Source organism: Streptomyces sp. NPDC127117, assembly GCF_042677325.1.
In the GTDB taxonomy this organism is placed as follows: Bacteria; Actinomycetota; Actinomycetes; order Streptomycetales; family Streptomycetaceae; genus Streptomyces.
This window is the reverse complement of sequence record NZ_JBHXTM010000022.1, coordinates 1-85,475: the sequence shown is the minus strand read 5'-3', so window position 1 is coordinate 85,475 and position 85,475 is coordinate 1. Positions and strand designations below refer to the sequence as shown.

Annotated in this window: 69 protein-coding genes; 31 read left to right on the top strand and 38 right to left on the bottom strand. The window is 71.7% G+C overall.

Annotation, left to right across the window (positions count from 1 at the left end; translation table 11 throughout):
- Both ACFVH0_RS20675 and ACFVH0_RS20670 read right to left on the bottom strand, forming a co-directional pair.
- A partial coding sequence (locus tag ACFVH0_RS20675; protein WP_385822101.1) for a PHP domain-containing protein occupies nt 1-1,473 on the bottom strand: 1,473 nt, incomplete at its 3' end.
- Between the two features lie 171 nt (nt 1,474-1,644).
- Nucleotides 1,645-3,546 carry an alkyl/aryl-sulfatase gene (locus tag ACFVH0_RS20670; protein WP_385822099.1) on the bottom strand — a complete coding sequence of 634 codons (1,902 nt, stop codon included), beginning with the start codon at nt 3,544-3,546 and terminating at the stop codon, nt 1,645-1,647.
- A gap of 294 nt (nt 3,547-3,840) precedes the next feature.
- Here ACFVH0_RS20670 and ACFVH0_RS20665 point away from each other — a divergent pair, with 294 nt between their 5' ends.
- A complete protein-coding gene (locus ACFVH0_RS20665) occupies nt 3,841-5,160 on the top strand; it encodes a DUF2254 family protein (RefSeq protein ID WP_385822097.1) in 1,320 nt (439 codons plus the stop codon).
- A 45-nt stretch (nt 5,161-5,205) separates the two neighbouring features.
- Here ACFVH0_RS20665 and ACFVH0_RS20660 read toward each other — a convergent pair whose 3' ends face one another.
- Together ACFVH0_RS20660 and ACFVH0_RS20655 are read right to left on the bottom strand one after the other, a co-directional pair.
- Nucleotides 5,206-6,525 (bottom strand): MFS transporter, encoded by a 1,320-nt coding sequence (locus tag ACFVH0_RS20660; RefSeq protein ID WP_385822095.1) that lies wholly within the window; start codon nt 6,523-6,525, stop codon nt 5,206-5,208.
- Complete coding sequence (locus ACFVH0_RS20655) at nt 6,522-7,130, bottom strand: ArsR/SmtB family transcription factor (RefSeq protein ID WP_385822093.1); 609 nt, start codon at nt 7,128-7,130, stop codon at nt 6,522-6,524. The genes ACFVH0_RS20660 and ACFVH0_RS20655 overlap by 4 nt, the downstream gene beginning before the upstream one ends.
- A gap of 160 nt (nt 7,131-7,290) precedes the next feature.
- Between ACFVH0_RS20655 and ACFVH0_RS20650 the strand changes: the two genes are divergently transcribed.
- The 4 genes from ACFVH0_RS20650 to ACFVH0_RS20635 all read left to right on the top strand — a co-directional run bounded on the left by ACFVH0_RS20650 (nt 7,291) and on the right by ACFVH0_RS20635 (nt 12,896).
- Entirely contained in the window at nt 7,291-9,387 is a 2,097-nt protein-coding gene (locus ACFVH0_RS20650; RefSeq protein WP_385822091.1) for a SpoIIE family protein phosphatase, read from the top strand.
- A gap of 111 nt (nt 9,388-9,498) precedes the next feature.
- On the top strand, nt 9,499-10,110 hold the full coding sequence (locus ACFVH0_RS20645; RefSeq protein ID WP_385822089.1) for a TetR/AcrR family transcriptional regulator: 612 nt from the start codon (nt 9,499-9,501) through the stop codon (nt 10,108-10,110).
- A 94-nt stretch (nt 10,111-10,204) separates the two neighbouring features.
- Nucleotides 10,205-11,908 carry an acyl-CoA dehydrogenase family protein gene (locus ACFVH0_RS20640; protein WP_385822087.1) on the top strand — a complete coding sequence of 568 codons (1,704 nt, stop codon included), beginning with the start codon at nt 10,205-10,207 and terminating at the stop codon, nt 11,906-11,908.
- A gap of 136 nt (nt 11,909-12,044) precedes the next feature.
- Nucleotides 12,045-12,896 carry a hypothetical protein gene (locus tag ACFVH0_RS20635; protein ID WP_385822085.1) on the top strand — a complete coding sequence of 284 codons (852 nt, stop codon included), beginning with the start codon at nt 12,045-12,047 and terminating at the stop codon, nt 12,894-12,896.
- On the opposite strand, the gene ACFVH0_RS20630 is transcribed toward ACFVH0_RS20635, so the two are convergent.
- The 10 genes from ACFVH0_RS20630 to ACFVH0_RS20585 form a co-directional block, all read right to left on the bottom strand.
- A complete protein-coding gene (locus ACFVH0_RS20630; RefSeq protein ID WP_385822083.1) occupies nt 12,893-13,126 on the bottom strand; it encodes a DUF6629 family protein in 234 nt (77 codons plus the stop codon). The genes ACFVH0_RS20635 and ACFVH0_RS20630 overlap by 4 nt on opposite strands.
- 4 nt (nt 13,127-13,130) lie before the next feature.
- Nucleotides 13,131-13,592, bottom strand: coding sequence for a DUF6629 family protein (locus ACFVH0_RS20625; protein ID WP_385822081.1), 462 nt, complete (start codon nt 13,590-13,592; stop codon nt 13,131-13,133).
- Between the two features lie 83 nt (nt 13,593-13,675).
- Nucleotides 13,676-14,359 (bottom strand): SRPBCC family protein, encoded by a 684-nt coding sequence (locus tag ACFVH0_RS20620; protein WP_385822078.1) that lies wholly within the window; start codon nt 14,357-14,359, stop codon nt 13,676-13,678.
- A gap of 19 nt (nt 14,360-14,378) precedes the next feature.
- On the bottom strand, nt 14,379-15,518 hold the full coding sequence (locus tag ACFVH0_RS20615) for an XdhC family protein (RefSeq protein ID WP_385822076.1): 1,140 nt from the start codon (nt 15,516-15,518) through the stop codon (nt 14,379-14,381).
- Nucleotides 15,511-16,659: a VWA domain-containing protein gene (locus tag ACFVH0_RS20610; RefSeq protein WP_385822074.1), complete on the bottom strand. Its 1,149-nt coding sequence runs from the start codon at nt 16,657-16,659 to the stop codon at nt 15,511-15,513. The genes ACFVH0_RS20615 and ACFVH0_RS20610 overlap by 8 nt, the downstream gene beginning before the upstream one ends.
- 3 nt (nt 16,660-16,662) lie before the next feature.
- The gene (locus tag ACFVH0_RS20605; protein WP_385822073.1) at nt 16,663-17,589 is read right to left on the bottom strand and encodes an AAA family ATPase; all 927 of its coding nucleotides are present in this window, start codon (nt 17,587-17,589) and stop codon (nt 16,663-16,665) included.
- Nucleotides 17,586-18,455 (bottom strand): FAD binding domain-containing protein, encoded by an 870-nt coding sequence (locus tag ACFVH0_RS20600; RefSeq protein ID WP_385822071.1) that lies wholly within the window; start codon nt 18,453-18,455, stop codon nt 17,586-17,588. Before ACFVH0_RS20600 ends, ACFVH0_RS20605 begins: the two co-directional genes overlap by 4 nt.
- On the bottom strand, nt 18,452-20,839 hold the full coding sequence (locus tag ACFVH0_RS20595; protein WP_385822070.1) for a xanthine dehydrogenase family protein molybdopterin-binding subunit: 2,388 nt from the start codon (nt 20,837-20,839) through the stop codon (nt 18,452-18,454). Before ACFVH0_RS20595 ends, ACFVH0_RS20600 begins: the two co-directional genes overlap by 4 nt.
- Nucleotides 20,836-21,396 (bottom strand): (2Fe-2S)-binding protein, encoded by a 561-nt coding sequence (locus ACFVH0_RS20590; RefSeq protein ID WP_385822069.1) that lies wholly within the window; start codon nt 21,394-21,396, stop codon nt 20,836-20,838. Before ACFVH0_RS20590 ends, ACFVH0_RS20595 begins: the two co-directional genes overlap by 4 nt.
- A gap of 16 nt (nt 21,397-21,412) precedes the next feature.
- Entirely contained in the window at nt 21,413-21,712 is a 300-nt protein-coding gene (locus tag ACFVH0_RS20585) for a DUF1876 domain-containing protein (protein ID WP_385822067.1), read from the bottom strand.
- Nucleotides 21,713-21,979: 267 nt separating this feature from the next.
- Between ACFVH0_RS20585 and ACFVH0_RS20580 the strand changes: the two genes are divergently transcribed.
- The 3 genes from ACFVH0_RS20580 (at nt 21,980) to ACFVH0_RS20570 (ending at nt 25,940) form a co-directional block, all read left to right on the top strand.
- Complete coding sequence (locus ACFVH0_RS20580) at nt 21,980-22,810, top strand: PP2C family protein-serine/threonine phosphatase (RefSeq protein ID WP_385822066.1); 831 nt, start codon at nt 21,980-21,982, stop codon at nt 22,808-22,810.
- A gap of 178 nt (nt 22,811-22,988) precedes the next feature.
- On the top strand, nt 22,989-23,984 hold the full coding sequence (locus ACFVH0_RS20575; protein ID WP_385822064.1) for an MASE1 domain-containing protein: 996 nt from the start codon (nt 22,989-22,991) through the stop codon (nt 23,982-23,984).
- A gap of 408 nt (nt 23,985-24,392) precedes the next feature.
- A complete protein-coding gene (locus ACFVH0_RS20570) occupies nt 24,393-25,940 on the top strand; it encodes a sugar transferase (protein WP_385822063.1) in 1,548 nt (515 codons plus the stop codon).
- A 63-nt stretch (nt 25,941-26,003) separates the two neighbouring features.
- Here ACFVH0_RS20570 and ACFVH0_RS20565 read toward each other — a convergent pair whose 3' ends face one another.
- Nucleotides 26,004-26,987: a GDP-L-fucose synthase family protein gene (locus ACFVH0_RS20565; protein WP_385822061.1), complete on the bottom strand. Its 984-nt coding sequence runs from the start codon at nt 26,985-26,987 to the stop codon at nt 26,004-26,006.
- 128 nt (nt 26,988-27,115) lie between these two features.
- Here ACFVH0_RS20565 and gmd point away from each other — a divergent pair, with 128 nt between their 5' ends.
- From gmd to ACFVH0_RS20545, 4 genes are all read left to right on the top strand, one after another.
- Nucleotides 27,116-28,129, top strand: a complete 1,014-nt coding sequence (gene gmd / locus ACFVH0_RS20560) for a GDP-mannose 4,6-dehydratase (RefSeq protein WP_266918235.1) — start codon at nt 27,116-27,118, stop codon at nt 28,127-28,129.
- A gap of 70 nt (nt 28,130-28,199) precedes the next feature.
- Nucleotides 28,200-30,461, top strand: a complete 2,262-nt coding sequence (locus ACFVH0_RS20555) for a LamG-like jellyroll fold domain-containing protein (protein WP_385822060.1) — start codon at nt 28,200-28,202, stop codon at nt 30,459-30,461.
- Nucleotides 30,458-31,150 carry a hypothetical protein gene (locus tag ACFVH0_RS20550; RefSeq protein WP_385822058.1) on the top strand — a complete coding sequence of 231 codons (693 nt, stop codon included), beginning with the start codon at nt 30,458-30,460 and terminating at the stop codon, nt 31,148-31,150. Before ACFVH0_RS20555 ends, ACFVH0_RS20550 begins: the two co-directional genes overlap by 4 nt.
- Complete coding sequence (locus ACFVH0_RS20545) at nt 31,147-31,974, top strand: glycosyltransferase family 2 protein (RefSeq protein WP_385822056.1); 828 nt, start codon at nt 31,147-31,149, stop codon at nt 31,972-31,974. Before ACFVH0_RS20550 ends, ACFVH0_RS20545 begins: the two co-directional genes overlap by 4 nt.
- Here ACFVH0_RS20545 and ACFVH0_RS20540 read toward each other — a convergent pair.
- The gene (locus ACFVH0_RS20540) at nt 31,946-33,136 is read right to left on the bottom strand and encodes a glycosyltransferase (protein WP_385822054.1); all 1,191 of its coding nucleotides are present in this window, start codon (nt 33,134-33,136) and stop codon (nt 31,946-31,948) included. The genes ACFVH0_RS20545 and ACFVH0_RS20540 overlap by 29 nt on opposite strands.
- Nucleotides 33,137-33,242: 106 nt before the next feature.
- Here ACFVH0_RS20540 and ACFVH0_RS20535 point away from each other — a divergent pair, with 106 nt between their 5' ends.
- Nucleotides 33,243-34,754: a hypothetical protein gene (locus ACFVH0_RS20535; RefSeq protein ID WP_385822052.1), complete on the top strand. Its 1,512-nt coding sequence runs from the start codon at nt 33,243-33,245 to the stop codon at nt 34,752-34,754.
- Here ACFVH0_RS20535 and ACFVH0_RS20530 read toward each other — a convergent pair.
- Genes ACFVH0_RS20530 through ACFVH0_RS20520 form a run of 3 tightly spaced genes read right to left on the bottom strand, consistent with a single transcriptional unit; the run spans nt 34,717 to nt 38,899 of the window.
- Nucleotides 34,717-35,967 carry a hypothetical protein gene (locus ACFVH0_RS20530; RefSeq protein ID WP_385822051.1) on the bottom strand — a complete coding sequence of 417 codons (1,251 nt, stop codon included), beginning with the start codon at nt 35,965-35,967 and terminating at the stop codon, nt 34,717-34,719. The two genes, ACFVH0_RS20535 and ACFVH0_RS20530, sit on opposite strands and share 38 nt — an antisense overlap.
- Entirely contained in the window at nt 35,964-37,637 is a 1,674-nt protein-coding gene (locus ACFVH0_RS20525; protein WP_385822049.1) for a lipopolysaccharide biosynthesis protein, read from the bottom strand. Before ACFVH0_RS20525 ends, ACFVH0_RS20530 begins: the two co-directional genes overlap by 4 nt.
- The gene (locus ACFVH0_RS20520) at nt 37,634-38,899 is read right to left on the bottom strand and encodes a glycosyltransferase (protein WP_385822048.1); all 1,266 of its coding nucleotides are present in this window, start codon (nt 38,897-38,899) and stop codon (nt 37,634-37,636) included. Before ACFVH0_RS20520 ends, ACFVH0_RS20525 begins: the two co-directional genes overlap by 4 nt.
- 210 nt (nt 38,900-39,109) lie before the next feature.
- Here ACFVH0_RS20520 and ACFVH0_RS20515 point away from each other — a divergent pair, with 210 nt between their 5' ends.
- Nucleotides 39,110-39,550, top strand: coding sequence for an adenylyltransferase/cytidyltransferase family protein (locus tag ACFVH0_RS20515; protein WP_266692647.1), 441 nt, complete (start codon nt 39,110-39,112; stop codon nt 39,548-39,550).
- Here the strand turns inward: ACFVH0_RS20515 and ACFVH0_RS20510 are convergent.
- Nucleotides 39,525-40,256 (bottom strand): CDP-alcohol phosphatidyltransferase family protein, encoded by a 732-nt coding sequence (locus tag ACFVH0_RS20510; RefSeq protein WP_385822046.1) that lies wholly within the window; start codon nt 40,254-40,256, stop codon nt 39,525-39,527. The genes ACFVH0_RS20515 and ACFVH0_RS20510 overlap by 26 nt on opposite strands.
- 143 nt (nt 40,257-40,399) lie before the next feature.
- The gene (locus ACFVH0_RS20505) at nt 40,400-41,095 is read right to left on the bottom strand and encodes an RNase H family protein (protein ID WP_385822044.1); all 696 of its coding nucleotides are present in this window, start codon (nt 41,093-41,095) and stop codon (nt 40,400-40,402) included.
- 131 nt (nt 41,096-41,226) lie between these two features.
- On the opposite strand from ACFVH0_RS20505, the gene ACFVH0_RS20500 reads away from it, so the two are divergent.
- The 11 genes from ACFVH0_RS20500 to ACFVH0_RS20450 all read left to right on the top strand — a co-directional run bounded on the left by ACFVH0_RS20500 (nt 41,227) and on the right by ACFVH0_RS20450 (nt 55,757).
- Entirely contained in the window at nt 41,227-41,418 is a 192-nt protein-coding gene (locus ACFVH0_RS20500; protein ID WP_124722116.1) for a DUF6381 family protein, read from the top strand.
- Between the two features lie 229 nt (nt 41,419-41,647).
- Nucleotides 41,648-42,610 (top strand): PmoA family protein, encoded by a 963-nt coding sequence (locus tag ACFVH0_RS20495; protein WP_385822043.1) that lies wholly within the window; start codon nt 41,648-41,650, stop codon nt 42,608-42,610.
- Nucleotides 42,604-43,569, top strand: coding sequence for a D-2-hydroxyacid dehydrogenase (locus ACFVH0_RS20490; protein WP_385822041.1), 966 nt, complete (start codon nt 42,604-42,606; stop codon nt 43,567-43,569). The genes ACFVH0_RS20495 and ACFVH0_RS20490 overlap by 7 nt, the downstream gene beginning before the upstream one ends.
- Nucleotides 43,570-43,582: 13 nt before the next feature.
- Entirely contained in the window at nt 43,583-44,824 is a 1,242-nt protein-coding gene (locus ACFVH0_RS20485) for a mandelate racemase/muconate lactonizing enzyme family protein (protein WP_385822039.1), read from the top strand.
- Between the two features lie 90 nt (nt 44,825-44,914).
- Nucleotides 44,915-45,985 carry a LacI family DNA-binding transcriptional regulator gene (locus tag ACFVH0_RS20480; RefSeq protein ID WP_385822038.1) on the top strand — a complete coding sequence of 357 codons (1,071 nt, stop codon included), beginning with the start codon at nt 44,915-44,917 and terminating at the stop codon, nt 45,983-45,985.
- A 180-nt stretch (nt 45,986-46,165) separates the two neighbouring features.
- Complete coding sequence (locus tag ACFVH0_RS20475; protein WP_385822036.1) at nt 46,166-47,341, top strand: substrate-binding domain-containing protein; 1,176 nt, start codon at nt 46,166-46,168, stop codon at nt 47,339-47,341.
- Nucleotides 47,342-47,355: 14 nt separating this feature from the next.
- Entirely contained in the window at nt 47,356-48,990 is a 1,635-nt protein-coding gene (locus ACFVH0_RS20470) for an FAD-dependent oxidoreductase (RefSeq protein WP_385822035.1), read from the top strand.
- Between the two features lie 103 nt (nt 48,991-49,093).
- The gene (locus tag ACFVH0_RS20465) at nt 49,094-50,197 is read left to right on the top strand and encodes a Gfo/Idh/MocA family protein (protein WP_385822033.1); all 1,104 of its coding nucleotides are present in this window, start codon (nt 49,094-49,096) and stop codon (nt 50,195-50,197) included.
- On the top strand, nt 50,194-50,919 hold the full coding sequence (locus ACFVH0_RS20460) for a polysaccharide deacetylase family protein (RefSeq protein ID WP_385822031.1): 726 nt from the start codon (nt 50,194-50,196) through the stop codon (nt 50,917-50,919). The genes ACFVH0_RS20465 and ACFVH0_RS20460 overlap by 4 nt, the downstream gene beginning before the upstream one ends.
- 46 nt (nt 50,920-50,965) lie before the next feature.
- Entirely contained in the window at nt 50,966-53,977 is a 3,012-nt protein-coding gene (locus ACFVH0_RS20455; RefSeq protein WP_385822030.1) for an alpha-mannosidase, read from the top strand.
- Nucleotides 53,978-54,029: 52 nt separating this feature from the next.
- Nucleotides 54,030-55,757 (top strand): protein kinase, encoded by a 1,728-nt coding sequence (locus ACFVH0_RS20450; protein ID WP_385822028.1) that lies wholly within the window; start codon nt 54,030-54,032, stop codon nt 55,755-55,757.
- 12 nt (nt 55,758-55,769) lie between these two features.
- On the opposite strand, the gene ACFVH0_RS20445 is transcribed toward ACFVH0_RS20450, so the two are convergent.
- From ACFVH0_RS20445 to ACFVH0_RS20415, 7 genes are all read right to left on the bottom strand, one after another.
- Nucleotides 55,770-56,369, bottom strand: a complete 600-nt coding sequence (locus ACFVH0_RS20445) for a hypothetical protein (protein ID WP_385822027.1) — start codon at nt 56,367-56,369, stop codon at nt 55,770-55,772.
- 23 nt (nt 56,370-56,392) lie between these two features.
- A complete protein-coding gene (locus ACFVH0_RS20440) occupies nt 56,393-57,103 on the bottom strand; it encodes a hypothetical protein (RefSeq protein ID WP_385822025.1) in 711 nt (236 codons plus the stop codon).
- Nucleotides 57,104-57,219: 116 nt separating this feature from the next.
- Nucleotides 57,220-58,194, bottom strand: a complete 975-nt coding sequence (locus ACFVH0_RS20435) for an acetylxylan esterase (RefSeq protein WP_385822024.1) — start codon at nt 58,192-58,194, stop codon at nt 57,220-57,222.
- A gap of 114 nt (nt 58,195-58,308) precedes the next feature.
- Nucleotides 58,309-61,101, bottom strand: coding sequence for a hypothetical protein (locus tag ACFVH0_RS20430; protein ID WP_385822022.1), 2,793 nt, complete (start codon nt 61,099-61,101; stop codon nt 58,309-58,311).
- A gap of 172 nt (nt 61,102-61,273) precedes the next feature.
- On the bottom strand, nt 61,274-62,200 hold the full coding sequence (locus tag ACFVH0_RS20425) for a carbohydrate ABC transporter permease (RefSeq protein ID WP_385822021.1): 927 nt from the start codon (nt 62,198-62,200) through the stop codon (nt 61,274-61,276).
- Nucleotides 62,200-63,231: a carbohydrate ABC transporter permease gene (locus ACFVH0_RS20420; RefSeq protein WP_385822019.1), complete on the bottom strand. Its 1,032-nt coding sequence runs from the start codon at nt 63,229-63,231 to the stop codon at nt 62,200-62,202. The genes ACFVH0_RS20425 and ACFVH0_RS20420 overlap by 1 nt, the downstream gene beginning before the upstream one ends.
- A 90-nt stretch (nt 63,232-63,321) precedes the next feature.
- On the bottom strand, nt 63,322-64,704 hold the full coding sequence (locus ACFVH0_RS20415; RefSeq protein WP_385822017.1) for an extracellular solute-binding protein: 1,383 nt from the start codon (nt 64,702-64,704) through the stop codon (nt 63,322-63,324).
- Between the two features lie 231 nt (nt 64,705-64,935).
- On the opposite strand from ACFVH0_RS20415, the gene ACFVH0_RS20410 reads away from it, so the two are divergent.
- Nucleotides 64,936-66,747: a hypothetical protein gene (locus ACFVH0_RS20410; RefSeq protein WP_385822014.1), complete on the top strand. Its 1,812-nt coding sequence runs from the start codon at nt 64,936-64,938 to the stop codon at nt 66,745-66,747.
- A 159-nt stretch (nt 66,748-66,906) separates the two neighbouring features.
- On the opposite strand, the gene ACFVH0_RS20405 is transcribed toward ACFVH0_RS20410, so the two are convergent.
- Together ACFVH0_RS20405 and ACFVH0_RS20400 are read right to left on the bottom strand one after the other, a co-directional pair.
- Nucleotides 66,907-68,088: a family 16 glycosylhydrolase gene (locus ACFVH0_RS20405; protein ID WP_385822012.1), complete on the bottom strand. Its 1,182-nt coding sequence runs from the start codon at nt 68,086-68,088 to the stop codon at nt 66,907-66,909.
- A gap of 143 nt (nt 68,089-68,231) precedes the next feature.
- Nucleotides 68,232-68,780 (bottom strand): IclR family transcriptional regulator C-terminal domain-containing protein, encoded by a 549-nt coding sequence (locus ACFVH0_RS20400; RefSeq protein WP_385822010.1) that lies wholly within the window; start codon nt 68,778-68,780, stop codon nt 68,232-68,234.
- Between the two features lie 525 nt (nt 68,781-69,305).
- On the opposite strand from ACFVH0_RS20400, the gene ACFVH0_RS20395 reads away from it, so the two are divergent.
- A complete protein-coding gene (locus ACFVH0_RS20395; RefSeq protein ID WP_385822008.1) occupies nt 69,306-70,451 on the top strand; it encodes a PP2C family protein-serine/threonine phosphatase in 1,146 nt (381 codons plus the stop codon).
- Between the two features lie 34 nt (nt 70,452-70,485).
- Here the strand turns inward: ACFVH0_RS20395 and ACFVH0_RS20390 are convergent, their stop codons facing one another.
- Nucleotides 70,486-71,691 (bottom strand): aromatic acid exporter family protein, encoded by a 1,206-nt coding sequence (locus ACFVH0_RS20390; RefSeq protein ID WP_385822006.1) that lies wholly within the window; start codon nt 71,689-71,691, stop codon nt 70,486-70,488.
- Nucleotides 71,692-71,773: 82 nt separating this feature from the next.
- A complete protein-coding gene (locus tag ACFVH0_RS20385; RefSeq protein ID WP_385822004.1) occupies nt 71,774-72,727 on the bottom strand; it encodes a glycosyltransferase in 954 nt (317 codons plus the stop codon).
- A gap of 419 nt (nt 72,728-73,146) precedes the next feature.
- On the opposite strand from ACFVH0_RS20385, the gene ACFVH0_RS20380 reads away from it, so the two are divergent.
- Entirely contained in the window at nt 73,147-73,662 is a 516-nt protein-coding gene (locus ACFVH0_RS20380; protein WP_385822003.1) for a hypothetical protein, read from the top strand.
- Between the two features lie 70 nt (nt 73,663-73,732).
- Here ACFVH0_RS20380 and ACFVH0_RS20375 read toward each other — a convergent pair whose 3' ends face one another.
- Nucleotides 73,733-75,121, bottom strand: a complete 1,389-nt coding sequence (locus tag ACFVH0_RS20375; RefSeq protein WP_385822001.1) for an MFS transporter — start codon at nt 75,119-75,121, stop codon at nt 73,733-73,735.
- A 287-nt stretch (nt 75,122-75,408) separates the two neighbouring features.
- On the opposite strand from ACFVH0_RS20375, the gene ACFVH0_RS20370 reads away from it, so the two are divergent.
- Entirely contained in the window at nt 75,409-76,395 is a 987-nt protein-coding gene (locus ACFVH0_RS20370) for an alpha/beta hydrolase (protein ID WP_385821999.1), read from the top strand.
- Nucleotides 76,396-76,765: 370 nt separating this feature from the next.
- Here ACFVH0_RS20370 and htpG read toward each other — a convergent pair whose 3' ends face one another.
- The 5 genes from htpG to ACFVH0_RS20345 form a co-directional block, all read right to left on the bottom strand.
- Nucleotides 76,766-78,697, bottom strand: coding sequence for a molecular chaperone HtpG (gene htpG, locus ACFVH0_RS20365; RefSeq protein WP_385821997.1), 1,932 nt, complete (start codon nt 78,695-78,697; stop codon nt 76,766-76,768).
- A gap of 123 nt (nt 78,698-78,820) precedes the next feature.
- Nucleotides 78,821-79,624 (bottom strand): SDR family NAD(P)-dependent oxidoreductase, encoded by an 804-nt coding sequence (locus ACFVH0_RS20360; protein WP_385821995.1) that lies wholly within the window; start codon nt 79,622-79,624, stop codon nt 78,821-78,823.
- Nucleotides 79,625-79,691: 67 nt separating this feature from the next.
- Nucleotides 79,692-80,474 carry an SDR family NAD(P)-dependent oxidoreductase gene (locus ACFVH0_RS20355; RefSeq protein WP_385821993.1) on the bottom strand — a complete coding sequence of 261 codons (783 nt, stop codon included), beginning with the start codon at nt 80,472-80,474 and terminating at the stop codon, nt 79,692-79,694.
- The gene (locus tag ACFVH0_RS20350) at nt 80,431-81,162 is read right to left on the bottom strand and encodes a GntR family transcriptional regulator (protein ID WP_385821991.1); all 732 of its coding nucleotides are present in this window, start codon (nt 81,160-81,162) and stop codon (nt 80,431-80,433) included. The genes ACFVH0_RS20355 and ACFVH0_RS20350 overlap by 44 nt, the downstream gene beginning before the upstream one ends.
- A 33-nt stretch (nt 81,163-81,195) precedes the next feature.
- A complete protein-coding gene (locus ACFVH0_RS20345) occupies nt 81,196-81,750 on the bottom strand; it encodes a VOC family protein (RefSeq protein WP_385821990.1) in 555 nt (184 codons plus the stop codon).
- Nucleotides 81,751-81,888: 138 nt separating this feature from the next.
- Between ACFVH0_RS20345 and ACFVH0_RS20340 the strand changes: the two genes are divergently transcribed.
- Both ACFVH0_RS20340 and ACFVH0_RS20335 read left to right on the top strand, forming a co-directional pair.
- Complete coding sequence (locus tag ACFVH0_RS20340) at nt 81,889-84,087, top strand: thiamine pyrophosphate-dependent enzyme (RefSeq protein WP_385821988.1); 2,199 nt, start codon at nt 81,889-81,891, stop codon at nt 84,085-84,087.
- A gap of 37 nt (nt 84,088-84,124) precedes the next feature.
- Entirely contained in the window at nt 84,125-85,447 is a 1,323-nt protein-coding gene (locus tag ACFVH0_RS20335; RefSeq protein ID WP_385821986.1) for a 2-oxo acid dehydrogenase subunit E2, read from the top strand.
- Nucleotides 85,448-85,475: the final 28 nt, after the last annotated feature.

Genomic DNA, 85,475 nt, shown 5'->3' with positions numbered 1-85,475 from the left:
TCTGTTGCCGCCCCCCCGGCGCCTGCGACCCGCGGGGGGGGGGCCGGGGGGGGGGGGGGGGGGGCCCCCCCCGCCGGGGCCGCCGCCGGCGCGCGCCCCCGCGCCGCGGATGACGTCGACGTGCTCCAGGCGCGGCAGCACACCGTACGGGTTGCGGCGGGAGGCGGCGGTCACCGTGACGGTGAGGGTGAGCCGCTCGCCGCGCCTGGCGCGCAGCCGGCCGCCGAGCGTGGCGCTGTTGCCGTGCTCGCCGCGCACCTTGACGTCGATGCCGTCGATGAGATGGCCGTGGTCGACCCAGACCCGGCCGGCCCGCAGCCCCTCCATCACGTTGCGGTAGCCGTACCGGGTGACGCCGACATGTGTACGGCTGAACTGGCCGGGCCAGAAGTCGCCGCCGGGCTGCGGTTCGGTGGTGTTGTACGGGTCGGGGAGGTGGCCGGTGTTGTCGAAGTTCCGGCCGGGCGGCCATTCGCCGTTGACCCAGGTGTCCTGGGCGACGCGGTGGACGTCGGAGTTGGACGTGATCGTGAAGAGCTTGCCCTCCGCCAGCATCGCGTCCCACAGGCCGCCGACGGTCGCGGTCGCCCAGTCGAAACCGCCGTAGGTGACGTACGCCTCGCGCGGGTAACCGGGCCAGGAGTCGGCGGAGGGTGAATTCGTGTACTCGCCGCGGACGTTGGTGTCCGGGTGCCAGCCCGGGATCGCTCCGGCCTGGGCGCCGGGGGCGCCCTCCATGCCGATCATGATCCCGGGGGCGGCGTCGCGCCAGCCGCGCATCTCGTGCGGGGAGTCGATGCCCAGGCGCATGGGGTGGTTGGCGAGGACGAGGACGTCATCGACGTACCGGGTGCGGCGCTGTTCGGCCAGCCACTTGAGGGCCTTGACCGCGTGCGCCTCGTTCCGCGGGGTGTCGGGGTGCGTCGGGGCGCCGGCCGTGTATCCGAGCAGCTTGCCGTCGAAGGCTTCCTCGAAGCGGGTGAGGAGGTCGACCTCGTGCCGTCCGGGCGGCGAGAAGACGGTGCAGTGCTCGGCGCCGGGTATGTACCATTCCAGCCCCTGGAAGATCAGCATGCGCTTGTTGTCGGCGCGGGCCTTGAGGATCTCCCGGTGCTCCTGCGCGGCGCCGAACTCGGCGTGGCCGATGTTGCTGTGCTCGGTGAAGACCATCCAGTCGAGGCCGAACTTCTGCCCTGCCGAAGCGAGTTGGGAGAACGTGTACTTGGCGTCGTGGCTGTAGACCGAGTGGTTGTGGTGGTCGCCGACCAGATAGACGAGATCGGGGGCGTGCCCGTGCCCGTGGGACCGGCCTCCCCGGCTGTCGGCCAGCGCCGGCAGCGGCAGCGAGGCGGCGGCGAAGGCCGCGCCGAACAGACCGGCGCGGCGCATCAGCCCTCGGCGGCTGAGGCCCTGGGGGTCGAGCGACTCCGCGGGAACCTGGGGGTCGGCCCATTCGGGCACGGGGTGGGACATGACGCGTCGTTCTCCTTCGTGCGGGCGGCGACGGTCCGGGGCCGGACCGCGGGGCCGCCGACAGAAGGATTTCCTGATTCCGGAACCATCCGGTGAACCCGGGGCGAAGTACGGGAGTCGCCGCCGCGTCACACCGGCGGCGATCGCGCGGGGTCTACGGGGTGGCGTTGTTCACGGGGTGACGATGGCGAAGTCGGGATCGGGCTCACCGAGGTGGCCGAGCAGTTCGTCCACCTTCGCGAGATCGCCGTCGGCCTTCGCCCTCCCCTGCTCCACCAGACCCGAGACGGACGCCTCACCCAGGAGCACGGCGCGCAGGGCGTCCTCGTCGAGCGTCAGGTCGACGTCCGGTTCGCAGGCCGCGGGCCCGATGCCCGTCACATGGGTGAGCACGCCGTTGCGCAGCCGCATGGTGACGGGCTCCCGGTCCTTCACACTCCAGCGGACGCAGATGTCCGCGTCCCAGCTGCGGGGTCCGTCGACACGGATGGCGAGGGCGTCGAAGAGCTGGTCGAGCGTCAGGGCTCGCATGAGATCGGGGGCCGCGGTGGCGGTCGGGGTGCCGACCGGACCGTGGCGCAGTTCCAGCGCGCCGGTGAGGTAGAAGTTGCGCCAGGTGCCGTTCTCGCTGCCGTAGCCGAGCTGCTCCAGGGCGTCGGCCTGGAGGTCACGGGCCTCGGCGTTGTCCGGGTCGGCGAACACCACATGGTTGACGACCTGGACCACCCAGCGGAAGTCTCCGGCGGCGAAGGACTCGCGCGCCCGGCTCAGCACCTCGTCGGCGCCGCCCATGAACCCGACGTACCTCTTGGCGCTCTCGACCGGCGGGTGCTCCCACAGATGCGCGGGGTTCCCGTCGAACCATCCCATGTACCGCTGGTAGACGGCCTTCGTGTTGTGGCTGACCGATCCGTAGTAGCCGTGGGTGTGCCAGGCCCGCTCCAGGGCGGGCGGCATCTCCATCATCTCCGCGATCTCCAGCGGGGTGTGTCCCCGGTTGAGCATGCGCAGGGTCTGGTCGTGCAGATAGGCGTAGACGTCGCGCTGCTCGGTGAGGAACTCGATGGCCCGCTCGCGGCCCCATACGGGCCAGTGGTGCGAGGCGAAGGCGACGTCGGTGCTGTCACCGAAGAGACCGACGGCCTCCGTCAGGTACCGGGCCCACTCCCTCGGGTCGCGCACCTCGGCGCCGCGCAGGGTCAGGAGGTTGTGCAGGTTGTGGGTGGCGTTCTCCGCCATGCAGAGCGCCGAGTGGTCGGGGAAGTGGATGTTCAGCTCGGCGGGGGCCTCGGTTCCGGGTGTCATCTGGAAGACCATCCGGATGCCGTCCACCGTCTCCGTCTGCCCGGTGCGGGTGACGTCCAGCGTGGGCGGGATCAGTCCGACGGAGCCCGTGGAGGTCGTCTGGCCGAGCCCCGCTCCGATGTGGCCCCGTTCGCCCTTCGGCAGCGCGGCACCGTACATGTAGGCGGCGCGGCGGGCCATCGCCGTACCGGCGTAGACGTTCTCGCTGACGGCGTGCTCCAGGAACCCCCTGGGGGCGATCACCGGAACCCCGCCCTCGATGCCGGCGTCGGTCACCACGCCCCGCACGCCGCCGAAGTGGTCGACGTGGCTGTGGGTGTACAGGACGCCGGTCACCGGACGGTCACCCCGGTGTTCGCGGTACAGGGCGAGGGCGGCGGCAGCGGTCTCCGCCGAGATGAGGGGGTCGATCACCAGGACACCCCGCTCCCCCTCCACCACCGTCATGTTGGACAGGTCGAAGCCGCGGATCTGGTAGATGCCCTCGACCACTTCGAACAGGCCGTGGCCGGCCGAGAGGCGGCTCTGGCGCCACAGGCTGGGGTTGGCCGTGCCGGGGCAGTCGCCGGCGAGGAATCCGTAGGCTCCGAGGTCCCAGACCGTGCGTCCCCCGGCGTCACGGATCACCGGCTCGCGGGCGGTCGCGATGAATCCACGGCGGGCGTCGTCGAGGTCGCGGGTGTCGTCGAAGGGGAATTTCCGCAGGACCGCGGTGTTGCCCTCCACTATTCGCTGTTGCGCGGGCTTGGAGTCTGTCTTCCGGGTCATCTGTTCGGTCTCCTTCTCGCGCGGCCCTGTGGCCGAAGTGCGCGGGCGCGTCCGGCCCACCCTCCGGCAGCGGGCATCGGGGCACGATCGGGGCTGCTCCGAACGAGGGACGCGCGGGCGGCGCCGGTCCCGGTGGCGTAGCGGGCCTCATCGCCCGCCCGGAGCATCGCGGCTTGTGGGACCTGTGGCGGGGTTCCACGATGGCGGTCTCGGACGTGACGGCATCGGGGTCAGGAGGGGCATGAGCATCGCTACATCCCCGCCCGGCCCCGCGCACTCCCCGCACGCGCCAGGATGACGCCGCCCGTCCGCGCCCGGGTACCCCGCCGCAGCAGGGGCTCCCACCGGGCCCGCAACGTACGCAGCCGGGGCGCGGCCGTACTGCTGGTCGTGCTCGGTGCCTTCCTCGGGTGGGCCGTCCCCCGCTGGGAGCAGCATCTGCCGTCGACGGGGCTGGGGTTCGACGCGTCGACGGCGCAGGCGACGCTCGCCGCCATCGCGGGCGGCATGATCACGCTCGCCGGTTTCATCGTCACGGCGATCACGCTCGTGATCCAGACCGTCCAGTCGATGTCGCCCCGGCTGGTCTCGGCGCTGGGGCATTTCAGCCGGTACCTGGTGCTCTTCGGGCTGCTGATCGGCACCGCCCTGTACGCGCTCGTGGCTCTCAGCCAGGTACAGGCCACCCTGGTCCCACGGGGCAGCGTCACCCTCGCCGTGGGGCTGGTGCTGGTCGATTCCGTCGTCGTGCTGCGTCTGCTGGCCTCCCTGCGGCACGCGGTGACGGGCGGCGGCCTCGCGCGCGGGGTCGCCGAACGGCTGCGCACCGTCATCGACCAGACGTATCCGCCGGGGCCCGCGGTGCCCGCTCCGCCCAGCGCAGACGACGCCCACCGGGGCGACCGCACACCCGTCGTCCACGGGGGCGAGCCGGCCGTCCTGCTCTACGTCGACGAGCCGGGACTCGTGCGGCTCGCCACCCGCCACGGTCTCCGGATCCGCTTCGTCCGCGCGATCGGGGACTTCGCGGGGGCCGGTGCCACGATCGCGTTCCTGGAGCCGGTGGGCGACCGGGGCGGTGTGGACGTCCGCCTGGCGGCGCGCGTCGCCGCCCGTGTCCGGTACGGCCCCAGCCGCACCGTGGAGCAGGACGCCGCGTACGGGTTCCGGCTCCTGGCCGACATCGCGATCAGGTCGCTCTCACCGGCCGTGAACGACCCCACTACCGCGGTACAGGCCCTGGACCAGATCGAGGACGCGCTCGTGCAGCTGTCGCAACGCTCCCTGGGCGACGCCTGGCTGCTCGACGACAGCGGCACTCCCCGGGTGTCGTACCCGGCGCCCGGCTGGGCGGACTTCGTCTCCCTCTCCCTGGACGAGACGCTGCTGTACGGATCGTCCAATCCTCAGATCGTCCGGCGCCTGCGCTCGTTGCTGGACCGTGTGACCGCCGCCGCGCCTCAGTCGCGCAGGCCGGAACTCGCCCGGCGTACGGCCGCGTTGGATCGCCTGTCCTCGGCGGCCCTCGCCGATCCCCTGCTGTCGGCGGTCGCGGAGGTCTCCGACCACCAGGGTCTGGGCGGATCGGCCCCTCGGGAGGACTCCCCCGGCTGACGGCGCAGGAGTGTCCGTGGCCCCTGCCGGGCCGCTGCCGACGGGTCATGAAGCCACTGGCCGGTCCCCGGCGTCCGCATCGCCGGCGCTGTCCACCGCGCTGCCCACCGCGTTCTCCGGAGCCAGGGAACGGATGCGGGGTATCGGCGAGGGCAGCAGCCAGAGCAGCGACAGGGCTCCGCCGACGGCGGCGACGAGGAGGGTGGCCCGCAGGCCGATGAGCGTGGCGAGCAGCCCGCCGACGACGGCGCCGACGGGGCGCACGCCGTAGTTGATCGTGCTGTACGCACCGGCCACGCGGCTGCGCATGCCGTCGGGGATCACCGCGGCCTGGAGGGAGTTGAGGTTGACGTCGAACAGCATGACGCCGAAGCCCGAGAGGAACTGGGCCGCGGCCAGGGCTCCGGCGCGGAGCCAGAGCGGGCCTCCGGCGGCTGCGGCAATGGCGAGCGGCGCCGGGAACAGCACCGCGCCCAGGGCTATGCTGCGCCCCACGCCGAAGCGGAGCGAGATCCTCGGGGCGAGCACCGCGCCGAGGAGGGCACCGGTCGCGCCGATCCCGAACGCGATGCCGATCACTCCGGCGGAGAGTCCGAGGCTCCGGTTGGCGAACAGTACGAACAGGCCGCTGCCCGCCACGAAGGTGAAGAAGTTGACGGTGGCCGCGCAGCCGAGCCCGGCCCGCAGTACCGGGTGCCGGACGACGAAGGTCAGGCCGTCCCTGGCGCGCCGCAACAGCGAGGGCTCCGCCGGGGCGGCCGGCGGTTCGGCGACCGAAACCCTGCTGATCAGGACCGCCGATGCCAGGAACGTCAGGGCGTCCACCACGATGGCCACGGGCGCGGTCAGCACCTGGACCAGTGGGCCGCCGATGGCCGGGCCCGCGACGAACGACGCGGACCGCGAGGCGCTGAGCCTGCTGTTGGCGTCGACGTAGGAAGCGCGCGGTACCAGGCGCACGAAGAACGGCGGATAGGCGGTGTTGAACAGCACCCCCGCGGCGCCGGTCAGCAGCGCCACGACGTACAGCTGCTCCAGGGTCACCGCGTCCAGGAGGTGGGCCGCCGGGAGGCTGAGCAGCACCGCGGCCCGCACCAGGTCGGCGAGGATCATCAGACGGCGTTTGCGGGCCCGGTGGTCGACCCAGGCGCCCAGGACCATGGCGAGCAGGTTCGGGGTCCAGATGAGCGCGGTCAGCCACGCCACCTCGTTGGCCGTGGCGTCCAGGGCGCCCACGGCGATCAGGGGCAGGGCCAGTTCGGTGATCCGGTCGCCGAACTGCGAAACGGACTGACCTGCCCAGAAGCGGCGGAACCGGCGGTCCCGCCACAGTGATGTCGCGGCGCTCGGCTCCGGGCCGGTCACGGTGTCCGCCCGGTCTGCTCCTCGGCGCCTTCCGGCAGGACGTAGCGCAGCAGCCGGACGCCGCGGGCCTCGGCGGGCCGCTCGGCCGGGTCGCGGGTGATGTACGGCGCGAGAAGTCGCTCGATGCCGTCCTCGATGGCCGCGAGTTCCCCGGCGGTGACGACGACGCGGGTGTTGGCCAGCCCGGCCTGGCCGAGCCATGCCGGGTCGAGTCCCGGTTCGACCTCGGCGGCCCATCGGCCCGGGAGGCCGGCGGAGCGCCGGAACATCTCCTGCGACAGCACCCGCGCGGCCGCCCGGCCCTCTTCGTCGGCCGGGTCCTGCGGCGTCTCGAACCGGAAGCCGCTCGCCACCGCCTCCCACCGGCGTTGGCGGCGGTCCGGGCCCGGCTCGCTGTCGCGGACCAGTCCGAAGCCTGCCAGGTGGCGCAGATGCCAACTGGTCACCGACGGGGTGGCTCCCACGTCGGGGGCGAGCTGCGTGGCGGTCGCGGGCCCGTGCCGCTGAAGGTGGTCGAGGATCGCCAGCCGCACCGGATGCGCCAGTGCCCGCATGGCCTGCGGATCGGTGATCTCGATGTCGCCCAGCCGATTAGTGGATTCCATGACGTGAGAGCTTCCTCTCATAATATGTGAGAGTCAACTCTCACGTCTTCGCTCCGAGTGGCTGCGGCGGTTCCCCGGTGGCGAAGTCCGCGGGGTGCACCGACGCTTGTCCCTAACCTGCCGATCCGGGCGGGCAGCGGAGCCTGATGGGGGTGAATCCGTGTCGGACGCGTCGGACTCCGGTGCACCGGTCCCCGCTTCGGCAGGGGGCGACGATTTGGCGACGGCGATCCTGCACAGCCTGTTCGCCCAGTCCGCCGTGGGGCTGCATGTTCTGGACACGCAGCTGCGGGTGTTGCGGGCCAATGTCCTCTCCGACGACGTTCCGGCCGAGCGTCTCGCGGGGCAGCACTTCACCGACGCGTACCGGCTGGAGCGGCCGCACGAGGCGGAGCGGACACTGCGCGAGGTGCTCGACAGCGGGGTGGCCGTGCGCGACCTGGTGGTCCGCGGCCGGCTCGCGGACGCGCCCGGCCCCGACCGCAGCCTCAAGGTGTCCGTCCAGCGGCTGGAAGACGCGCGGGGGCGGACGCTCGGGCTGCTGGCCACGGTCGTCGACGTCGACGAGCAGGAGAAGGCGCGCACCCGGACGGCCTGCCTGGCCGCGGTGCGCACCCGGGTGGGCCGGTCGCTCGACGTGGCGGCCACCTGCGAGGGGCTGGTGGCGGCCGTGGTGCCGGTCTTCGCCGACCTGGCCGTCGTCGAGGTGGTGGACGAGGTGCTTCGGGGGTCGGATCCGCCGCCGGGGCCGCTGGGGCACGATGTGCCGCTGCGCCGCGTGGCCCTGCGGGGGCGCGGTGCGGACGGCCACCGGGACGACCTCGTCGGCGAGATGCGCCGGCTGCCCGCCCGTACGCCCTACGCGCTGGCCGTGTCGGACCTGCGGCCCCGCCTGGTACGGATCGGCCCCCGTACGCCCTGGCTCGGCACGGCCCCCGAGAGCGTGCGGCTGATCGAGGCGACCGGGGCCCACTCCATGATCGTGGCGCCGCTGAAACTGCACGGCGCGGTCCTCGGCCTGGTGAGTCTCTACCGGTGCCGGGAGTCGGAGCCCTTCGAGGAGAACGATCTCCCGATGACGCTGACGGCCGCCGCCCATGTCGCCCTCAGCATCGACAACGCGCGGCAGTACGAGCGCGACCATGTGATCGCGTCCACGGTTCAGCGCCGGCTCCTGCCGCAGAGCGACGACGGCAACGTCGCCCTGGAGACCGCCCATGTCCTGCTGCCCGGACGCAACAGCGGCTCCTGGTTCGACACCATCGGCCTCTCCGGCGCCCGCACCGCACTGGTGGTCGGCGCCGTCGACGGACCGGGACTGCAGACGGCCATCACCATGGGCCAGCTGCGGACCGCCCTCCACGCGCTGGCCGGTCTCGACCTGGAGCCCGACGAGGTGCTGGCCAGGCTGGCCGACACCGCCGACCGCCTGGCCAGGGAGCGGGAGGCGCTGCCGCCGGCGGACCGGCTGCTCGGGCAGTCCCTCACGGCCACGTGCATGTACGCCGTCCACGACCCGTTCTCCGGCACCTGCACCATCGCCCGGGCGGGTAAGGCGACCGCGGGTATCGTCGCCCCCGACGGCACCACGGCCCCTCTGGACGTGCCCGAGGGCCCCCGGCTCTTCTCCGGCGACAGCGCCCCCTTCGCCACCGGCACCTTCGCACTCGACGAAGGCAGCATTCTGGCGTTCTTCTCCAGCACCCCCATACCCGAGGGCCGGCAGCCGGCCGGCCTGCGCGAGGCCCTCTCCGACCCCGGCCGCAATCTTCAGGACCTGTGCGACGACGTGGTCTACAACCTGCCGCCCGAAGCGCACCCCGAGGGCGCGGCCCTGCTCCTCGCCCGCACCGGCCTCGTCCCGCCGGACCGGTTCGCGACCTGGGACCTGCCCAGCGACCGGACCTCCCCCGGCGTGGCCCGCACACTCGTGCGCGACCGGCTCGACGACTGGCACCTCGACGAGGAGACGATCGAGGCGACCGAGCTCATCGTGAGCGAACTGGTCACCAACGCGGTCCGCTACGGCACCCCTCCGCTGCGGCTCCGGCTGATCCTGGACCGCACGCTCACCTGCGAAGTCCACGACGGCAGCTCGGTCTCACCCCATCTGCGCCATGCCCGCACCGTCGACGAGGGCGGGCGCGGGCTGTTCATCGTCTCCCAGCTCGCCGCCCACTGGGGCATCCGGTACCGCGCCGACGGCAAGACCCTGTGGACCGAGCAGGAGACCGGGTCCGCCACGGACGACTCCTGACCGGCGCGGGACGGCTCCGACGCGGAGCCGGTCGTTCCGCGCCGGACCATTGCACCCGGAGAACAACAGTGGTTGGCTGAACAACAGAAGATATGAATCGAGGTTCAGACCATGGCCTACCGACCCACCGCCCGCACGGAGGCGACCCGCCTGGCCCACCGTGAGCGGCTGCTCGACGCTGCGCGGCAGCTGCTCGCGGAGGGCGGATACCCGGCGGCCAGCGTCTCCGCGCTCGCCCGGCGGGCCGGTATCGCCACGGGCAGCGTGTACAACCACTTCGCCTCCAAGCAGGAGCTGCTCGCCGCGGTCTTCCGGCATGTCGCGGGCCATGAGCTGAGCGCGGTGCGGGGGGCCGTGCAGGCGCGGAGCGGCTCCACCGAGCAGCTGCGCGCGCTCGTCGAGGTCTTCTCGTACCGTGCGCTGAGCAGTCCCCGTACGGCCTGGGCGCTGCTGGCCGAACCGGTCGACCCGCTCGTCGAGGAGGAGCGGCTCACCTACCGGCGCGGCTACCACATGCTCGCCGAGGCGGTCATCGTCGCCGGCATATCGGCGGGCGAACTGCCCCAGCAGAACGCCCAGTTGTCGGCCGCCGCCGTGATCGGGGCAGTCGGCGAGGCGCTGCTCGGCCCGCTCTCGCCGGTCGGCGCGCGGACGGACCCGGAGCCCGTCGTGGCGAGCATCACCGCACTGTGCCTCAGAGCGGTCGGGGCCGGGAGCGCCTGAACCCGGGCCGCCCGCCCCGCCGTACCGATCCCCCCACCGTGCCGCTTCGTCCCCCGGCCCTCGGCCCCCACGACCCAGGACAGGATCACCCGCCATGACCGTCACCCAGCACCCCACCGACCTGCGGCCCGGGGCTCCCGCGCCGCACCCGACCCACGAGGTCACCAACCAGGCACCGCCCCGCAAGGACCTCGACGAGTACGGCACCAACCTGCCGCTCGCCGAGGCCGTCCGTACCTTCGGGGCGGCCTGGCACGAACCGGAGCTGCACGGGATCGGCACCCTGGTCGGCTCCGAGCGATTCCAGCTCGACACGGAGCGCGCCCACACCTCGCCGCCGGTCCTGCGCACCCACGACCGGTACGGGAACCGCGTCGACGAGATCGACTTCCACCCCGCCTACCACGAGATCATCGGCGCGGCCGTGAGCCATGGCACGCACACCGCGGGCTGGGCCGACCCGAAGCCCGGAGCGGCGGTGGCGCGGGCCGCGTCGTTCATGCTGTTCACCCAGATCGAGCCCGGCCACGGCTGCCCGATGTCCATGTCGCATGCCGTGGTCCCGGTCCTGCAACGCGATCCGGACGTGGGCCGGGACTGGCTGCCGGGCCTGCTCAGCCGCTCGTACGATCCCCGGCTGGTCGCCCCGGGCGAGAAGTCCGGGCTCACCTTCGGCATGGGGATGACGGAGAAGCAGGGCGGCTCCGACGTACGCGCCAACACCACGCGGGCCGTCCCACTGGCCTCCGACCCCGAGGGCCGGGCCCATCTGCTGACCGGCCACAAGTGGTTCTTCTCCGCCCCGCAGTCGGACGCCTTCCTGGTGCTGGCCCAGGCCGAGGCCGGGCTCACCTGCTTCCTCGTGCCACGGGTACTGGCCGACGGCACCCGCAACACGGTCCGGATCCAGCGGCTGAAGAACAAGCTCGGCAACAAGTCGAACGCCTCCTCCGAGGTGGAGTTCGACGGCACCTGGGCGGTACGGGTCGGCGAGCCCGGCCGCGGTGTCCCCACCATCATCGAGATGGTCGACCACACCCGGCTCGACTGTGTGCTCGGCACCACCGCCGGCATGCGCCAGTCGGTGTCGGAGGCGATCTGGCACGCCCGGCACCGCAGCGCCTTCGGTGCCCGGCTGACCGACCAGCCGGCCATGACGGCGGTCCTCGCCGACCTGGCGCTGGAGACGGAGGCCGCGACCTGGACCTCGCTGCGGCTGGCCCACGCGTACGAGGGTGGCAGCGGCGAGTCCGAGGAGATGTTCCGCCGACTGGCCACCGCGGTGTCCAAGTACTGGATCTGCAAGCGCGGCCCGCACCACGCCTACGAGGCCCTGGAGTGCCTGGGCGGCAACGGCTACACGGAGGACTGGCCGCTCGCCCGGCGCTACCGCGAGCAGCCGGTGATGGCGGTGTGGGAGGGATCCGGCAACGTCATCGCCCTCGATCTGCTGCGTGGCATCGGAAAGACGCCGCGGTCGCTGGACGCCTTCTGGGCCGAGCTGGAGACCACGGCCGGTGCCAGCTCCGTACTGGACGCACACATCCGCCAGGTGCGCCGGGAGCTCGCCGAGGACCTGCTCGACCCGGTCACGGCGCAGACCCGGGCCCGGGCGTCGGTCGAGGGCATGGCGCTGGCCCTGCAGGCCTCACTGATGCTCCGTCACGCACCGGCCGCGTCGGCCGAGGCGTTCGTGGCCGCCCGGCTCGGCGGGGGCCGCGGCCACCAGTACGGCATCCTGCCGCGCGGCACCGACGCCGCGGCGATCGTGGAGCGGCACTTCGGCGCCGACGGCTGAGCCCTCGGGCGCTGCGCCGGGCGGGCGGTCCGGGGGCATGCCGACGAAGTCCCGTCGCACTCCCCCCGGCGTCTGCGGCTTCCGCCCGCCCGTCGTCGCCGGGCGTGGCCGGCACATCGCACGTTAGGTTGGCCGCATGGAGTCGAGACCCCGCACCCTGTGGCTGCGTACCGAGCCCCTCCACGCAGTGATCTACTTCGACGAGGAGTGCCGGGGCATCGGGAGATCGGTCGGCCTCAAGGGCTTCTGGATGGGGTACTTCGCCACCCGTACGGCCCCCATGGGGCGGATCCTTCCCGAGGCCGCCGCCGCGGTCCTGGGTGTCTTCGCACCGGGGATGGTGGCCCGTGCGCTGCCCGCCGCCTGGCATGTCGTCACCCCCGAGAAGCTCACCGACCTGCGCGCCCGGCTGGCCGCCGGTGCGCTGCGCAGGCTGGTCCCGGGGATCGACTCCCTCGCCGGCCGGCTCGTCCCGCCGCTCGCCGCGATGGTGGCGGACGCCGCCCCGCCGGCCCGTCCGCTGTTCGCCGCCGACCGAGCGCTGTGCGACCGCACCGACCCGGTGGAGAAGCTGTGGCAACTCACCACCGCGCTGCGGGAGTTCCGGGGTGACGCGCACATCGCCGCGCTCGCCGACCACGGTCTCGACGCGCCCGAGGCCCTGGTGCTCGCCGCGGCCACGGACCGGGTTCCGCGCGAGGCCATCCGGCGCGACCGCGGCTGGAGCGAGGCGGAGTGGGCGGACGCCGAGGAACGGCTGCGCTCCCGGGGCCTGATCGACGCGGAGTCGGCCGCCACACCGCGCGGCCGCCAGGAGCGGGAGCTCGTCGAGGACACCACCGACCGGCTGGCCGCCCGGCTGCTGCGCCCGCTCACCGAGAGCGCGGTGGACGAGCTGCTCGCCGACCTGGAGCTGCCGACCCGGCAGGTACTGGGGGCGAATCTGCTGCCGTTCCCCAACTCGATCGGCCTGCCCCGGCCGGTCTAGGGCCGCGCGTCCGGATCATGCCGGGCTCGCGCGCCCAGGTGCCTGATCCGGTCCGATCCGAACGGAAGACCGTGGACGGATCCGGTCGCGGGATACGGACAGGACCGGACCAGCAGGATCACCGAGCACACCGCAGCGAAGGCGCACCAGGTCGAGACGGACTCCAGCCGCCACAGCGCCACGCAGACGACGGCCCCGACGGCGGCCGGCACCCCGAGCCACCTCAGCACCGGGTCACCGGCCAGGAGCGGGGCGCCGACCGCGGCCAGGAAATATCCGGGTGACGAGCAGTCCGGAGCGGGACAGGTACGGGGCGTGGCCGAGGGTGTGGCCACGGATCTCGGCACTCACCGGGCGGGTCGCCAGGCTGTACGCGAGCGGGACGGCGGTCCCCGTCGCGGCCGCGACGGGGACCAGCAGGCGGCACCGGGCCTGCTGCGGGGCGGCGCACAGCACCCCCGGCGCGACCCACAACGGCAGCACCGGCAGGGCGATGACGGCCCGGGCGAGGGTGGCGGGGCCGGTGCCGCCGCCCGAGCGCCAGATCACGGACTCGGTGATCCGGTGGGCGCCGAGCAGCAGCGGCAGCGCCGCCGGCGGCAGGTCACGCACTCGCCGCACCCGTGCGACGCGCGCCACCCCGATGGCGGCGATGCCCGTGCCGGCGACGAGGTCGGCGGTCGCGCTCCAGCACATGGCGCCCCCGTGGACCCGGCGGTTCGGAACCGGCAGTAAGGAACCGGTCACTTCCGTGGGCAACGCTACGGCTCCGGGTACGGTCAGCCGTTGTGACACGTGCGGCACAGTCCGCCGCAGCGGCAGTGGCGGCAGCCGCGCCGGGCGAGCAGCACGGCAAGTGCGGCGAGTGCGGCCACGGCGAGGACCCTTGCGGCGCGCCTGGTCACCGGTCCGCCCGCGGCCCGCAGCAGATCGATCGGCTCCGCCCCGTCCGTCGGTGCGGTGTCCGCCGCACTGTGCGGGGTGTCGGCGGCGGCAGCCGTTGCGGGAGCGGCGGGTCGTGCCGCCGACAGCCGCTGTGCGAGGCAGTCGGCGAAACGGCCGATGAGGCCGTCGCTCACCTCGCCCATGACGCCGCGGCCGAACTGGGCCGGCCTTCCGGTGACGGTGAGGTCGGTGGTCACGGAGACGGTCGTGGTGCCGTCGTGCTCGGTCAGGGTGCCGGTCACCGTAGCGCTCGCCGTTCCTTGGCCGCGTACTTCGTTGCCCCGGGCGGACAGGACCATGCGATGGGCCGCGTCGTCCTTCTCCAGGAAGGTCGCCGTGCCCCGGTACGTCACGGTGATCGGTCCCACCCGTACCTTCACGGAGCCCTTGACGGTGTCACCGTCGAACTCCTCCACGGTCGCGCCCGGCATGCAGTGCGAGACGCTATCGATGTCGAGCAGGGCCCGCCATGCCTCGTCGACCGGGACGGGCACGGTGAATGAGTTCTGCAGCTGCATGGTCCGCTCCTCACATGAATCACACCGGTCTCGTGGAAGGCCCGGGACCGGCCTGGTCCGGGGCGTGGCGGTGGATCGCTCCCGCCGTGTCCGTGAGCGCGCTGCCCGTGCCGCCCCAGCGCAGGGCCACGATCTCCGCGGCGATGGAGACGGCCACCTCCTCGGGGGTACGTGCCCCGAGGTCGAGGCCGATGGGGGAACGCAGCCGGGCCAGTTCGCCGTCGCCCAGACCCGTCTCGCGCAGCCGGGCCAGGCGGTCCTCGTGGGTCCGGCGGCTTCCCATGACGCCGATGTAGGCGGCCGGGGTGCGCAGCGCCACCTCCAGCAGCGGTACGTCGAACTTGGGGTCGTGGGTGAGTACACACATCACGGTCCGCCCGTCGGTCTCCGTTTCACGCAGATACCGGTGCGGCCAGTCGACGACGACCTCCGCGTCGGCGGGGAAACGCCGGGCGTCGGCGAAGGCGGGGCGGGCGTCGCAGACGGTGACCCGGTAGCCGAGGAACGCGCCGATCCGGGCCACCGCCGCCGCGAAGTCGATGGCGCCGAAGACCAGCATCCGGGGCGGCGGGGCGAACGACTGGAGGAAGACGGCGACGTCGTCCTCGCGCCGCTCGCCGTTCGGTCCGTAGTGCCGCAACCCCGTTGCCCCCTGGGCGAGTTCCCCGCGTGCGTCGGCGGTCACCGCGGCGTCGAGGCCGCTCGCGCCCAGCGACCCCGACACGGAGTCCGGCCGGACCGCGAGGGCGGCGCCGCGTGGTGCGGGTCCGTCGGTCACGGTGGCGGCCACCACCGGGCGGTGCCCGGCGACCGCCGCGGCGACCTCGCCGAAGGTGGGGTCTGCCGTCGCCGTCACCGGGCGCACCAGGAGGGTGATCTCGCCGCCGCAGGTGAGTCCGACGGCGAAGGCGTCCTCGTCGCTGTACCCGAAGGTCTCCAGCCGGGACCGGCCGGTCTCCACGACTTCCTTGGCGAGTTCGAAGACCGCTCCCTCGACGCAGCCGCCGGAGACGCTGCCCACGACCTCGTCATCCGGGCCCACGGCCATCGCAGCGCCCGGGCCGCGCGGTGCGCTGCGGCTCACCGCGACGACGGTGGCGAGCCCGAACGGCTCCCCCGCCGCGTACCAGCGGCCGAGCACCGGCAGGATCTCACGCATCGGACGCCACCCCCCGTACGACCGCGGCCAGTTGCTCCAGGGCCGCCAGGCTGTGTCCTTCGACGAACGCGTCCACGTGCGGCAGCGCCGCCGCCATGCCCGCCGCGAGCGGTGCGTAACCGGGTTGTGCCTTGCGGGGGTTGGCCCACACCACGCGGTGCGCCAGCCGGTGCAGTCGGCACATCTGGGCGGCGAGCAGTGCGGGGTCCGCGCGCTCCCAGCCGTCGGAGAGTACGACCACCACCGCTCCCCGGGCGCAGGAGCGCCGCCCCCAGCGGTCGAGGTAGGCGCGGAGCATCTCGCCGAGCCGGGTGCCGCCGCTGCGGTCGGGGACGGCTGCGGCGACCGCGGCCAGTGCGGTGTCCGGATCACGGTGCGCCATCTCGCGGGTCACCCGGGTCAGCCGGGTGCCGATGGTGAAGACCTCGGTGGGGGTGCGGGTCGCCGGGCCGTGCGCCGCGGCGTGCGCGAAGCGCAGCAGGGCGTCCGCGTACGGGTCCATGGAGCCGCTGACGTCCAGCAGCAGCACTACCCGGCGCGGCTTGGTGGCGGGGGTGCGGTGGCGCAGCCGGGCGGGCTCGCCGCCGTGCCGCAGCAGTTCGCGCACGGTGCGCCGGGGGTCCGTGCCGCCGCGTCTGGCGGGGCGCGTCCTGGCGGTGCGCCGGGGTTCGCCGCTCAGTGCGAACGCGGCCAGCAGGCGCCGTAGTTGTGCGCGTTCGGCGGTGGTCAGAGCGGCCATGTCGCGGTGGCGCAGGATCTCGGCAGTGCTTGCCGGGGCCGCCGAGGGCCGTGTCCGGCCGTCGCCCGTCCCGTCGGGGCCGCACGGCGGGCCGGACCCGGTGGCCACCACCCGTGGCCGCGGCTTCACAAGAGCCGCGGAACGGACCGGGGGGTGCGGTCGCGGGCCGTGGCCGAAGCAGGCGGCGAACACCCGGTCGTACCGCTCCAGGTCGTCCTGGCTGCCGCACAGGGTGAGCCGGCCCGCCCAGTACGCATCGGCGCGCCGTGCGGGGCCGAGCAGATCGAGCGCGGCCAGGAACAGCTGTGTGCGGTCGGGGCCGGTGGCCACACCGGCGGCGCGCAGTGCCCGGGTGAGTCCCACGGCGACGGCGGTCGCGTCGATGGCGGGTGCGGTGGGCACGGGTCACGCTCCTCTCGCCGCGAGGACCGCGGACAGGTCGAGGGAGCGGGCGCGTTCGGCGTCCTCCCGGTATTTCAGCACCGAGCCGAGGGTCGCGAAGGCGAGTTCGGCGTCCAGTTCGGTGGCCCCGAGCGCGTCCAGGGCCTCGGCCCAGTCGATGGTCTCGGCCACGCCGGGCGGCTTGAGCAGGTTCTCGGTGCGCAGCCGCTGTACGACCGCGGTGACCTGTTCGGCGAGCCTGGCGGTCACCTGGGGCTGCCGTCTGCGGACGATCGCGAGTTCACGGTCGTAGCCGGGGTGGTCGAACCAGTGGTAGAGGCAGCGGCGTTTCAGTGCGTCGTGGACCTCTCTGGTCCGGTTGGAGGTCAGGACGACCACGGGCGGCGACTGGGCGCGCAGGGTGCCCAGTTCGGGGACCGTGACCGTGTACTCGGAGAGGAGTTCCAGCAGGAATGCCTCGAACTCGTCGTCCACGCGGTCGACTTCGTCGACGAGCAGGACCGATGGCTGGGTCTCCACCGCCCGTAGCAGCGGGCGCGCGATGAGGAAGCGTCTGCTGTACAGCTCGCTCTCCAGCCGGTCCGCCTCGGTGATCCCGGCGGCCTCGGCGGCCCGCAGATGGAGCAGCTGACGGGGAAAGTCCCAGTCGTACAGGGCCTGGGAGGCGTCGATGCCCTCGTAGCACTGGAGGCGGATCAGCGGTGCGCGGAGTACGTCGGCGAGGGCCGGGGCGAGTGCGGTCTTGCCCACGCCCGCGTCGCCCTCGCAGAAGAGCGGCCGGTGCAGCCGCAGGGCCAGGAAGCAGGCGATGGCGAGACCCTCGTCGACGAGGTAGCCCGTTCGCTCCAGTCGGGCGCGCAGCTCGGCCGGTCCGTCCCCGGGCCCGTCCGTCGCGTCCGCGGCGTTCGCCCCGGCCGCCTGTCCGGTCACCGCTCACTCCGTCCCGCCGCGGCGAGCACCGCGCGCCGGGTCAGCACCCGGGCGAGGTGTGCGCGGTACTCGGGTGTCGCGGAGAGATCCGTGGCGGGGCGGGTGCCCTCCGCCGCCGCGTCGGCGGCGTCCGCCACCGCGGCGGGGACCGCCTCGGCACCGGCGAGCGCCGCCTCGGTGGCGCTCGCGCGCAGCGGTGTGGAGCCCATGTTGGTCAGACCGACGCGGGCCTCGGCGACACGGCCGGCGTCACGCCGTACGAGCGCGGCGACGCCGACGACGGCCCAGCCCTGGGCGACCAGGCTGAACTTCTCGTAGCGGAACCCCCAGTCATCGGTCTTCGGTACCCGGATCTCCACCAGTACCTCGTCGTCCGCCAGGGCCGTCCGCAGGTAGTCGACGAAGAACTCGCGGGCCGGGACGGTGCGCCGGCCGCGTGGTCCGACGGCCACCATCTCGCCGTCCAGGGCGAGCAGTACCGCCGGGAGGTCGCCGGCCGGGTCGGCGTGGGAGAGCGAGCCGCCGAGTGTGCCGCGGTGGCGTACGGCGGGGTCGGCGACGGTCCCGGTGGCGGCGGCGAGCAGCCCGGCGTGGCGGCGTACCAGGGGGTCGTGGATGACGTCGTGGTGGGTGGTCATGGCCCCGATGACGAGCGTTCCGGTGGCGGGGTCCTCGCGGACGCCGCGCAGTTCCGGGATCCGGCCGAGGTCGACGAGGAGTTCGGGGAAGGCGAGGCGCAGGCGGAGGATGGGGATCAGGCTCTGTCCGCCCGCCAGGACCTTGGCGTCCTCGCCGCCGTCGTGCAGGGTGCGTACCGCCTCGTCGAGGGTGTCGGGCCGTGCGTAGTCGAATGCGGCGGGAATCATGTCCTCGCCTCCTTCGCCCGTGCGTCCGTGACGGCCTGCCAGATGCGCTGCGGGGTGCACGGCATGGCCACGTCCCGCACGCCGAGCGGTCGCAGCGCGTCCACGACCGCGTTGACGACAGCCGGGGTGGAGGCGATGGTCCCGGCCTCGCCGACCCCCTTGACGCCGAGGACGTTCGAGGTCGCCGGGGTCTCGGTGCGGTCGGTGACGAAGTCCGGCAGGTCCGGGGCCGCGGGCACCGGGTAGTCCGCCATCGTCCCGGAGACCAGGTTGCCCTCGGTGTCGTACACCGCCTCCTCGTACAGCGCCTGCGCGATGCCCTGGGCGAGGCCGCCGTGGATCTGGCCCTGGACGATCATCGGGTTGATCACCTTCCCGATGTCGTCGACGCAGACGTAGCTGCGGATGCGGGCCCGCCCGGTCTCGGTGTCGACCTCGATCGCGCACAGGTGCGTGCCGTGCGGGTAGGAGAAGTTGTCCGGGTCGACCAGGTGTCCGGCGTTGATCGTCGGCTCCATCCCGTCGGGCAGGTCGTGGGACGAGAACGTCGCGTGGGCCACGTCCTGGATGGTCTTCGTCGCCTCCGGCGATCCCCGCACCGAGAAGATCCCGGCGGAGAACTCCAGGTCGGCCTCGTTCGCCTCCAGCAGGTGCGCGGCGACCCTGCGGGCCTTGGCCACCACCTTCAGCGCGGCGTGGTGGACGGCCAGTCCACCGACCACCAGGGACCGTGAGCCGTAGGTGTCCATGCCCTGCGGGACCGCCCTGGTGTCGCCGTGCACGACCTCGATGTCGTCGAACGGCACCCCGAGCACATCGGCGGCGATCTGGCTCCAGCAGGTGGCGTGCCCCTGTCCGTGCGGGCTGGTCCCGGTGGTGACCTCGACCTTTCCGGTGGGCAGCATGCGGATGGTGGCGGCCTCCCAGCCCCCGGCGCCGTACCGCAGGTCGCGCAGTACGCGGCTGGGCGCGAGGCCGCACATCTCGGTGAAGGTGGAGATCCCGATGCCGAGCCGCACCGGGTCGTCGCGGGCGTCGCGCTCGCGTTGCTCGGCGCGCAGGTCGTCGTAGCCGAAGAGGGCGAGTGCGCGGTCGGTGGCCGCTTCGTAGTTGCCGCTGTCGTAGGTGAGTCCGGCGACGGAGGTGTACGGGAACTCCTCGTGGCGGATCCAGTTTCGGCGGCGCAACTCAACCGGGTCCAGGCCGAGTTCGGCGGCGAGTTCGTCCATGGTCCGCTCGATCGCGAAGGTCGCCTCGGGGCGGCCGGCGCCCCGGTAGGCGTCGGTCGGCGTGCAGGTGGTGAAGACACCGGTGCACCGGAAGGTGTACGCGTTCATCTTGTAGATCCCCGGGTACATGAACGCGCCGAGCAGCGGAATGCCGGGGGTGATCAGCATCAGGTAGGCGCCCATGTCGGCGAGCAGGTCGACGCTCAGGCCGAGGATCTCGCCGTCCTTCGTCGCGGCGATCTCGATGTCCTGGATCTGGCCGCGGCCGTGGTGGGTGGCCTGGTAGCCCTCGGAGCGGGACTCGGTCCACTTGACGGGTCTGCCGAGCTTCCTGGCCAGGGCCAGGGCGACGGCCTCCTCCCCGTACACCTGGAGTTTGGAGCCGAAGCCGCCGCCGACGTCCGGGGCGATCACCCGCAGCCGCTGTTCGGGGATCCCGGTGACCATCGACAGGATGACCCGGGCCACGTGGGGTACCTGGGTGGCGGAGTACAGGGTGTACTCGTTGGACGCGGTGGGCGGGGTGGCGACCACCGCCCGGGGTTCCATGGCGTTGGGGATGAGGCGCTGCTGGGTGTAGCGGCGGCGGAGCACGACATCGGCGCGGGCCTTCTGGGCCGCGTAGTTCCCCGTGTCCAGCGGCCAGGTGTAGCAGCGGTTGGTTCCCTTGTCGGCATGTACGAGGGGGGCGTCGTCGGCCAGTGCGGCTTCCAGGCCGAGCACGGGCGGCAGGGGCGTGTAGTCGATCTCCACGGCCTCCAGCGCGTCCGCGGCGGCGTACCGGCCGCGGGCGACGACCACGGCCACGGGCTCTCCGGCGTACCGCACCTCGTCGACGGCGACGGCCGGGTGGTCGGGCATGACGATGTCCTCGGTCACCGGCCAGACGCACGGCATGGGGGCCAGCTCGTCGGCCAGGTCACAGCCGGTCAGGGCGGCGATCACCCCGGGCCGTTCCAGCGCCGGCGACACGTCGATGCGGTCGATCCGGGCGTGGGCCATGGGGCTGCGCAGGATCGCCAGGTACAGCAGGCCGGGCATGGTGATGTTGTCGGTCCAGGTGGTGCGGCCGGTGACGAGCCGGGCGTCCTCCTTGCGGGTACGGGAGCGGCCCACCTCGGGGCGTGCTGCGTCGGTGGCGGTCGGGGCGGTCATGTCCGTGCCTCCTGCCCGGCGGTGGCCGGGGCCGGGCCGCGCCGCGGGTCCGGCCGGACGGTGTCCGGGGGTCCGGGAGTGGGGGCCTTGCGGCGCCGCTCCTCGGCGGCCGCCGCCAGCACGGCGCGCACGATGTTCTGGTAGCCGGTGCAGCGGCAGAGATTGCCCTCCAGTCCCCGCCGGATCTCCCCGGGCGTGGGGTCGGGGTTCTCCTTGAGCAAGTCGCGGGCGGCCATGATCATGCCGGGGGTGCAGTAGCCGCACTGCAGCGCGTGCTGTTCGTGGAACGCGGTCTGCAGCGGTGTCCATTCGCCGTCGGTGGCGAGGCCCTGGACGGTCGTCACTTCGCCGCCATCGGCCTGGACGGCCAGTACGGAACAGCTCTTCACGCTGTCGCCGTCGAGTTCGACGGTGCATGCGCCGCAGTTGCCGGTGTCGCAGCCGACGGGGGTGCCGGTGAGGCCCAGGTGGTCTCTGAGGTAGTGGACCAGCAGCAGCCGGGGCTCGACCTCGTCCTCGTACCGGGTGCCGTCCACGGTCAGCGAAATGCGGGTCATGGGTGCTCCCGGGGGCTCAGGCCGTGGTGTCGGTCCATGCGTAGGGCGGGGCCACCGGGCCGGTCGCCGGGCCGGCGCCCACGGTTTCCAGGTCCGCGTCGGCGGCCTTCATCAGCTGTGCGGCCACGTCCTTCATGGCCCGGCTCGCCGCGAGCTCGTCACCGATGGCGGGCACGTCCACGTCCTGCGGGTTGCAGCGGGCGACCCCGTGTCCGGTGAGCCGCGCGGAGCCGGTGTCCAGCACCGCCTCCGCCCTGGTCGTCCCGTCGTCCTCGGTCAGCCCGAGGCGGAGCCTCCACTCCAGCGTGCGGGTCATCGCGCACCTCCAGCGACCGCGTCCGGTCGCGATGCGCCGCCTCGACGCGGTCCTGCCACCAGGATCCACCCGGCCGGGCGGGTTCGCGCGTTCCGGCTCGCCCTGCGGAGATCACACCACCGAAATAGGATGCAGGGTGTCCAATTCCACCAAAAACGGGCGACGGCCGAACGTCGCACCGGGATCCGGCCCGTCGATACCCCGGACGGCCCAGCCGCGGCATGCCCCGGCTTGCGCCGCGCCGACGAACGCAGTGCGGAGCGGCCCATGAACCGGCGCCGTCCTCCCCGTTCGGCGAGCGCCGAGGAGTTGCTCACCACGCTGCAACAGCTCACCTCCCGGGCTCGCCGCGAGGTGGAGCTGCACCAGGCACGGGTGGAGCTGGCCGAGGTGCTGCAACGGGAGATGCTCCCGGCGACGCTGCCCGCCCGCCCGGGGCTCCAGACCGCCGCCCGGTACACACCGGCCCGCAGCGGGCTGGACATCGGCGGTGACTGGTACGACGGTTTCGTGCTGCCGGACGGTGCGCTGGCCTTCGCCATCGGGGACGTGCAGGGGCACGACGTCGAGGCCGCCGCGTTCATGGGCCAGATCCGGATCGCGATGCGGGCGATAGCCGCCACCGCCGCGGACCCCGGCGAGATCGTGGGCCGGACCAACGACCTGCTGGTCTCGGTGGGCTCCGGCCTCTTCGCGACCTGTACGTTCATCCGCCTCGACCCGGTGTCCCGGGAGCTGCAGAGCGCCCGGGCCGGGCATGTCGCCGCGGTGTGGGCCACGGCCGACGGGCGTTCCGGGGTGACCAGCGACGAGGGCGGGCTGCCCCTGGGGATCCAGGCGGGCGAGCGCTATCCGGTCACCCGGCGGCGGCTGACCGCCCCGGGCGCGTTCGTCCTGGTCACGGACGGGGTGGTGGAGGGGCCCTCGTTCCCGATCGACCGGGGCCTGGACGCGGTGACCCGGCTGGTGCACGCCCGGGTCGGCGCCGACGCCGGCGAGCTGGCCGACGCGGTGCTGCGGGCGGCGGAGCAGACCGGGCACCAGGACGACGCCGCGGTGCTCGTGGTGCGGCACGGAACCGTCCCCGGCCGGTACTGAGCGGGCGGCACAGGGGCACACCCGGCCGGCACCGAGACTGCGGCACGGGAGCGTCCCGGCCGCTGCCGGAGCCGGGGCTTTCCGCGCCGGCCCGGGCCGTGTCCGCGGACCCCGGCCCGGACACGCCCTAGCGTGTCAAACAGCCGACACCCGTCCGGGGCGGTGTCTGATGAGATGTGTGATCCGCAGCGAGAGAACCAGACGTGCGGCCGTGGCCGTACTACGTGTCCTGGCCGTCGCCGCTGCCTACTACGCGGCCGGGGGGCTCGGCCTCATCCGGGAGGTGTCCGTCCACGGCGCGGTCGTCACACCGCTCTGGCCGCCGACGGGTATCGCGCTGGGGGCCCTGCTCTACCTGGGTCCGAGCGCCTGGCCCGGGATCGCGCTGGGCTCCCTGCTCGTCGTCGCCACACTCAGCGGCTCGGTCACGCCCTCCACCTTCGCAGTGGTCGCGGGCAACACCGTGGCCCCGGTCTGCTCGTACCTGATACTCCGCAGAGCGGGCTTCCGCAAGGAGCTGGACCGGTTGCGCGACGGGGTCATGCTGGTCTTCCTCGGCGCGCTGGCCGGGATGGTCATCAGCGCCACCGTGGGCGCGGGCATGCTGGTGGTGGACGGAAAGCTGCCCCTGAGCGGGTTCTGGCCGGTCTGGGCGGCGTGGTGGTCGGGGGACGCGATGGGGGTGCTCGTGGTCACTCCCGTGCTGCTCGTGCTGCGCAGGCTGCGGATGCCCCGGACCACCGACCGGTGGATCGAGGCGAGCGCGCTGCTGATCGTCGCCGTCGTGGTCTCGCTGGTGGCGACCCGGAGTTCACTGGCGATGCTCTATCTGGTGTTCCCGGTGCTGATCTGGGCCGCCCTTCGTTTCCAGCTGGCGGGCAGCGCGCCCTGCGCATTGCTGGTGTCGGTGCTGGCGGCGATCGCGGGAACAGCGGGGGTGGGTCCGTTCGAGGGCCGGACGATCCTTCATGTGATGGTCAACCTCGGCGTGCTCAACGGCTGTGTGGCACTGACCGCGCTGCTGCTCGCGGCGGTCGTGACCGAACAGAGCAACATCCGGCACCGGATCGAGCGCGCCTGCGAGGAACTGGCCGAAGTGGTCGATCATCTGGCGCCGGGCAGAGCGACGACCGCATGGCCGGCCCGGCCAGAGGACGAACTCGACAGCCACTGAGCACCACACGCCCCTCCGGCACCACCGCTCGCCCCGCTTCCGCACCGAAACAATCCGGCCAGCGGCCGTCACCACATGCGCACTCGCTCGTTTGTTGGCCGGGGAAGGTCTCCCGGCAGCACACTGCCGCGGACGAACCTGGTGGACACGCCGATCAGTTGCCCGGCGTACATGTCCGCACACAACCCGATTCAGGTGCATTCCAAATGCCAACACTTACTCACAGACCAAGTGATCCGGCGCGGAACGGGACGAGACCCGAGTCAGTGCGCATGTCTGAACTTCACGAGAACTCCAGCGAAATGGCACGTCTGTGGATATCGTGCACCGAGCGAGGGCGCATCCGTCAGTCCATGAGATCGGCGGATGCGCCCCGTTTGTGACGATGCAACTGTGACTGGGGGGTTCATGGGGCATGTCGAGCTACCCGATTCGGACAGGACAGGACCCGTGGGACTGGCGGGGGCGCCACGCCCACGCACCGTCTCGAATCGGCCTCGCAGCAACGGACTCGACGAATTATGGAGGGCACCGACCGCACCGTGTGAGCGTTCCGGACCGGCCGTCGCGAAGAGCAGAGCGACCCGGTGCATATCCGTGGTCGCCGGTGTCGAACTCCTCGGCCTCGGGGTTCCGGCCCTGCTCGTACTGCGTACCGGCGGACAGTCCCGAGCCGTGGTGGCCGCGGCCGTGGCCGCACTGGCGTGGTCCGGGCTGCGGGCCGTGCGCGGCCGGTACGCGGAGCGGGCGCCGGGCGGACCACCGGGGGTACTGAGCACGACCGGCGACTGGCTGCTGTTCATAGGTGTGCTCGCCGTGCTGCACACCGCGACCGGCGACGCACTCGACCCCGCGACGGCGGTCGTGGCACTGCTGCCCGGACTGCCGGTGGGCATCGCGGCGCAGGCCCTGCGGCGACTCCCATGGCCGGGGGGCCGGCCACGTGCGGTCCGGCGGGTACTGGTGGTGGGCGAGGCTCCGGGCGTGGACCGCGCCGTCCGGCTGCTCGCGGCCCGCGCGGACCATCCGTACTCGGTCGTGGCCGCGATCCCGGTGGGGACCGCACCGCTGGAGTGCGGGGTGCCGGTGCCGGGCCGGCTCGCACCGGCACCGGCCGACGACGATGTGTCGACCGTGCTGGGCGGGGCCTTCGCCCAGGACGCGGACCTGGCACTGGTGGTTCCCGGGCCCCAGCTCTCCGAGGAACGGCTGTGCCGGCTCTCCTGGGGCCTGCACGACGGAGGGCTCGCACTGTCCGTCCTCCCGGGCCTCACCGGCATCGCGGCCGGCCGGGTACGGGCCACCGCCGCGGCCGGGCTCACCCTGCTGCACATCGCGCCGCCGCTGCGCCGGGGGCCGCAACCGGCGCTGAAGGCCGTCGTGGACCGGGTCGGCGCCGCCCTCGGCCTGCTGGTGCTGACACCCCTGCTGGTGCTGATCGGGGCGGCGGTGCGGTTCGGCTCCGGCGGGCCGGTGTTCCACCGTCAGACCCGGCAGGGGCGGCACAACCGGCCATTCACGATGTGGAAGTTCCGCACCATGGTGGCCGACGCCGAGGCCCACAAGGACCGGCTGCGCGCCGCCAACGAGATCGACGGCCCGATGTTCAAGATGCGCCGCGACCCCCGGGTGACCGGAATCGGCCACCTGCTGCGCCGTACGTCCCTCGATGAACTCCCACAACTGCTCAATGTGCTGCGTGGCGACATGTCGCTGGTCGGGCCGCGCCCGCCGCTGCCGGAGGAGGTGTCCCGCTACGACGAGCGCGAGTTCCGGCGGCTCTCGGTGAAGCCGGGACTGACCGGCCTGTGGCAGGTCAGCGGCCGCTCGGACCTGTCCTGGCAGGAGACGGTCTCGCTCGATCTGTGGTACGTCGACAACTGGTCGGTGGTCACGGACATGGGGCTCATGGCCCGTACTCTGCGCGCCGTCACCGATGGCCGCGGGGCCTACTGAGAGCGGCGGCCGTCGATGCGAGTGGCGCGAAGCCCATTACGGCACAACGGCGTTCGGCCGGATTCAGAGCTGCGCGGGCTGCCGGTCCAGCCACCATGCGTAGGTCTGGGCGATCCCGTCACGCAGCGCGATCCGCGGTGTGAATCCGAGCGAGGCGAGCCGGGAGATGTCGAGCAGTTTGCGCGGGGTTCCGTCGGGCTTCGTCGTGTCCCACTCGACAACACCCTGATATTCCGTCACATCTTTGACGATGGACGCGAGTTCGCGGATGGCAAGATCGTCACCGCAGCCGATGTTGACCGGTTCGTCGCCGTCGTAGCGCTCCAGCAGCAGAAGACACGCGGCGGCCAGGTCGTCCACGTGCAGGAACTCCCGGCGGGGGCTGCCGGAGCCCCAGAGCGTGACCGTGGGCGAACCGTCCCGGCGCGCCTCGTGGAAGCGGCGGATCAGCGCGGGCAGCACGTGCGAGGACTCCAGGTCGAAGTTGTCGCCCGGACCGTAGAGGTTGGTGGGCATGGCGCTGATGTACGAGGCGCCGTACTGCCGGCGGTAGGAGCGGGTCTGCACGATTCCGGCGATCTTGGCCAGCGCGTACGCCTCGTTGGTCGGCTCCAACGGGCCGGTGAGCAGGGCGCTTTCGGGAATCGGCTGCGGGGCGAGCCGGGGGTATATGCAGGACGAGCCGAGGAAGAGCAGCCGCTCGACCCCGGCGGCGTGCGCCCCGGCGACGACGCTCAGCTGGATGCGCAGATTGTCCTCGATGAACTGCACCGGGTACGTGCTGTTGGCCATGATCCCGCCGACCTTGGCGGCGGCCAGCACCACCGCGTCCGGGCGGGCCTCGCGGAGAAACGCCTCGGTCCGCCCGGCGTCGCGCAGATCCAGTCGGTCGCGATCGCGGGTGATCACCTCGTGCCCCTCGGCGGTGAGGCGGCGCACCACGGCCGAGCCGACCAGGCCGCGGTGGCCCGCGACGAACACGCGGGCACCGGATCGTAGGAGGGAACGAACGGATTCCTGAGCAGGGCCGGGGAGATCAGTCGTCATGGCCCGGATTCTGCCAGCACCCGCGGCCTGCGGTGATGTTTTGCCGCAGAACGCTCAATCCCGATATTTCGGCGGGAAATATTCGGTGCGGAACAACAGCCGCTGAGGCGAACAGAGAAGGGGGAGTCGTGGCGAAGACCGCGCTCATCACCGGTGTGACCGGACAGGACGGCTCGTACCTGTCCGAGCTGCTGCTCGACAAGGGGTACACGGTCCACGGCCTGATACGCCGTTCGTCGAGCTTCAACACCGAGCGCATAGACCACATCTACCAAGGACCGGAGGAGGAGAACCGCTCGTTCGTACTGCACCACGCCGACCTCGCCGACGGTGTGGCGCTGGTGAATCTGCTGCGTGACATCCGGCCGGACGAGGTCTACAACCTGGGTGCACAGTCGCACGTCCGCGTCTCGTTCGACGCACCGCTGTACACCGGTGACATCACCGGCCTCGGTACCATCCGGCTGCTTGAGGCGGTCCGCGCGAGCGGGATCGACACCCGGGTCTATCAGGCGTCCTCGTCCGAGATGTTCGGCGCCACACCGCCGCCGCAGAACGAGGGCACCCCGTTCCATCCACGGAGCCCGTACAGCGTCGCCAAGGTCTACTCGTACTGGTCGACGGTCAACTACCGTGAGGCGTACGGCATGTTCGCGGTCAACGGGATTCTCTTCAACCACGAGTCCCCGCGTCGCGGCGAGACCTTCGTGACCCGGAAGATCACTCGCGGGGTGGCCAGAATCAAGGCGGGCCTGCAGACCCACCTCCACCTCGGCAACCTCGACGCCGTACGCGACTGGGGGTACGCCCCCGAGTACGTCGAGGCGATGTGGCGGATGCTCCAGTGCGACGTCCCGGACGACTATGTGGTGGCCACCGGTGAGGGTGTCAGTGTGCGGCAGTTCCTGGAGTACGCCTTCGCACACGCGGGGCTGGACTGGCGCGAGCATGTCCGCCACGACGCCAAGTACGAAAGACCCAGCGAGGTCGACGCCCTGATCGGGGACGCCACCAAGGCCGAGGAACAGCTCGGCTGGAAACCGGTCGTGCGGTCGCGGGAACTCGCCAGGATCATGGTCGAGGCGGACATCCGCCAGCTGTCCGACCAACTCGCCGGAGCCGCCGTGCGGGTGGACCGATGAGACCGCCCGGCACCGGTACAGAAGCCACCGCGGCGGTCCGGCCGCGGCCCGTTCTCACTTTCGGAGCTGAATGATGTACGCAACCACGGGCCGCAGACGTGCCGGCCACAGCCGGGTACGCGCCGCTGCCGCCGCGTTCTGCCTGCTCGCCGGAGCGCTGTCCGCAGCCGCGTCCGGGGGCTCCCCGGCCGCGGCCCTGACCCCGCCGGTCTCCCTGACCGCGGACGACCTCACCACCTGGCAGACCAACGGCATCGTCTGGTCGATGGCCGCTTCGGACGCCGGTGTCGTCTACACCGGCGGCACCTTCTCCACGGTCCGGCCGCCGGACGCGGCGCCCGGCACCTCGGAACAGCCGGCGGTGAACTTCGCCGCCTTCGACGCCGCGACCGGTGCGCCGACCGGTTGCAGCCTGTCGTTCACACTCTCGTCCGGCACGGCGACCGTGCGGGCACTGGCCCTCTCGCCGGACCAGAAGACCCTTTACGTAGGAGGCCAGTTCGGCTCGGTGAGCGGCGTCGGGGTGAGCAACATCGCCGCGATCGACACCGCGAGCTGTACCCCGCGCCAGGACTTCAAGGTCTCCGTCTCGGCGACGGTGCGGGCCCTCGCCGTGACCGCCGACACCGTGTATCTGGGCGGTGACTTCAACACGGTGGCCGGGCAGACCAGGAACAAGTTCGCCGCGGTCACCACGGGCGCCGCGCTCAAGCCGTGGAAGGCGAACGCGGACGAGATCGGCAGGGCCGTCGAGCTGACGCCCGACCGCAAGCACGTACTGCTCGGCGGCAACTTCTTCAAGGTCAACGGCACCACGTCGCACGCGCTGGCAGTGGTGGACGCCACGACCGGGGCGGTGACCAAGGGCTATCCGGCCGGGTTCATTCCCGACACTTCCACGGTGCAGGACCTGACCACGGACGCCACCGGCTTCTACACCGCCAACGAGGGCACCGGAGGGGGTGTCTTCGACGGCCGGATCGCACTGGACCTGAGCGACTTCGAGCAGCGCTGGCGGGACACCTGCCTCGGCGCCACCCAGGCCGTCCTGGTGCACGACGGGGTGCTGTACAGCGGGAGCCACGCCCATGACTGCGCCACCATGGGCGAGTTCCCCAACCAGCCGCGCAAGCATCTGCTGGCCCAGTCCGTGGACGACCCGAAGCTGCTGCCCTGGTTCCCGGACACCAACGACGGGATCGGGGAGCCGGTCGGGCCCCGGGTGATGGCGCAGACCGACAAGGGCGGCCATCACTACCTGTGGGTCGGCGGCGAGTTCACCACCGTCAACGGCTCCGCGCAGCAGGGGCTGACCCGGTTCGCCGACGGCCCCGACACCGGCGCTCCGTGGGTGCCCAACGTCACCCTGTCCACGCTCACCCCGGGGAAGGTGGTGGTCGACTGGCAGACCAGCTTCGACACCGACGACGGGGAACTCACCTACCGGATCTACAAGGACGGTGCGAGCACCCCGGTGCACACCACGACGGGCTACTCGCTGTTCTGGGACCGGCCGCAGCTGAGCTGGACCGACACGGACGTGGCGCCGGGCGAGACCCACTCGTACCGGATCAGTGCGAGCGACGGCACCAACACCAGCGCCAAGTCGGCCGCCGTGTCCGCCACCGTGGCGTCGGCGGCGGAGAAGTACCCCGCCAAGGTGCTCGCGGACGGCGCTTCGCTCTACTGGCGGTACGACGAGGCCGCCTCGACCCTCGCGGGCGACAGCAGCGGCGGGCGGGACAACGGGTTCGTGCGCAACTCCCCCACCCGGCGGGTGACTCCGGCCGCGGTCGCGGGCCCCTCGACCGCGATCGGCCTCAACGGTTCGACGCAGTACGTGTACAGCAACAAGCGCCATCCGCAGCCGGCCAGGTTCTCGGTGGAGACCTGGATCAGGACGACGAGCACCAAGGGCGGGAAGATCGTCGGCTTCGGCAGTCTGACCATGCAGAACAGCACCCAGTACGACAAGCATGTGTACATGCGCGACGACGGCCGGCTGGTCTTCGGGGTGAAGAGCGGCAGTGCCCGGACCGTCACCACACCCGCCGCCTACAACAACGGCGCCTGGCACCACGTCGTCGCCACTCAGGGCCCCGGTGGCATGGCGCTGTACGTCGACGGGAAGCTCCGCGCCTCGAACGCCCTGTACACCGGCAACGAGAAGTACGACGGCTACTGGCGGGTGGGCGGGGACAACCTGAACGGCTGGCCGTCCAAGCCGACGAGCAATTTCTTCGCCGGGCAGATCGACGAGACCGCCGTCTACCCGACCGCGCTGAGCAGCACGCAGATCAGTGCCCACTACGCGCTGCGGACAGCCGGATGAGGCGCCCGTTCCTGGCCGGCGCCGCTGTCGTCGTACTGACGGCGGCGCTGGCCGCCTGCGGCTCGTCCACCGAGGGGCGGGGCGGCGCCGGCAGCGCCGGACCGGCGGCCACACGGATCCCGGTCGCCGTCCCGTCCGCCGGGCCCGGCACCACCGCCGCCGACGGCCCCTCGACTCCGCGCACGAGTGAGCCGCCGAAGCTCCCCAGCGATCAACTCACCCCGGTCACGGGCTCGTTCAGCAAGAAGCAGAAGGAGTATCTGGTCGACCGGGTACCCAGGGGCATGGACCCGGCGGCCGTGCTCCAGACCGGTCAGGAGACCTGCGACAGGCTGCGGTTCCTGGTGAAGGCCGACCGGGACGTCGCGGTCGGCGCGATCGTGACGGGTGAGATCGCCGACGCGAAACCCGCCGTCGAGCACCTCTGCACCCAGCACCGGGACCTGCTGCGGGAGGCCGGCCGGGGGTACCCGGACGGCACGTACAGGAACGAACAGATCCGGCCGGGCCGCTACCGCGACGTCTCCCCCAGCGGAAGCTGCACCTGGCAGATCACCGGGGCGGGCGGCAGGACCCTGGCCTCCGGCTCCACCGCCGGGAGGCGGACCTCGATCACCGTGCCCCGGCAGGCCCGTGTCTTCACCTCCACAGGCTGCTACGCCTGGCTGCCCGAAGGAGACCTCGGATGAGCAGGCTGCCGATAGCCGTGGCGATCCCCACGAAGAACGAGGGACTCAACATCGCCGAGGCGGTGACATCGGTACTCGGCCATTTCGAGGCGGTCGTCGTCGTCGATTCGCACAGCACGGACGAGACGGTCAAGATCGCCGAGGAGTGCGGGGCCGAGGTGATCACGTATACCTGGGACGGCGGTCATCCGCGCAAGAAGCAGTGGTGTCTGGACCATGTCCGCACGGATCTGGACTGGATCCTGCTGCTCGACGGCGACGAGCGGATCGGTCCCGGGCTGCTGGCAGAACTGAGGCAGATCTTCGCCGACCCGGCCGCGCCGAAGCCCGCGGCGTACGACATCCCGCTCGGCTACTGGTTCTCCGGGAAGCGGCTGCGGCACGGTTACACCATCCGCAAGCGCTCGCTGACCGACCGCACCCGCTGCCGGTATCCGGAGGTGGATGATCTGGACGCGCCGGGTATCGGTGAGGTCGAGGGCCACTACCAGCCGGTCGCCGAGTCGGTCGGCTCGCTCCGCAATCCCATCGAGCACCAGGATCTCGACCCGGTCACCGCCTGGTTCGAGCGGCACAACCGCTACTCGGACTGGGAGGCGTGGCTGGAGCACCACCCCGAGGTCAAGGAACAGGTGCGCAGGGTGAAGTCGCGCCAGGGGCAGCTGTTCCACAAGGCGCCGTTCAAGCCACTGGTGTCGTTCGCTTACATGTATCTGTACCGGCGGGGGTTCCTCGACGGTCGGGCGGGGTTCGACTTCGCGCTGGCGATGAGCTTCTACCGCTGGCAGATCGCCCTCAAGTCCCGTGAGGGGAAGGCCGTTTGAGCCGTCCGGCGCTCCGGTGGGCCACGTCCTCGTAGGTCCGCCGGAGCGTCGCGGTCACCGCCTCGATGGTGAAGTCCTCGTTGACGAGGTTCCAGGCCGCCCTGCCCGTACGGGCGTTGGTCTCCGGTTCGAGGAGTTCCAGGATGGCGGTTGCGACCTTGAGGGCGTTCTTCCCGTCCTCGCCGACCCGGCTGTCGATGACCCGGCCCGCGCCCGCGCGCGCCACGTCGGGGCCGAGTCCGCAGGTGCGGGTGATGACCACGGGGGTGCCGACCGACATCGCTTCGAGGACGGAGACACCGAGGGGTTCCTCGATCGACGGCAGTACGTACACATCGGCACGCCGGCCGGCCGCCAGGACCTCCTCGTGACCGAGCGGCCCCACATGGTCGAGCGATCCCGTCACCCCCAGCCCGCGGGCCAGTTCGAGGGTGGCGGGCAGCGCGCCGGTGTCGGGACCGGCCAGCACGAAGCGGGCGTCCGGGTACCGGGCCAGGACCGCGGGCATCGCCGCGACGAAGTCCTCCGGGCGCTTGCGCTCCTGGATCCGGGCAAGGAAGAGGACCGTCGGCGGCCGCCCCGGCTCGCGGGCGGGTTTGAGCTCCTGCGGGCGCACCCCGTTGACCAGCCGTACGGTGCGGGTCAGCGGGACCGGCGCGGCGACGGCATTCACGTCGAGGCGTTCCGTATCGGTGAGGTGCAGTACGGCGTCGGCCCCGCGCAGCACCCTGCGCACCCCCAGCAGATCGGTGAGCCGGGCGACCCGGTTCTCGGTGGGGTCCACCATGCCGTGCGTCTGGACGACCAGGGGGGTGCGGGAGGCCAGGGCGAGCAGCGCTGCGGGCAGTGTCACCAGGTCGCGCATCAGATGGACATGGACGATGTCGGCGCCGCGCATCATGCGGTGTGCGGTGTGCAGGAGCGCGCCGGAGGTGATGCCACTGACCTCGAACGCGGGGAGCAGATGGCGGGCCGGGAAGAGATGGGCCGGCACTCCCTCGATCTCGCGCGGGAGCGGGCCCTCGAAGCCGTCGCCCAGTGCCATGATCCTGGCGTCGTCACCGGCGGCCCGCTGGACCTTCGACAGATTGAGCGCCACTCTGGTCGGGCCGCCGAACGCGTGGTCCGGGGTGTGCAGTGTGACGACGTGCAGGATCTTCACCAGGGTTCCCCTCAACCGCGGCCGACGCTTTACAGACTAGTCATCCAAACCCCCCAAGTGGGTTGATTCGTTAGAGTGTTCACAGGTCCACGGAAACGGGGAGCACATGACGTCCGTCCACGAGGCGGCGCAGTCCGCACCCGTACCGGAGCACGGCCCGAGGGTGCCGGGCCACACGCAGGCGGAGCCCAGGTCATGGACCATGCTCTCGCGCGCGCTGGCCCTGCCCCTCATCCTGGCCCTGGTCTGTTTCCTGCCCGCGGTGATCGCCGCTCAGCCCGGCGCCGGCGTCCGCGACACCGCGTACTGGCTCCAGCTCGTGCTGACCTGTTATGCGGGGATCCGGCTGGCGACCATGATCCTGTCCACCCGGCGGCGTCTGCTGCAGGGCGTCTTCTGGATGTTCGTGTACATCGCGATGGGCGTGGCGCCGTTCGCCCAGGCCGTCATCGGGCAGACGCCCACCCCGGTGGTCGGGCCGCGGTCGGATCTGGTGACGGCCGTCGCGCTCATCCTGGTGGGCTGTGCCGCGTTCGACCTGGGGGCCCTGCTGGCGTCCCGGCGGCCGCTGCGGCGGCGGGTCGCCGCGCGCTTCGGGGGGCGCCCGGCCGTGGCGCACCGGGGTCGGCTCGGGCTGCTGGTGCTGCTGGCCTTCGCGGCGAGCGGCTACTACATCCTGAAGGTCGGCGGGCCTGCGGTCTTCTTCACCAGCCGTCAGGAGATCAGTGCCTCGGTCGCGGGGAGCGGGGTGGGGTCGGACGGCTCCAATGTGGGGTCGGCGTTCCTCAAGGGCTTCGGCACGGTGCCCGCGCTGCTCGCGCTGCTCTTCTTCACCCGCCGGCTGGTGACCTCGCGCAGAGCCCGGCGCTCCCCGTCGGCCGTGCTGGTCTGGGCCGGGCTCCTGGTCCTCAATGTGATCGTCAACAACCCGTTCTCCAACGCCCGTTACTGGTTCCTGACGGTGCTGGTCTCGTTGCTGTTCACCGCGTTCCCGAGCAGTGCGGCGATGTACCGCTCGGTGCTGGCCATGGGGGTGGTCGGGGCGCTGGTGCTGTTCCCTTACGCGGACCGGTTCCGGTACGACAGCGCGGGGTACCGGCCGGTGGAATCGTCCTCGGTGTTCGAGCCGCTGGCCACCAAGGACTACGACCAGACGGTGATGTTCGCCAACACCATCACCTGGGTCGACACCCGCGGCCACTCCTATGGGCGTCAGCTGGCAGGATCCGCCCTCTTCTTCGTGCCCCGGTCGGTGTGGAGCGGCAAGCCGGAGGACACAGGGGTGCGCGTCGGTCAGTGGATGGGGATGAACATGACCAATCTGTCGGCGCCGTTGTGGACCGAGCTCTGGGTCGACTTCGGTGCGCCGGGCATGGTCGGTGCCCTCGCACTGATCGGGTACGCCGCCGCGCGTACCGACCGGCGGTACGCGCGGGCGGTCTCCAGGGACGGTCCGGGGCCCGGCAGCGTCCTGGCCGTCACCGCACCGCTGGTCGCCGGGTACACCTTCATTCTGCTGCGCGGGCCGCTGTTGCAGTCCGTCGGCAAGCTGGCCGTCGCTGCGCTCTGCCTGCTGCTGGTCACGAGCTTCCGTCGGGACGTGCGGCGCCCGCGCTGACGGGCGCCCGCGCCACGCCCGTGCGGGCCCCGAGCCGGGCCACCCTGGTCCAGGTGGCGACCGCCTTGCACCCGGATCCCAGGCACAGGCCCCAGGCGGCGCCCGGTACTCCGGCCAGCGCGTAGCCGCCGGCCAGGAAGGCGACGGCGGCGAGCGAGAAGACCACCTGGACGGCCAGCGTGGTACGCGGGTCGAGCATCCGCAGGGCCAGCAGCCCGCAGGTGCCGACGGCCATCGCCGCGTACTGGCTGCCGGTCGCCGGGAGCAGGGCGGCCGCCGTGGGCCAGGTGTCGCCCAGCAGCCGGCGTCCGACCGGGTCGGGCAGCACGGCCAGTACGGAGGCCCAGGCGACGGCGACGGCCGCCAGGACGGCCGCGAGCACGGCGGCGGCCCGCACCCTGCGCCGTTCGTCGGCGAGCCTGCCCAGGAGCGGCGGGCCGAAGCCGGTGGCCGAGGTGAACAGCACGTTCAACGGCCCGAAGAGGGTGGTCGCGCCGCGCAGTGCGCCGACCACCAGCGGGTTGCCGACCGCGCCCAGTCCGAGGACGGAGAGCTGGCCGGTGGCGTTGCCCACCGCGAACTCCACCACGAAGCGCCGCCCGAGATGGCCGCGCCGCAGCATGACCTTCAGCCGCACCGGTGTCCCGGCCACCCGCCGGTGCAGCAGGACCGCCGAGAGCAGCAGGGCCGGCAGCGCGGCGAGCCCCCACACCAGCACGAGCCGGGCCGCCGGGGTGCCGTGCGGCTGGAGCGCCAACGCGCCCAGCACACAGACCAGTCGGAGCACGTCGCCGGCCAGCGCCAGATGCGGCAGGTGCAGGGTGGAAAAGGCGTAACGCATGGTGTCCTGGCCCAGCACGACCGGCAGGACGAGGCCCAGCACCATCAGGGCCTGCGCGGTGGCGCCCGGCAGCAGCAGGCAGACACCGGCCAGTGGCGCGCCGAGCACCCCCGACGCGAACAGCGTGAAGGCCACCGCCGACCGGCAGGCGCCGCGCACCTCGTCGCCCCCGCCGCGCCGCAGCACCAACGGCTGTCCGGTGTAGGCGCCGGACACCCCCAGCAGCACCGTGAAGACGAGGTAGACCGCCGAGAAGCGGGCGAAGTCGGCCACGGTGGAGAGCCGCGCGGCCGTCACCAGCACCAGGATGTTGGTGAGCGCGGCCACCCCCTGGTCGGCGACCGAGCAGAGGATCGCCGTGCGTGCCCTCATCTGTGTCCGGCGGTGGAGTCGAAGGCGCGCAGCCCCAGCGTCTCGGTGGGGTCACCGGCGTGCTCCGGTCCGTTGCCCGTTTCGTCCCGGCGCGGCCGCCCGCCGCCGGGGCGCCGCTTGGCGGCCTTTCTGCGGGCCCGGCGCTCGTGGCGGCTCAGACCGGGGTGCAGCAGGGCGCCGAGCACGGAGCCGCCCGCCGCGCCGATGATCTCCCGGATCCGCTCCAGGTCGCTGCGGTGCACCTCGCGCGGGTCGCAGACCACCACGACGCCCTCGACCCGGTCGATCAGTGCCACGGCGTCGGCGTACGACAGCACGGGCGGGGCCAGCACGATGACGACGGCGTCCGGCCGGTCGCCCTCGGCGACGATCCGGCCGACGGGTGCCGACGTCAGCGCGCGCGGAACGTTGTCCGTGCGCCGGCCCGCTATCAGGGCGAAGGCGCCCGAACCGGGTACGTCCACGTTCATCTGGCTGTCCGACGGCCAGGCGCGCCGGCCCCGGGTCGCCCAGCGCGGCCGGGAAGCCTGCGCCGCCGGACCCAGGTCCCTGGCCAGGGCGGGGGTGCGCAGATCGGCCTCGACCAGGATCACGTCGCGGCCCATCTCGGCGAAGGCCGCGGCCAGGTTGGCCGCGGCGGCGGCCGCCGCCGCGCCGTCCCCGCGCGGCGCCGTGACCAGGAGCCTGCGGCGCTCGGCGAACGACGGATCGTAGGCGAGCCGGAAGGCCACTGCGCGGTACTCCTCGGCGAGCCTGCTCCCGCTCCGTCCGATGGCCAGCACCGAGCCGCCGTACGCGCGCTCCCTGGGCAGGGTGCCCAGCAGGGGCGCGCCGAGCGAGCGGACCAGCTCCCGGGTCGAGCGCACGGCCGGGTCGAAGACCAGACGGACCCAGGACAGCAGCAGTCCCAGTGCGAGACCGACGACACCGCCGAGCCCCAGCAGCAGCGGCAGTCCGGCGCCGGTGGGCTCGCTCGGGGCGGCAGGCTTCTTCGTCAGATATCCGGGGGTGGTGTCCAGTGCGCGCAACTCGGAGATCTTGCGGGTGAGTTCGGAGATCGCGACGACCAGGTTGGCCCGTGCGCTGGTCACGTCGTTGCCGCCGCCGGTCTGCGCCGCCAGTTGGTCACGCTGTTCGGTGAGCGGGGTGAGCTGGGCGCGGTAGCCGTCCACCATGTTGGCGATGCTGTTCTCGGTGCGCTGGCGGCGTATCTCCAGATAGGCGTCGGCGAGCGCCTGGGCCCGTTCCTTCGCCAGTGCGGGGGTGCGGCCGGTGTAGGAGAAGCGGAGCACGAGGGTGTTGGGCGGGTTGGTGACCTGGAGTCCGGAGAGCAGCGGCCCGACCGCCACCCGGTCGCCCTTTCCGGCCAGGGTGGTGACGGCCAGGGTGCCCACGGTGTCGCTGACGGCGGTCTGCCGTTCGGAGCCGATGTTGATGCCCTTGTCGGCGGAGGCTCCGGCGGCGAACGGGTCCGAGGCGGCGGAGCGTACGACGACCTCACCCGTCGATGTGTAGTTCTCCTCGCCGCTCAGCGCGAGCCAGCCGCCGCCGATGAGCCCGACGGCCACGCCGGAGGCGAGCAGGGCCCGGTAGCGCAGGAGCTGGCGGAACTGGTCCCTCAGCAGCGCGGGTTCGTCCTGGTCCTCCAGGGTGCGGATCGGCTGGTTCATCGACGTGGTCTCCCTTTGGCGTCCGCGAGGACCTCGGTGAGCAGGGCGTCGAAGCGGGCCAGGCCCGCCTCGCGGCTCAGGTGACGTGCGACGTACTGCGGCCCCCTGGCCCCGAGCGCGTCCGCCCCCGCCGGTGCCTCGACGAGCTTCCGTACGGCCGAGAGCAGCGCCGCGGGATCCTCGGGGGCGACGAGGAGCCCGGCGCCGGAGCGGTGGACCTCCTGCGCGGTGCCTCCTCCCTCGGCGACCGAGGCCACCACGGGCCGGCCCGAGACGAAGTAGGAGGTGAGTTTGGACGGGACGCTCATGTCGAGCACGGAGGCCTTCTGTGTCACCGCGAGCACATCGGCGGCGGCGAGGACGTCCGTGAACTCGCATGCGTCGGCCGGGGGCAGGAAGTCGAGGTTGCGCAGGCCCGCGGCGCGCGCCAGCAGCGCCTCGCGCTGATTGCCGTCGCCCATGAGCACCACGCGTATCTCCGGCGCGAGCCGGGCAGCGTCGACGAGGACCTCCAGACCCTGTTTGAGTCCCATGTTCCCGGAGTGCAGGACCACCGGGGTGCCCTCGCTCCAGCCGAGCCGTGCCCGGGTGACGGCCCGGTCGGTGGAAGGGGCCCGCACATGCGACCAGTTGGGCACCGTACGGATGCGGCCCGGGTCCACTCCGTAGGCGGTGACGCGGGGCACGAAGGTCTCGTGGATGACGCCGACGAGGGCCGCGGAGCGCAGTGCGTACCGTTCGGCGGCGGAGGCGACGGCCGCGGCACGGTCCCCGCCCCGGATGCCGCTCTGCGCGGCGGCGGCGCCCATCAGGTCCTGCACGACGGGTATGTACGGGACCTGGTGGCGGCGGGCCAGCCGGGCGCCGATGACGCCCCCGGCGAGGCTGGGTATCTGGGAGACCACCGCGTCCGGCGGCCGGGCGGCGGGCGGCGACAGCAGACCATGACCCAGCACCGTAGCCTCGAACGCCGCTCTGCGCAGGGCTGTTTGACGGGACGGCACATAATGTCTTCGCCGGTGCACGGTGACCCCGGCCCGCTTCTCGGCGACCCGCCACACCCCCCGGTACTCCGCGTCGGTCCGCCAGGACGGGTAGTGCGGCATCCCGGTCAGTACGTGGGTCTGGGCCCCGGCCTCGGCCCAGTGCTCGGCGAGCTGCGCGGCGTACGGGCCGATGCCCGTCAGCTCAGGCGCGTAGTTCGTCGAGACGACCAGCAGGGTACGTCCCTCGAACAGCTTGTGACGATCGGCATCGGACATGGGCGCCCGCCTTCCCCCCGGAACATTCTGTGTTCCCCCCAAGGAACAGCACCAAAAGCGAGCTTATCCGTTCACGTGATGCGCAAGTGGTCTTCACAGTAAGGTCGTTGCACCATCAACACCGATACCGATATCCCACCGCACCGGACGCCATGTCCGGAAAACCGCCGCGGGACACGGACATCACGTTCACCTTGGGGGGAAGAACGGATGGTGCACAGGGTCGGCTACGCGCCGGGGGTCTACGACCTCTTCCATGTGGGGCATCTCAACATCCTGCGGCACGCCCGCAGTCAGTGCGACTACCTCGTCGCCGGAGTCGTCTCGGACGAGATGGCCGCGCTCGCCAAGGGCCATCGGCCGGTGATTCCGCTGCCGGAACGCCTGGAGATCGTACGCAGCGTGCGGTACGTGGACGCGGCGTTCGTCGAGACCGTGCCCGACAAGGTCGAGACCTGGCAGCAGGTGAGGTTCGACGTGATCTTCAAGGGGGACGACTGGCGGGACACGGAGAAGGGGAAACGGCTGGAACGCGACTTCGCCGAGGTCGGCGTGGAGGTCGTCTACTTCCCGTACACCGTGCACACGTCCAGCACCCAGCTGCGCCGGGCACTGGACACGCTCGTCAGTCCACAGTCCGGAGCGCTCTGAGTTCGCTGAACCACTTGGCGAGGAACGCCACCAGGAACAGCGCGTGCACGGCCGCGAGCGCCGCATAGCCGAGGCGGAACGCGGTGCGGTCGCCGAGGAGCAGAAAAACCAGGCAGAAGACTCCGTAGTCGGCGGGCAGCAGTACCAGGGCCCGCAGCCGCGAGACCGGTGCCGCGGTGCCGGTGCCCGCCGTGGGCAGGGCGGCCGCCCTGCCGAGCTGTTCGCGAAGCAGTCCCGCGCAGAAGGTCAGCACCGCCGTGAACAGGAAGCCCAGCGGCAGCAGCAGCCAGCCCTCGCCGGGCAGTCCGGAGAACCGCTGGAACGAGATCAGCACGGCGGTGTGCACGAGGATCATCTTGGCGCAGTCCACGACATGGTCCAGCCACTCGCCGTCCGGGCCTCCCCCGCCGGTGAGTCTGGCCAGCTGGCCGTCGGCCGAATCGAGGGCGAAGCCGATGGCGAGACCCGCGTACGCCGCGACCGCCAGCCCGAAGGACGGCCGGACGAGCGCCACCGAGGCGATCGCGGCGAAAGTGAACGCCGCGCTGATCAAGGTGACTTGATTGGGAGTCAGCCCCATCCGACACGCAACGGCCGCGAAGAACCGGCCGGCCGGCCGGTTCACGTAACGCGAGTACAGCGACACCCCCTTGGCCGTCTTCTGCGCGCCGCGCAGCTCACGCAGGACCGTGCCCGTCTTTCCCATCCGCCCCCCAGCGTCCAGCCATCGCGGGCGGCGCCGCGCCGGTGCCGGCCTCGGCACAGCGGTGCGCGCACGCCGCCGTCAGAGCCGCATCATGGCACGCGGGCCAGGTCCCCCGTGGCCTCATCAGGGACCTTCCGTCCGGATCAGACGGGGGCGGTACGGCACTCCGGGTGGCCCCAGCCGTTGGGGTTCTTGGCAATCATGTCCTGTGCCGCGTAGGGCTTTCCACAGTGACAGCGGCCGGCGAACCTGGCCTTGATGGTGCCCCCGGAACGGGTGGGGCGTGCCGCGCCCGTCGCCTTCTTCGCCGCCGCGCCGCCGCGCCGCCCCTCGGTCGCCCGGGCGGGGGCCGGTGTCGGCAACTGCGCGGAGCCGTGCGCGGTTCCGGCCGGCCGCTGCGCCACCGCGGCCTCGCTGGCCGCCTGGTCGGCGAGTGCGTTGAGCGGGTCGCCGTCGACCTGGTGGGCCGGAACGTAGGTGAAGCGCACGGTCCGGCCGGTCAGCCGGTCGTCGATGGCGGTCACCAGGTCCCGGTTGGCGACGGGCTTGCCGGCCGAGGTCTTCCAGCCGTTGCGCTTCCATCCCGGCAGCCACTTGGTCACGGCGTTCATCGCGTACTGCGAGTCCATCCGTACCTCGATCGGCACGGAGGGGTCGGTCGACCCCAACAGCTCCAGCAGCGCGGTGAGTTCGGCGATGTTGTTGGTCGCGGTGCCCAGTGGTCCCGCTTCCCAGCGTTCGGGCCGGCCCTGTGCGTCGGCCACGACCCATGCCCAGGCCGCAGGTCCCGGATTGCCCTTGGACGCCCCGTCGCACGCGGCGATGATGCTCTCGTTCATGTCCTCGATCATGCCAGCGTCGCGACACCCCTCCGGAACCCGTGACTCTGAGTGACGATTCGAGGTGCGGTGGCCCGGCGGCGCTGGTTCTCTGATGGAGCCCGCTCTTCCCAACCGCACAAGGAGCGATGATGAGCGTTGCACGTGAATCCGGTGACCGTGCGCAGCAGCTGCGCGAAAAGGCCCGGCACATGACCGAGGCCGCCGAGCGCACCACCGACCCTGAGCAGCGCCAGCGGCTGCAGGAGAAGGCCCGGAAGCTCCAGGAACAGTGCGAGCAGCAGGGCGACATGGGCGGCGGAAGCATCCGTCCGCCCAAGTGACACCTGCCTCACGCCAACGGCCGACGTCTTGTCGCTCTTCCATGAGTGGGCGGCAAGCCGTCGGCCGCCGTGCTGTCGCCGACGTTCCTCGGGGGCTGTCGACGTACCTCCGGGCCTGTCGACGTACCTCCGGGCCTGTCGACGTACCTCCGGGGCTGTTGACGTTCTTCCGGGGCAGGCCCTAGGTTGCGGTAAGCGCTTTCCAGCCGCACCCAGGAGATCTCGGGACATGAGCAGTCCACTGCGCATCACGCACGCCCACGGTGACCGGATCACGGTCACCGAGGAGCGCGGCGGCATCGATCTGATCAGCTACGTCTACCGGCCGGAGGCGGCCTGGGAAGCCCCCAAGCCGTACATCCACCCCATGCGCACACTGGCCGATAACGTTGTCACCGACTACCGGCCCAACGATCACCGCTGGCACAAGGGCCTCCAGATGACGGCCTCCCACCTCTCCGGGCAGAACCTGTGGGGCGGCAACACCTATGTACACGGCCAGGACTACGTGCCGCTGCCCGAGCGGGTCGGGTCGATGGCGCACATCGGATTCGACGAGGTGTCGGCGCAGACCGGGCGCGCGGTCATCGCGGAGCGGCTGAGCTGGCGCCACAACGACGGCACGCACTGGGCGGACGAGCTGCGCCGCGTCGAGCTGCACGATGTCGAGCACGCCGGATCCGGCTCCGGCGCCACCGACGCCGGCCCCGGTGGCAGTTGGACGCTGACCTGGTCCAGCGCGATCACCAACCGGCGTACCGAGCCGCTGCTCTTCGGCAGCCCGACGACCCACGGCCGGGAGTCGGCCGGCTACACGGGCCTCTTCTGGCGCGGGCCGCGCGCCTTCCGCGGCGGCCGGATCCTCGGCCCGGACGGGGAGGGCCCGGGGCTGATGGGGACGCAGGCACCCTGGCTGGCGTACAGCGGCGAACACGACGGCGCCGACGGGCACGCGACGCTGATCTTCCAGCACGCCCCGGAGAACGATCACACGGGAGCGGGCGGCACCCACCCGGCGCACTGGTTCGTCCGCGACGAACCCTTCGCGGCCGTCGCCCCCTCCTTCGCCTTCCACAAGGAGCTGGAACTCGCCCCGGGCGATACCCTGTCCCGCCGCTACCGGATCACCGTCGCGGACGGCGCCTGGGACCGGGATCGGATCGCCGATCACCTGGCGGCGCACCCATGGTGAACGGGAACACGGACGGCCTCGGCCTGTACGTGGAGCTGCCGCTCGACGATTCCGGCCGTGCCCGGCTGCGCGGTCTCGGGTCCGGGCCCGTGTGGTTCGCCGAGCCGGGAACCGCCGCAGCGGCGGACGCCCGGGCGCTCGCGGACGCCGACATCGCGCTCGGCAATCCCCCGGCGGCCTGGGTGGCCGAAGCCCCCCGGCTCCGGTGGCTGCAGCTCGCCTCGGTCGGGATCGACGGCTATCTCGGCCTGGACTGGCCGGTACTCGGCCGCCGGCTGACCGTCACCAACCTGGGTGACCTCTTCGCGGGGCCGGTGGCCGAGTCGTGTCTGGCGGGCGTCCTGGCGCTGCACCGCGGCATCGACGAGCTCGCCGTGCTGCGTTCCCGCGGCACCTGGGCGAAGCCCGCCGTCCGGCCGCGGCTTCGGCTGCTGTCCGGATCACGGGTCCTGGTGCTGGGCCGGGGGTCCATCGCCCGGAGGTTCGCCGAGTTGCTCGGACCGTTCGGCTGCCGGGTGTCGCACTTCGCACGCGGCTCGGGCGACATCCGCACACCGGCCGAACTCGACGAGCGGCTGCCCGGCTTCGACGTGGTGGTGGGGCTGCTGCCCGGCACGCCCGCGACGGACCGGCTGCTCGACGCGCGCCGGCTCGCGCTCATGCGGCCGGGGGCCGTTCTGGTGAACGCCGGCCGGGGTTCGCTGGTGGACGAGGAGGCACTGGTCCGCGAGCTGTCCTCCGGGCGGCTCGGCGGTGCGGTGCTGGACGTGACGTGGCAGGAGCCGCTGCCCGCTGGGCATCCCTTGTGGTCCTGCCCGAACGTCATCCTCACCCAGCACACCGCGGGTGGCTCCACGGACGAGAGCGCACGGGTCGTCGACCTGTTCGCCGACAACCTGCTCCGGTTCGGGGCCGGTGAACCGCTGCGCAACACCGTGCGGTGGACCAGAGGATTCTGAGGACGCGACCGACATGCCCGAATCAGCTTCCGCGCACACCGGTGCGCTCATCGACGACGGGGTGCGCATCGCGGCGCTCCGGCCGGTGCTGCTCAGCGCGCCGTACGCCGATCCGGAGAATCTGGAGGTGCGCGTGGCGCTACCCACGGGGTGGCGCACGACGGGGCTGGTCGAGGTGACCCTGGACGACGGGACGACCGGTCTCGGCGAGGGCTATCTCGCCGTCTTCGCCCCGCAGGTCTTCGTCTCCACGGTCGAGCTGCTCGCCCCCTATCTGGTCGGACGTCCGGCCGGGGACCTGGCCGGACGCTACCGGGACATGGTGGACATCACGGGGTACTGGAGCCTTCAGGGAGCGGCCCGCCATGTCGTCTCCGCCGTGGAGGCGGCCCTGGTCGACGCCCTCGGGAAACGGGCCGGCGTGCCGGCGTACGAGCTGCTGGGCGGCCGTCGTACGGACCGGATCCGGCTCTACGCGAGCGGGGGCGACTCGACCTCCCCGGCGGCGATGAGGGCCGAGATCGCCGCTGTCGCCGCCCTCGGGATCGACACCTTCAAGATCAGGGCACGGGGTCACGAGGCGGACAAGGCGGTGTGGACGCTTGAGCACGCGGCCCCGCACGGGGTCGGGGTCGCCGTCGACATGGCGCAGAATCTTCATGACCCCGGCCAGTCGGCGGCGGACGCGCTGGCGTTCCTGGCCGCGGTGCGGGCCGGCACCCGGCGGCCGGTGCGTTTTCTGGAGGAGCCGCTGGGCCCCGCCCGTACCCATGAGTACCCCGCGCTGCGGCGGGCGGCCGGTTGCCCGGTGGCGGGCGGGGAGACCGTCACCACCGCGCGAGAGCTGCTGGAACGCATGGCCGCGGGTTGCTACGACATGGTGCAGCCGGACGCCACGGTCGTCGGTGGGCCCGTGCAGACCCTGGCCGTCTTCGCGGGTGCCGCGGAACACGGCGTCGACCCGGTCGTGCACTGCTGGGGCAGTGCGGTGTGCCAGGCGGCCAACTACCACGCCGCGTTCGCCGGTGGCGGTCGGCTGGCCGAGTGGCCGATGCCCGCATACCCCCTGCGGTCCGAGCTCCTGGTCGAGCCCTTCCGCATCGAGGCGGGCCACCTGCTCGCTCCGCGGGCGCCCGGGCTCGGCGTCCGGCTCACCCCGCGGACGGAGCGGCGGTACGCCTTCCGTCACGATGCCGTCTACCGCTGCCTGGCCGCACTGCCGCCGACCGCACCGGGCCGATGGAGCGCCGGCTGACCGGGAGCCGGGGCGAGAGCGTCGGCGGCGGGGCCGGATCCTCTTGCATACACAATGGGAAAACGCTTTCAGTGCGGCTATCGTAGCCCTATGCAGAGCCAGGTCAATCGACGTTCCGCCCGCCCCCGCCCGTCGTCCGCCGTGACGCTCCAGCAGGTCGCGCAGGACGCCGGGGTCTCTCTCGCCACGGCTTCGCGCGTCCTCAGCGACAGCGACCGCAACGTGACCCAGGAGCTCCAGGAGCGTGTCCTGGAGGCAGCCGCCCGGCTACGCTACGTGTCCAACGCGCCCGCCCGCGCGCTGGTGCAGTCCACGACGTCCATCGTCGGCCTGGTCGTACACGATGTGAACGACGCCTACTACTCCGCCATCGCGGCCGGCGTCATGGAGGTCGCCCGCGACCACAAGCTCCTGGTGATGCTGGCGGGCACCTTCCACGAGCCCGAACTCCAGGCGGAGTACGTGGCCCGGCTGCGGGCGCAGCGGGCCCGCGCCGTGGTCCTCGCCGGATCGGGCTTCACCGGCGCGAATCCCGCGCTCACCCAGGAGCTGGAGGCCTTCGCGGCGCAGGGCGGCCGGGTGACCGCGGTCGCGCACCAGGACCTCCCGGTGGACACGATCGTTCCGGGCAACCGCGAGGGCGGCCGGGCGGTCGCCGAGCACCTCGCCGCGCTGGGGCACACCGAGATCGGCGTCATCTGCGGACCGCTGGCACTGGTCTCCGTACAGGAACGGCTGCACGGCTTCCTGGAACGGGCCGCCGAACTGGGCGTCGTCGTGCAGGAGCACCACCGCGTCGAGGCCGACTTCACCAGGGAGGGCGGCCGGTCCGCGGCGGTGCGGCTGTTCCGCAGGTCACCCGGGATCACCGCGCTGTTCGCGCTCAACGACGCCATGGCGCTGGGCGCGCTCGCCGCGCTCCGTGACGACCTCGGCAGGAGCGTTCCCTCCGATGTCTCCGTCGTCGGCTTCGACGACCTGCCCGTGGCCGGCGATGTCACGCCCGCGCTGACCACCGTGCGGCTGCCGCTGGAGGAGATCGGCCGCCGGGCGCTGCTGCTGGCCCTCGGCGACGCGACGGCTTCGCCGCGCACGCTCGCCGTGCCCTCACGCCTGGTGGTACGGGCCAGCACGGCTCCGCCGCCCCGGATGAACGGCTGAGTTCCTGCCGGGCTGGAAGCGCCCGGACCGGCGAGTTGACGCATTAAAGGGACGGACTCCCAGCTTGATGCACCAAGTTGCCGATCCTTTCCCTGCAACCCTCTTGAAATAATGCATTAACCCCCACCACACTGAGGTCAACGCCGATTGACGCGTCAAATCCGAGGGGGTGGTGGCTGGATGGGTACGTCCGGGCCCAAGTACCAGCGCATCAAGGACGAGTTGCGGGCCGAGGTGGCTCGTGACGAGTACGAGGCCGGTGCTCCGTTCATCACTCAGAACCAGCTGCGCGAGCGCTTTCAGGTCAGCTCCACCACTGCCGTCCGGGCACTCAACGACCTTGTCGCAGAAGGGCTGTTGGTGCGTCGGCGCGGCCAGGGGACCTTTGTCGCCGACGCCGGTGACCGGGCGCCCGCGGAGCCCTCACCGGCACACCGGTCCGGGGTGATCGCCTGCATCATCAGCGGCCAGGGGCCCTACCAGTCGGAGGTGCTGCGCGGGATCGAGTCCGGCTGTTCGGAGCGCGGGATGCGGCTGTTCTTCTCCGACTCCGCCGTCCACATGACCGATACCGGGCACGCCGCCCACGACGCCTCGCTGGCCCGCCAGGACCAGGCGCTGCGCCAGGCCGTCGAGGACCGGGTCGACGGTGTCATCCTCTACCCCGTCCAGGGCGCGCCCGATTTCGATGTCCTCGACGGGATCAGGCGCCTGCGCATCCCCATGGTCCTGGTCGACCGGTATTTCCCGGGCCTCGCCATCGACGCGGTCACCGCCGACAACTACGACGTCGGCTACCGCCTCACCGAACATCTGCTGGCCGACGGTCATGAGCGGATAGCGACGCTCTGGGGCGAGACGCAGTGCACCAGCGTCCACGACCGGATGACCGGTCACAAGCAGGCGTTGCGCGCCCATGACCAGCCCCTGCTACCCCAGTTGACCGCGCTGCGCTCGTACACGGCGCTGTCCGAGGACGAGCGCAAACAGCTGCTGACCGACCTGCTCGGCTCGCCCGAGCCGCCGACCGCCCTGCTGTGCGCCCACGGTTTCGCCGTCGCCACCGCCGCCGCCGATCTGGCCTCGCTCGGCATCGCCGTGCCCGACGAGATCGTGCTGGCCGGGATGGACGACGCCGGACCCTACGACCTGCTGCCGCTCACCAGCTTCGCCGCCCGGCTCCCCGCCAGGGAGATCGGCCTCCGGGCGGTCGAGCAACTGGTCACCCGGATCGCGGAGCGCACGGCGGGCGAGGACCCGTACCGCAGCGCCGAGCAGATCGTGCTCCCCGTCCGGATCAGGACGCGCGAGTCCGGTCCGGTCCGGCTCCGTACCGTCGCCGCCCGCCGGCCCTGAGGGAGGAGACTCCTGTGTTCGCCGCCCCCACCCCCCGTACCCGCGAACTCGGGACCGATGTCCTGGTGGTCGGTGCCGGTCTCGGTGGCCTCGCCGCCGCGCTGACCGCCGCCCGGTTCGGACACCGTGTCGTGCTCACCGAGGCGACCGACTGGCCCGGTGGTCTGTTCACCGCGCAGGCCGTGCCGCTCGCCGACGGCCACCGCATCGAACTGGACCCCGTCTCCCCCGGCTACCGCGATCTGCGCGAGCGGATACGCGACTTCTACCGGCGCAACTACCCGCTGCGCCCCGAGCCGTTCGCCGATCCGCTGCTCGACCCCGGCCTCAGCACCACCGGCCATCTCAGCCACGAGCCGCGCGCCGCACTCGCCGTCGTCCAGGAACTCCTCACCCCGCACCTCGCCTCCGGCAGGCTCACCCTGCTGCTCGGCCACCGCCCGATCGCGGCCCGGACGGACGGGGACCGGGTGACCTCGGTGACCCTCGCGGCGGCGGACGGCGAGCCGGTGACGGTCAGCGCCCCCTATGTCGTCGACGCCACGGACCTGGGCGAGCTGCTCGGCCTCGCGGGCGTGGAGCATGTCACCGGCGCCGAGTCCCGCGAGGAGACCGGCGAGCCGCACGCGCCCGCCGTCGCCGATCCGCTGGACCAGCAGCCGGTCTCCTGGGTCTTCGCCCTGGACCACCGTCCCGGCGAGGACCACACGGTGGACCGGCCGGCCGGCTACGACCGGTGGGCCGAGGCCTTCTCCTGGGACGTCGCGGAGCCGAGCGGCGGGCCGGCGCGCTCCGTTCCACTGTTCCTGCACGAGCCGGATGACGTCCCGCCCTGGGCCGCGCCGCCCAACGACCGCTGGCACCAGCTGCGGGCGCTGGCCCGGAGCCGGTATCTGCCGGGCACGTTCGACAGTGACGTCACCCTGGTCGACTGGGAGCAGACCGCCTACGGCCGGCTCCCGCTGACCGGCGCCGGCGACGAGGTGCGGGTCCGGGCCGAGCAGGAGGCCCACGAGCAGGCCCTGTCGTTCCTCCACTGGATGCAGACCCGAGCGCCTCGGCACGACGGCGGTCACGGCTACCCCGAACTGCGGCTCAGGCCCGATGTCACGGGCACCGCCGACGGGTTCGCCAAGACCGCGCACGTACGCGAATCCCGGCGCATCCGGGCCGAGTTCACCCTGCTGGAGCACCATCTGACCGCCGAGGCGCGGGCCGGGGCGCCGGGCGCCGAGACGTTCACGGACAGTGTGGGCACCCTGCGGTCCCGGATCACCCTTCTCCCCAAGGCAGGTGGCGGCTCCGGACTGGACCTGGAGTGCCTGCCGTTCCAGCTGCCGCTGGGTGCGCTGCTGCCGGTACGGGTGGAGAATCTGCTCCCGGCCGGGCGGAACATCGGCGCCACCCATCTCAGCGCGCCCGCGCTCGGCGGGCACGCCGGCCAGTGGAGCATCGGTGAGGCCGTCGGCGCACTGGTCTCCTACTGCCTGGAGCACCGGCTGCCGCCTCGTGCGGTCCGCGCGAGCGAGTACCGGCTCGCCTCCTTCCAGGACCGGCTGAGCGGTTCGCTCGGTCTCGCCCTCGACTGGCCGGACCGGCTCCGCACCGGCCCCGTGACCAGTGCCGGGGCGCTCTACGCCACGCTCTGAACCCCACTGCCCTTCCTTCGGGAAGGGCACTTTCCCGACCTGCTGGAAAACGCTTACCAATCCCGGCGGCTCACGCCCTCAGCCTGGACGGCCCTCTGTGACTGTGACCCCTTATCGTGTACTGCTCGTCGGCGCGGGCAACATCGCCCGCGCCGTCCATATGCCGGCGTTCCTCGAACTTCCCTCGGACTTCACGGTGGTGGGCGCCGTGGACGCCGATCCCGCCGCAGCCCGCTCCTTCGCCGCCGACTTCGCGCTCCCCCACCACTCCACCGATCTCGCCGCCTCGCTGGGCGAGGTCCGTCCCGAACTCGTCGTCATCGCCTCGCCGCCCGTCGCCCACCGGGAGCAGGTCGTCGCCGCCCTGACCGCGGGGGCCTGGGTCTGGTGCGAGAAGCCGCCCGCGCTGAGCCTGGCGGAGTACGACGCCATGACCGCCGCCGAGGGCGAGAAGGGACCGTACGCCCCGATCGTCTTCCAGCACCGGTTCGGCTCGGGCGCCGAGCACGCCAAGGCGCTCATTGCCTCCGGGGAGCTGGGGGCGCCGCTGGTCGCCCACTGTCAGACCACCTGGTACCGCGACGACGCCTACTACGCGGTCCCCTGGCGCGGGAAGTGGGCCACCGAGGGCGCGGGCCCCGCCATGGGGCTCGGCATCCACCAGATCGACCTGCTGCTGGAACTGCTGGGTGACTGGGCGGAGATCCGGGCCATGGCGGGGAGGCTGGCCCGCGACGTCGAGACCGACGACGTCACCACCGCCACCGTGCGCTTCGCCTCGGGCGCGCTGGCCACCGTGGTCAACAGCGCGCTCTCGCCGCGCCAGCTGAGCCATCTGCGGATCGATCTGCGGGACGCCACGATCGAGCTGAACCATCTGTACGGGTACGGCAACGGCGACTGGACCTACACCCCGGCGCCGGGCATCGAACCCGGCCGGGCGGCCGGCTGGGCCTCCCCCGCCGAGGACGTCCCCAGCTCGCACGGCGCCCAGCTCCGTTCGCTCCTGGCCGACATGCGGGCGGGACGGCGGCCCAGGGCGAGCGCCGGGGACGGCCGTCGCTCCCTGGAGCTGATCACCTCGATGTACAAGGCAGCGCTCACCGGCCGCCCCGTCCTGGCCGGTGAGATCGGACCTGGCGACCCGTTCTACACGGCGCTGCACGGCTCCGTTCCCGGCTGGGCCCCGCAGGAGTCCGGGCGATGACCGACCGCCCGCACAGTGGCGTGGACCGTGCCCTGCTGCTCACCTTCGACGACCGGCATGTGCGCGAGTGGGCCGCGGTCGCGCCGTTGTTCACGTCGTACGGCGCACGGGTCACCTTCTTCATCTGCGAGCCCGACCGGCTGGACCGGGACGAGGTGCGGCTGCTGCGCCGGCTCGCGGACGACGGCCACACCATCGGTTGCCACGGCCTGCGGCACGAGCGCGCGCCGGAGTTCGTCGCCGCGCACGGTGCGGCCGCCTATCTCGACCGGGAGGTGGTGCCCGCCCTCGACGCGCTGCGCCGCCTCGGCTTTCCGGCCCGCAGCTTCGCCTACCCGTGCAGTGCCCGCGACGAGGACACCGACCGGCTGCTCCTGACGCTCTTCGACCGGCTGCGCGGCGGGGTACCGGTCGCCCGTCGCGCCGATCCCCGCCTCGCGGACGAACTCCACGTCCCGGCCGGTGACGTACCCGGCCGGCGGGTCCTGCCGGGCTGCTCGGTGGACTCCGGGCGCGGGAGCGTCGCGTACGGGGACGATCTGAGCGGTGTCGAGGAGGCACTGCGCCGGAGCACCGGGCACGGCGGCGTGACCACGCTCTACGCCCACTGCGTCGCCGACGCCCATGAGGCCAACCATGTGACCCCGGCCCGGCTGGAGAAGCTCCTGGCCACGGCCGACGGGATGTCGCTGCCCTGCGTGGGCTTCGACGAACTCCCGTGAACCACTTCCGCGTCGCACACATTTCATCCAGAGGGGCCCTTCACTCATGCATGACGACCGCACACTGACCGAGGAACGGCTCGACCGCGCCCTTCGCGAGCGCATCCGCCCCGCCGTCCACCCCCGGACCACGCCCCTGGAGTTCGAGGTCTGGCACGCCCCCGGCGAACCGGTGCCCTTCACCGAGGCGGTGGCCGCCCCGTACAAGCCGGGCGCCCTCGGTGCCGACTGGGGTCCGGCCTGGGGCACCAGCTGGTTCCGGGTGTCCGGCCGGGTTCCGGAGGGCTGGGCCGGTGAGACCGTCGAGGCGGTGATCGACCTCGGCTTCGCCAAGGACCGGCCGGGGTTCTCCGCGGAGGCGCTGGCCCACCGGCCGGACGGCAGCGTGGTCAAGGCTCTCAATCCTCGCAACACCTGGCTGCGGGTCGGCGAACCGGTCGCGGGCGGCGAGGAGTTCACGTACTACCTGGAGGCCGCCGCCAATCCGGAGATCCTGGAAGGGGTCAGCCCGCTGGGCGACCGGGAGACCGCGGGCAGCGAGCCGCTGTACCGCGTCGAGCGGATGGACCTCGCGGTCTTCGACCGGCAGGTGTGGGAGCTGGTCCAGGACCTGGAGGTGCTCGACCAGCTGATGCGGCAGCTGCCGCTCGGCTCCGCGCGCCGCTGGGAGATCCTGCGCGCCGTGGAACGCTGCCTGGACGCCCTGGACCTGGACGCCGTGGGGGCGAGCGCGACCGCCGCCCGGGAGGAGCTGCGGGAGGTGCTCGCCTCCCCCGCGAACGCCTCCGCGCACCGGCTGTCCGCGGTGGGCCACGCGCACATCGACTCGGCCTGGCTGTGGCCGCTGCGGGAGACGGTGCGCAAGGTGGCCCGCACCACCTCCAACGTGGTGGCGCTGATGGACGACCGGCCGGAGTTCGTCTTCGCGATGTCGCAGGCCCAGCAGCTGGACTGGCTGCGGGAGCACCAGCCCGCGCTGTACGCCCGGGTGAAGGAGAGGGCCGCCGCCGGTCAGTTCGTGCCGGTGGGCGGGATGTGGGTGGAGTCGGACACCAACATGCCCGGGTCGGAGGCGCTGGCCCGGCAGTTCGTGTACGGCAAGCGGTTCTTCCTGGAGGAGTTCGGGGTCGAGACCGAGGAGGTATGGCTGCCCGACTCGTTCGGCTACTCGGCGGCGCTGCCGCAGCTGGTGAAGCTCTCCGGCTCGCGCTGGTTCCTCACCCAGAAGATCTCCTGGAACACCACGAACCCGTTCCCGCACCACTCCTTCCTGTGGGAGGGGCTGGACGGCACCCGGGTGTTCACCCACTTCCCGCCGGTGGACACCTATGTGGCCGAGCTGTCCGGCGAGGAGCTCGCGCACGCCGAGGCGAACTTCCGGGACAAGGGCCACGCCACCCGTTCGCTGGTGCCGTTCGGCTGGGGCGACGGCGGTGGCGGCCCCACCCGCGAGATGCTGGCTCGGGCCGAGCGGCTCGCGGACCTGGAGGGCTCCCCGCGGGTGACGATCGAGACGCCCTCGGACTTCTTCGCGGCCGCCGAGGCGGAGTACGAGCGGCCGCCGGTGTGGCTGGGCGAGCTGTATCTGGAGCTGCACCGCGGTACGTACACCTCGCAGGCGCGGACCAAGCAGGGCAACCGGCGCAGCGAGCACCTGCTGCGGGAGGCCGAGCTGTGGGCGGCGACCGCCGCTGTGCGGGCCGGATTCCCTTATCCGCAGGCGGAGTTGGACCGGATCTGGAAGAGCGTGCTGCTGCACCAGTTCCACGACATCCTGCCGGGTTCGTCGATCGCCTGGGTGCACCGCGAGGCCGAGGCCACCTACGCCCGGATCGCCGAGGAGCTCGAAGCGGTGATCGGGGCGGCGCAGCGGGCGCTGGCCGGCGCCGCGGAGGGCGGCGGCACGGTGGTGTTCAACTCCGCTCCGCACGGCCGCGCGGGCGTGCTGGCGGGGGGCGCGGCGCTCGCCCCGGAGCAGCCGGAGCAGCCGGTCGGGGTCGAGGAGTACGACGGCGGCTTCCGGCTGGACAACGGGGTGCTGCGGGTGATCGTGGACGCGCGGGGGCTGGTGGTCTCCGTCGTCGACCTGGTGGCCGGGCGGGAGACCGTCGCGCCGGGGGGCGTGGCGAATCTGCTCCAGGTCCACCCGGATCTGCCCAACCGCTGGGACGCGTGGGACGTCGATGCCTTCTACCGCAACACGGTGACCGATCTGACCGAGGCGGATGCGGTGCGCCGCAGCGGTGACGGCGTGGAGGTGGTGCGCAGCTTCGGTTCGTCCCGGGTCACCCAGCTGCTGACGCTGCGGCCCGGTGCCCGGCGCCTGGACATCGACACCGAGGTCGACTGGCACGAGCAGGAGAAGTTCCTCAAGGCGGCGTTCCCGATCGATGTGCGCGCCGATCACTCCACGGCGGAGACCCAGTTCGGGCACGTGCAGCGGCCGACGCACACCAACACCAGCTGGGAGGCGGCCAAGTTCGAGATCTGCGCCCACCGTTTCCTGCACGTCGGCGAGCCGGGCTGGGGTGCGGCGCTGATCAACGACTCGACGTACGGGCACGATGTGACCCGTACGGTCCGCGAGGACGGTTCGACCACGACCACGGTGCGGCTCTCGCTGCTGCGGGCGCCCCGCTATCCCGATCCGGCGACCGACCAGGGGGTGCACCGGCTGCGGTACGCGCTGCTGCCGGGGGCGTCGATCGGTGACGCGGTCCGTGAGGGCTGGTCCTTCAGTCTGCCCGAGCGCCGGGTGCCGGGGAGCGCCGAGGTGGCCCCGCTGGTCTCGGTCGACGAGGACGCGGTGGTCGTGACGGCGGTGAAGCTCGCCGACGACGGCAGCGGGGACGTGGTGGTCCGGCTGCACGAGGCGCACGGCGGGCGGGTCTCGGCGCGGCTGACGGCGGGCTTCGCGCTGGCCGGGGCGAGCGTGACGGACCTGCTGGAGCGTCCGCTCGCCGACGAGCGGGCCGAGGTGGACGGCGATGCGGTCCTGCTGGGGCTGCGGCCGTTCCAGATCGTGACGCTCAGGCTCACACCGAACGACGAGGTGTGAGGCGTGCGGGGTGGGTGCGTATCGCCGCGCACTCGCCCCGTAGTCTTTTTCCATGAACGCTGGGGGGCCTGTGCGCCGTGTGATCGACGACCGTTTCGAGCTGGTGAACCGGCTCGGCAGTGGCGGGATGGGCATGGTGTGGCGGGCCCACGACCTGGCTCTGCACCGCGATGTGGCGCTCAAGGAGGTGCGGCCCCCGGACCCGGCGCTCAGCGAGAACGATCCGGAGTCGGCCAGGCTGCTGCGTGAGCGGGTGCTGCGCGAGGCCCGTGCGCTGGCCCGGCTCGACCACCCGGGTGTCGTCACTGTCCACCACATCGTGGACGGCGGGGCCGGGACGTACCCGTGGATCGTGATGGAGCTGGTGCCCGGTGCCTCGCTCGCGGAGCGGCTGGCCGAGGGGACGCTCTCCCCGGTCGAGGCCGCGGAGCTGGGCCGGGGGGTGCTGTCCGCGCTGCGGGCCGCCCATGCCGCCGGAATCCTGCACCGCGACGTCAAGCCCGCCAACGTGCTGCTGCGGGCCGACGGGAGCCCGGTGCTCACCGACTTCGGCATCGCGGCGATCCGCGAGTCCACCAGTCTGACGGCGACCGGTTCCATCATCGGCTCCCCCGACTACATGGCGCCCGAGCGCATCCGCGGCGAGGAGGGCGATCCCTCGTCGGACCTGTGGTCGCTCGGCATGATGATGTACGTCGCCGTGGAGGGCCGGCATCCGCTGCGCAAGGCCACCACGCTGGCGACCCTGGCCGCCGTGCTGGACGAGGAGATCCCGCCGCCCCGGCAGGCCGGTCCGCTGGCCCCCGTGCTGAACGCACTGCTGACCCGAGACACGTCCGCCCGGCCCGGTCCCGAGGAGCTGGACCGGATGCTTGCGGCGGTGAGCGAACCGGCCGGGGCTGCCGGGCCGCGCCCCGCGGCTCCGCAGGATGCCGTGCCGCCTCGCCCGGAAGCGCCCACCCGGCAGGACGCGGTGCCGCCGGGCTTCGGCCGGACCGGCCCGACCACTGTCCTGCCGGCCGGCCCCGGCCGGGGAACGGGCACCACTCCCCCGCGTCCGGAGCCGGCGACGCTGGGGAGCCAGGAGATCCGTCGCAGGCTCCGGCGGGGCCGCGCCGTCACCGTCACCACCGCTCTGGCGGGCACCGCCCTGACCGGGGTGCTGGTGTGGTCGCTGGTGCCCGACTCGGACACGAACACTTCCGGCAGAGCCTCCGCCGCCTCGGACACGAAGACTTCCGGCAAAACCCCGTCCACCTCGGTCCCGGACTCCGGGGGCCCCTCGCCCACCGACGAGAAGGAGAGCACGCCGAAGTCCGCGCCGCCGGCCAAGGACCTGCTGACACCCGCCGGGGCACGGTCCGTCATCGCGGCGCTCAAGCCGGTGATGGGCACCACCGAGGTCACGTCGTTCACGCTGTTCGACGTGCACGCGAGCATCGAGGCTCCGGTAGCGAAGAACAAGGGCCTGTACGACGTCTACACGTACCGGGACGGCAAGGCCACCCGTGACCGCGCGGGCGGCACCCTCGCATCGGACGCCAAGTCCGTGGACCTGGAGAAGGTCGACTGGGACGCCCTCCCGGGGCTGATACGCCGGGCGGACAAGGAGCTCGGCGTCGCCGAGCCGACCACCCACTACGTGGACATCGATCCGGCTTCCCCGTTCGAGAATTACCGGCCGACGCTCAGCGTCTATGTCTCGGACGAGTACGGCGGCGCCTATCTGCGGGCCGACATCAATGGCAAGGTGCTCAAGAAGTATCCGCGCAACGGCTGAACCGGGCGCGGGTCAGCCGAGCACCCGGAACAGCACCAGCAGCACGGCCGCGAGGGCCACGCCCATCAGCAGCGTCCAGAGACCGGACGGGATACCGCTGGACGGCTGCTTGACCACGGTGGGCGGGGCGGCGGCGTTCGCCCGGGCCAGCCATTCGCGCGGCGGGTTGTCGGCGACGACGACCCGCCAGGGCTGCTCGGGGTCGTACTCGACGACGGCCCTGGACTTGTGCAGCAGCCCCTGGAGGTCGAGGGGGTGACAGACCCGCATCCGGTACGCGGGGAGCCCGTCGGGCATCACGGTCAGGTCGAAGGCGAACACGGAGTTCACCGACCGCCCGTCGCGGACCGGCCGGCCGGTCTTCTTGTCGACGGTCCTCACCCCGTTGACCACGGCGGGCGCGAAGGCCCGCGGCCCGCCGGAGCGCGGCCGCATCGCCGAGTTCGTCCCCATCGGATCGGCCAAGTCGCCGAGGACCGTCAGGATCACGGCCGTCACGGGGACGCCGGTCAGCAGCAGCCAGCGGGGGCCGTCCAGGGCGCCGTGGACCATCGCGGCGACGGAGAGTCCGATCAGGAGGGCGGCCACCAGCCTGAGCGAGGAGAAGAACATGCGCGGGGACGATATGGATCGGTTCATGTGAGGCGCAGCAGCTTTCGGTGGGGAACCGCGACCCGGGTGTGAGCGGGGTCGCCGGGGCGGTCGGCGTCGTACACGGCGAGGACGTCGCGTCTGAGAGCGACGCGATCCACGATGGCCGGGACCTCGTGGCGTACCCCGGCCTCGTCGTCGAACACCACGGTGACCTCACCGGACTTGCGGCCCACCGACCGCCAGCCCTCCAGCACCGCGTCGGCCGTGCGGTAGCGACGGGACAGCCTGCGCAGCCCCGCGGTGCGGCGCAGGCTCACCGCCGCTCCCCACCAGGCGACGAGGCAGCCCACGCCCGCGACGGACCACAGGAAGGTGAGCCATTGGGAGACGGCGTAGTCGCCCAGCGGAACGACGATGTGGAAGCTGGTGACGGTGGTCCGCTCGACCTGGCCCTCGGCCAGCGCGTCGTACCAGCCGGCCAGGGCCGCGACGGCGGAGAGTGTGATCATCGCGCCCGGTGCCGCCCGGTGCAGGTAGCGGGCGGAGAGCAGACCGAGGAAGACGGCGAAGGCGATCCCGAGCATCGCGGACACGGACGCGAACTGGTCGCTGGCGCAGCCCCCGCTCAGGTCGCAGGACCATTTCACGCCGATCGCCTCGTGGCTGGCGATGTACCACATCGTCCAGACCTGCCACGCCATCAGCGCGCACGCGATGACGCGCATCGCCTGCGCATAGGCCTTCTGCCGCACTGTTCGCCCTTGTCCTCGCCATGTCACCGGGGCATTGACGTGCCCCGATGGACGATATACATGCTGTCCACACCCTGTCCGTGATCCACACCACGCCGACCGCGGCGCGGCAGGGCTCAGACCGTGCTGGTCAGCGCCTTCGGTACCCAGCGGAGCTGGGCCGCCTCCTGGAACATGGCACCGCCCTCGTGGCCGTTGAACGGGTAGACCTCGATCTCCTTCTCGCCGCCGTAGGCGTTGTGCGCCGCGAAGACCGTGGACGGCGGGCAGACCTGGTCCATCAGCGCGACGGAGAAGAGCGCGGGGGCGGTGCCCCGGGCGGCGAAGGACACGCCGTCGAAGTACGACAGGGTGCGCAGGGCGGTCTCCTCCTTGCCCCGGTGCATCTTGAGGTAGCGGGCTATCTCCGCGTACGGGTTGGCGTCCGTGAGCGTGACGGCCCGTCCGAAGTGGCAGAGGAACGGGACGTCGACGGAGATGGCGGCCAGGTCGGGTACGAGCCCGCCGACCGCGAGGGTGATGCCGCCGCCCTGGCTGCCGCCGAGCGCGACGGTGCGGGCGGGGTCGGCGAGCGGGTGGGACCGGGCCGCTTCGACGGCGCGTACGGCGTCGGCGTAGACCCGGCGGTAGTAGTAGGTGTCCGGGTCCTCGATGCCGCGGGTCATGAAGCCCGCGAGGGAGGGGCCCGAGCCGACCGGGTCGGGGGTGTCGCCGACGTTGCCGCCGCTGCCCTGGCCGCGCACGTCCATGATGAAGTGGGCGAATCCGGCCGTCGGCCACAGGCCCCAGCAGTGCGGAAGGCTGCGTCCGCCGTTGTAGCCGTGGAACTGGACGATGAGCGGGAGCGGGCCCTCGGCGTTCGCGGGGGCGGTGAACCAGCCCTTGATCGGGTGGCCGCCGAAGCCTGCGAACGTGACGTCCCAGGTGCGGGTGCCGGTCAGGCCGGTCTCGACGGGTTCGAAGGAGACCGCCGGATCGTGGGCGCGGGTCTCGGCGAGGGTCTTCGACCAGAAGGCGTCGAAGTCCTCCGGTTCGTCCGTCTGCGCCCGGTAGGCGCGGAGTTCGGGCAGCGGCAGGTCGAACAGGGCCATGGAGCTGGTCTCCTCACGGTGGGATCCGGAACAGTCTGCCGTTCGGCGTCACGGCATGGAGCGGCGGGGCCGGGTGCTGTCAGGTGCACCCGGCCCCGCCCGTTGTGGGGTGGATCAGTCGGTCAGCTGGACGGCCCGCAGGCCGGTGGCGCTCTTGGAGTTGTTGGCGATGGCGGCGCCCCACTCCGACCAGCCGCGTGCCCGGCCGTCGTTGTCGCTGTCGTTGACGACGAAGCCGAGTCCGATGGATGCGGTGGGCTTGCCGGCGAGGCCGAGCGAGGCCCACGGCACGGTCACCGTGTAGTGGGTGGTGGTGCCGTCACGGGTGATCTGTGCGGTGGCGCCGGGGGTCGGTCCCGCGGACTGGCCGGAGGGTGCCCGCCAGGTGTAGACCTGCGGCTTGCCGCCCACGAGCGAGGCGCCGAACTCGACGTACTGCTTGCTGCGGCCCGGCACCTGGGGGGTGACGGCGAACTGGATGCTGTCGCCCTGCCACATGTTCTCGGCGGTGGTGGCGGGCTGTGCCAGTGCGTTGTCCGTGATCGCGCCCTTGAGGACGAGTCCGGCGTCGCTGTACTGGGGCCGGACGGCGCCGGACAGGTCGGCGGCGCCGTTGTAGCCGCCCGTGTACTTCACCGAGCCGTCGCCGATGACGTCGATGGGTGTGGTGGTGTCGGTGCCGGCCGGCTGAACGGCACCCCATCCGTTCCAGGCGCCCACCGCGGTCCTGGTGCCGTCAGGAGTGTTGATGTAGGCGGCCGTCCAGTAGCGCTTCCACTGCTTGATGTTGCGCGCGTCCACGGTGTAGGAGGCGCTGGACTCGGTGCCGACCTTGATCGGGCCGTCGATGGTGCCCCGGTCCAGGTAGGTGTCGCCCGAGTTCACCTGCCAGTCCAGCTTGGTGAGTTCGAGCGGGCCGCGGACGCGGTTGTTGGTGACGGTCACCTTGAGCGCGGCGGCGAACGGGGCCGCCTTCCGCACCACCGGGTCGAAGGTGACCTGGGTCGGCGGCACCACTTCGGTGTCGGAGGTGAGACGGGCGAGGTTCAGCGGCCCGAGTCCGACGGTGCCGCTGACCGTGCGCGGGCCGACGAGGGCCGAGGTGGGCAGCTGGATGTTCTGGCGGGCGACCTTGCCGGGCTTGCCGGTGACCCGGTACTTCTCCCCGGCGATCCGGAAGTCGTAGCGCAGCGGCAGCGTCCGGCCCTTGGTGCCGTCCACCTGGAGCACCGCGTCGACGCTCTCCTCGGTGTTGGAGTGCTGCGGCAGCCGGAGCGAGAACACGGGGCCACTGGCGGTCTTGACCGCGCTGACCGCGCCCTTGACGTACAGCACCTTGCCGTCGATGCCGAGCTGCACCTTGCCGCCGACCGGGAGGTAGGTCTTCTCGTGGCCCATCTGGTCGGTGACGGTGACCGGGCCGCTCGCCGAGAGTTCAGCCGTTCCCGGGGTCGCGGCCGTGGTGTACAGGGCCCGGACCGTGTCGGTTCCGGTGCCGAAGCGGTACGAGCGGACATCGGCGGAACCCGCGTCGTCACGGCCGGCGTAGGCGCGGCCCGCGAGCTGCCGGATCAGCACGCCCTCGGTGACCACGGACGGCTTGGGCTGCCAGGCCTTGACCTCCGCGGTGGGGCGCTTGAAGGCGCCGAAGTTGTGTTCCTTGTTGGTGGCGTCTGTGCCGTCGTTGGTGAGGTCGTACCAGTAGTAGCGGTTGACGCCCGAGGCGAACGAGAAGATCTGGGCGCGCGGCACGTACGCGGCCTGCTGGGCCGGGGTGACGCCGTCGCTGTGGGTCGGATAGCCGTTCTCGGTGATCCACAGCGGGAAGTTCTTGCCGCCGGCCGCGTCCAGATCGGCGCGTACCTGCGGCAGCTTCTCCAGCGCGGTCTCGGGCGGGGCGGGGTAGCCGTAGTGGTGAACGCTGAGCGCGTTCATGTACTTCAGGCCGCCGATCGCGTACAGCCGCTTCAGCCAGTCGGTCTGCAGACCGGCCAGGCCGCCGCCGACGACGACGGCGTCCGGGACCTTGGCGTGCACCTTGCCGTAGCTGGCCTGGAGCAGCTTGAGGTAGCAGTCGGCGGTGATGCCGCAGGTGCCGTTGTTGAAGCCGGTCGAGTTGTACTCGTTGTAGATCTCGATTTCCTTCGAGGACTGCTGGTACTTCTCCACGGCGGCGGCCGTGAATTTCCCGTACGCCTCAAGGGCCGCGTCGGAGGCCGGGGTCCGGTTGCCGTCGTAATTGGGGTTCCGGTAGCCGGAGATGGGCAGGGCGGTCAGCCCCTGCGACTTGGCGTACGGGATGTGCTGGTCGGTGGAGTAGCTGCTCCAGGTATAGGTGCCGGGGGTCTTCTCGATGGCGCCCCAGTTGATGTCGGAGCGGATCCCGTGCATGCCCATCAGCTTGACCGAGCGCAGCAGCTTCTGGTCGTCGCCGTCGTTCCATCCGTAGTGGATGCCCGTGCCGAAGCGGGTGTCCTGCTGTTCCTTGCCGGTCAGCGCGGTCAGTACGCCGAAGTTGGCGGTACGGGTGGTGGTGCCGGCGGTCGCCGTGAGCGTGTAGTAGCCGCTGCCGAGCTTCGTGACGTCGACGGTGGCCGAGCCGCCGGCGACCGGTGCGGTGCCGGACGCGACGGTCAGGCCCTGGTCGTCGATGGCCTTCCAGGCCACCGAGGCCTGGTCGGAGCTCAGGGTGATCTTCGCCTGTCCCTTGACGAAGATCAGGTCGGGCGAGGTGACGGTGAGGGTGCCGGCCGCGTGGGCGGCCGGGGCCGTGCCGGGCAGCGGAGCCGCCACCAGCAGACAGCCGAGCAGGGCGGCGGCGCTGCCCCACGCGGCGGGCCGCCGGGAGCGACCCCTTATTCTGGCCGGAACCAGAGGACCTGGCCGGATCGTGCCGTTCTGTTCCATCGAGGCAACCTCTCGATCGGATCGGCGCGGTGCGCTTCGGTGGTTCCCGGGTGGGGGTGTGCTCCGTCGGCTGTACCCCGGCGGAGCACACCGGCCCGTATGCCGTCGGCGCGCACCGCTGTCGCCGTCGGCCGGCGCGGACGGGGATCCGCACCGGTGCCCGGGTTGTGCCTCATCCCTTGAGGCCGGTGAAGCCTCCCCCGCCGCGGACGATCTGCCGCTGGAAAATCAGGAACAGCACGACCGGGGGCAGGATGGCGAGCAGCATCCCGGCGATGAGCAGCGACTGTTCCGCCGTTTCCGCGAGGCGCGGCAGCGCGGCGGAGATGGGCTGCTTCTCGGTGTCCGGGATGACGATCAGCGGCCAGAGGAAGTCCTTCCAGGAGTTCATGACCGTCAGCAGGGTCACCACCGCGAGGATCGGCTTCGACATGGGCAGCACGATCCGGCGGAAGATGGTGAACGGCCCCGCCCCGTCGACCTTGGCGGCCTCGAAGAGTTCGCGCGGGATGCCGTCGAAGAACTTCATCACGATCAGCACGGTGAAGGCGCTGGCCGCGTGCGGCAGCCAGACGCCCCAGGGGCTGTTGGCGAGGGAGATGCCGAGGCCCGGCAGGTCGAGCACGGTGAGGTAGAGCGCCACCAGGGAGATGGAGCCGGGGATGAACAGGGTGGCGAGCACCATCCACCGCACGGGCGCCGCCCACTTGGGGCGCAGCACGGACAGTACGTAGCCGCCGGTCGTGGCGACGAGAAGGTGCGCGACGACCGAGCCGGTGACCAGGACCACGGTGTTCCAGAGGTACTGGCCGACCTGGAGTTCGCTCCAGGCGCGGGAGAGGTTGTCCCACTGCGCGTGGTCGGGCCAGAGCGCCAGCGGATCGCGCAGCAGCTCCTGGGTCGGTGAGACGGCGCCCTTGAACGTCCAGTAGAGGGGCGCCGCTCCGAAGGCGAGCAGCAGCAGGAGCGAGAGGGTCTGCACGGAGCGGAGCGAGAAGCGTACGGAGGTCCGTCGCCGGTCGGCGCCGGAGATGAGTCCGCGTGCGCTCTCCTCGGGGCGGCCGGCGCGGCGGGTGTGAAGGGGGGTCTGTACGGCCATCAGTTGCTCCAGCTCCTCGTCGCCCGCAGATAGATCGCCGAGAGCACGCCGAGCACGAGGGCCAGCATCACGCTGAGCGCGGTCGCGGCTCCGAAGTCGCCGTTCTGGAAGGCGTAGTTGTAGATCAGCATCAGGATGGTGAGGGTGGAGTCCTCCGGGCCGCCGTCCGTCATCACGAAGGGTTCGGTGAAGATCTGGAGGGTGCCGATGATCTGGAGCAGCAGCATGATCAGGATGACCCCGCGCAGCGAAGGCAGGGTGATGTGCCAGATCCGGCGCCAGATGCCCGCGGCGTCGATCTCGGCGGCCTCGTACAGTTCGGTCGGTACGGAGCCGAGCGCCGCCAGATAGATGATGACCGTGGAGCCGAAGCCGGCCCAGGTCGCTTCCAGCACGATCGACAGCATGGCGGTGTCGGTGGACTGGAGCCAGGGGTACGGGCCGAGGCCCACATGGGCCAGCAGCTGGTTGAACAGCCCGGCGTCCGGGTCGTAGAACACCTTCCACAGCAGGACCGACACGACCGGCGGGATCGCCACCGGCAGGTAGGCGAGGATGCGGAACAGGGTGCCGCCACGCCGCAGTTCGGAGATGAGCACGGCGAGGAAGAGCGGCACCGGGAAGCCGATCACCAGGGCGAGCACGGCGAACAGCGCAGTGTTCTTGACGGCCGTCCACAGCAGCGGGTCGTCCAGCACATGCTTGAAGTTGTCCAGGCCCACCCAGGTGGCGGGGTCGACCAGATTGGTCTGCTGGAAACTGAGCTGCACGCTCTGGACGATCGGCCACCACGAGAAATAGGCGAAGCACAGCACCATCGGCAGGCCGAACAGGATGGTGGTGACGCCTCCTTGCCTGACCCAGCGGACGAGGCGTTCCGCCGGGCCGCCGCGGTGCGGGGAGGCGGTGCGCGGCGGCCCGTCGGGGGTCCGCGGCCGGTCCGCGGAGGGGTCGACGGAACGTTGTTTCTTCGTCCGGTCCTTCTGGGTGCGGTTCCCGGCGGGCGCCGCAGGCGCTTGTGACCTGCTCATTGACGTCTCCTCGCCTCTCCTCGTGCTGTGCTCACTGCCTGATGTCCGGACGCTCCGCTGCCGGAAGGGGTACTGGCGCCGTCAGCGGCACTAGTTCTGCGCCCGCTCCACCTGGGACTTGACCTGTGCCGCGGCCTTCTTCAGCTGCTCCGCCGGGTCGGCGTCCTGGCGGGTCAGTACGGCCTGTACGGCGCTGTCGAGCGCCTTGTAGACGTTCTGCGCCTCGACGGGCGGCTCGATGAGCAGCTCGTAGTCGCCGAGCGTGCTGCTGTACGGGGCGAAGTTCCCGACCGGCACATTGGCCTGCTTGTCGACCGCGGCCTGGACCGGGTCGGCGATGGCCGGCTTGTAGAACGGGACGCTCGGCACCCCGATGACTGCGCCGTCCTTCTTCTTGGCCACCGCGTCCTTCTCGGCGAGCGCCACGTCGTACTTGGTGGAGAGGTAGTAGAAGTCGATGAACTTCGCCGCGGCCTCGCGCTGCTGCGCGGTGGCCCTGGGACTGATCACCGCGATGGTGCCGCCGGCCAGGGTCCGCTTGTTGCCGCCGTCGACGGGCATCGCGCCGAGGCCGATGGTCTTCGGGTCGCCCTTGTACTGCTGGACGTAGTGGCCGACCATGCTCGGTCCGGCGATCGTCATGCCGATCTTCCCGGCGGAGAAGTCCTTCTCCATGTCGGTGATGTTGCGCAGCTGGTTCCTGCCCATCGAGTCGTCCCTCCAGCGCATGTCCTTCAGCGCCTTCAGCGACTTCTCAGCGCCGCTGCCGGAACGGTCGAAGGTGTTGGCCCACTTGCCGCCGGACTGCTCCTGCATGCTGTCGCCGAAGGAGTACGCCATCGCGGTCAGCATCCAGCCGCCCGTATTCTCCTTGGTCATCTGCGCGTAGCCGGCGGCGCCGGTCTTCTCGCTGATCGCCTTGGCCGCCGTACGGACCTCGGACCAGGTGGCCGGCGGCTTGTCCGGGTCGAGTCCGGCCTTCTCGAACAGGTCCCGGTTGTAGACCAGGCCGAGGGCGTACTCCTCGGTCGGGATGCCGTAGAGCTTGCCGTCCACGCCCTTCGCGGCCCCGAGCGCGACCTCGTTGAAGTCCTCGCTGTGCTTCAGCGCCTTGAAGTCGGCGGTGAGATCGGCGATCTGCCTGCGCTTGATCAGGCCCGACATCTCGGTGAGCGGCACCCGTACGACCGTCTCCAGGCTGCCGCCGCCGACCTTCGTCTGGAAGCTCTGCTGGTCGTACTGGTACTCGTTCGTCTTGATCTTGATCTTGGGGTTGGCCTTCTCGAATTCCGCCACCCGCGCGTCGAACGTCTTGAGCGCGGCCGCGTTGGTGGCGGGCGGGCGCCCGGAGACGGTGATCGTCACCGTGCCGTCGCCCGCCGCGTCACTGCCGGAACCGGAACACGAGGCAAGCACGCAGACGAGCGCACCCGCGGTGACGCCCGTCAGGGCGATGCGCAGGGAGGGTCTCATCGGGGACTCCATTCAGGGGCAGACCGGAAACCGGCTGGAAAGCGTTTTCCAGCCGGGGTCACCTTGCACCGCCCGATATCGCCGCGTCAATGGGTTTGGTGCGGGCTTCTGGCCCGGAGCCCAACGTATGCCTCTTGCCGCAGCGTAGACGTCGGCTTAGCCTCTGGAAAACGTTTCCCAAGCGTTTTCCGAAGATCGTCGGCCCGACGATCGCGAGCTGGAGGACATCCCGTGCACCCTGCCTGGTCGGCCGCCGAGTACGATCGCGCCCTGCTGCGAGCGGCCCTCGCCGAGGGCGATCGCCGCTGGGACGCCGAAGCGAACCTGCTGCAGGTCGAAGCCCCGTACAACCCCATCCACACGAACATCAAGGGCGGCCCCGCGCACCCCACCCGCAACTCCCTGCACTACGCCCTGCTACTGCTGGAACGGGACGGCGAGGGCGACGCCGAACGCGCTCACTCGGTGATCCTGCGGATCGCCGGGCTCCAGGACCGGTCGCCCGAGAACGCCACCTACGGGATCTGGGGCTACTACGCCGAGGAGCCGGCGGCGCAGATGGTCCCGGCCGACTGGAACTGGGCGGACTTCCTCGGCATCGCGCTGCTGCTGGTGCACGCCCGCCACGGCGACACCCTGCCGGCCGAGGTCCGCCACGAGCTGCGGGAGTCGCTGCGGCACGCGGCCGCCTCGATCGTCCGCAGGAATGTCCACCTGACGTACACCAACGTCGCCGTGATGGGCACCTTCGTGACGCTCGCCGCCGGGAAACTCCTGGACGACGAGGAGCTGTTCGCGTACGGCAAGGACCGCATGGTGCGGCTCACGCGGGCCATCGACAGCACCGGCAGCTTCACCGAGTTCAACAGCCCGTCCTACTGGGGCGTCGTGCTCCAGACCCTGACCCTGATCAGGGAGCACGTCGACGACGAGGAGGTGCTGGAGCTCAACGACCGGCTGCACGACCGGCTCTGGCTGCACTTCCTGGCCCGCTGGCACCCGCCGACCCGTCAGCTCTCCGGCCCGATGGCCCGCTGCTACAGCAACGATCTGGGGGTGCCGCCGTTCCTGGCGAAGGCCGTGCGCGGGGAGCTCGGCGCGCCGGTGCCCAGCCCGGTCCGGGGCGAGATGTCGACCGGGCTGGACTCCTGCGTGGACTACCGGATGCCCGACTGGGTACTGCCCCGGCTGCGGGAACTGGAGGGCGAGCGCGAGCACCGCGAGCTGTTCACCGAGGCCCCGTCCCCGGAGACGGGCACCACCTGGCTGGACGCGGTCACCACCCTGGGCAGCGTGAACCATCAGGACACCTGGCTGCAGCGGCGTCCGCTGTTCGGCCACTGGGTCCGTCCGGACGGGACCTCCGGGCATCTGCACGTCCATCTGATGAAGGACGACGGGGCGGAGGACTTCGACTTCGCCTCGGGCGTGCTCTCGACCGTGCAGAGCGGTCCGCATGTGGCCTGGCTGGCGGGATTCGCCTGCCCGGCGGGCGACCGGCACCACCACCTCGACATGATCGAGCCGGGCGACCGGTTCCGGGCGCGGTCGCTGCGTCTGGTGGTGGACGCGATCGGCGCGCCGCCCTTGGCGCAGCCGACCACGATCGACGGCGGCGTCGAACTCGACCTGGGTACGGCCCGGCTGGACTTCAGGCTGGCCGGCGGCGCGTTCGGCGGCCGTACGCCGACGGCCCGGCTGGTGCCGCGCGCCGACGGGGTGCGGATCGAGGTGGTGCTCTTCGAGAGCGCGACCCCGGCCGAGCTGGACTGGGCGGAGCTCGGCGACACCTTCGCGGCCGGAACCCTGTCCCTCGTGGCGGCCGGCCCGCGACAGGACGCCGATCCCGCACCGGATCCCGAGGTGACCGCGGACGGAGACCACGCCGAGGTGCGCTGGACGACCCCGCGGGGGCACCGGCTCACCGTGCGCGGCGGCCGGACGGTCGTCTCCCGCGAGGAGCACGCCGCACTGCATTCCGCGACGCTGGACGGCGCCGCGCCGCCGTCGCCCCGCCTCTCGGATTCACTGCTCGTTTTGTGACGCACCGTCCACAGCCGGCCGCGTGGGCGACCCGCGGCCGGCTGTGTCCGTGTGAGCGCACCTCACAACCGCCCCGTACCCGGCGGCAATTCGTGCAGCGAGGTACGGGGGTGGGTGTGCTGCTCCGCGGTGTGCGTGTTCAGCCGGCCCGGCCGGTGGTCACCGGCGCACGAACTTCACCGCGTCGGCGTGCACACACCCGGTGCCGCTCGCGGTGAGGGAGACGGCGGCGCCGGTGCCCTCGGCGTACGACCGGGTGCCGAGGGAGGTCCAGCCGGAGCTGCCGGTGCGTTCGTCGAGGGTGCTCGTGGTCACCGTCCCGTTGTTGTCGAGTGCGACGCGGGCGGCGGGGTCACCGCCGGGAGTGGCCGTCTTGCGCAGGAAGACCTCGTACGTTCCGGCGGAGCGCAGGCGGGGCCGCCAGGTCGCCGTGGCGCCTGCCTCGCAGGCGTAGACCATCGGCGAGTCCTTCGTCCATCCGGAGAGCGAACTGCCCGACCAGGCACCGGTGGTGGAGTAGCCGTAGGCGGCGGGGCCGTCGTTGTCGACGTAGTAGTCGCGCTGCCAGTAGCGGACGTAGTCGAACTGCATCGAGGACGGCAGTTCGGTCGTGTCCGGCACGGTCCCGTAGGCGATGGAGGTGAGCCAGACGGCGGTGTAGTCGTGCGTCCACTGACCGGGGGTGTAGGCGGCGGTGTACTTCAGGGTGCCGTCGAGGTAGAACTTCACACCGCTCTCGGACCAGTCGATCCCGTAGGTGTGCCACTGCCGCAGGTCGAGGCCGCTGTCGTAGGTGCCGGAGCCGTAGTGCACGGGGCCGGTGGAGCCCGACCCCTTCCAGCTGTGCACATTGTGGGCGAGCTTGGTCGGGTCGACCGAGTCGATCTCGAAGCCGTCGACCTCGGTGCGCTGGTCGGCGGGGAACGTGGTGCTGCCGTCGCCGCCCATCAGCCAGAACGAGGAGTGCCAGCCGCTGCCGTCGTTGATCCGGGCGCGGGTCTCGTAGTAGCCGTAGCGCAGCCGCTGCTTGCTGACCACTCCGCCGCCGGTGAACTCCTTGCCGGCGTAGGTCTCCTTCTTCAGGTTGATGCTGAGGCTGCCGCCCGACTCGGTGACGTTCTCCTTGCGCTGCGCGCTGTAGGCCTTCACATCGGTGCGGAAGTTCCACTTGCCCGCGTCGACGGTGGTGTCGTTGAACTCGTCGCCGAAGGCGAGCGTCCAGCCGTCACCGGGTGGGGATGTCTCGGCGGCCGTGGCCTGCGGGGTGATCCCGCCGGCCAGGGCCAGCAGTCCGGCGGCCACGACTGCGAGCGTGCGCGGGGTGCGGGTCGTTCTCTTCATGCCGTAGTCCTTCGTCGTCCGACGGTCCGATTGCCGTGCCACGCACTCAAGTTGCGCAACTCGGATGCGCAATGCAGGAAGAGTGTCCATATGTTGAAGGTCCGTCAAGCCTTCGCGCAGCCCGTTCTGCAGATTCGTCCCACTCAAGGGCTGCCGCAGTCGCAATACACGAACGACGATCCCGCATGTTGCAACTTGGATTCACCGAGGTGTGCACAGCGTCCGATCAGGGTCGGAGCCAAGACAGCGCGGTCGTGGGCAAGCAAGGGCGCGACCGCGGCGCGGACGGACAACGGAGGACGGACAACGGAGGACGGAGGACGGAGGACGGAGGAGAGGCTTGTCGTATCCATCGCGGAGAGCGATCCGGAGACGGAGATCGAGGCGTGGATCCGCCCCGACCGGTCCCGGACGGGCGCGGCGAGGCAGGCCCGGCCGATGGCCGGCTCCTCCACCTCGGTCGCGTACCCGCGCGACCGCACCTCGTCGAGCGAGTCGAACAGCGCGTCGACGGCGGTCAGGGTCGGGGTGTACGCGGGGTGGTGCGCGCCCATCAGCGCGCGCACCTCGCCGGCGGCCGGGCCGGAGGGCAGGGCCTTGCCCATGGCGGTCGAGTGGAGCGGGGCCGTGAGGCCGGTGAGGGCGCAGGAGCGCGGGGCCGACGGTCCCCCGAAGTGGCAGAGGCAGAACATCACGCCCCCGTGGCGCCCGGCGGCATTGACGCCGAGACCACGTCATGGGCGAGGTTCTGTGCGCTCTGCCGGGCCGCGCGACGGACGGGCGACTGGTTGAGCGCGATCCCCCGGCATGGTGACGACGCGCGGGCCGAGACGGAGCGGTCCGCTGCGTTCGTCGCGTACGAGATGACCGGGCTGTTCGAGCGCTCCGGCAGGCCGCGAGACGGTGGACTGACCCAGTCCCGTCAGTCCGACCGGCTCGGAGTGCGGCGCTCCGGCCGTTCATCGGTGAAATGCCCGAACAGGGACAGGGCCCTCTCCACGCTCTGCGCACCGGCTTCCGCGATCCGAGACGTTCCATCCACATGGTGGCTGTCATATAGGCGGCGCCTGGTCGTGGTGGGATCCGGCGGACCGCCGGAGCCGGCGTCCTCGTGTGCTCCGGCGCGGTGTCCGGCCCGCTGTCACGGGAGATCCCGGCCGACCCGGCGATCAACCGTACGAGGAGCGGGGACGGGCCGAGTGAGGTATCCCGGAAGCATGGCTTCCCCACGGTTCCTGGAGTCGATCCGTGAGTCCCGAAGGCGCAGGAACGCGCTCGTGGCGACGCCGTTCGCGCTGATCGCCGCCGTCACCGTGGTCGATGTCATCGCGCCGCCGGATGTCCATCTCGGTCCGTTCCTGGTGGCGGCGCCCGCGCTGGCCGCCTCGTTCTCCGGGCCGCGCATGACCGCCTTCGTCGGTGTGGTCGCCGTGCTGGCACAGTCCCTGGTGGCCGTCGCACGTACGAGTCTCAACGACCTCAACCACACCTACCAGATCATCGCGCTGGTCCTCATCTCCGTGTTCGTCACCTTCTTCGCCCATCTGAGAGTCCGTGACGAGCGGGCCGTGACCCAGCTGCGTTCGGTGGCCGAGGCGGCGCAGCGCGTGGTGCTGCGTCCGCTGCCCGGGCGGAGCGGCCCGCTGCGCATCTCCTCGGTCTATCTGGCGGCGGAGGCGGAGGCGCAGATCGGCGGCGACCTCTACGCCGCCGCCCGCACCATGGGAGGCACCCGGCTGATCATCGGCGATGTGCGCGGCAAGGGGCTCGCCGCGATCGGTGAGGCGGCGAGCGTGCTGGGTGCCTTCCACGCGCTCTCCCGCCAGCGGTGGCCGCTGCCCGATCTGGTGGCCCAGCTGGAGACGAGCATCGCACCCGACCCCGACGAAACCGGCACCGCCGACGCGGGCACAGGCAGGGACGGGGAGGACGACCCGGACCTCGCGGAGTCGTTCGTCACCGCGGCCGTGCTCGACATCCCCGACGACGCCGACGAGATCCGCCTGGTCAGCTGCGGTCATCCGCCGCCGCTCCTGCTGCGGGCGGGTGAGGTGATCCCGCTCGATGTGCGCACGCCGGCCCCGCCGCTCGGTCTGACGCGCCTCGTGATCACCGAGCACACCGCGGAGACGTTCCGCTTCGAGGCCGGTGACACCCTGCTTCTGTACACCGACGGCGTCATCGAGTCCCGGGACCGGTCGGGGCGCTTCTATCCCCTGCGGGAACGGGCCGCCTCGCAGTTCGGTTCGGGCCCCGAAGCGCTGCTGGAGTCCCTGTGCTCCGATCTGCTGCACCACGCGGGCGGTCGCCTGGGGGACGATGCGGCGCTGGTCGCCATCGAGCGCCTGCCGCGCTCCGGATGACGCTCCGGGCCGCCACGTGCGCCGCGCGGTCGGCTCAGCTCTGCCCGGTGCCCAGGCGGCGTGACACGGAGCGCAGCCAGGGGTGACGTTCGTGGAGCTGCGCGGAGCGCCGGTCGAGCTCCTGGCCCAGGCGTTCCGTGCGCTTGTCGATGTCGAGCTCGTCCAGGATCCGGTCGATCTCGGCGAGCAGCGCCCCGTGCAACTGCCACTGCCGGGGATGTTCCTGGACGTCTTCGAGGAGCAGATCGGCCACCCGGTCCCTGGTCGCGCGGCTGACGGCAAGGGCGTCGGCCAGCCGGGCCTCCGCGTCCTCGGCGTTCTCCGCGAGCGGGGTGGTGATCAGCTCGGAGAAGCTCTCGACGGCGTCGGCCAGCTGCCCGAACAGCTCGGTCAGGGATTCGGCCACGTCGGCGGGGAACAGCGTTTCGTCGGTACGGGCCTTGGCCAGGTCGGTCAGCGTGCGCGACAGGACCCGCAGTACCACGGCGCAGATCTCCAGCGTGTCCAGCCCGGTGCGGAGCACGACCCGGTACAGCAGTCCCTGCCGGACCCGCGGATTGAGCGTGAGGCTGTCCTCCGCCTGCCGCAGCGAGGCGTCGACCTCCACGATGTCGTGGTCGAGGCGCCGGGCCGCGTGCAGCCGGTCGGCCGCCCGCTCGACGGAGATGTGCCCGCCCACGTCCGCTCCCGTCGCGCGGAGCATCCCGCCCAGCTCACGGGCCAGACCGTCGATGGAGGCGCCCGCGGGCTGCACCCATACGGGAGGCGCCAGGAGCAGGTTGAACAGCAGCCCCACTCCCGCGCCGATCAAGGTCTCCAGCACCCGGTCCCAGGCGGTCGAGGCGACCTGCGAGACGCCCAGCACGAGCATCGCGCTGATCGCGACCTCGGGCACGAACTCACCGACGCGCACCAGCCGCCCGATGATCAGCGAGGCGAAGATCGTCAGCCCGAGGCTCCACCAGTTGAGGCCCACCAGCGCGGTGAACGCGCTGGCGATGAGCACCCCGACCACGACGGAGTTCACCCGGCGGATCCCCGTGGTGAGGGTCGCGTAGAGGGTGACCTGTACGACGAGGAGCGCGGTGAGCGGGGCCGTGAGCGGTGCGGGATGGGGCAGGGCCCACACCGCCACGACATAGGCGATGACGGCGGCCGCCGTGGAGCGCAGGGTCTGCGCTCCGACGGGCTCGGTCGTCCGCCGGACGAGCTCGATCACGGGTGCGGATACTCGTGCCATCTCCTTCCCATGCCCGCCCGTGCGCGAGGCGGGCGCCCCGCTCCGGCGACGCCCTCCGTACGGGGGACGCCGTCCGCCGGGGTCAGGGGGCGAGGGTGTCGAGCAGTTCCGTGACCGTGGCGGTGGAACGCATCTCGTCGGCCAGGTGCCCGGCCCGGGCCCGGAACGACGGTTCCTTGAGGATCAGCTCGGTGGCCGCGCGGATGCCCCGTACGTCGTCCGGGCCCAGCACCGCCGGCTCGTCCACCGGGGCGCCGCTCGGGGTGACCACCATCCCCACCCCCGCGTCGGCCACCAGCCGGGCGTTCACCGGCTGGTCGGCGAAGAGGGGAACGCAGACCAGCGGGACACCGGCCGCCAGGGCGCCGTAGACCGTTCCGGATCCGCCGTGGCAGACCACGAGGGAGGCACTGCGCAGGATGTCCGCCTGCGGCACCCACTGCTCCACCCGGACATGGGGCGGCAGCGGTCCGAGGTCGGCCGCCTCGACGAGGTGCCCGGTGGTGAGCAGCACCCGCACCGGCAGGTCGCTCACCGCCTCGACGAGCGCCCGGTACAGGCCGACCGCGGTCGGCATGGCACCCGCCTCGGTGCCCAGGGTGAGGTTGACCAGTGGCTGCTCCGCTCCGCCCGACCGGTCCGGCAGCGCACCCGGCCGAAGGGTTTCGTGGTAGCGGTGGGTCGCGGCGTACTGCGAGGGGTCCAGGGAGGCCGGGAGGCGGGTCAGGTACGGGGTGGCGAGGAGCCGTTCCGTGATGCCGGTCGCGTACGGTTCGAACACGGGGGTCATGAGGGAGTCGGTGGACCGGATGAACTCCGCGGCGCAGACCGCGACCCGCAGCCGCGGGATCCCGAGCCGCTCGGCGGCCACCACCGACGCGAACTCGTACGCCTCGTGCACAACGAGGTCGGGCCGCCAGTCGCGGCATGCCTCCTCCAGCGCGGGAAGCATCGCGGCGATCCCGAGCCGGCCGAACACCTCCGTGACCATCATCGCGACCCCGTCGTCCGGGGACAGCGCCAGCACGCGCTCCATGGTCGCCGCGAGCTCCTCCTGGGGTGGCTCCCCGCCGATGCGGTACGGCTGTTTCCTGGACGCCAGTAACGATTCCAGTGCCGGCGGGGCGACGACGAGGACATCATCACCCCGTGCCGTGCACGCGTCGATGAGGGGGACAAGCGGGTGAAAGTGGCCCGATCCGCGGGTCGAGGCAAAAAGTACACGCATGGGACAGAGCCTAGGGATGCTCATCTGCCGCCCACAGGACCGCTTTCCGCCTGATTTCGGCGCGATTCCGGCGCCTCTTCGATGTTTGTGCGGTGCGGCCTCCGGGGCACCCCGGAGGCCGCCGCCCGTTGTCACACCCCTGTGCCAGGCTCCTTCACGGACGTCGTCAGGTGCCCCCCCCTTCTCAGGACCGGCCGCAGCGACGGGTTGCCGAAGGAGCGCACATCATGTCCGGCACCGACGCCGTCCGTACATCACTGGCAGCCATCGCATCGCTGCTCGCTCCGGCCCATCCGGGCCCCGGTGAGCGGGTGTTGCTCGCTCACCACGATCCCGAGCGCTATGTGAGCACGTATGCGGCCCGGTTGGCGAACCGGGGCATCGACGGGCCCGTACCGGACCTCGCCCGGACGGCGCTCCTCGATGCCCTGGACGAGTACCGGTTGCTCGCGGAGTGCGACTGGAAGGAGCAACCCGCCGGGATTCGGTCCCGGTTGGAGAAGCTGGCCTCCCGGCCCTCCGTGGACCCCTGGGTGTTGTTCGGGGCCCGCGACATGCGTCTGCGGACGGCTGCGTTCCTGGAGACCTGCGGTCGCCACTACCGGGACGTCGGCGCGACGCTCGCCGTGCTCGACACCGATTCGGACTGCTACCCGGTGGTGTGTCTGCGGGCCGCGAGGGCCGGGGAGCTGACCGCACTCGCCGGCCCTGCGGGCACAGCGGTACGGCTCCTCGGAGCCTGAGCCGCCCCTCGTCCGCCTCCGGCTGTCCGGTTCGTGCCCGGTCGGCCCGCCCCGGCGCAGCCCGCCCGGCTCACGCGCCGCGGGCCCGGGCGGCGAGCACGGCAGCCAGGATGCCGGGCACGAGCAGCAGCCCGAAGGCGGCGGCGTAGCCGACGTGGTCGTTCGAGCCGCCGCTCAGGAAGGCGTTGAAGGCGGCGGAGGCGACGCCCAGGACCAGGATCTGACCCAGGTTCTGGTTGGTCTGCATCGCGCTGCTGGCGTAGCCCTGCCGGCCGGTCGGGGCGTGAGCCAGGGACAGCACGGTGAGGGACGGGGCGAGCAGACCCATGCCGGTCGCCGCGACGACCATCGACGACGCGGCGGTGACCGCCGGCATTCCGGGCAGCGACCCGACGGCGGCGATCACGATCGCCACCACCTGCACCAACGCCCCCACCAAGACCAGACGGTGACGCGGTGTCCGCTCCGGCAGGCGGCCCTGCACCCAGGAGGAGGCGGCCCACGCCACTGCGGCGCCGGTGAAGGCCAGACCGGTCACGACGGGGGCCACGTCCCGGTCAATGACCAGCATCAGCGGCACGAATGCCTCCAGCGTGAAGAACACACCCGAACTCAGCCCGCGCAGCAGCACGGTGGCGGGCAGTCCGCGCACGGCACGCCAGGTGCCCGCCGGCAGCAGCCGGGAGGCGAACAGCACCATCAGCGCCAGTCCCGCCACCGCGAACAGCAGATGGCGCGTGTCCCAGCCCGATACGCCGTACTGGCCCAGCGCCGCGCCCACGCTCACCGCCACCGCGATCGTCAGGGCGGGACGCGGGGTCTTCTCCTCGGACAGCGCGGGCGCGGCCTTCCAGGAAGGTCCGTTCAGCACGGCCACGACCGCCAGCGCCGGAAGCGCCGTCAGAACCGCCAGGCCGTAGAACACCGCACGCCAGGACCACCACTCGGCGACCAGCCCCGCCAGCGGGGGGCCGACCAGTGACGGAATGACCCAGCAGGCGCTCATCAGCGCCAGGGCGCGCGGCTGGAGCCGCTCCGGATACGCCTGGCCGATCGCGGTGTTGATCGCCACCGCGACCATCCCGCCCGCCACACCGTCCACGAAGCGCCCTGCGGCCAGTTGCCAGATCGAGGTGCTGGCGGCCGAGACCAGCAGGGTGACCACGGCCAGCACCATGCCCGCCGCCAGCGGACGATTGGCCCCCGCACGGTCCGCCCAGTGACCGCCCAGCACCCCGCCCAGCAGACTCGCGGCCACGAAACAGCCCGCCACCAGCGGGAAGAGCGACACCCCGTCCAGATCCCGGGCGGCCGTCGGGAGCGTGGGCACCACGGCCAGGGCGGCGAGGCCGGTCAGGAACATCACCGCCGCGAAGCTGGAGGTGGCCGCCGCGTACGTCCGGGAGAAGATGCCCTCGGCATCCTCGGACCGCAAGGGCGGAAGATCTGCTGCCTTCATCCGATTGGCGCCACCCGGCGTGACCGGTTCCGTGGATGTCGTGTGCGGGTCGCGCGATGGGCTCTTCGGGGCATCAGTCACAGGCGCACAAGCTATGTCGGCCGTACGACCGCGTGCCACTCGTTTTCCGCGTGCCCCGCCACCCCGGGGACCGGCCGGCGCCACCGTCGGTTTGCCGGAGCGGCAACAGCGCTCGCGTGGGCCCCGGCATCCGTCGCATGATCGGGGCCACGCATCGGATCCGCGCGACGAATCGCGGGTCCGCAATCGAAGGATCGGGAGGATCCATGTCGCAGCCCGCCCGGGTCACGGACCTCAGGCACCGTACGGTCCCCTCTCCCGCCGGCCGGATCCACCTGGTGGAGCAGGGCGTCGGGCCGCTGGTGCTGCTGGTGCACGGGTTTCCGGAATCCTGGTACTCCTGGCGCCGCCAATTGCCGGTGCTGGCCGCCGCGGGGTACCGGGCGGTCGCCATGGACGTGCGGGGTTACGGGCGTTCCTCCAGGCCCGAGTCCGTCGACGCGTACCGGATGCTCGACCTGATCGAGGACAACGTCGCCGTGGTGCACGCGCTCGGCGAGGAGACCGCGGTGATCGTCGGGCACGACTGGGGCTCGACGATCGCCGCCGACTCGGCCCTCGTCAGGCCGGACGTCTTCCGCGCGGTGGGTCTGCTGAGTGTTCCCTACGCTCCGCCGGGCGGGCCACGCCCCAGCGAGGTATTCGCGGGAATGGGCGGGGACGAGGAGTTCTACGTCTCCTACTTCCAGGAGCCCGGCCGGGCCGAGGCCGAGATCGAGCCGGACGTCCGGGGGTGGCTCGCGGGCATCTATGCCGCGCTGTCCGCCGACACCATGCCCGCACCGGACGCACCCGATCCGCACTTCGTGCGGCGCGGCGGAACAATGCGCGAGCGGTTCCCCGCCGGCCGGCTGCCCGCCTGGCTCGGCGAGGAGGAACTGGACTTCTACGCCGCGGAGTTCGAGCGAACCGGAATGGGCGGGGCGCTGAACCGGTACCGGAACATGGACCGGGACTGGACTGACCTCACCGATTTCCACGGCGCGCCCATCACCCGGCCCGCCCTGTTCATCGGCGGCGGCCTCGACGCCTCGACCACCTGGATGTCCGGGGCGATCGCGGCGTACCCGACGACCCTGCCCGCGCTGGTTTCCTCGCACATCCTCGAAGGCACCGGCCACTGGATCCAGCAGGAACGCAGCGAGGAGGTCAACAGCCTCCTGACCGGCTGGCTCGGCACTCTGCCCCGCTGAAGCCGGCACGGTCACGGCCCGGGTGCGCTGCACGGCGGCCGGGAAGCGGACCGGAGCGCCGGGGAAGGGGGCCGACCCTCGGGGAGTCGGGGCGCAGCCGGGCCACTGCCCGTACTTCGATCCTCGCTCCGGACCGCCTGGTCCGCATCCCGGTGCGAGACGGTTCGGAGTCCTCGCGGTTCCGGGCCGGCTCCGGCGGGTCCGGGCGCCGGGGCGGCTGCCGGTGCGGGCCGGCCCCGGGGCCGCGCGGCGGATCCGCGTCCGGGCGGGAAGAAGGCGGTGGGCCGCGCCTCTGCCGTGCGAGGCGCGGCCCACCGTGAAGCGTCCGCCGTTCTGCCGCCGTCGGTGCGGATTCACCGACGGCGGGGGTTCACAGGGTGCGTTCGAGGCGGTCGGCCATCAGCCTGACGAAGCGCGACGGGTCGCTCAGTTCGCCGCCCTCGGCGAGCAGCGCCAGGTCGTGGAGCAGTTCGGCCGTCTCCTGGAGTCCGGTGCCGTCGCTCTCGCCTCGTTCGGCGTGTGCCCGGTTGAGGCCGCTGACCAGCGGGTGCTCCGGGTTGAGTTCGAGGATGCGCTTGACCTGGGGAATCTCCTGGCCCATGGCCCGGTACATGTTCTCCAGGGCCGGTGTCACGTCGTGCGTGTCCGAGACGATGCAGGCGGGCGAGACGGTGAGGCGGGAGGAGAGACGTACCTCCTTGACGGTGTCGCTCAGCCGGTCCGTCATCCAGCCGAGCAGATCCGCGTACTCCTGCTGCCGGCCCTCGCGCTCGGTGGCCGCCTCCTTCTTCTCCTCCTCGGTCCCGAGGTCGACCTCGCCCTTGGCGACGGACCGCAGCTTCTTGCCGTCGAACTCCGGCTCGGCCTCGACCCACACCTCGTCGACGGGGTCGGTCAGCAGCAGCACCTCGACACCCTTGGCCCGGAACGCCTCCATGTGCGGGGAGTTCTCGATGGCCTGACGGGACTCGCCGGTCAGATAGAAGATGTGCTCCTGGCCGTCCTTCATCCGCTCCACGTACTGCCGCAGCGTGGTCGGCTCGTCCTTGTCGTGGGTCGTGGCGAAGGACGAGACCCCGAGGATGGTCTCGCGGTTCTCGAAGTCGCTCAGCAGCCCTTCCTTGAGGACACGGCCGAACTCCCGCCAGAACGTGGCGTACCGCTCCGGCTCGGCGGACATCATGTCCTTGACCGTCGACAGGACCTTCTTCGCCAGCCGCCGGTGCATCAGCTGGATCTGGCGGTCCTGCTGGAGGATCTCGCGCGACACGTTGAGCGACAGGTCCTGCGCGTCCACGACGCCCTTGACGAAGCGCAGGTACGGCGGCATCAGCGCTTCGCAGTCGTCCATGATGAAGACGCGCTTCACATAGAGCTGGATGCCCCGCTGGTACCCCTGCATGAACAGGTCCTGGGGCGCGTGCGACGGGATGAAGAGCAGTGCCTGGTACTCGAAGGTGCCTTCCGCCTGAAGGCGGATGGTCTCAAGAGGGGCACTCCAGTCGTGGCTGATGTGCTTGTACAGCTCGTGGTACTCGTCGTCGGTGACCTCGTCGCGCGAGCGCGCCCACAGTGCCTTCATCGAGTTGAGCGTCTCGGGCTCGCGCGGGGCGTCGTCGGCCTCTTCCGCACCGTCCGTGCCCTCCGCGGCCTCGGGAGCCATCCGGACGGGCCAGGTGATGAAGTCCGAGTAGCGCTTGACGATCTCCCTGATCTTCCACGGGGAGACGTAGTCGTGGAGCTGGTCGTCGGTGTCCTCCGGCTTGAGATGGAGCGTGACGGAGGTCCCCTGGGGAGCGCTGTCGACGGTCTCGATCGTGTACGTGCCCTCGCCGGACGACGTCCACCGGGTGCCCTGGCTCTCGCCCGCGCGCCGGGTCAGCAGCGTGACCTCGTCGGCGACCATGAAGCTGGAGTAGAACCCGACGCCGAACTGACCGATCAGCCCGTCGGCCGCGGCGTTCTCCTCGGCCTCCTTGAGCTCCCGCAGGAACTTCGCGGTGCCCGAGTTCGCAATGGTCCCGATGAGCTGGACCACTTCGTCGTGAGACATCCCGATGCCGTTGTCCCGCACGGTCAGCGTGCGGGCCTGCCGGTCGGTCTCGATGGCGATGTGGAGGTCGGACACGTCCGCGTCGAGCGAGTCGTCGCGCAGTGCTTCGAGTCGCAGCTTGTCGAGCGCGTCGGAGGAGTTGGAGACGAGTTCGCGCAGGAACACGTCCTTGTTCGAGTAGATCGAGTGGATCATCATCTGCAGAAGCTGGCGCGCTTCCACCTGAAACTCGAACGTCTCAGTGGGCATAATCCGTGATTCCTTCTCAGGTCCGCGGTCGTGGATCTGGCCTGAGCACTTTAGATCAGCCGGTGATCACCGCGGGCCACTACCCCGAAGCCCACGGTTTCCACGGCACCGCCCGGTGCCCGGTCAGCCCTGCGTCACCGCGTAGCCGTCGGCCGTCCAGCCGCCGTCGCTGACGAGCACCTGGCCCGTGATGTTCGCGGACACCCCGGAGGACAGGAACAGGGCGAGATTGGCGATGTCCTGCGGGGTGCCGAGGCGGCCGCGCGGGGTGCGGCGGCGCAGCGCCCGGGTGTCCAGTCTCCCGGCGTCGGAGAGCCGGGTCAGCAGGTCGGTCTCGACGTATCCGGGTGCGAGCGCGTTGACCCGGATGCCGGACGGGGCCCACTCGACGGCCAGGACCTTGGTGAGCGCGGCGACGGCGGCCTTGGTCGCGCAGTACGCCGCGCGCTCGGGGCCGGCGGTCACCCCGTACATCGACGAGGTGGTGAGGATGACGCCTCCGTCGCCCTCGCGCATGATGCGGGCGGCGGCGCGCGCGCACACGAAGACCCCGGTGAGATTGACGTCCAACGCGGTGTTCCAGCGGTCCAGTCCGAGATCGAGGGAGGGCGCGTTGGCGGAGACACCGGCGTTGGCGACCATGACGGACAGCTCTCCCGTCCGGGCGGTGAACTCGGTGAGTGCGGCCGTCACCGCGTCCTGGTCGCTCACCGGGGCCGTGGCCGTCGCGATCACCTGATCGGGGTGGCGCGCCGCCAGTGCGGGCCGCACCCGGTCCAGTTCGTCGCCGTCGATGTCGATCAGCAGCACATGGCATCCGGCGCGGGCGAAGGCGTCGGCCATCGCCAGGCCCAGGCCGCGGGCGGCGCCCGTGACGCATACGGAGCTGCCGCTCAGGTCGGGGTAGATCGCCGCTTCGGTCGTCATGTTCGGTTCCGTCACCACTTGCTCCGCCGTGCTCTCCGTCGTGCTCTGCCCTGTTGTTCCCGGTCGTTCAGATCATGTGCATGCCGCCGTTCACATGGATGACCTCGCCCTGCACGAAGCTCGCGGCGGGCGAGCAGAGGAAGGTGACCACGGAGGCGACTTCCTCCGGCCGGCCCAGGCGGCCCAGCGGGGTGGTGGCGAGCGCGGTGTCGCCGCGGTCCGCGACGTAATCACGGGTCATGGGGGTCTCGATGATGCCGGGCGAGACCATGTTGATCCGTGCCTTGGAGCCGAGTTCCCAGGCCAGGCTGCGGGAGAAGGCGAGCAGCGCGCCCTTGGTCGCCGCGTAGTGCGCGTGCCGGACGCTGCCTCGGTGACCGGCCATGGACGTCAGATTGACGATGCTGCCGCCCTCGTTGAGGTGGGGCAGGACGGCACGGGTGAGGTAGAAGACACCGTTGAGGTTGACCGAGATGACGGTGTTCCACTGCTCGTCGGTCATGTCGGCGACGGCCTGCTCCGGGTAGATTCCCGCAGCGGGTACGAGGAAGTCGACCGAGCCGAACGTCTCGACAGCGGCGGCGACGAAGGCGTTGTTGCTCTCCGGCGAGGCCGCGTCCAGGACGCGGGTGATCACGGTGGCGCCCGTGGGGTCGAGCGTCGCGGCGAACTCCGCCAGTGCCCCGGCGTTCAGATCGCCGAGCACCAGGTTGGCGCCGGCCGTGTGGAACTGGCGGGCCACCTCGCGGGCGATGCCGCCGCCCGCGCCGGACAGGAGGAGGGTCCGGCCCTCGAAGGGGCGGGCGTCAGTCCGCGGGGCCTGCTGCGTCTGCTGTGTGGTCGTTGTCATGGTCTTCCTCTGTGAACAGTTCGGGATGCTGGGCCAGTTCGAGCCGGGTGCGGCGGATGTGGCCGGTGAGAAAGCGTTCGGCGTCGACGATGTCGGCCCGCTTGATCGCGTCGATGATCAGGCGGTGTTCGGCGTGGATCAGTTCCCAGCCGCTGTCGCCCGCGAGCCGGGCGAAGGCTCGGCGGTAGTGCTGGGTGGTGTTCCAGAACCGGTCGACCATGGCGGTGATCTGGGCGACGCGGCATCCGGAGTAGGTGAGCAGGTGGAGCCGCCCGTCGAGGGCCAGGAAGCGGTCCACGTCGGTGGTGAGCTCGATCTGCCGCGCGATCGTCTCCAGTTCGGCGACCTGCTCGGCGGTCAGATGCGGGATGCTCTCGGCGAGGGCGAGCGGTTCAAGGCGTTCGCGGATCTTGTAGACGCCCTCGCACTCCGCCATGTCCATCCTGGAGACCCAGGCGCCGCTGTTGGACTTCACGACGGTCAGTCCCTCGGCCGCCAGTATCCGCAGGGCCTCGCGTACGGGCAGCCGGCTGGCGCCGAGCTGTGCGGCGACCTGCTCCTGCATGATCCGGGCGCCGGGGCGCAGTTCACCGCTGAGGATGGCGGCACGCAGATGGTCCGCGACGCGCTGGCTGGCGACGGCGGCGGCTCCGGACGGGCCGGATCCGGTGGTCGGACTGGGTGACATGGTTCTCCCTGGTGCGGTGGTGCGGCGGCGTGTTCAGACGGAAGGCTGCCACAGCAGTACCGGTGAGCCGGCCTCGTACCGCTTGCCGCCCGGGTAGGAGACCAGCTCCAGCTGCATCCCCCAGGGAGTGAGGAAGTAGACCCAGCGTTGCCCCTCGCTCGGGCCGGAGCTGGCCGTGGGTTCGCCCAGGATCCGTACGCCGTGCCGTCGCAGGTGTGCCACGGCGGCGTCGAGGTCGGTGACGTAGAAGGCGAGATGGTGGCCGCCGACGTCGCTGTTGCGCGGCGGCCGCGTCTCCTGTCCGGGGGCCTCGTACTCGAAGATCTCGAAGTTCGGACCGCCGGCGCACCGGAAGAAGCGCAGCTCGCGCATCACGGCACGCGGGTGGACGCCGAGGTGGTCGCTCATCCAGGTGCCGTCGGAACGGAACGGGCCGAGCGAGTAGACGTGCTCGCAGCCGATCACCTCGACGAAGAACCGGGTCGCCTCTTCGAGGTCGGGAACGGTGAAGCCGATGTGCTCGACGCCGGCCAGCCCGGGGAGTCCCCGCTCCCGGTCACCTGTGGAATGGATCCATCTATCCGCCATGCCTCACACAGTGCTCCGCCTCAGGCGCCGTAGTCAATGGTCACTCCCGAAATCTGAACGTAACGTTCCGGCAACGAGGTATTGGCTATGGATCCATTCACTGCGACAGTGCTCACCGAATCACACAGGAGAGTGCTCATGCCCACACACCGGAAACTGGCCCCCGCATCACCCTGGACCGAGGTGACGGCGACCAAGAAGGACTGGCACGGCGCGGACCCCCGGCTGCTGACCTCGATGTTCACCCAGACCCTGCTGATCAGGACCTTCGAGGAGTACGTACTCGACCTCGCGGGCCAGGGACTGGTCCACGGGCCGGCGCACTCCAGCATCGGCCAGGAGGGCGGCGCCGTCGGCTCCGTGCTGCCACTGACCGGCGCCGACTTCGTCGGCGGCTCGCACCGGGGGCACCACCAGTTCCTCGCCAAGGCACTGGGTCATGTCGCGCCCGGCGGCATCGACCTGCGCCGGCCCGTCGACGCGGAGGTGCGCACCGTCCTGCAGCGCAGCCTGGCCGAGATCTGCGGCCTGGCCAGGGGCTTCTGCCAGGGGCGCGGCGGATCCATGCATCTGCAGTGGCGCGAGGCCGGGGCCATGGGCACCAACGCGATCGTCGGCGGCGGCGTGCCGCAGGCCGCCGGGTTCGCCTGGTCGGCGCGACAGGCCGGTACCGATGCCGTCTCGGTCACCTACTTCGGGGACGGCGCCGTCAACATCGGCTCCGTGCTGGAGACGATGAACCTCGCCGCCGCCTGGAAACTGCCGGTCTGCTTCTTCATCGAGAACAACAAGTACGCCGTCTCGACCCACGTGGACGAGGCGACGGCCGAGCCCCGGCTGTCGGCGCGCGGGCTGGGCTTCAACATCCCCAGCTGGCGCGTGGACGGCATGGACCCGCTCGCCACGTACCTCGCCATGAGCGAGGCCGTGGACCACATGCGCGCCGGCGGCGGGCCGACCATCGTCGAGGCCGAGGTCTACCGCTTCTTCCACCAGAACGGCCCGTTCCCCGGCAGCGCGTTCGGCTACCGGACCAAGGACGAGGAGAAGGAATGGCGGGCCCGCGACCCGCTCGCCCTCCTATCGCGTCAGCTCGTCGAGAACGGCGTCCTGAGCGCCGAGGAGGTCGAGGAGTGCACCGCGCGCGCCAAGGCGGTCATGACCGCCATCGGCGACGAGCTGCTGGAGCCCGACCCCGACGGCAAGCCGGGCACTCGCCGCATCAGGCCCGCCGAATGGCCCGACCCGTCCTTCCGCGACGTCGGTGTACGGGGCGACCTGAGCGAGTTCGACGGCGTACGCCTCGCCGACACCGGGGCCGGCCCGGACGCGTTCCAGGGGCGCCTGGAGCAGCGGAAGTTCATCGACGTCGTGGCCGAGGTGATGAGCCGGCGCATGGCCGAGGACTCGTCGGTCGTCGTCATGGGCGAGGACGTGCACCGGCTCAAGGGCGGCACCAACGGCGCCACCAAGGGCCTGGCCGAGGCCCATCCGGACCGTGTCCTGGGCACCCCGATCAGCGAGAACGCCTTCGCCGGGCTGGCCGGCGGCATCGCGCTCGACGGCCGGTACAAGCCGGTGGTGGAGTTCATGTACGCCGACTTCATGTGGGTCGCGGCCGACCAGATCTTCAACCAGATCGGCAAGGCCCGGCACATGTTCGGTGGCGACGGACAGGGGTCCGGCGTCCCGCTCGTCCTGCGCAGCAAGGTCGCCATGGGCACCGGCTACGGCTCCCAGCACTCCATGGACCCGGCGGGAATCCTCGCCACGGCCCCCGGCTGGCGGATCGTCGCCCCGTCCACGCCCTTCGACTACGTGGGCCTGATGAACTCCGCGCTGACCTGCAAGGACCCGGTCGTCGTGCTGGAGCACACCGACCTGTACAACTCGGTCGGCCCGGGCCCGGTGGACGACCTCGACTACTGCCTGCCGGTGGGCCGGGCGGCGGTGCGCCGCACCGGTTCGCGGATCACCGTCGTGTCGTACCTCGCGATGACCAACTACGTCCTGGAGGCCGTCGAGCAGCTGGGCCTGGACGCCGAGGTCATCGACCTGCGCTGGCTGGACCGCGCCAGTCTCGACTGGGACACCCTCGGCGAGAGCATCCGCAAGACCAACAACGTGCTCATCGCCGAGCAGGGCCCCATCGGCACCTCCTACGGCGGCTGGCTGTCCGACGAGATCCAGCGCCGCTACTTCGACTGGCTCGACCAGCCGGTCGAGCGCGTCCAGGCCGGCGAGTCCTCGCCCAGCATCAGCAAGGTGCTGGAGCGGGCGGCGATCGCACGGACCGAAGAGGTCGTGGCCGCGCTCCAGCGGGTCACCGGGAACTGACCCTCCCCGTACGAGAGAACACCCAGGAGGGTTGATCATGGCAGAACTGTTCCGAATGCCCGCCGTGGCCGCCGATGCGGCAACGGCCGTACTGTCCGCCTGGCAGGTGGCGGAGGGGGCGTCGTTCACCAAGGACGACGCGCTGGTCTCCATCGAGACCGACAAGGCCGAGGTGGACGTGTCCGCCGAGCGGGACGGCGTGCTGCTCAAGGCGCTGTACGAGGCCGGCGTCGAGATCGAGGTCGGTGACCCGATCGCCGTACTCGGCGCCGTCGGCGAGCAGGCCGGTGACCTGGACGCGCTGCTGGCGGAGCTCGGCGTGGCCGCGCCCGGCGAGGCCCGGCAGGCGGTGCGCCGGGACGTGCCGGAGGAGCCGGTCGCGCCGGCGCCCTCCGACACTCCGGCGCCCTCCGCCGGGCCGGCGTCCGGCGGGCCGGATCGTGGCGGGCGGATCTTCAGCAGTCCGCTGGCCCGCAGGCTGGCCCGGGAGGCGGGCCTCGGCATCGAGGCCCTCACCGGCACCGGCCCCGGCGGCCGCATCGTCCGGCGCGACGTCGAGACCGCTGTCGCGGCCCGGCGGGCGCAGGCCACGGAGCCGCCCGCGGCCCCGGCACCCCCCGCGGGCGCCCCCGTAGCGCGGGCCACCACCCCCGCCGCGCCCGCCCCCGAAGCCGGCACCGGTGACCACGAGGACATCCCGCACACCCGGATGCGCCGTGCCATCGCCAGGCGGCTGACCGAGAGCAAGCAGCACACCCCGCACTTCTACCTGCGGGCGACCTGCGCGGTCGACGAACTGCTCGCCCTGCGCCGGCGGATCAACGCCGTCAGCCCGGTCAAGATCTCGGTCAACGACCTGCTGATCAAGGCCGTCGCCACGGCACACACCCAGGTGCCGGAGATGAACGCGGTGTGGCAGCCGGACGCCGTCCGCCGGTTCCGTACCGTCGATGTCTCGGTCGCCGTCGCCACCGACACGGGTCTGGTGACCCCGGTGCTGCGCGGGATCGAGGACCTGTCGGTGTCCGCGATCGCCACGCGGACCCGCGCGTTCGCGGAGCGGGCGCGCTCCGGGGGCCTGGTCCCCGCCGACCTCGAAGGCGGCTCGATCACCGTTTCGAACCTCGGCATGTACGGGGTCGAGGAGTTCGCCGCCATCATCAACCCGCCGCAGGCCGCGATCCTGGCCATCGGCGCCGCACGCGACGAGGCGGTGGTCCGCGACGGTGCGGTCACCGCGGCGAAGGTGCTCGGCGTGGTCCTGTCCGTGGACCACCGTCCGGTGGACGGCGCCGTGGCGGCACGCTGGCTCGCGGCCTTCACCGAGGCCGTGGAGAACCCGGTCCGGCTCGTCGTCTGAACCCATCCCGGCCGGGCCCCAACTCATG

What these genes read in the sequence shown, in the direction of transcription:
- ACFVH0_RS20670 (WP_385822099.1), bottom strand. Translation starts at nt 3,546, where the DNA reads ATGACCCGGAAGACAGACTCCAAGCCCGCGCAACAGCGAATAGTGGAG.
- ACFVH0_RS20665 (WP_385822097.1), top strand. Translation starts at nt 3,841, where the DNA reads ATGACGCCGCCCGTCCGCGCCCGGGTACCCCGCCGCAGCAGGGGCTCC.
- ACFVH0_RS20655 (WP_385822093.1), bottom strand. Translation starts at nt 7,130, where the DNA reads ATGGAATCCACTAATCGGCTGGGCGACATCGAGATCACCGATCCGCAG.
- ACFVH0_RS20645 (WP_385822089.1), top strand. Translation starts at nt 9,499, where the DNA reads ATGGCCTACCGACCCACCGCCCGCACGGAGGCGACCCGCCTGGCCCAC.
- ACFVH0_RS20640 (WP_385822087.1), top strand. Translation starts at nt 10,205, where the DNA reads ATGACCGTCACCCAGCACCCCACCGACCTGCGGCCCGGGGCTCCCGCG.
- ACFVH0_RS20635 (WP_385822085.1), top strand. Translation starts at nt 12,045, where the DNA reads ATGGAGTCGAGACCCCGCACCCTGTGGCTGCGTACCGAGCCCCTCCAC.
- ACFVH0_RS20625 (WP_385822081.1), bottom strand. Translation starts at nt 13,592, where the DNA reads ATGTGCTGGAGCGCGACCGCCGACCTCGTCGCCGGCACGGGCATCGCC.
- ACFVH0_RS20620 (WP_385822078.1), bottom strand. Translation starts at nt 14,359, where the DNA reads ATGCAGCTGCAGAACTCATTCACCGTGCCCGTCCCGGTCGACGAGGCA.
- ACFVH0_RS20615 (WP_385822076.1), bottom strand. Translation starts at nt 15,518, where the DNA reads ATGCGTGAGATCCTGCCGGTGCTCGGCCGCTGGTACGCGGCGGGGGAG.
- ACFVH0_RS20600 (WP_385822071.1), bottom strand. Translation starts at nt 18,455, where the DNA reads ATGATTCCCGCCGCATTCGACTACGCACGGCCCGACACCCTCGACGAG.
- ACFVH0_RS20595 (WP_385822070.1), bottom strand. Translation starts at nt 20,839, where the DNA reads ATGACCGCCCCGACCGCCACCGACGCAGCACGCCCCGAGGTGGGCCGC.
- ACFVH0_RS20590 (WP_385822069.1), bottom strand. Translation starts at nt 21,396, where the DNA reads ATGACCCGCATTTCGCTGACCGTGGACGGCACCCGGTACGAGGACGAG.
- ACFVH0_RS20585 (WP_385822067.1), bottom strand. Translation starts at nt 21,712, where the DNA reads ATGACCCGCACGCTGGAGTGGAGGCTCCGCCTCGGGCTGACCGAGGAC.
- ACFVH0_RS20580 (WP_385822066.1), top strand. Translation starts at nt 21,980, where the DNA reads ATGAACCGGCGCCGTCCTCCCCGTTCGGCGAGCGCCGAGGAGTTGCTC.
- ACFVH0_RS20570 (WP_385822063.1), top strand. Translation starts at nt 24,393, where the DNA reads ATGGGGCATGTCGAGCTACCCGATTCGGACAGGACAGGACCCGTGGGA.
- ACFVH0_RS20565 (WP_385822061.1), bottom strand. Translation starts at nt 26,987, where the DNA reads ATGACGACTGATCTCCCCGGCCCTGCTCAGGAATCCGTTCGTTCCCTC.
- ACFVH0_RS20555 (WP_385822060.1), top strand. Translation starts at nt 28,200, where the DNA reads ATGATGTACGCAACCACGGGCCGCAGACGTGCCGGCCACAGCCGGGTA.
- ACFVH0_RS20550 (WP_385822058.1), top strand. Translation starts at nt 30,458, where the DNA reads ATGAGGCGCCCGTTCCTGGCCGGCGCCGCTGTCGTCGTACTGACGGCG.
- ACFVH0_RS20545 (WP_385822056.1), top strand. Translation starts at nt 31,147, where the DNA reads ATGAGCAGGCTGCCGATAGCCGTGGCGATCCCCACGAAGAACGAGGGA.
- ACFVH0_RS20535 (WP_385822052.1), top strand. Translation starts at nt 33,243, where the DNA reads ATGACGTCCGTCCACGAGGCGGCGCAGTCCGCACCCGTACCGGAGCAC.
- ACFVH0_RS20530 (WP_385822051.1), bottom strand. Translation starts at nt 35,967, where the DNA reads ATGAGGGCACGCACGGCGATCCTCTGCTCGGTCGCCGACCAGGGGGTG.
- ACFVH0_RS20525 (WP_385822049.1), bottom strand. Translation starts at nt 37,637, where the DNA reads ATGAACCAGCCGATCCGCACCCTGGAGGACCAGGACGAACCCGCGCTG.
- ACFVH0_RS20520 (WP_385822048.1), bottom strand. Translation starts at nt 38,899, where the DNA reads ATGTCCGATGCCGATCGTCACAAGCTGTTCGAGGGACGTACCCTGCTG.
- ACFVH0_RS20515 (WP_266692647.1), top strand. Translation starts at nt 39,110, where the DNA reads ATGGTGCACAGGGTCGGCTACGCGCCGGGGGTCTACGACCTCTTCCAT.
- ACFVH0_RS20510 (WP_385822046.1), bottom strand. Translation starts at nt 40,256, where the DNA reads ATGGGAAAGACGGGCACGGTCCTGCGTGAGCTGCGCGGCGCGCAGAAG.
- ACFVH0_RS20505 (WP_385822044.1), bottom strand. Translation starts at nt 41,095, where the DNA reads ATGAACGAGAGCATCATCGCCGCGTGCGACGGGGCGTCCAAGGGCAAT.
- ACFVH0_RS20500 (WP_124722116.1), top strand. Translation starts at nt 41,227, where the DNA reads ATGAGCGTTGCACGTGAATCCGGTGACCGTGCGCAGCAGCTGCGCGAA.
- ACFVH0_RS20495 (WP_385822043.1), top strand. Translation starts at nt 41,648, where the DNA reads ATGAGCAGTCCACTGCGCATCACGCACGCCCACGGTGACCGGATCACG.
- ACFVH0_RS20490 (WP_385822041.1), top strand. Translation starts at nt 42,604, where the DNA reads ATGGTGAACGGGAACACGGACGGCCTCGGCCTGTACGTGGAGCTGCCG.
- ACFVH0_RS20485 (WP_385822039.1), top strand. Translation starts at nt 43,583, where the DNA reads ATGCCCGAATCAGCTTCCGCGCACACCGGTGCGCTCATCGACGACGGG.
- ACFVH0_RS20480 (WP_385822038.1), top strand. Translation starts at nt 44,915, where the DNA reads ATGCAGAGCCAGGTCAATCGACGTTCCGCCCGCCCCCGCCCGTCGTCC.
- ACFVH0_RS20475 (WP_385822036.1), top strand. Translation starts at nt 46,166, where the DNA reads ATGGGTACGTCCGGGCCCAAGTACCAGCGCATCAAGGACGAGTTGCGG.
- ACFVH0_RS20460 (WP_385822031.1), top strand. Translation starts at nt 50,194, where the DNA reads ATGACCGACCGCCCGCACAGTGGCGTGGACCGTGCCCTGCTGCTCACC.
- ACFVH0_RS20455 (WP_385822030.1), top strand. Translation starts at nt 50,966, where the DNA reads ATGCATGACGACCGCACACTGACCGAGGAACGGCTCGACCGCGCCCTT.
- ACFVH0_RS20450 (WP_385822028.1), top strand. Translation starts at nt 54,030, where the DNA reads ATGAACGCTGGGGGGCCTGTGCGCCGTGTGATCGACGACCGTTTCGAG.
- ACFVH0_RS20445 (WP_385822027.1), bottom strand. Translation starts at nt 56,369, where the DNA reads ATGTTCTTCTCCTCGCTCAGGCTGGTGGCCGCCCTCCTGATCGGACTC.
- ACFVH0_RS20435 (WP_385822024.1), bottom strand. Translation starts at nt 58,194, where the DNA reads ATGGCCCTGTTCGACCTGCCGCTGCCCGAACTCCGCGCCTACCGGGCG.
- ACFVH0_RS20430 (WP_385822022.1), bottom strand. Translation starts at nt 61,101, where the DNA reads ATGGAACAGAACGGCACGATCCGGCCAGGTCCTCTGGTTCCGGCCAGA.
- ACFVH0_RS20425 (WP_385822021.1), bottom strand. Translation starts at nt 62,200, where the DNA reads ATGGCCGTACAGACCCCCCTTCACACCCGCCGCGCCGGCCGCCCCGAG.
- ACFVH0_RS20420 (WP_385822019.1), bottom strand. Translation starts at nt 63,231, where the DNA reads ATGAGCAGGTCACAAGCGCCTGCGGCGCCCGCCGGGAACCGCACCCAG.
- ACFVH0_RS20415 (WP_385822017.1), bottom strand. Translation starts at nt 64,704, where the DNA reads ATGAGACCCTCCCTGCGCATCGCCCTGACGGGCGTCACCGCGGGTGCG.
- ACFVH0_RS20405 (WP_385822012.1), bottom strand. Translation starts at nt 68,088, where the DNA reads ATGAAGAGAACGACCCGCACCCCGCGCACGCTCGCAGTCGTGGCCGCC.
- ACFVH0_RS20400 (WP_385822010.1), bottom strand. Translation starts at nt 68,780, where the DNA reads ATGTTCTGCCTCTGCCACTTCGGGGGACCGTCGGCCCCGCGCTCCTGC.
- ACFVH0_RS20395 (WP_385822008.1), top strand. Translation starts at nt 69,306, where the DNA reads ATGGCTTCCCCACGGTTCCTGGAGTCGATCCGTGAGTCCCGAAGGCGC.
- ACFVH0_RS20390 (WP_385822006.1), bottom strand. Translation starts at nt 71,691, where the DNA reads ATGGCACGAGTATCCGCACCCGTGATCGAGCTCGTCCGGCGGACGACC.
- ACFVH0_RS20385 (WP_385822004.1), bottom strand. Translation starts at nt 72,727, where the DNA reads ATGGAGCGCGTGCTGGCGCTGTCCCCGGACGACGGGGTCGCGATGATG.
- ACFVH0_RS20380 (WP_385822003.1), top strand. Translation starts at nt 73,147, where the DNA reads ATGTCCGGCACCGACGCCGTCCGTACATCACTGGCAGCCATCGCATCG.
- ACFVH0_RS20375 (WP_385822001.1), bottom strand. Translation starts at nt 75,121, where the DNA reads ATGAAGGCAGCAGATCTTCCGCCCTTGCGGTCCGAGGATGCCGAGGGC.
- ACFVH0_RS20370 (WP_385821999.1), top strand. Translation starts at nt 75,409, where the DNA reads ATGTCGCAGCCCGCCCGGGTCACGGACCTCAGGCACCGTACGGTCCCC.
- htpG (WP_385821997.1), bottom strand. Translation starts at nt 78,697, where the DNA reads ATGCCCACTGAGACGTTCGAGTTTCAGGTGGAAGCGCGCCAGCTTCTG.
- ACFVH0_RS20360 (WP_385821995.1), bottom strand. Translation starts at nt 79,624, where the DNA reads ATGACGACCGAAGCGGCGATCTACCCCGACCTGAGCGGCAGCTCCGTA.
- ACFVH0_RS20355 (WP_385821993.1), bottom strand. Translation starts at nt 80,474, where the DNA reads ATGACAACGACCACACAGCAGACGCAGCAGGCCCCGCGGACTGACGCC.
- ACFVH0_RS20350 (WP_385821991.1), bottom strand. Translation starts at nt 81,162, where the DNA reads ATGTCACCCAGTCCGACCACCGGATCCGGCCCGTCCGGAGCCGCCGCC.
- ACFVH0_RS20345 (WP_385821990.1), bottom strand. Translation starts at nt 81,750, where the DNA reads ATGGCGGATAGATGGATCCATTCCACAGGTGACCGGGAGCGGGGACTC.
- ACFVH0_RS20340 (WP_385821988.1), top strand. Translation starts at nt 81,889, where the DNA reads ATGCCCACACACCGGAAACTGGCCCCCGCATCACCCTGGACCGAGGTG.
- ACFVH0_RS20335 (WP_385821986.1), top strand. Translation starts at nt 84,125, where the DNA reads ATGGCAGAACTGTTCCGAATGCCCGCCGTGGCCGCCGATGCGGCAACG.